Here is a 114345-nt window from a genome sequence, read left to right on the forward strand (position 1 = left end):
GCGTTTCTACCTCAAGTGGTACGACAAACCGCTGCCATCGGCCGAGGCGCTGTGCCCCAGAACCGTGGCCTTGGTGAGCAGCATTCCCAATGTGAAAGGCGCGATGTTCGCGCTGTTGCCGGGCGGCAGCCACCTCAACCCGCACCGCGACCCGTTTGCCGGTTCCCTGCGTTACCACCTGGGCCTTTCCACGCCGAACTCCGACGACTGCCGCATCTTCGTCGACGGCCAGGTCTATGCCTGGCGCGACGGTGAAGACGTGATGTTCGACGAAACCTACGTGCACTGGGTCAAGAACGAAACCGAACAGACCCGCGTGATCCTGTTCTGCGACATCGAGCGACCGCTGAGTAACCGCCTGATGACCCGGGTCAATCGCTGGGTCAGCAAGCAGTTGGGCCGCGCGACTGCGCCGCAGAACCTGGATGACGAGCGCGTGGGTGGGATCAACCAGGCGTATGCCTGGAGCAAGACCTTCAGCGACAAGTTCAGCGGCGTGGTCAAGCAGTGGAAGCGCAAGCATCCGAAGGCTTACCGCATTGCGCGGCCGGTGTTGGCTGTAGTCGTGCTGGTGCTGCTGTGGAAGTGGTTGTTCGGCTGATTTGAAACGTTAAACGTGGTCGAAATGTGGGAGGGGGCTTGCCCCCGATAGCGGTGGATCAGGCAAAAATGCTTAGCCTGACACGCTGCCATCGGGGGCAAGCCCCCTCCCACATTTGATCACCTTTGATCTTTAGCTGGCGATCAACTGGCGCAGCACATAGTGCAGGATGCCACCCGACTTGAAGTACTCCACTTCATTCAACGTATCGATCCGGCACAACACTTCAACCTTCTCCGTACTGCCATCCTCCCGCGTAATCACCAGCGTCAGGTTCATGCGCGGCACGATCTCCACATCGCTCAGCCCGAGAATGTCGATTTTCTCCTTGCCGGTCAGCTTGAGCGACTTGCGGTTCTGGTCCAGCTTGAACTGCAATGGCAACACGCCCATGCCCACCAGGTTGGAGCGGTGGATACGCTCGAAACTTTCGGCGATCACCGCCTTGACCCCCAGCAGGTTGGTGCCCTTGGCCGCCCAGTCGCGGCTGGAGCCGGTGCCGTATTCCTGGCCGGCGATCACCACCAGCGGCGTGCCCGACGCCTGGTATTTCATCGAGGCGTCGTAGATCGGCATTTTCTCGCCGGTTGGGATGTACAGCGTATTGCCGCCTTCCTCACCGCCGAGCATTTCATTGCGGATACGGATGTTGGCAAAGGTGCCGCGCATCATCACTTCATGGTTGCCACGGCGTGAGCCGTAGGAGTTGAAGTCGCGAGGCTCCACGCCTTGTTCGCGCAGGTAACGGCCGGCGGGGCTGTCGGTCTTGATATTGCCGGCGGGGGAGATGTGGTCGGTGGTCACCGAATCGCCCAACAGGGCCAGCACATTGGCGCCCTTGACGTCTTTGATCACCGGCAGGGGGCCGGCAATATCATCGAAGAACGGCGGGTGCTGGATGTAGGTGGAGTCCTTCTGCCACACGTAAGTGGCGGCCTGCGGCACTTCAATCGCTTGCCATTGCGCGTCACCGGCAAACACCTCGGCGTATTCCTTGTGGAACATGCCGGTGCTGACCTGCGCCACGGCGTCGGCGATCTCTTTGCTGCTCGGCCAGATGTCCTTGAGGTACACCGGGTTGCCTTGCTGGTCGTTACCCAGCGGTTCGCTGCTGATATCGATGCGCACGGTGCCGGCCAGGGCATAAGCGACGACCAGTGGTGGCGACGCCAACCAGTTGGTTTTCACCAGTGGGTGCACCCGGCCCTCGAAGTTGCGGTTGCCGGACAGCACCGATGCCACCGCGAGGTCCGCCTTCTGGATGGCTTTTTCAATCGGCTCCGGTAATGGTCCGGAGTTGCCGATGCAGGTGGTGCAGCCATAGCCGACCAGGTCGAAGCCGAGCGTGTCCAGGTACTGGGTCAGGCCGGCGGCCTTGTAGTAGTCGGTGACCACCTTGGAGCCGGGGGCCAGCGAGGTTTTCACCCAGGGCTTGCGGGTCAGGCCCTTTTCCACGGCTTTTTTCGCCACCAGCCCGGCGGCCATCATCACGCTGGGGTTGGAGGTGTTGGTGCAGGAGGTGATCGCGGCGATCACCACCGCGCCGTTTTTCAGGCGATAGGTCTGGCCGTCGTATTCGTAGTCGGCTTCGCCCACCAGGTCGGCATTGCCCACGGCCACGCCGCCGCCGCCTTCGCTTTCCAGGCGACCTTCTTCCTTGGTAGTGGGTTTGAATTGCAGGTCGAGGAAATCGCTGAAGGCCTGGCCCACATTCGGCAGGGCTACGCGGTCCTGTGGGCGCTTCGGCCCGGCCAGGCTGGCTTCAACGCTGCCCATGTCGAGGGCCAGGCTGTCGGTGAACACCGGTTCCTGGCCGGCGTTGCGCCACAGGCCCTGGGCTTTGGTGTACGCCTCGACCAACTTCACGGTTTCTGCCGGGCGCCCGGACAGGCGCAGGTAGTCCAACGTCACCTCATCCACCGGGAAAAAGCCGCAGGTGGCGCCGTATTCCGGGGCCATGTTGGCGATGGTGGCGCGGTCGGCCAACGGCAGGTCGGCCAGGCCGTCGCCGTAGAACTCGACGAACTTGCCCACCACGCCCTTTTTGCGCAGCATCTGGGTCACCGTCAGCACCAGGTCGGTGGCGGTGATGCCTTCCTTCAATTTGCCGGTGAGCTTGAAGCCGATCACTTCCGGGATCAGCATCGACACCGGTTGGCCGAGCATCGCCGCTTCCGCCTCGATCCCGCCCACGCCCCAGCCGAGTACGCCAAGGCCGTTGATCATGGTGGTGTGGGAGTCGGTGCCGACCAGGGTGTCCGGGAAGGCATAGGTGCGGCCGTCTTCGTCTTTGGTCCACACCGTGCGGCCCAGGTATTCGAGGTTGACCTGGTGGCAGATGCCGGTGCCCGGCGGCACCACGCTGAAGTTGTCGAAGGCGCTCTGGCCCCAGCGCAGGAAGGCGTAGCGTTCGCCGTTGCGCTGCATCTCGATGTCGACGTTCTGCTCAAAGGCACTGGTGCTGCCGAACTTGTCGACCATCACCGAGTGGTCGATCACCAGGTCCACGGGGGAGAGCGGGTTGATGCGCTGCGGGTCGCCCCCGGCCTTGGCCACGGCGGCGCGCATGGCGGCCAGGTCGACCACGGCGGGTACGCCGGTGAAGTCTTGCATCAATACCCGGGCCGGGCGGTACTGGATCTCGCGGTCGGACTGACGTTCCTTGAGCCACGCGGCAATGGCCTTGAGGTCGGCGCCGGTGACGGTCTTGTCGTCTTCCCAGCGCAGCAGGTTTTCCAGCAGCACCTTGAGCGACATCGGCAGCTTGTCGAGGTCACCCAGGCTCTTGGCGGCCTCGGGCAAACTGAAGTAGTGATAGGTCTTGTTGTCGATTTGCAGTGTTTTAAGGGTTCTCAGGCTATCAAGCGATGACATGACACAACTCCTTATGGTCCGCACGGCTACGGACCCGACGGGACGAACAGAGCTATCAACTTAGCCCTGTTTTCATTAGCAGGCTAATAACTGGACTCTATCGTTAAGTCCAAGGTTCCGAACTCCGTTATCATGCGCGGGTTTTCATGACAGGTATTGCGATAGCGCAAGCCAGTTGCCAGGAGATTCAATGAACACCCTTTTTATGCACTGCCGCCCGGGTTTTGAAGGCGAAGTCTGTTCCGAGATCGCGGAACACGCCGCGCGCCTGAACGTTTCCGGCTACGCCAAGGCCAAGACCGGCAGCGCCTGCGCCGAATTCGTCTGCACCGAAGAAGACGGCGCCCAGCGCTTGATGCACGGCCAGCGCTTTGCCGAGCTGATCTTCCCCAGGCAGTGGGCGCGCGGGGTATTCATCGACCTGCCGGAAACCGACCGCATCAGCGTGATCCTCGCCCACCTGCGCGACTTCCCGGTGTGCGGCAGCCTGTGGCTGGAGATGGTCGATACCAACGACGGCAAGGAGCTGTCGAACTTCTGCAAGAAATTCGAAGTGCACTTGCGCAAGGCGCTGCTCAACGCTGGCAAGCTGGTGGACGACCCGAGCAAACCGCGCCTGCTACTGACCTTCAAGAGCGGCCGCGAAGTGTTCATGGGCCTGGCCGAGTCGAATAACTCGGCGATGTGGCCGATGGGCATCCCGCGCCTCAAGTTCCCCCGCGAGGCGCCCAGCCGCTCGACCCTGAAGCTGGAAGAAGCCTGGCACCATTTCATCCCCCGCGACCAGTGGGACGAGCGCCTGCACGGCGACATGACCGGTGTCGACCTCGGCGCGGCGCCAGGCGGCTGGACCTGGCAACTGGTCAACCGCGGCATGCTGGTGACCGCCATCGACAACGGCCCCATGGCCGAAAGCCTGATGGACACCGGCCTGGTCCAGCACCTGATGGCCGACGGCTTCACCTTCGTGCCCAAACAGCCGGTGGACTGGATGGTCTGCGACATCGTCGAGAAGCCGGCGCGTAACGCCGCGCTGCTGGAAACCTGGATCGGCGAAGGGCATTGCCGCGAGGCGGTGGTCAACCTGAAGTTGCCGATGAAGCAGCGCTACGCCGAAGTGAAGCGTTTGCTGGAGCGCATCGAGGACGGCTTCAAGGCGCGTGGCATTCGCGTGGAGATCGGCTGCAAGCAGCTGTACCACGACCGTGAGGAAGTGACCTGCCATTTGCGTCGATTGGAAACAGCGAAGAAACCCAAGGCTCGCTGAACAGTTGAAATCACCACAGGACCCCTGTGGGAGCGGGCTTGCCCGCGAAAGCGGTATAACAGTCGAAACTAATGTTGAATGTGCCCGTGTCTTCGCGGGCAAGCCCGCTCCCAACTTTGGAGCGGCATCCGTTTCAGGAGTGATGTATGAACCTCGATTTGCCCGTCGACGCCACCCTCGACGCCACCGGCCTCAACTGCCCGGAGCCGGTGATGATGCTGCACCAGCACATCCGCGACCTGCCGCCCGGCGGCCTGCTCAAGGTGATCGCGACCGACCCGTCCACGCGTCGCGATATCCCCAAGTTCTGCGTGTTCCTGGACCACGAACTGGTGGATCAGCAGGAACAGGCGGGTACGTACCTGTACTGGATCCGCAAGAAGTCTGCTTAACCCTGCGCTTTTTCTGCGCGGATGCGCCGGCGTGCACTGCGCGCCAGACGCACCAGCAGCATCCCCGCGGCGCAGCTCAGGCCCACGATCAGCCCCTGCCACAAGCCGCTCGGGCCGCTCGGTTCGCCGAGCCAGTCGGTCAGGCCCAGGGCGTAACCCACCGGCAGGCCCACCCCCCAGTAGGCGAACAAGGTCAGCACCATGGTGACACGGGTGTCCTGGTAGCCACGCAAGGCACCTGCAGCAGTGACCTGGATCGAATCACTGAATTGGAACAGCGCTGAAAACACGATCAGTGTGGATGCCAGGTGGATGACGATCGGGTCCGGGGTGTAGATCGTGGCAATCTGTTCGCGAAGCAGCAACATCAGGCTGCAGGACAGGCAGGCGTAGGCCAGCGCCGTGCCCATGCCGACCCCTGCGGCAAAACGCGCTTCACGCGGTTCCCCACGGCCCAGGGCCTGGCCGACACGCACTGTCACGGCCATGCTCAGGGAGTAGGGAATCATGAACACCAGCGAGCTGACGTTCAGCGCGATCTGATGGCCCGAGACCACCGTGGCACCGAGGCTGCCGATCAGCAGGGCGATGACCGCAAAAATGCTCGATTCGGCAAAGATCGCGACGCCAATCGGCAAGCCAATCCCGAGCACGCGCTGGATCACCGCCCACTGCGGCCAGTCGAAACGCTTGAACAGTTCGCTGCTCTGGTAGGCCGGTCCCCAGCGGGTCCAGCCGGCCAGGCCGAGCATCATCACCCACATCGCAATGGCCGTGGCCCAGCCGCAGCCCACGCCGCCCATGGCCGGTACGCCCAGGTGGCCGTAGATGAAGATGTAGTTCAGTGGAATGTTCAGCGCCAGACCACACAGGCCCATGACCATGCTGGGCCGGGTGCGGCCCAGGCCATCACTGAAGCAGCGCAATACGTAGTAGAACGCGATGGCCGGCATGCCCGCGGCGATGCCATGCAGGTAGCCCATGGACGGTTTGATCAGGTCGGGTTCGACCTTCATGGCATGCAGGATAGGCTCGGCGCAGAGCAGCAACAGCGCTGCCGTGATACCCACCACCAGCGCCAGCCACAGTGATTGGCGCACCAGCGGGCCGATCTCGCTGAACTGTCCGGCACCGTAGCGCTGGGCAACTTTGGGCGTGGTGGCCAGCAGTGTGCCGGTCATCAAGAGGTACACCGGAATCCAGATCGAGTTGCCCAGGCCCACCGCCGCCAGGTCTTGGGGGCTGACGCGTCCGGCCATCACTGCATCGACAAAGCTCATCGCCGTGGTGGCCAGTTGGCCGATCATGATCGGCAGGGCGAGCGTCAGCAAGCCGCGCACTTCCCGGCGGATGCGGGCGGGGCGGGTAAGGGGGGCGGCGGCAGTGTTCACGTGCAGGTGTCCAGTCGAAGGAAGCGCAGGACGGCGGATTCTACGCGCTGACGCATCGGTCAGGAAAAAACCTGTGTTAGCGATTTGTAAGCGAGGGCTGCGATCCCTGTACACTGCGGGTCCGCCTAAGGAGCCTGCCATGCTGATTGTTGCCGACGAAAATATTCCGCTGCTCGATGCCTTCTTCCAGGGTTTCGGCGAGATTCGCCGTGTGCCTGGCCGTTCCATCGACCGTGCGACGGTCGAGCAGGCCGACGTGTTGTTGGTGCGCTCGGTGACCAACGTCAACCGTGCCTTGCTCGATGGCACGAACGTGCGCTTTGTCGGCACTTGCACCATCGGCACCGATCACCTGGACCTCGACTACTTCCAGCAGGCCGGCATCCAATGGTCCAGCGCCCCCGGCTGTAACGCCCGCGGTGTGGTGGACTATGTGCTGGGCAGCCTGCAGACCCTGGCCGAGATCGAGGGCGCTGACCTCAACCAGCGCACCTATGGCGTAGTGGGTGCCGGTGAAGTCGGCGGGCGACTGGTCAAGGTACTCAAGGCCCTGGGCTGGAACGTGCTGGTCTGCGACCCGCCCCGGCAAATCGCCGAAGACGGCGATTACGTCAGCCTGGCGCAGATCATCGAGCAATGCGACGTGATCAGCCTGCACACCCCGCTGACCAAGTCCGGCAACGGCTCCACCTGGCACCTGTTCGACCGCCAGCGTCTTGAGCAGCTCAAGCCTGGCACCTGGCTGATCAACGCCAGCCGTGGCCCGGTGGTCGACAATGCCGCCCTGCGCGAAGTGCTGCTGGACCGCGAAGACCTGCAAGCGGTGCTGGATGTGTGGGAGGGCGAGCCGCAGGTGGACGTCGACCTGGCTGACCTGTGTGTATTGGCCACGCCGCATATCGCCGGCTACAGCCTGGACGGCAAGCAGCGCGGCACGGCGCAGATCTATCAGGCGTTCTGCGCGCACCAGGGCCAGGAACCGAGCATTCACTTGAGTGACCTGCTGCCGCCACCGTGGTTGGCCGAGGTGCAGTTGAATGCTTCCACCGACCCCGCGTGGGCACTGGCGACCCTGTGCCGCAGCGTGTACGACCCACGCCGGGATGATGCGGATTTCCGCCGCAGCCTCGTAGGAACGGTGGACGAGCAGCGCAAGGCGTTTGACCTGCTGCGCAAGCACTACCCCGAGCGCCGCGAGATCGATGGTTTGAAGGTGCGCATCCAGGGTGAGTCGGCGGTGTTGTCCAACATCGTGTCCGCGTTGGGCGCAGTAGCGGTTTAGATACCCGATAAAAAACCCGGCCACCAGGGCCGGGTTTGAACGAGCGTGGGCGCTTCAGCCTTGCTGTGCAGGCTTGACCAGTCGCTGTTCCAGTTCGCTGCACGCTTGCTGGATCATCTTTTCGGTGATCTGCACTTCGCGGCCCTGGGCATCGATGTACGAGCAAGGCAACTGCTGCGGCTGGCGGATCACTTCAATCTTGGCATCGCTGCTGTTCTGCAAGGTCATGGCCTGTCTCCTCATCAGGTTGTGTACCTATTCTAAAACCCGCGCGTGACCGGGCTGTTACAACTCCCTGCCAGGTCAGCGGTTCGAACACCCAGTCCACCAGAAACCGATACATATTTCCAGCCGGGGGTTAGACCGATAGCCTCTAGGGATCAGCATCGGCGGGCATAATTAACCTGACTCATTGCTATTCGCCCAAGTTCCCCCCATGTACATATACAGACTCCTTATCGGTGATGCCCTCCATGTTCTCTGTTCGCCAACGCCGTGCCATTCGCCTGGCCAGTCGCTTCATCGCGCCCTACCGCTGGCAGGCGCTTGGCGCCCTGTTGGCGCTGATCGTCACGGCTGGTATCACCTTGTCCATGGGGCAGGGCATCCGCCTGCTGGTGGACCAGGGGTTCATGACGCAGTCACCGCACCTGCTCAACCAGTCCATCGGGCTGTTCATGATCCTGGTGCTGGGCCTGGCGGTCGGCACCTTTGCGCGGTTCTACCTGGTGTCGTGGATCGGCGAACGGGTGGTCGCGGATATCCGCCGGCAGGTGTTCAACCACCTGATCTACCTGCATCCGGGCTTCTATGAGAACAACCGCAGTTCGGAAATCCAGTCGCGGCTGACCACTGATACCACGCTGCTGCAATCGGTGATCGGTTCCTCACTGTCGTTGTTCCTGCGCAATGCCTTGATGGTCATCGGCGGTATCGTGCTGCTGTTTGTCACCAATCCCAAGCTCACCAGCATCGTGGTGGTGGCGCTGCCGCTGGTGCTGGCGCCGATCCTGATCTTCGGCCGTCGCGTGCGCAGTCTGTCGCGTCAGAGCCAGGACCGCATCGCCGATGTGGGCAGCTATGTGTCCGAGACCCTCGGCCAGATCAAGACCGTGCAGGCGTACAACCACCAGGTGCAGGACGAACAGCGCTTCGCCGTCACCGTGGAAGACGCCTTCACCACCGCACGCAAGCGCATCACCCAGCGGGCCTGGCTGATTACCCTGGTGATCATGCTGGTACTCGGTGCCGTGGGCGTGATGTTGTGGGTCGGCGGCATGGACGTGATCAGCGGGCGCATTTCCGGCGGTGAACTGGCGGCGTTTGTGTTCTACAGCCTGATCGTCGGCAGCGCGGTCGGCACCCTCAGCGAGGTGCTGGGCGAACTGCAACGTGCCGCCGGAGCCGCCGAGCGCATTGGCGAGTTGCTGCAGTCGAGCAACGACATCCAGGCGCCGGTCGCCGGTACTGTCCAACTGCCGGCCCGGGTCAGCGGGCGCATGGAACTGCAGGACCTGCGCTTTTCCTACCCTTCACGGCCGGACAGCTACGCCATCGACGGCCTGAACCTGACCATCAATCCTGGTGAAACCCTGGCGTTGGTCGGCCCATCCGGTGCGGGCAAATCGACGATCTTCGACCTGCTGTTGCGCTTCTACGACCCCCAGCAAGGCCGAATCCTGATTGAAGGCCACTCTCTGACCGAACTCGACCCCATGGACCTGCGCCGCCACTTCGCCCTGGTGTCCCAGAGCCCGGCGCTGTTCTTTGGCAGCGTCGAAGAGAACATCCGCTATGGCAACCCGACGGCCACCCAGGAACAGGTCGAAGCGGCGGCGCGCATTGCCCACGCCCACGATTTCATCCTGCAAATGCCCGACGGCTACCAGACCCACCTGGGCGACGGCGGCATGGGCCTCTCCGGCGGTCAACGCCAGCGCCTGGCCATCGCCCGCGCCTTGCTGGTGGACGCACCGATCCTGCTGCTGGACGAAGCCACCAGCGCCCTCGATGCCCAGAGTGAACACCTGATCCAGCAAGCGCTGCCGCAACTGATGCAAGGGCGCACCACCCTCGTGATCGCCCATCGACTGGCCACGGTGAAGAACGCCGACCGCATTGCCGTGATGGACCAGGGCAAGCTGGTGGCAGTGGGGACGCATCAGCAGTTGATTGCGAGCAATGCGTTGTATGCAAGGTTGGCGGCGTTGCAGTTCAATGATGAGGTCGCGAAAAGCGACAGCTAGCGCGGCCTATGTGGTGAACGGGCTTATTGTGATGAACAGGCTTGTTGTGGCGAGCGGGCTTGCCCCGCGTTGGGCTGCGTAGCAGCCCCCAAACGTCGCCTGGATTGGGAGCGCTGCGCACTCCAACGCGGGGCAAGCCCGCTCGCCACAAATGCCCGCTCACTCCTCAGGCGATGGTGTCACTGATCATCGAAATACCGCTCATGCCAATCCACCAGCGGTTGCGGTGAGTTGAGCTTCTGCCCGTAGATCACCGAATAAGACAGCACGTTCTGCACATACTGACGGGTTTCGTCGAACGGGATGCTCTCCACCCACACATCGAAACTCAGGTGATCGGCGCCGCGCAGCCACTGGCGTACGCGACCCGGTCCGGCGTTGTAGGCGGCGGAGGCGAGCACGCGGTTGCCGTTGAACTGGCTGTGCACCTGGCTCAGGTAGGCGGCGCCGAGCTGGATGTTTTTATCCGGGTCCAGCACCTGGGCCGGGGAGGCCAGGGGGATGCTGAACTTGCGTGCGGTTTCCTTGGCGGTGCCGGGCATCAGTTGCATCAGGCCGCTGGCGCCGACGCCGGAGCGGGCGTCGTCCATGAAGGCGCTTTCCTGGCGAGTGATTGCGAACACCCAGCTGGAATGCAGGCCGCGCACCTTGGCTTCACGCACCAGGGTATCGCGGTGGGCCATCGGGAAGCGGATGTCCAGGTCGTCCCAGTACTGCGCCTGGCTGATGGTGCGGATGGCCGGGAAGTACCACTTCATGTCGTAGGCCAGCTTGGCCTGGGCGACCATTTCGTCACGGTTGAAGTGACGGCTGACGTGGTACCACTCACGGCGGCCATCCACCACCTGGCCACGTGCGTAGAACTCCAGTGCACGGCGCACGCCCGGGGTATTGCGCACCTTGTTGACCAGCGCCTGGCTCATCAGCAACGGTTTGTTCTTCAACTGGTACGGCGCCTTGGAGCGATCAGCGGCCAGGAACCCATAGAAGTCACGCTCCTGCGCCAGGTGCTTGTACAGGACCAGCGCTTGCGGGTTCTTCGGCTCGGCCAGTTCCAGGCTGCGGGCCTGCCAGTAGCGCCAGCGGTTGGTGGTGGCCAGGTCTTGTGGCAGTTTGCGGGTCAACTGGTAGGCGTCTTCCCAGCGGGCCAGGCGCAGCAGCAGGCGCAGGCGCCACTCGGACACAGTGTTGTCGCGCAACTCGGGATCGTACTTGGTCATCACCTCCAGCGCGCGCGGGTCATAGCGCTTGGCCAGGGTGAGACCGATTTCCCGGGCGATCGACACTTTTTCGTCACGGGAGAAGTGCATGCTGCTGGCGTAGCCATCGAGCAGGGCCATGGCCTTGTCCGGATCCTGGCGTGCCAGGCGACGCAGGCCCAGGCCCACGGCGTCAGACATGGCCTCGGTGGCCGGCAGGAAGCGCGATGGGTCACTGAGCATGTCCGGCTTTTGCGCCACGTCGACCATCAGGCGGCCTTGAGGGCCCAGCGTGCGCAGGGTTTTTACCAGGCTGTTGGCCAGCGCGTAGTTGCGTGCTTCGGCGGCGAGCTTGGCGCGGTCCCAGATCTTCTGTTCGGTGAGTTGGCCGTCAGCCGCCCATTGGCCAAAGGTGACATCGCAGGCAGCCGGTTGAGACTTGCCGGTCATCCAGAGTTTTTCGGCGGTCTTGTAGCCTTCGGCCTTCAGATTATGGGTGAGCTGGTACTGGCCGTGCAGGCAGTCCAGTTCGACGAAATTGAGCTTGGAGTCGTAGTACTTTTCAAAGGTCTGCCAGTCGCCGCGCTCGGCCAACCAGCGCAACCAGCGCAGTTTCATCCAGTTGGCCTGGGGCAGGTCGCCGTTTTTGGCGAGGAATTGCTCGATTTCCTGGTTGCTCGCGGTTTTCAGGCGAGCGGTCAGTTCGTCGTAGGCCAGGTAGGGCGTCAGCGGGTAGTCGGCCAAGGCCTGGCTGTATTGCATGTACGGGCCGGTATCGCCCTTGGCCAGGGCGCGTTTGGCTTCATCGTAATATTGACGTTGGGTGGTGAGGTCCACGGCCTGGGCGGATTGGACGGCGGTGGCGGAAAGAAGCAGACAAGATAAAAAGTTGAAAAGGCGACTGCGCATGAGACGTCCGTGCAGAGGAATCTGGACAAGTGCCGGCGCTGCCGACACTGATTGCCCCTAGCTTAGCCTTTTGCCTGACGCCGATGAAAGCTTTGACCGCCGCTTCGTTCAAGTTCCTCGGAAATGTCTCTCAGAGTATGTCGATTGAGAAAATCCCGGCCGCCTCAGCCCCTAACTCAGGTAGAATGCGCGCCCAGTTTTTGGAGAAGCGTATGACCCTGCTCAAATTCAGCGATGTGTCCCTTGCTTTCGGCGCCATGCCGTTGTTGGACAAGGTGTCCTGGCAGATCGCCCGTGGTGAGCGGGTGTGCATCATCGGCCGCAACGGCACCGGCAAATCCAGCATGATGAAGCTGGTCAAGGGCGATCAGAAGCCCGATGACGGCTCCGTATGGCGCGCGCCGGGCCTCAAGATCGGCGAATTGCCGCAAGAATTGCCGGTGGCCGACGGACGGACAGTGTTCGACGTGGTTGCCGAAGGCCTCGACGGCGTTGGCGCACTGCTCGCCGAATACCATCACCTGGCACAGAACTGTGTCACCGAAGATGACCTGAACAAGCTGATGCACGTCCAGCAAGACCTGGAAGCTCGTGATGGCTGGCGCTTGCAGCAGTTGGTCGACAGTACCCTGAGTCGCCTGCAACTGCCGGCGGACAAGACCCTCGCCGAGTTGTCCGGCGGCTGGCGTCGTCGCGTGCTGCTGGCCCAGGCGTTGGTGTCCGAGCCGGACCTGCTGCTGCTCGACGAACCGACCAACCACTTGGACATCGGCGCGATTGCCTGGCTGGAAGAAGCCCTCAAGGAATTCCAGGGCGCCGTGCTGTTCATCACGCACGACCGTTCCTTCCTGCAGAACCTGGCAACGCGCATCCTGGAACTGGACCGTGGCGGCCTGATCGACTGGAACGGCGACTACGCCAGCTTCCTGGTGCACAAGGAAGCCGCGCTGGCCGCCGAAGAAACCGCCAACGCGCTGTTCGACAAGAAACTGGCCCAGGAAGAAGTCTGGATCCGCCAGGGCATCAAGGCCCGCCGCACCCGTAACGAAGGCCGCGTACGCGCCCTTAAAGCCCTGCGTGTTGAGCGCAGCGAGCGTCGCGAGCGTACCGGCAAGGCCAATATCCAGCTGGACACCGCTGACAAGTCGGGCAAGCAGGTGATGGTGCTGGAGAACGTCAGCTTCCATCACCCGGACGGCCCGTTCCTGATCAAGGACTTTTCCATGGTCCTGCAGCGCGGTGACCGTATCGGCCTGCTGGGTGCCAACGGCACCGGCAAGACCACCTTGCTCAAGCTGATGCTCAACGGCCTGCAGCCGACCAGCGGTAAAGTGGAGGAGGGCACGCGGATCGACGTGGCCTACTTCGACCAGTTGCGCCATCAGTTGGACCTGGAAAAGACCGTGATCGACAACGTCGCCGAAGGCCGCGACTTTATCGATATCGACGGCCAGAGCCGTCACGTGCTCAGCTACCTGGGCGACTTCCTATTCAGCCCGCAGCGTGCGCGTACCCCGGTGAAAGCCTTGTCCGGTGGTGAGCGTGCGCGCCTGCTGCTGGCCAAGCTGTTCAGCAAGCCGGCCAACCTGCTGGTCCTCGACGAACCGACCAACGACCTCGACGTGGAAACCCTCGAGCTGTTGGAAGAAGTGCTGCTGACCTTCAACGGCACCGTGCTGATGGTGAGCCACGACCGGGCATTCCTCGACAACGTGGTCACCAGCACCCTGGTCTTCGAAGGTGAGGGCAAGGTGCGTGAATACGTCGGTGGTTACCAGGACTGGCTGCGCCAGGGCGGTTCCCCGCGATTGCTGGGCGTGACCGAGAGCAAGTCCGGCAAAGCCGACTTGACCTCCGCCGTCGTGACCCCGGTGGTCGCTGCTGCTGCACCGGCCCAGGACGCTGCGCCGGCGGCCAAGAAGAAACTCAGCTACAAGCTGCAGCGTGAGCTGGAAGCCTTGCCGGGTGATATCGACGCCAAGGAACAGCAGATTGCCGCGGTAGAAGCGCAAATGGCTGACGCGGGGTTCTACCTGCGTCCGGCGGCGGAAACCGCCGAGGTCATCGCTTCCCTGGAGAAACTGAACCAGGAGCTGGAAGTGTTGGTCGAGCGTTGGGCTGAGTTGGATGCCTGATTGATTCAAATGCATTGAAAAACCCGGTGTTCATTTGGATGAACACCGGGTTTTTCATATGAAATGCGATTCAAAATGTGGGAGGGGGCAAGCCCCCTCCTGGTCTTACGAGCTTTTGAGCAGCTTCACCGCCAGCACATCGCATGGCGCACCATGCAGTACATCGTTGGCCGTGGAGCCTAGCAGCAATGCGAGCCCATGACGGCCATGGCTGCCGACCACGATCAGATCACAACCTTTTTCCTTGGCCAGGTGGTGGATTTCCTGGCGCGGTTGGCCGTAGGTCAGGTGGCAGTCTTCCTTTTTCAGGTGCGGGTACTTGAAAATCAAGCGGTCCAGACGCTCCTTGGCCTGGTCGAATTGTTGTTGCTGCAACTGGGAAAGGTCCATCGGAACGTCACCGCCAAAGGCCATGGCCATGGGCTCGACGATATGCACCAGCGACAGCACCGCACCATTGGCCAATGCAGATTCCTGCGCGCGCTTGATCACTGGATCGCACTCTTCGGTCAGATCGACAGCGACCAGAATATGTTGGTAGGGCATGAGGCGTTCCTCCAGGGGGACTGCAATAGATTCAGTATGGCTGCTTTCAAGCGGATGGGGTTGCGTCAGATCAAATCCGCTCATCTGTAAATTCGGGAGTACACATATGACGGTCTGGATAGTGGTGTCAATCCTTGTGGTGCTGCTGAGCCCCCTGGCATGGTTGCGCCCGTCGCGCCACCAGAGCGGGCGCATGGCCCTGCGCATGGAGGCGCGCCGTATCGGCCTGGCCATGCAATTGGCGCCCCAGGAGTGGCCGCACTGGCTCAAGCAGGAGCCGCCGAGCCCTTGCGCGCAGTACTGTCGGCCACGACGCGGCAGCACGCCGGCGATATGGTGTTATTGGCAGTTGGATCCAGGTGTGTGGGTCAATCAATGGCGCGAAGTGTGCGTCGATGAAAAGTTGTTGCCGCATTTTGCGACGCTGCCGGCCAACGTCTACAAGGTCGAGGCAGACAAGCAGATGATCGCCTTGTATTGGGGCGAGAAGGGCGAGGCGAGCGTGTTGAAGGATATCGATGCGCTGCTCAAGGCGTTGGCTTGAATTGCAGGCAATAAAAAGCCCGACAGTCATCATCGGGCTGGAGTTGGCCAGGCAGGCCGGTAAATCGTTGGTTGCGGCTAGCCTAGTCGCATATCTCATTCTGTACAGCCTTTTCCCACATCTTTTCTATTATTGATTTCGTGAATATTCAAATATTGATAATGCGCGGGCGTGGGCGTGAGGTTCTGAACTGACTGGAAAGTCGCGTTTTTCCTAGCCTTTGGAGCGATTGACAATTGCCCGGAATTGGATGAAGGTGGCGTACCCAAATCAAACGGGCGTATGAATTGAGCGTTTGTCTGTCAGACGACTCATACAGAATCCCGACTATCGCATTGGCGGGTGTGCCTGGCGGATTGGCGTGAACATTGACGATTTCATCAATGTCCAACCCATAGGCCAGCGTCCAATGTGTACTGTTCAGCTTCCATATCGTGGAGATCAGTTGATGATTTACGAAGGTAAAGCCATCACGGTTAAGGCTCTTGAAAGTGGCATCGTCGAATTGAAATTCGACCTCAAGGGTGAGTCCGTCAACAAGTTCAACCGTCTAACCCTGAATGAATTGCGTCAGGCCGTAGACACCATCAAAGCAGATGCTTCGGTCAAGGGCGTGATCGTTTCCAGCGGCAAGGACGTGTTCATCGTCGGCGCTGACATCACCGAATTCGTCGACAACTTCAAGCTGCCCGATGCCGAGCTGGTGGCTGGCAACCTCGAAGCCAACAAGATTTTCAGCGATTTCGAAGACCTCAACGTACCGACCGTCGCTGCCATCAACGGCATCGCGTTGGGCGGCGGCCTGGAAATGTGCCTGGCGGCAGACTTCCGCGTCATGTCCGCCACTGCCAAGATCGGCCTGCCCGAAGTCAAGCTGGGCATCTACCCAGGTTTTGGCGGCACCGTACGTTTGCCGCGCCTGATCGGTGCCGACAATGCCATCGAGTGGATCGCCGCCGGTAAGGAAAACAAGGCTGAAGACGCCCTGAAAGTCGGTGCCGTCGACGCAGTTGTCGCTCCGGACAAGCTGGCCGAAGCCGCACTGAACCTGATCAAGGGCGCCATCAGCGGCGAGTTTGACTACAAGGCCAAGCGTCAGCCGAAACTGGAAAAACTCAAGCTCAACGCCATCGAACAGATGATGTCGTTCGAAACCGCCAAGGGTTTCGTGGCTGGCCAGGCCGGCCCGAACTACCCAGCGCCGGTTGAAGCGATCAAGACCATCCAGAAAGCCGCGAACTTCGGGCGCGACAAGGCCCTGGAAGTGGAAGCGGCGGGCTTCGTCAAACTGGCGAAAACCTCGGCGGCCCAGAGCCTGATCGGCCTGTTCCTGAACGATCAGGAACTGAAGAAAAAGGCCAAGGCCTACGACGAAATTGCCCGCGACGTGAAACAGGCTGCCGTACTCGGCGCCGGTATCATGGGCGGCGGTATCGCCTATCAGTCGGCGTCCAAAGGCACGCCGATCCTGATGAAAGACATCAACGAGCACGGCATCGAACAAGGTCTGGCGGAAGCCGCCAAGCTGCTGGTCGGTCGTGTGGACAAAGGTCGCATGACCGCAGCGAAGATGGCTGAAGTGCTCAACGGCATTCGTCCTACGCTGTCCTACGGTGATTTCGGCCATGTCGACCTGGTGGTCGAAGCGGTGGTCGAGAACCCGAAGGTCAAGCAAGCCGTACTGGCTGAAGTGGAAGCCCAGGTCAAAGACGACACTATCCTGGCGTCCAACACTTCGACCATTTCCATCTCGCTGCTGGCCAAGGCCCTCAAGCGTCCGGAAAACTTCGTCGGCATGCACTTCTTCAACCCGGTGCACATGATGCCGCTGGTGGAAGTGATCCGTGGCGAGAAGTCCAGCGAGCTGGCCGTGGCCACTACCGTTGCCTACGCCAAGAAAATGGGCAAGAACCCGATCGTAGTCAATGACTGCCCGGGCTTCCTGGTCAACCGCGTGCTGTTCCCGTACTTCGGTGGTTTCGCCAAGTTGGTCAGCGCTGGCGTGGACTTCGTGCGCATCGACAAGGTCATGGAAAAATTCGGCTGGCCGATGGGCCCGGCGTACCTGATGGACGTGGTCGGCATCGACACCGGCCACCACGGCCGCGACGTGATGGCTGAAGGCTTCCCGGACCGCATGAAAGACGACCGCCGCTCGGCGATCGACGCGCTGTACGAGGCCAAGCGCCTGGGCCAGAAGAACGGCAAGGGCTTCTACGCCTACGAGGCGGACAAGAAGGGCAAGCAGAAGAAAGTGGCCGACCCGTCCGTGCACGAAGTGCTGGCACCGGTCATCTACGAGCAGCGTGAGGTGTCCGACGAAGACATCATCAACTGGATGATGATCGCCCTGTGCCTGGAAACCGTGCGTTGCCTGGAAGACGGTATCGTAGAAACCGCCGCCGAAGCCGATATGGGCCTGGTGTACGGTATTGGTTTCCCTCCATTCCGTGGTGGTGCACTGCGTTACATCGATTCCATCGGTGTGGCCGAGTTCGTTGCCCTGGCTGACAAATACGCTGATCTGGGCCCGCTGTACCACCCGACCGCGAAGCTGCGTGAAATGGCCAAGAACGGCCAGAGCTTCTTCGGTTAAGCGCCCAGACGACTAGAGCGAGAATATTTATGAGCTTGAATCCAAGAGACGTGGTGATTGTCGACTTCGGTCGCACACCGATGGGCCGCTCCAAGGGCGGCATGCACCGCAACACCCGTGCCGAAGACATGTCGGCGCACCTGATCAGCAAATTGCTGGAACGCAATGTCAAGGTCGACCCGAACGAAGTCGAGGACGTGATCTGGGGCTGCGTCAACCAGACCCTGGAGCAGGGCTGGAACATCGCGCGCATGGCGTCGTTGATGACCCAGATCCCGCATACTGCTGCCGGCCAGACCGTCAGCCGCCTGTGCGGTTCGTCGATGAGCGCGCTGCACACCGCCGCCCAGGCGATCATGACCGGCAACGGTGATGTGTTCGTAGTCGGTGGCGTGGAGCACATGGGCCACGTCAGCATGATGCACGGCGTCGACCCTAACCCGCACATGTCGCTGTACGCGGCAAAAGCCTCGGGCATGATGGGCCTGACCGCGGAAATGCTCGGCAAAATGCACGGCATTACCCGCGAAGCCCAGGACGCGTTCGGCCTGCGCTCCCACCAGTTGGCCCACAAGGCGACCGTGGAAGGCAAGTTCAAGGATGAAATCATCCCGATGAATGGCTACGACGAGAACGGTTTCCTCAAACTGTTCGACTACGACGAAACCATTCGTCCGGACACCACCCTGGAAAGCCTGGCGGCGCTCAAGCCGGCCTTCAATCCAAAGGGCGGTACCGTGACAGCCGGTACCTCGTCGCAAATCACGGACGGTGCCTCATGCATGATCGTGATGTCGGCGCAGCGTGCCCAGGACCTGGGTATCCAGCCGCTGGCCGTGATCCGTTCGATGGCGGTGGCGGGTGTGGACCCGGCAATCATGGGCTATGGTCCAGTACCGGCCACACAAAAAGCCTTGAAGCGCGCGGGCCTGACCATCAACGACATTGACTTCTTCGAGCTCAACGAAGCTTTCGCCGCACAGGCCCTACCGGTGCTGAAAGATTTGAAAGTACTCGACAAGATGAATGAGAAGGTTAACCTGCACGGCGGCGCGATTGCCCTGGGCCACCCATTTGGTTGCTCCGGTGCGCGGATTTCTGGCACTTTGCTTAACGTGATGAAGCAAAATGGCGGCAACCTCGGGGTTGCAACCATGTGCATTGGTCTCGGCCAAGGCATTTCCACCGTCTTCGAACGCGTCTAAGCGTTGGGGTGACGGAAGCCGGGGCCCAGTGCCCCGGTTTTTGTTTTTTGGAATTTTTAATATTTTTTTCAACAAATTTTGTAAGAGGGCCAGAGCATGAAAGTCGAACCAGGGCTCTATCAACATTATAAAGGTCCGCAGTACCGTGTTTTCAGTGTGGCGCGCCACTCCGAGACCGCAGAAGAAGTGGTGTTCTATCAAGCTCTGTATGGCGATTACGGCTTTTGGGTGCGCCCGTTGAGCATGTTCATGGAGACCGTCGAAGTTGACGGCGAGCAGGTCCCGCGCTTTGCTTTGGTCCAGGCCGAACCCAGTCTTTTTTCAGGGCAATAACGGCAGGTCGCGCAGACTGCTGCGCTTGACCTCACCTTGTTGCCACTATATATAGCGTTGCCGCGACAGGCGCCAACTGCCTTTCACTTCTCGAATTCAGGAATTTTCCGATCCATGGGCAAATCGCTGGTCATTGTGGAATCCCCGGCTAAGGCCAAGACCATCAACAAGTACTTGGGCAACGAGTACGTGGTGAAGTCGAGTATCGGCCATATCCGAGACCTGCCCACCAGCGGTTCGGCTAGCGCCAGCAAGGAGCCAGCCGCCAAGCGCGGCAAGGCGGCTGCGGGCGAAGGTCCGGTGCTCAGCCCTAAAGAGAAAGCGCGCAAGCAGCTGGTCTCGCGTATGGGGGTGGACCCGGAACATGGCTGGAAGGCCAAGTACGAAATCCTTCCCGGCAAGGAAAAGGTCATCGAAGAGCTGCGCCGGCTCGCCAAGGATGCCGACACCATCTATCTCGCGACGGACTTGGACCGCGAAGGGGAAGCCATTGCCTGGCACCTGCGGGAAGCCATCGGCGGTGATGACAGCCGCTACAAGCGCGTGGTGTTCAACGAAATCACCAAGAAAGCTATCCAGGAAGCCTTCTCCAAGCCGGGCGAGCTGGACATCGACCGGGTCAACGCCCAGCAGGCGCGTCGCTTCCTCGATCGCGTGGTGGGTTACATGGTCTCGCCGCTGCTGTGGGCGAAGATTGCTCGTGGCCTGTCTGCCGGTCGTGTGCAATCGGTTGCGGTGAAGCTGGTGGTGGAGCGTGAGCGCGAGATCCGTGCGTTCATCCCCGAAGAATATTGGGAAGTCCACGCAGACCTCGGCACCGCCAAGGGCGCCAACGTGCGCTTTGAAGTGGCCCGTGAGAAAGGCGAGGCTTTCAAGCCGCTGAACGAAGCCCAGGCCATGGCCGCGCTGGAAAAGCTCAAGGCGTCCAGCTACAGCATCGTCAAGCGTGAAGACAAACCGACCAGCAGCAAGCCGTCGGCGCCGTTTATTACTTCCACCCTGCAACAGGCCGCGAGCAACCGCCTGGGCTTCGGTGTGAAGAAGACCATGATGATGGCCCAGCGCTTGTACGAAGCCGGCTACATCACGTATATGCGTACCGACTCCACCAACCTGTCGGTGGACGCGGTCGCCATGGCGCGTACGTATATCGAAAGCGAATTCGGCAAGAAGTACCTGCCGGAGAAGCCGAACGTCTACAGCAGCAAGGAAGGCGCACAGGAGGCTCACGAAGCGATTCGTCCTTCCGACGCCAACACCACGCCCGCCAAGCTGAGCGGCATGGAGCGCGACGCCGAGCGCCTCTACGAGCTGATCTGGCGCCAGTTCCTGGCCTGCCAGATGCTGCCGGCGCAATACCTGTCCACCACCGTGAGTGTGGGCGCTGGCGACTTCGAGCTGCGTGCCAAGGGCCGTATCCTCAAGTTCGACGGCTATACCCGTGTGATGCCGCAGATCGCCAAGCCGGGCGATGATGACGTGCTGCCGGACATGGCCCAGGGCGATACGCTGAAGCTGATCAAGCTCGACCCGTCCCAGCACTTTACCAAGCCGCCGGCGCGCTACTCCGAGGCCAGCCTGGTAAAAGAGATGGAAAAACGCGGCATCGGTCGGCCTTCGACCTACGCGGCGATCATCTCCACCATCCAGGACCGCGGCTACGTGGCGCTGCACAACCGTCGTTTCTATTCGGAAAAGATGGGCGACATCGTCACCGAGCGCCTGTCCGAGAGCTTCTCCAACCTGATGGACTACGGCTTCACCGCCGGCATGGAAGAGAACCTCGATGACGTGGCCCAGGGCGAGCGTGACTGGAAAAACGTGCTGGACGAGTTCTACGGCGACTTCAAGAAGAAACTCGAAGTGGCCGAAAGCCCTGAGAGTGGCATGCGTGCCAACCAGCCGGTGATGACCGACATTCCGTGCCAGACCTGTGGTCGGCCGATGCAGATTCGTACTGCGTCCACTGGCGTGTTCCTCGGTTGCTCGGGCTACAGCCTGCCGCCGAAAGAGCGCTGCAAGGCCACCGTCAACCTGGTGCCGGGTGACGAAATCGCGGCCGATGACGAGGGCGAGTCCGAGTCGTTGGTACTGCGAGGCAAGCACCGCTGCCCGATCTGCAGTACGGCGATGGACGCCTACCTGCTTGACGAGAAACACAAGCTGCACATCTGCGGTAACAACCCGGATTGCAACGGCTACGAGATCGAAGAGGGCACCTATCGCATCAAGGGCTATGAAGGTCCGAGCCTGGAATGTGACAAGTGCGGCAGCGAGATGCAGCTCAAGACCGGCCGTTTCGGCAAGTTCTTCGGCTGTACCAATCCGACCTGCAAGAACACCCGCAAGCTGCTGAAAAGCGGTGATGCGGCGCCGCCGAAGATGGACCCGGTGAAGATGCCGGAGCTCAAGTGCGAGAAGGTCAACGACACCTACATCCTGCGTGACGGTGCTTCGGGGTTGTTCCTGGCCGCCAGTCAGTTCCCTAAGAACCGCGAGACCCGTGCGCCGCTGGTGCTGGAAATCGTGCCGCACAAGGACGAGATCGATCCGAAGTACCACTTCCTGTGCGAAGCGCCGAAGAACGACCCGGATGGTCGTCCAGCCGTGATCCGCTACAGCCGCAAGACCAAGGAGCAGTACGTGCAGTCCGAAGTGGACGGCAAGCCGACTGGCTGGAAAGCGTTCTATGACGGCGGCAAGTGGAAGGTCGAGGATAAGCGCCAGGGCGCTTGATCCGGCGGATGTGCTGAAGACCCAAATGAGGGAGGGTGCTTGCCCCCTCCCTCATTTGGGTCTGTTTGGTTCTGAAAGTCGACTTTTGACCCGCATAAGCGGCGGTTTATTGCACTTGCAGTAGGCTCGGCTGATCCGTGACACTGTTCAGCCAGCATCACGTTTATTCGTTGTGGAGATTGCCGTCATGGCCTACGAACTCTATACCCGTACCAATCAGAAAATTTACTTCGCGGGTTTGTCCCTGGAAGCCCTTGGCCGTGCCGAGGAAGGGAAAGAGATGAATGCCATTGCGCTGGTCCAGGCGGGGCGTGAAGCGGCGTTGTTCCACCTGTATGGCGCCTTGCTGGGCCTGTGTCATGAAATCGCCGGGTTTTACCGCCTGCCCCAGGCCGGTTCGCCCCGTGCGGAAATGATCATGAATCGCGAAGTGCTGGACTCCATGGCGATTCCTGAGCTGGCTGAGCTGGTGGAAATGGCGCAAAGCCCCGACAGTTGGGTTGCCCGCCTGCTCAAGGCGCATGCCGATATGTTCCAGCCGCCGCGCATTCCCCATGTGCCCAAGGGGGATGTGACCCAGCCGCTGATCGTGGCGGTTGCAGTGGAAGAGGAAGAGCCCAAGCCGTTGAGCCGGGAAGAGCTGGAAGGCTGGCGCCAGGAATTGAAAAAGATGGCGCTGCGCTTTCGTGAAGGCCTTAACGAATGTTGATCATCCTGTAGGAATTGGGCGGCGACCATTCATCAAGCTGTCAAGAAACCTGTTCAGATCCTCTGCGAGGCTGGGTGGATGACTGATATAATCCCGGCCTTTCGTGGAGAACAGACTTTTATGCCGACGTCCTTTCTGGAAATTGTTGAATTGCCTGACGGCCGAATCGAGCTGCGCCGGGCAGAGGACGAAGGTTCTCTGGTCATTCTGGATTTTTCCGAGGATGCCAAGGTGTTCTTGCAGGGCCAGCACGTGGAAGTGGCTAAAGCCATGTTGAGCGTGGGTGTGCAGATGGCAGGTCGCCTGGCAGAAGGCGAACCGGAGAAAGAAGACGGGCCGCGGGTTCTTCATTGAGCCCAGATGACAGGTCGGTTTTTACAATGACCGGGTTTGTTGTGGTGAGTTGGCTTCTGCAGTGAGCGGGCTCGCCACAGAAGCCCGCTCACAACAGACGCTCGCATATCACAGGCAAGGCCTGTGATTTCAGCCCAATCGAATATTCAAACTCTGGGCATCGCCCGTACGTGCAGCGCTGATCAGTTGCTGCTTGGCGCTGGCATTCAGCGGGTTCAACCAGCTCACTACCGTATGGCTACGACCCAGGCGCAAGGCTTCGCAGGTCAACTGCTGGGCACTTTGCGTACCGCGTGGTTGCAGCAGCAGGATGCGCTCGCGGTTGAGGCCGGCGTCCCGTAGCCAGGCCTGGGTCAGGCTGGCGGGCGGGGCGATCAGCGTCAACCAGCGGGCGTCCTGCTCTTCGCTCAATTCGCGAAGGATCGGCGCCAGCAGGCTCAGGCAGCTCCCCGCTGCACCGCGCAACGACAATTCACTGAACGCCTCAGGCTCCGCGCTCCAGGGCGCTTCGATCGTTTCCTTGAGGATGGGCGCAAGGGGTTGGGCCATGAAGGCCTCGAACAGCGACAGTTGTGTGTGTTGTGGGGTGTGGACGAGCTGCATGATGCCTCCTTTAGCGGCGAATGACGCCGACGCTCAAGCCTTCGATCACCAGGTCCTGATCTTTCAGGTTCACTTCAATCGGGGCGAACTCGGGGTTCTCGGCCAGGAGCCAGACCTTGCTGCCTTCGCGCTTGAAGCGTTTGACGGTGACTTCGTCGCCGATACGGGCAACGACGATCTGGCCATTACGGGCTTCGCGGGTGGTGTGGACGGCCAACAGGTCGCCGTCGAAGATGCCCACGTCCTTCATGCTCATGCCATGGACCCGCAACAGGTAGTCGGCGCGCGGATGGAAGAAGGTAGGGTTGATGTTGCAGGACTCCTCGACGTGCTGCTGCGCCAGGATCGGCGCACCGGCGGCGACGCGGCCGATGATCGGCAGGGTCGATTCGTCGGCCTTGGCCTCGAAGCCAGGGATGCGAATACCGCGTGAGGCACCGGGGGTCATCTCGATCGCGCCTTTGCGAGCGAGGGCCTTGAGGTGTTCCTCGGCGGCGTTGGGGGACTTGAAACCCAGTTCCAGCGCAATCTCTGCTCGTGTCGGCGGGTAGCCGTTGTCATCGAGGCAGCGCTTGATAAAAGCCAGAATCTCAGCTTGGCGTGGCGTCAGTTTTAGCATGTTGATCGCTCTGTCTTTTTATACAGTGACTGGGATTATATACAGTGAACTGCGCTTGGCAATCATCCTTTTCCAGCCCTCCGCTGGACGGTCATCCCTGATCCTTCCCACAGGCCCGAGATAGCGCTGCCTACAGATCAATAGAGATGTGATTAAATAGCGATGAAATACATGACTGCCCGGCCGGAAAGCGAACTCGCAGGCTTGACAAGACACACCCTGAAACGTATGTTTCAAACAAGTGTTTGTCAGGCGGAGTAGCCATGGCCCAGTCGGAAACCGTTGAACGCATTCTCGATGCTGCCGAGCAATTGTTCGCGGAAAAAGGATTTGCTGAAACTTCATTGCGGCTGATCACCAGCAAGGCTGGCGTCAACCTCGCTGCAGTGAACTATCATTTCGGCTCGAAAAAAGCCCTGATCCAGGCGGTGTTCTCGCGCTTCCTGGGGCCGTTCTGCGCCAGTCTCGACCGTGAACTCGAGCGTCGCCAGGGCAAGACCGACCACAAGCCGACACTCGAAGAGCTGTTGGAAATCCTCGTTGAACAAGCATTGGTGGTTCAACCGCGCAGCGGCAACGACCTGTCGATCTTCATGCGCCTGCTCGGCCTGGCGTTCAGCCAGAGCCAGGGTCACTTGCGGCGCTATCTGGAGGACATGTACGGCAAGGTATTTCGTCGCTATATGTTGCTGGTCAACGAGGCCGCTCCGCGTATTCCACCGATTGAACTGTTCTGGCGCGTGCACTTCATGCTCGGAGCTGCGGCGTTCAGCATGTCGGGGATCAAGGCGCTGCGGGCGATTGCCGAGACTGATTTCGGCGTCAACACCTCTATTGAACAGGTCATGCGCCTGATGGTGCCGTTCCTGGCCGCCGGTATGCGTGCTGAAACCGGTGTGACCGACCCGACGATGGCTGCCGCCCAATTACGCCCGCGCAGCAAATCCGCGCCAAGCCCCGCCAAGGTTTGACCCACCCGGGTGTGCGCAGCCGCTTGCATCCGCTAAGCTAGCGACCCATGCCGAATTCAGCTATTTACTCGCAACCTGTTGTGCTCACTGTGCCTGGTGGGGGCAACGGGTTGTGTGCGTTTTATAAGGAAGGTTTATGACTGCTGCCCTGCAAGGTTCTTTGATGGTCGACGTTGCCGGCACTTGGCTCACGGCCGAGGATCGCCACCTGCTGCGCCAGCCTGAGGTGGGTGGCCTGATCATTTTTGCGCGCAATATCGAGCACCCACGCCAGGTACGCGAGTTGAGTGCGGCGATTCGTGCCGTGCGCCCAGACCTGCTACTGGCGGTCGACCAGGAAGGCGGTCGCGTACAGCGCCTGCGTCAGGGCTTTGTGCGCCTGCCGGCCATGCGTGCCTTGGCGGATAACCCGAATGCAGAGTACCTGGCCGAGCAGTGCGGCTGGATCATGGCCACCGAAGTACTGGCCGTGGGCCTGGACCTGAGCTTCGCCCCGGTGCTGGACCTGGATTATCAGCGCAGCGCGGTGGTCGGCACCCGTTCCTTCGAAGGCGACCCCGAGCGGGCCGCCGTGCTGGCGGGTGCATTCATCCGTGGGATGAACAGCGCCGGCATGGCCGCCACCGGTAAGCACTTCCCCGGTCACGGTTGGGCCGAGGCCGATTCCCACGTCGCCATTCCCAATGATGAGCGTAGCCTGGAACAGATTCGCGCCAATGACTTGGTGCCTTTCGCACGCCTGAGTAAGCAACTGGCGGCTGTGATGCCCGCGCACGTCATCTACCCGCAAGTCGACACCCAGCCAGCCGGCTTCTCGCGCCGCTGGTTGCAGGACATCCTGCGCGGCGAGTTGCAGTTCGATGGGGTGATTTTCAGCGATGACCTGTCCATGGCGGGGGCGCATGTGGTCGGTGATGCTGCCAGCCGCATCGAGGCCGCGTTGACGGCCGGTTGCGACATGGGACTGGTGTGCAACGATCGCGCGGCGGCTGAGTTGGCACTGAGTGCGGCGCAGCGCATGAAGGTCACGCCATCGGTGCGCATTGGGCGCATGCGTGGGCAGGCGGTTGCTTCGACCGAGTACAAGCAGGATCCGCGTTGGTTGGCGGCGCTGACTGCGTTGCGGGATGCTCAGCTGATCGGCTGAACACTGCGTCGAGCCCATCGGGGGCAAGCCCCCTCCCACATGACAACTGCGGTCACATGTGGGAGGGGGCTTGCCCCCGATGGCGATCGAGCTGTCAGCGCTTTTCCTGTTTGTTGGGCAACGGCGCAAACAGCGCTTCTATATCCTCGTTGCCCAACTGCCAATCCCCGGTCGTACGGCCATCCAGCACACCTGCCGCCAGGTCGGACTTTTCCTTTTGCAGGTGCTGGATTTTTTCCTCCACCGTGCCCCGGGCAATCATCTTGTAGACGAACACCGGCTTCTCCTGGCCGATGCGATACGCACGGTCAGTCGCCTGGTTCTCCGTCGCCGGGTTCCACCAGGGGTCGTAATGGATCACCGTGTCGGCTTCGGTCAGGTTCAAGCCCACACCGCCGGCCTTCAGGCTGATCAGGAAAATCTGCAGTTTGCCGCTCTGGAAATCCTTCACCGGCGTGCGCCGGTCCCGCGTCTGGCCGGTCAACAAGGCGTAGGCAACACCGCGCTTTTTCAGCTCGACTTCGATCAGGCTCAACATTGAGGTGAACTGGGAAAACAGCAGGATCCGCCGACCTTCCTCAAACAACTCCTCAAGCATTTCCATCAAGCTATCGAGCTTGCCCGAGCTGCTGCCGCGGGCGGGCAGGGTGGCGTCGTTGACCAGGCGCAGGTCGCAGCACACCTGGCGCAGCTTGAGCAGCGCTTCAAGAATGATGATCTGGCTGCGTGCCACGCCCTTGCGGGTGATCTCGTCGCGGACCTTTTTGTCCATGGCCAGGCGCATGGTTTCGTACACGTCGCGCTGGGCCTCGTTGAGGTCGACCCAGTGGATGATCTCGGTCTTGGGCGGCAGCTCCGTGGCCACTTGTTCTTTGGTGCGGCGCAACAGGAAGGGTTTGATCCGACCGTTGAGGTGCTGCAGTCGTACGTCGCTGGCGCGCTTTTCGATGGGCACGCGGTAATCGCGGTTGAAGCTTTTTACGTCACCCAGCCAGCCCGGCAGCAGGAAGTGGAACAACGACCACAGCTCACCCAGGTGGTTTTCCAGTGGCGTACCGCTCAGGCACAGGCGCTGCCGCGCATTCAGTTCGCGTGCCGCCTGGGCCGCCTTGCTGGAAGGGTTCTTGATGTACTGGGCTTCATCGAGGATCAGTACATGCAGGGGCAGGGCCTTGAGCTGGTCGATGTCCTTGGGTAGCAGTGCATAGGTGGTCAGCAGCAGGTCATAGTCCTGCAGGTTCGCGAAATGTTTCTTGCGGGCTGCGCCATACAACGCCACCACTTTGAGTTGCGGCGTGAAGTGCGCCGCTTCGTCCAGCCAGTTGGGAATCAGGCTGGTGGGCATCACCACCATGCAGGGGCGATCCAGGCGCCCGGCGTTCTTTTCACTGAGAATATGCGCCAGGGTCTGTAGGGTCTTGCCCAGGCCCATGTCATCCGCAAGTATCCCGCCCACATCAAGCTGGCGCAGCGACTGCATCCAGCTCAAGCCTTCCAGTTGGTACGGACGCAGGGTCGCGTTCAGCCCTTCGGGCGCCACGCAGGTGAAGTCCTTGATGTCCCGCAGGCGTTGGGCGAAGTTGCGGATCTTCTCGCCACCTTCCCATTGCAGCGGCAGGTCTTCCAGCGGGTTAAGGCGGATTGCATCAGCCTTGGCCAGGCGCAGTGTGGTGGTGCCGGCTTCCTGTAGATAAAACTCACCAAGGGTGGCCAGCACCGGTTTCAGTCGGCCATAGGGCAGCGCCACTTGTATGGGGCCGTGGCCATTGGGCAGGCCAGGGATATTCACCAGGATCAGCTCATCATCGCGACGCCGCGCCAGCTTCTCCGGGTTGAGGATCTCGGTGTGGGAGCGCATCAGGTTCAGCAGGATCGGCAACAGGCTCAGTCGCTCGCCGTTGACGATGATCCCCAGCTCCAGATCGAACCAATCACGCTCCGGCCCTTCATCTACCGTGGCGTACCAGTCATCGACAGCGCTCAGGTCGAAGCCGAAATCATCATCGATCAGCAGCTCCCAGCCTTCGGCCCGCAAGGTCGGCGTGGCATTGAGGGTGAAGGTCAGCCAGGCACTGTCATTGACCATCTCAAACAGTTCCCCGGCGCTCTCAGGCAGGGCCTTGCTCTGGCGCGTAGCGATCTTGAAGCCCAGCAGGCGCAGTTGCTCGCGGTACGGCTGTTCCAGCTCGGGATGGCGCTTGATACGCAGGCTCTGGGTATCCTGGCGCACGATGATGTCGGCGTTTTTCTGCCCGCTGACATAGTTGCCCAAATAGTTGAACGACAGCGCCGCCCGGTGCTGGATATAGCGCTGCATCTTGCCGTTGCGTGGTTCGAACGCGCTGAACTCCACGCTGGCCATCCACAGGCGCGGCACCGGCACCACATCCTCCATGACCACCTGCGGCAACACCGCGCGGTTTTCCAGGACTGCCTGGAGTTTTTCCAGCAGTTCTGCGTCCTGGGCGGCAGCGGGGAAGGCCAGGGTTTCCTGGACCTTGAGCAATACCGCCGCGATGTGTTTGCAGTTGGTGCGCACCGGGCAAGTGCAGCGGCTGTCCACCAGGATCAACGTGCCTTTGGCCGATTCGCGCAGCGAAATGGTCTGCCGGTAGACGTTGCCGCCTGAGCCTTCGCAACTGGCGATGATGGTGCTGTCGCCGGATTCGACGATGCGCACCCGGTTCTCCAGGGCATAACGCCGCCCGCGCTCAAGGCTCTGCTCTTTAAAGCGATTGGCCCACGAAGGGGCCAGGGGTTTGGTCAGCGACGACGTCAGGGGCATGGCGATGGATCAGTCCTGCAGGTCCGGCGGTGGTGCGCTGGGGGGCTTGGCGGTCAGCGAGGTGATCTTGATCAGCAACGCCAGGTGGCCGCCGTCCAGGTAGTTGAGCTGGTTGTTCTTGGTGCGCACGTCGGTCTGGCTCAGGTGTTCGCTGGCGATCACGCTGCCGTTGGCGTCGAACTGGTTGATCCAGAAGTTCGCATCGATGTCGGTAAAACGCCCCAGTTGCAGGCTCAGCACGCCCTCGATGGGGAACTGGCCGAACTGCTCCTGGCCGTCGGTGATGGCGACCTTGACCGGCTGCTCGCCCAGGTTCTGCTCCCAGGCCTTATGAAGCAGCACCGTGTAGGTGGAGTCGGCGCGCAGCTTATCGACAATGTTGGACAGGCGCGGCGGGCTCAGCCGGTCGCCCAGGCGCACGGCGCCAGCATCCCAGTTTTCCGGGGCGGCGCGGCTGTTGATCACCGGTTCGGCGTTCTGGCGCACCAGGATCATTTCCACCTGGTACGGGCTGTCGGCGAACGCCGCAGGTGCCGCGACCACCAACAACAGGCTCAACATGCGGAACAGGCGCATTCGGGCGTCCTTCAAGCAGGTTTCGGGATGAGGCGCTCGAACAGCGCCTCCAGGGTGTTAAAGCGTTCTTCGGCGCGTTCCATCGGCACCATGAACTTGAACAGCGTAGCCCCTTCGAACTTGTAGCGGTTGGGCTGGCCCTGGATCAGCTTGATCAGCACCAATGGGTCCACGGGGGTCTGCGCCTCGAATTCGATGCGCCCGCCCTGCGGCCCGGCGTCGACCTTCTTGATCCCCAGTTGCTCGGCCTGCAATTTGAGCAGGGTCAGGCGCACCAGGTTCTTGGTCGGCTCGGGCAACAGGCCGAAGCGGTCGATCATCTCCACCTGCAGGTCCTTGAGGCCTTCTTCGTCGGTGGCCGAGGCGATGCGTTTGTACAGGATCAGCCGTGCGTGCACATCCGGCAGGTAGTCCTCGGGAATCAACGCAGGCAAGCGCAGGTTGATCTCCGGGCCGCCGCCCAATGGTTGATCGAGGTTCGGTTGCTCACCCTTGCGGATGGCTTTCACCGCACGCTCAAGCATTTCCATATACAGGGTGAAACCCACCGCCTGGATCTGCCCGCTCTGGCCATCGCCCAGCAGTTCGCCGGCGCCACGGATTTCCAGGTCGTTGGTGGCCAGCACAAAACCGGCGCCCAGGTCCTGGGTGTTGGCGATCGCTTCCAGGCGTTTTTCCGCATCGCCGGTGATTTGCTGGCGCGGTGGCGTCAGCAGATAGGCATAGGCCTGGTGGTGGCTGCGTCCGACGCGGCCGCGTAACTGGTGAAGCTGTGCCAGGCCGAACTTGTCGGCGCGCTCGATGATGATGGTGTTGGCGCTCGGCACGTCGATGCCGGTCTCGATGATGGTCGAGGCGATCAGCACGTTGAAGCGCTTGTGGTAGAAGTCGCTCATCACTTGCTCGAGTTCGCGCTCGCGCATCTGCCCATGGCCGATGGCGATACGCGCCTCCGGCACCAGCTCGGCCAGGTCGGCGGCGCATTTCTCGATGGTTTTCACATCGTTGTGCAGGTAATAAACCTGCCCGCCGCGCAGCAGTTCGCGCAGCAGCGCTTCCTTGACCGTGCTTTTGTTCTGCTCCATCACGAAGGTGCGCACCGACAGGCGACGTGCCGGCGGCGTGGCGATGATCGACAGGTCGCGCATGCCGGACACCGCCATGTTCAGCGTACGCGGAATCGGCGTGGCGGTGAGGGTGAGGATGTCGACTTCGCTGCGCAGGGCCTTGAGCTGTTCTTTCTGGCGCACACCAAAGCGGTGTTCTTCGTCGATGATCACCAGCCCCAGGTTCTTGATCTTCACGTCATCCGACAGCAGCTTGTGCGTGCCGATCACGATGTCGATCTTGCCTTCGGCCAGGTCGGCGACGGCAGCATTCACTTCCTTGGCTGATTTGAAGCGGCTCATCACTTCGACGGTCACCGGCCAATCGGCAAAGCGGTCGCGGAAGCTGTTGTAGTGCTGTTGGGCGAGCAGGGTGGTGGGCACCAGGATCGCCACTTGTTTGCCGCCATGCACTGCGATGAAGGCGGCGCGCATCGCCACTTCGGTCTTGCCGAAGCCCACGTCGCCGCAGACCAGGCGGTCCATCGGCTTGGGCGCGAGCATGTCGGCGCGCACCGCTTCGATGGTGGTTTGCTGGTCTGGGGTTTCTTCAAAGGCGAAGCCGGCGCTGAAAGTGGCGTAGTCAGCTTTCGGGTCGGCGAACGCATAACCCTCGCGGGCAGCGCGGCGGGCGTAGATGTCGAGCAGCTCGGCGGCGACGTCGCGCACCTGTTCGGCGGCCTTGCGCTTGGCTTTCTGCCAGGTCTCGGAGCCCAGGCGGTGCAACGGCGCCAGGGCGTCGTCGCTGCCGGTGTAGCGGGCGATCAGGTGCAGGTTGGCCACCGGCACGTAGAGCTTGGCGCCCTCGGCGTATTCCATGGTGAGGAATTCGGCGGCCTGGTTGTCGATCTCCAGGGTCTGCAGGCCCAGGTAACGGCCGACGCCATGGTCGATATGCACCACCGGCGCGCCTTCGCGCAGCTCGGTCAGGTTCTTGATCACCGCGTCGTTGTTGGCGTCGGCGCGTTTTTCACGGCGGCGGCGCTGCATCACGCGTTGGCCGAACAGCGGGCTCTCGGCAATCAATGCCAAGGCTGGATCGTCCAGCAGCAGGCCTTCGTCCAGTGGCGCGATGGTGATCGCCAGGCGGTCTTTGCTCGCCACAAAATCCGGCCAGCTGTCGACGGTTTTCGGGCGCAGCTTCAGGCGTTCCAGCAGCTCCAGCAGCACCTCTCGGCGACCCGCGGATTCGGCGGTGAACAGCACACGGCCCGGGAAGTCACCGAGGAAGTTGGACAGCGCTTCCAACGGTTGCGTGGCTTTGGCCTGGATCGCCAGGTCCGGCAGCATTCCTGCCGGGAAGCGCTCGCGGCCGGCGCCTTTTTCCACATCCTGCTGGCTGGCGACCACGCGTGGCCAGTTTTTCAGGCGGGCGAAGCAGTCTTCTACCGGCAGGAACAACTCGGCGGGCGGCAATAAAGGACGCGATGGATCGACGCGGCGCTCTTCATAGCGGTTGCGCACATCGTTCCAGAAGTTTTCCGCCGCTTGTTCGATACCGGGCAGCGAGAACACCTGGGTGTCTTGTGGCAGGTAGTCGAACAGGGTGGAGGTTTCGTCGAAGAACAGCGGCAGGTAGTACTCGATACCGGCCGGGGTAATCCCGCTGCTCAGGTCCTGGAAGATCGGGCAGCGGCGGAAGTCCACGTCGAAGCGTTCACGAAAGCGCGCCTTGAAGCGGGTGACCGCGTCTTTTTGCAGCGGGAATTCTCGTGCCGGCAGCAGCTTGATCGAGTCTACTTTGTCGATGGAGCGCTGGTTCTCCGGGTCGAAGGTGCGCAGGGTTTCGATTTCGTCATCGAACAGGTCGATGCGATAGGGCAGTTTGCTGCCCATCGGGAACAGGTCGATCAACGCACCGCGCACCGCGAACTCACCGTGCTCGTATACCGTATCGACGCAACGGTAGCCGCTGGCTTCCAGGCGCGTGCGCATCTGCTCCACATCGAGCTTCTGGCCGACATCCAGCACCAGGCTGCTGCCCAGCAGGAACTTGGTCGGCGCCAGGCGATGCAGTGCCGTGGTGATCGGCACCACCAGCACGCCGTGGGCCAGTTCCGGCAGGCGGTACAGGCTGGCGATGCGCTGGGAGATGATGTCCTGGTGCGGCGAGAACAGGTCGTAGGGCAAGGTTTCCCAGTCGGGGAAATGCAGCACCGGCAAATCGGGGGCGAAGAAGCTCAGCTCCTGCTCCAACCGTTCGGCGCTTTGGCTGTCGGCGGTGAGCAGCAGGGTAAAGCGCTTGGCTGCGCTGGCAGCCTCGGCGATGGCCAGGCTCAGGGCGGCACCGGGCAGGTTGCCCCAATGCTGTTTACCTGCCTCGGCAGGGAGTAGCGGTAGACGCAGAACGGGCACGGAAGGTTGAGCTCCAAGCGTTGCGACAAAGTCGGTAATTGTAACGGCCCAAGGTGCCGCCTGTCAGTTTCTGACTGAGCCTATTACGGTTTGCGGGAAATGTAGTGGCTAAGACAAACAATGGCGCGTTTTGACTCAATATGTAGTGCCGAAATACGCGATTGTTTAGGAGGGTTACGGACAAGTTGGCCTGCCTCCCCAACTGGTGGCCTTCTGGAACCCGCGTATTTACTGGGCTGTAGCGGGGCGGTATTTTTTGGCAAGGGGTTTTTGTTATGGCGCGCGCATTGCTCCGAGGGCGGTCGGGCGGCATAATGTAGCCCCTTTTTTCAGCCCCTACATGTGGAAGGTTCCCGTGACTCAGAAGCCCGACCAGTGTCTTGGTGAATGGATCGACCGTGAAGCACTCGCAGAAGCGATGATCCCGCTTATCGGTCAGCTGTACCGCAATAACAATGTGGTGAGCTCGATCTATGGCCGCAGCCTGATCAACCAGTCCGTCATCGCGATTCTCAAAGCGCACCGCTTTGCACGCCATCGCTCTGCGGACGACAGCGAACTCTCCGTCCACGAAACATTCCCACTGCTTAAAGCCATGAGCGAGCTCAAGCTCGGCGCGGCCTCGGTAGACCTGGGCAAGCTGGCCTACAAATTCCGCAAGGAAGGCGCCGGCCGTACCGCCGAGCAGTTCGTGCGTGAAGAAATGGCCGATGTGGTTGGCCAGCAAAATGCCGCGGCCCGCAAAGGCACCGACGTGGTGCTGTACGGCTTCGGTCGTATCGGCCGCCTGCTGGCACGCATCCTGATCGAAAAAACCGGTGGCGGCGACGGCCTGCGCCTGCGTGCCATCGTGGTGCGCAAAGGCGCCGAGAACGACCTGACCAAGCGTGCAAGCCTGCTGCGTCGCGATTCGGTACACGGTCCGTTCAACGGCACCATCGTCATCGATGAAGAAAACAACACCATCACCGCCAACGGTAACCTGATCCAGGTGATCTACGCGAAGAACCCGTCCGAGGTGGATTACACCCAGTACGGCATCAAGGACGCCTTGCTGGTGGACAACACCGGTGTATGGCGTGACGCCGAGGGCCTGGGCCAGCACCTGGCCTGCCCGGGTATCGACCGCGTTGTGCTGACCGCGCCTGGCAAGGGCAAGCTGAAGAACATCGTTCACGGCATCAACCACGCTGACATCACCGCTGACGACAAGATCGTGTCCGCGGCGTCCTGCACCACCAACGCCATCGTGCCGGTGCTGAAGGCGGTGAATGACAAGTTCGGCATCGTCAACGGCCACGTCGAGACGGTTCACTCGTACACCAACGACCAGAACCTGATCGACAACTTCCACAAGGGCGATCGCCGTGGCCGTAGCGCCGCGTTGAACATGGTGATCACCGAGACCGGTGCTGCCACCGCTGCAGCCAAGGCCCTGCCTGAGCTGGCCGGCAAGCTGACCGGTAACGCGATCCGCGTGCCGACGCCGAACGTGTCCATGGCCATCCTCAACCTGAACCTTGAGAAAGCCGCCACCCGTGAAGAGATGAACGAGTACCTGCGCTACATGGCGCTGCACTCGGACCTGCACAAGCAGATCGACTTCGTCAACTCGCAGGAAGTGGTCTCCACCGACTTCGTAGGCTCGCGCCACGCCGGTGTGGTGGACGCCGAAGCGACCATTACCCAGGACAACCGCGTTGTCCTGTACGTGTGGTACGACAACGAGTTCGGCTACAGCTGCCAGGTGGTTCGCGTGATGGAAGACATGGCTGGGGTCAACCCGCCGGCGTTCCCGCGTTAAGCATTTGCGTTGAATGAAAAGCCCCGACTGGTTCGGGGCTTTTTTGTGGCTGGGGATTTTGTGCGGGCTGGAAGGGCCTCATCGGGGGCAAGCCCCCTCCCACATTTAAACCGCATTCCTGCAGGGTGAATGCGGTCCAGTGTGGGAGGGGGCTTGCCCCGATGACGTCAGTCCAGACAATACACGCCTTCATTCCAGCAACCTCTCCGACAAGCCCTTGGGCGCTAACCAGATCCCCAGGTAAGCCTTCGCCAGCTCATTGTCGCTGCTGCTGAATAACACTTCGCCATTGATTTCCAGGTCCAAGCCGCGTCCGGGTCGAAAATCCAGTGCGTAGCGATCACCGCTATGGATGTTGCGAAAGGCGGCATGCAGTTTGTCCACTTCGGATTTCAAGCGGTTGCTGATGTGCTGGCGCGCCAGTGTGGTGTTGGCGGCCTTGATCACGTCGTTGCGGTCGATGTCGCGAAAGTAATACAGCGTCAGGCGCAGCGCTGCCTGTTGGTCCCAGGCCTGCTTGGCGTTCAAATCCGGCGGGGCGTACAGCGCGGCCGCATACACATCCGCCCAGAGGTACGTGAGCACCGTCTGGTTTTTCAGCACCAATGCCTGGGAGTGTGTCGGAAAGTCGGCCTGCCTGAGTCGATTCGGCTCATTGGCCTGTGCGGTGATCGACAACATCAGCATTAAACCGAAAACCAGATGCCGCATAATGGCGCGTCCCGAAAAGATCCGTGGCTACAGGTTAATTCATTTTCCGGCAGCGACAGGGTTCAGGGATAATCTGCGCTGTGTAGTAAAGGCATTGCTGGCCTACGACGCGACCAAGGGTTAATGTTCGCGGCGTTGAGCCTTATATAGACTGTGCCCCGGTTCACACACTTGAGCCAAATTGTCCTTCATGACCGCTGGCCGCGGCATGATTTAGCCAGGCGTCCAACCGTACGCCTGGCCTGTTCTGAGGAGTACGCATGGCTGTCTACAACTACGACGTGGTGGTACTGGGTTCCGGCCCGGCTGGAGAAGGTGCGGCGATGAACGCTGCCAAAGCTGGGCGCAAGGTGGCGATGGTCGATAGCCGTCGCCAGGTCGGCGGTAACTGCACCCACCTGGGTACCATCCCGTCCAAGGCGTTGCGTCACTCCGTGCGCCAGATCATGCAATTCAACACCAACCCGATGTTCCGGGCCATTGGTGAGCCACGCTGGTTCTCGTTCCCGGACGTGCTCAAAAGCGCCGAGAAAGTCATCTCCAAGCAAGTCGCGTCGCGTACCGGCTACTACGCCCGTAACCGCGTCGACCTGTTCTTCGGCACCGGCAGCTTTGCCGACGAGCAAACCATCGAAGTGGTCTGCCCCAACGGCGTGGTCGAAAAGCTGGTGGCCAAGCACATCATCATCGCCACCGGTTCGCGCCCGTATCGCCCGGCGGACATCGATTTCCACCACCCGCGTATCTACGATAGCGACACCATCCTGAGCCTGGGCCACACCCCGCGCAAACTGATCATCTACGGCGCCGGCGTGATCGGCTGTGAATACGCGTCGATCTTCAGCGGCCTGGGCGTACTGGTGGAACTGGTGGACAACCGCGACCAGTTGCTGAGCTTCCTCGACTCGGAAATCTCCCAGGCGTTGAGCTACCACTTCAGCAACAACAACATCACCGTGCGCCACAACGAAGAGTACGAGCGCGTCGAAGGCCTGGACAACGGTGTGATCCTGCACCTCAAGTCCGGCAAGAAGATCAAGGCCGACGCCTTGCTGTGGTGCAACGGCCGTACCGGCAACACCGACAAGCTGGGCATGGAAAACATCGGGGTCAAGGTCAACAGCCGTGGCCAGATCGAGGTGGACGAGAACTACCGCACCTGCGTGACCAACATCTACGGTGCCGGTGACGTGATCGGCTGGCCGAGCCTGGCCAGTGCCGCTCATGACCAGGGCCGTTCAGCCGCTGGCAGCATCGTCGACAATGGCAGCTGGCGCTACGTGAACGACGTGCCGACCGGGATCTACACCATTCCCGAGATCAGCTCGATCGGCAAGAACGAACACGAACTGACCAAGGCCAAAGTGCCTTACGAAGTGGGCAAGGCGTTCTTCAAGAGCATGGCGCGTGCGCAGATCGCCGGCGAGCCGCAAGGCATGCTGAAGATCCTGTTCCACCGTGAAACCCTTGAGGTACTCGGCGTGCATTGCTTCGGCTACCAGGCGTCGGAGATCGTGCACATCGGCCAGGCGATCATGAACCAGCCGGGCGAGCTCAATACCCTCAAGTACTTCGTCAACACCACGTTCAACTACCCGACCATGGCCGAAGCCTATCGGGTAGCGGCCTACGACGGCCTCAACCGGCTTTTTTGAGCGGCTCCGGCCGGTGGCCTGAGCCGGCCGGGGAGACCGATTTCAGTAATTCCCGAGGGTGGCAGTGGCCAAACCGGGAAAGTCTGTAATCAGGCTATCTACGCCGAAGTCGGCGAGCCTGCGCATCAGCGCGGGTTCGTTGACTGTCCACACGGACACGTGCAAGCCCTGGCGCTGGGCTTTTTCCAGTCGCTCAGGGGTGCACAACGTCCAGTTCAACGCCAGGATCTCACAGCCATAGTTCTGCGCGACTTTCAGCGGGTCGAGCCAGGCATATTCGGCAACCAGGCCGCGTGACAGGTCCGGGGTGAGCTCAACCGCAGCTTTCAGCACTTCCCGCGAACTTGAGGTGACGGTGACTTTGTCCATCAGGCCAAAGCGCACGGCCATCTCCCGAATCGCCAGCACGGTGGTGGCGGCGCGGGTGCGCGAGGCGCTTTTGACTTCCAGTTGCCAGTGATCGAAGTCGCACTTCTCGAACAGTTCTTCCAGGCGTGGGATCGGGCAGGGCTTGACCCAGCCCGGGCCACCTTTGCGCGCATCCATCTTCACCAGGTCGGCCGCCGAATACTCGACGACTTTGCCGCGCCGGTCGGCGGTGCGCTTGAGGGTCGGGTCGTGGATGACCATCAACTCGCCGTCCATGGACAGGTGCAAGTCCAGTTCGCAGCGGCGTACGCCGTGCTTGAGGCATTCCTGGAAGCTGGTCAGGGTGTTTTCCGGTGCTTCGCCTTTGGCACCGCGGTGGCCGTAAATCAGGGTCACAGTTGCTCCTATGCGCCAGGTCTGCTGGCGGGGTAATACGAATTCAGGTGTCTTGGGCGTCGCTCTGTTCCCGTGCCAGGCGCCGTTCCTGCGCCTGTTTCTGCAGGATATAGCGCGCCAGCAATTGGCGTTGGGCGTCGGTCATGGCTTCGAATTCCGTGCCCACGTCAAAACCTGTGCCCTTGGGATCGCAATGGGTGACGCGGGCGCGCAGCAGCAGGCCAAGCGCCTGGGGCATCAGCACCAGCTTGACCGCCAGGTGGGCACCGGGCGACAGGGGCGTGGGGTGTTGGAAGTCGATACCGCCTTCGGAAATGATCACCGGCTGCGGCGCGCCGACTTCATCCAGCAGGCCGCGCGCCATGATCTGGCTGAGCAGGTCCAGGCGTTTGTTCTGTACTTTGAGGAAGGCGGCCAGGCTGCGATCTTTCTCATTGATCTGGCGCAACAGGTGCTGGGCCTCGAATTCGCTCAGGTGCAGTTCGCTGAGCAGATTGAACAGCGGCGAATCATCCAGCAACACTTCCTTGCTCGCCGCCTCGGGGGCAGACAGGCTTTTGATTTGGAGTGCGATCATGTCGGCGATACGGTAGTATTCGCGGCGCTCTTCTTCATCTAATGTCGACATGGCGAACCCCAAGTAGCGTTAATGGTCTGAGTGTAAAGCTGCTTACCAGACCCCGCCACCGGGACGTCTTCTTTTCCTCCGAACAAGCCCCGACATGTTCAGACCTCTCTTCGTATTTATCGGCACGCGTTATACCCGTGCAAAGCGTCGCAATCATTTTGTGTCGTTCATTTCCTTGACCTCGATGATCGGGCTCGCCTTGGGCGTGGTCGTGATGATCGTGGTGCTGTCGGTGATGAATGGCTTCGATCATGAGATGCGCACCCGCGTGCTGGGCATGGTGCCCCACGCCACCATCGAGGGCGATGCGCCCATCAGCGACTGGCAAAGCCTGGCCGCCAAGGTCAAGCAGAACCCCAAGGTACTGGCCGTTGCGCCGTTTACCCAGATGCAAGGGTTGCTGACCAACGACGGCAAGGTGCAGAAGATCCTGCTCAATGGCATCGACCCGGCCCAGGAACGTAATGTGTCGATCATCGACAAGTTCATGTTGTCGGGCAAGCTCGATGACCTGGCGCCCGGCGAGTTCGGCATCGTGATCGGCGACAAGGCGGCGGCCAAGCTGGGCGTGGGCCTGGGCGACAAACTGACCTTCGTCGCGCCGGAAGTCACCGTGACCCCGGCCGGCATGTTCCCGCGCATGAAGCGCTTTACCGTGGTCGGCACCTTCCACGTCGGCGCCGGCGAGATCGACGGCTACCTCGGCCTGACCAACCTTACCGACCTGGCCCGCCTGCACCGCTGGCAGCCGGACCAGGTGCAGGGCCTGCGCCTGAAGTTCAACGACCTGTTCGACGCACCGCGCACCTCGTGGGAAATCGCCCAGCATTTGGGCGACAGCCAGTACTACGCCCGCGACTGGACGCGCACCCACGGCAACCTCTATCAGGCCATCCGCATGGAAAAAGCCATGATCGGCCTGCTGTTGCTGCTGATCGTCGCCGTGGCCGCCTTCAATATCATCTCCACGCTGGTGATGGTGGTGAACGACAAGAAGGGCGATATCGCCATCCTGCGCACACTCGGTGCCACGCCGGGGCAGATCATGGCGATCTTCATGGTGCAGGGCACCGTGATCGGCGTGGTCGGCACCTTGATCGGCACGGCGGTCGGCATTCTGGCCGCGCTGAACGTGAGTGCCGCCATCGCCGGCCTCGAAACCCTGATCGGCCACAAGTTTCTCAATGCCGACGTCTACTTCATCGACTACTTGCCGTCCCAGGTGCAGGCCCAGGACGTGTTGATGGTAGGCGGCGCGGCGTTGGTCCTGAGTTTCCTTGCCACCCTGTATCCAGCCTGGCGCGCGGCGCGTACCCAGCCAGCACAGGCCTTACGTTATGAGTGAATCGGGCATGAGTGAAAAAGCAATCCTGAGCTGCCGCAACCTGGGCAAATCCTATGAGGAAGGTCCGGAGTCGGTGGTGGTGCTGTCCAACCTGCAACTTGAGCTGCACCCGGGCGAGCGCGTGGCGATCGTCGGCAGTTCCGGTTCCGGCAAAAGTACCTTGCTGAACCTGCTGGGCGGCCTGGATACGCCGTCCCAGGGCAGCGTATGGCTGGCCGGTGAAGAACTCTCGGCCCTTGGCGAAAAGGCCCGTGGCCAACTGCGCAACCGTTCGCTCGGTTTTGTGTACCAGTTCCACCACCTGTTGCCGGAATTCACCGCCCTGGAAAACGTGTGCATGCCGCTGCTGATCGGCAAGACCGCGATCCCGGAAGCCCGCCAGCGCGCCAAGGCCCTGCTGGAGCGCGTCGGCCTCGGTCATCGCCTGGAGCACAAGCCGGCCGAACTGTCCGGCGGCGAGCGCCAGCGTGTGGCAATCGCCCGTGCCCTGGTGAACAACCCGGGCCTGGTGATGCTCGACGAGCCTACCGGCAACCTTGACTCCCACACGGCCCAGGGCATCAAGGACTTGATGCTGGAACTGAGCACCCAGATGCGCACCGCGTTCCTGGTGGTGACCCATGACATGAGCATGGCCCGCCAGATGGACCGCGTGCTGCACTTGCAGGAAGGTCACCTGGTCGCCATCTGACCCGTTTCAAGCCCGGTGCTTCAAGCGCCGGGCTTTTTCATTTTTTCAGGCGGTGCAAGCGAATGTTCAGACCGTTATCGATTTTCATCGGCACGCGCTATACCCGCGCCAAGCGCCGCAACCGTTTTGTCTCGTTTATCTCGATGACCTCGATGATCGGCCTCGCCCTGGGCGTGTTGGCGATGATCGTGGTGTTGTCGGTGATGAACGGCTTCCAACGCGAAATGAGCTCACGCATCCTCGGCATGGTGCCCCATGCCACCATCGTCGGTGTGAACCCGATCGATAATTGGCAGCCCGTGGCCGCCGCCGCGATGAAGAACCCGGAAGTCACCGCAGCGGTACCGTTCACACAGATGGACGGCATGTTCTCCTACAAAGGCGCGATGCAGCCGATCGAGATCAGCGGCATCGACCCGGCGCAGGAAGGCAAGGTGTCGATCGTGGCCCAGCATATCGTGCAGGGCAAACTGGATGACCTCAAACCCGGCGAATTCGGCGTCGTGGTCGGCGAAATCACTGCCCGGCGTTTCCGCCTGAATGTGGGCGACAAGCTGACCCTGATCGTGCCGGAAATCAGCACTGCGCCGGGTGGCATCACCCCACGCATGCAGCGCTTGAACGTGGTGGGGATCTTCAAGGTCGGTGCCGAACTGGATGGCTCCATGGCCATGATCCACATGGCCGACGCTGCCGAGATCCAGCACTGGCAGCCAAACCAGGTGCAAAGCGTGCGCCTGGCGGTGAAAGACCTGTACGCGGCACCCAAGGTCTCGGCGGATATCGCCGCCAGCCTGGGCAGCGGCTACAAGCCCGATGACTGGACTCACTCCCAGGGCAGTCTGTTCAGCGCGATGAAGATGGAAAAGACCATGATCGGTCTGCTGTTGCTGATGATCGTCGCCGTGGCGGCATTCAACATCATCGCCACCTTGATCATGGTGGTGAACGACAAGGGCGCGGACATTGCGATCCTGCGCACCATTGGCGCCACGCCACGGCAGATCATGGCGATCTTCATGGTGCAGGGCACGGTGATCGGCATCGTCGGCACCTTGATCGGTGGCGTATTGGGCGTGATTGCGGCGTTGAATGTGAGTGAACTGGTGGGCTGGATGGAGCGGGTCACCGGGCAGCATATCTTCAGTTCGGACGTGTATTTCGTCAGCAACCTGCCTTCGGAGCTGCAGGGTGGGGATGTGGTGCTGATTTGCACGGCGGGGTTTGTGCTGAGCTTTTTGGCGACGCTGTACCCGGCGTATCGGGCGGCGAAGATTGAGCCGGCGCATGCGCTGAGATATTCGTAATATTCAAGACCGCCATCGGGGGCAAGCCCCCTCCCACACTTTGATCTGTGAGTACATTCAAATGTGGGAGGGGGCTTGCCCCCGATAGGGCCGGTAAAGCTTGCATCAATCTCCAGCAGGCAACTCGATCACAAACCGTGTCCATCCCGCCCCGGATTCACAATAAATCCTCCCCCCATGCGCCCGCACAATCGATTGGGTAATCGCCAACCCCAGCCCCGCATGCTCGCTGCTGCCTTCATGCCGCGCCGGGTCGGCCCGATAGAATCGGTCAAACAATCTTGGCAGCAACTCGGTTGGAATACCGTCCCCGGTGTTTTCGACTGAAAGCCTCACCCCATCTTCCATACGCACACGCACTTGGCCACTTTGCGGGGTGAACCGCAGCGCATTATCCAGCAGATTCGACAGTGCCCGCCGCAACATCCCACGGTCGCCCGTCGTATGGGCCGTGCCCTCGCGAACCAGGCTGATTTGCCTGTCCTCCGCCAGCAGCGTGAAAAACTCCAGTAACGCGTCCACTTCATCAGCCAGCGCCAACGGCTCGCGCTTGGGCATCAGCAAGCCATGATCCGCCTTGGCCAGGTACAACATGTCGTTGACCAGTTGCGCCATCCATTGCAGTTCTTCCAGGTTGCTGTGCAGCGCCTCGCGGTAATCCTCCAGCGGCCGCGGCTGGGTGAGGATGACCTGGGTCTGGGTCAGCAGGTTCGACAGCGGCGTGCGCAGTTCGTGTGCGATGTCGGCGGAGAACGCCGAGAGACGTTGGAACGCGTCTTCCAGACGACCGAGCATGGCGTTGAAGGCCTGTGCCAACTCGGCCAGTTCCACCGGCATATGTTGCTGGGGCAGGCGCTGGGTCAGGGAATGGGCGGACACACTGGCGGCCACTTCGCCCATGCGCCGCAACGGTCGCAACCCGCTGCGAGCGGCCCATGCGCCGAGCAGGGCAGTGGCCAGGGCTGACAGGCCGACGGTGAGCCAGATCAGATGCTGCATGCGTTGCAGGAAATGTTGATGGTGGGTGATATCGAGCATCAGCGTCAGTTGCGGCGAATCCGGTTGGTCGGCCCTCAGCGGCGCGTTGTAGACACGGTAGTCGGTGTCGGCGTTTTGCAGGCTGTGCAGGCCGGGCGCTGCGGGCAAGTCGATGCTGGGTGCATCGTCCAGCCAGCGTTGGCCGGCCGCGGTGATACGCAGGGTCAGGTCGGGCTGGCGACTGAGTTCGGCGCGCAATTGCGCTTCACGCTGGGCCAGCGCTTCCCGTGAGTCGACCCCCTGCAACGTACTGCGCAGCGCGATCAGCTTGCTGTCGAGCTGTTGCTGGTCCAGCTCAATGAAGTGCGCTTCGCTGGCACGGTTGAACAGCACGCCGGCAATCAACGACACCACCGCTGTGCAGGCGGCAAACAGCAACGCCAGGCGGCTGGCCAGGGACAGGCGCTTGATCAATTGACCCGCTCCTCCAGCACATAACCCATGCCGCGTACGGTGTGGATCAGTTTGTTGGGGAAGTTATCGTCGACTTTCAGGCGCAGGCGGCGGATGGCGACTTCGATGATGTTGGTGTCGCTGTCGAAGTTCATGTCCCACACTTGGGAGGCGATCAGCGATTTGGGCAGCACTTCGCCCTGGCGCCGCAGCAGCAGTTCCAGCAGGGAGAATTCCTTGGCGGTCAAGTCGATGCGCTGGCCGTCCCGCTCGACGCGGCGGCGGATCAGGTCCAGGCGCAGGTCGGCCAGTTGCAGCGCAGTTTCCTGCGGTGTGCTGCCGCCCCGGCGCAACAGGCTGCGCACGCGGGCCAGCAGCTCGGAAAAGGCGAAAGGCTTGACCAGATAGTCGTCGGCGCCCAGTTCCAGGCCGTGCACGCGGTCTTCCACGGCATCGCGGGCGGTGAGGAACAGCACCGGGATATCCAGGCCGGCGCTGCGCACGGCTTGGAGGATCTGCCAGCCATCCCGGCCCGGCAGCATCACATCGAGGATCAACAGGTCGTAGTCACCGGTCAATGCCAGGTGCTGGCCGCTGGTGCCGTCGGCCACCAATTCGGTGGTAAACCCTGCCTCGGCCAGGCCCTGGCGCAGGTAGTGGCCGGTTTTGGGTTGGTCTTCGACGATCAGCAGTTTCATGGGCGACTCTTGGCAACGATGGACGACGGCTTTATACCTTGGGTGCCAGGGCAGGAGGGCAACCTGACAAAGTTGTAATCTAGCAGTCAGCTGGCTGGCAGCGGCGCATTCTTAGAGTGTTCCCCTGGCTGGTCACACATTTTGGAGAAAACAGATGGCGTTGCGTACACCCTTGTTGTTGGCGGGTTGCCTGTTGGCGTTGAGTGTTGAGGCGATGGCCGATGGCGCCCATACCTATGCGTTCGGTGAAGCTGCACCGGCGAGTAAGGCCACGCGTACCGTGGAAGTGACCCTGCAGGATATTTCCTTTTCGCCCAAGTCCCTGGATGTAAAAGCCGGTGAGACGGTGCGCTTTGTATTGGTCAACAAAGGGCAGTTGCTCCACGAATTCAACCTGGGTGACGCGGCGATGCATGCCGAGCACCAGAAGGAAATGTTACAGATGCAGGCCAGCGGTATGCTCACGTCCACCGGCATGGGCAACATGGACCACGGCGCCATGGGCCATGGTGCGATGAAACACGACGATCCCAATAGCGTATTGGTCGAGCCTGGCAAAACCGCCGAGCTGACCTGGACGTTCACCAAGGCCACGGGCCTTGAGTTTGCCTGCAACCTGCCGGGGCATTACCAGGCGGGCATGGTCGGCAAACTCAACGTCGATTGATCCGCCGGCGCTTAGGCGCGGGGGCAAAGGCTGGTAGACTGGCGCGGTTTATTTAGCCAGGTTTCCGCCATGCATCCCGCAGCCGAACATTCGCCGCTGGGCAAGTCCAGTGAATACATCTCCACCTACACCCCGTCGTTGCTGTTCCCGATTCCACGCGCCGCCAAATGGGCCGAACTGGGCCTGAGCGCCGAGACCCTGCCGTACAAGGGCGTGGATTTCTGGAACTGCTTCGAACTGTCTTGGTTGCTGCCGTCGGGCAAGCCGGTGGTGGCCATCGGCGAATTCAGCATCCCGGCCGACTCGCCGAACATCATCGAGTCCAAGTCGTTCAAGCTGTACCTCAACTCGCTGAACCAGACCGCGTTTGCCGATACGGCCAGCCTGGAAGCCACCCTGCGCACAGACCTCAGCACCGCAGCCGGTAAACCGGTGAGCGTGCGCATCCGCAGCCTGGCCGAGATCGAGGCCGAAGGCGTGATGGCGCTGCCGGGCGTTTGCATCGATGATTTGGATATCAGCGTCAGCAACTACGGGCACCCGCGCCCGGAGCTGCTGCGTTGCGATAACTCGCGCGTTGTCGAGGAGAGCGTGCATAGCCACCTGCTCAAATCCAACTGCCCGGTAACCAGCCAGCCCGACTGGGGCAGCGTGGTGGTGCAATACCGTGGCCACGCGCTGGATCACGCCAGCCTGCTGGAGTACATCGTGAGCTTTCGCCAGCACTCGGACTTCCATGAACAGTGCGTAGAGCGCATCTTCCTGGACCTGCAGCGCTTGCTGAAGCCGGAAAGATTGACGGTGTATGCGCGCTATGTGCGGCGGGGTGGGTTGGATATCAACCCGTATCGCAGTACTGAGGATGTGGCGTTCCAGAACGTGCGGCTGGCTCGCCAATAGGCTTGATGCAAGATAAATGTGGGAGGGGGCTTGCCCCCGATGGCGGAGTGTCAGTCACAGAACCTGTGTCTGAACCTCTGCTATCGGGGGCAAGCCCCCTCCCACATTTGGATCCGGGCTGGCGGGAAGATTAGATTCCCATGCTGCCCAGCGTGTTCATGATATTGCGCAGTGCCCCGGAAATGGCCGGGTGTTCAGCATCGAACTCTATGGCCGCTTTATTCACATCGTCGGAAATACTGGGTGTCTGGGTGGCCGGTTCCAGCTCAAGTTGCAATTCGAACTTGGCAATCAAGGCCTCCAGTGCTTCACGTTTTTCTTCCGACAGCGGCGGTTGCTGTTCCAACTGCCCGCGCAGGATTTCGACCTGGTCTTCCAGTTTTTTGCGATCAGGCATGATGTGTTTCCTTTTATCGATAGGCACTGGCATAGACCGCGGCACGCCGAGAAAGGTCTACGGGCTAGCCTGTAGATTAATCCACTGGCGTCGACTGTGCATGATCCGTGTCAGGGCTTCTCGCCTTTGAGCTGGCGCAGGCTGATGTCCGCCAGGCAGGTGCCGAGCTCGCCCAGGTGATCGATCACCGAGTGTACGCCCAGCCCGTACAGCGCGAGGGTGGCCTTGCCGCGCTTGAGCTCGCGTTCCGGCTCGCTCAGGGCCTGCCATTGCTCGGGTGCCATGCCGCACAGCGAGCCGCAGGAGGCCAGGCCGATGGTCCACAACCCTGCGTTAAGGCCCGATTGCAGCAGGCGCGGTTCGCCGCTGACCAGTACGCAGCCTTCCAGGCGTTCGATGTTCAGCTCCATCAAGGCTTGCCAGCAGGCATGGGGTGCCGGCCAGCGAATGGAGGAGGGCGATGCCGCCTTGACCCAGTTGGGTAGCGTGGCGGCCAACGGCGTGGTGACGGCGGGGGGGAGTTCATCCAGCCAGGCGCAGGGCACGCCTTGTTCCTTGAGGCTGCGCAAGATTTTCAGCGCACCCGGTGTGGCTTGGGAGTCGGGGGCCTGGGAGTCGGTACGGGCCCGGGAACCGAAGTCCACCAGACAGCCACTCAGGCCAAACAGAACGGCGGTCAGGGCGGGGGCGCTGGCGATGGCTATCTCGGCGTGGGGCATGTCGACATCCCTGAAATAGCGCTAACGCTATCCAGGCACCATGACAGGCCGATGACAGTCGGGTTGATTGTAGGAATTTTGTGCATTTTGAATCAGACGTTTCCTAGCAGCTGCCTAATTGGCGACTTCCGGCATATACTGACCGCCTTATTCAGGGCATAGCGCCCATGACAGACCATTCAAGGAGCAAAAGCTATGCGCTGGAGCCACTATTTCGCTCAGCTGTCGGTGTGTGCCACTATCTTTCTGGCGCCGTTCGCCGCACAGGCAGCTTCGGAAGACGATCCATGGGAAAGCGTCAACCGCCCGATCTTCACCTTCAACGACACCGTTGATACCTACGCACTGAAGCCATTGGCCCAGGGTTACCAGTTCGTGACCCCGCAATTCGTCCAGGATGGCGTTCACAACTTCTTCCGCAACATCGGCGATGTCGGCAACCTGGCCAATAACGTGCTGCAGCTCAAGCCCCAAAAGGCCGGTGTAGATACGGCCCGTTTACTGGTAAACACCACCTTCGGCGTGTTGGGCTTCATCGATGTAGGCACCAAAATGGGGCTGCAACGCAGTGATGAAGACTTCGGCCAGACCCTCGGCTACTGGGGTGTCGGCAGCGGCCCTTATGTAATGCTGCCGCTGCTGGGTCCAAGCACCTTGCGTGACGCGCCGTCCAAGTACGTGGACAGCTACACCCAGCCGTATCGCTACATGAACGATATCGGCTGGCGCAACAGCACCTTCGGCCTGAACATCGTCGATACCCGTGCCAGCCTGCTTGACAGCGAGAAGCTGATCACCGGTGACAAGTACACCTTTATCCGTAACGCGTACCTGCAGAACCGCGAGTTCAAGGTCAAGGACGGCAAGGTCGTCGACGACTTCTAAGCCGTTATGTTTTGACATGAAAAAGGCGACCCCGGCGGTCGCCTTTTTTGTGCGCGGTTTTCAGCGCATTTTCAGGATCCTGAGACCCAGCTGCTGGTCTTCGCCGTTGGTTTTGGTCCACACCACCTCGGTGTCCGCCTCCAGGCCCTTCAGCGCGGCGTGCTCCGAGTCGATGCGCACGGTCAACAGGTCGCCCGTGTTGAACTGGCGCGGCGCCTGCACCTGCATGCCGGAGCTGGAAAGGTCCACGCAAACCCCGGCAATCTCTTGCCCTGCGTGGATCAGAGACACATCGGCATCCACACGCATGCGGATGAAATCGCGTTTTTCGGCGTAGTCGCGCTCGTGTTCGCTCATGGGTTCCATCCTTTCTTTGTGTTGTGGTCGTGCCTGTTCTTATAACTCCCGGTGATTTGCGGTGTAAAGACGCTCGGCGACCATCGGCATGAGCTTGAAACCCCTGACGGATGGGAGTACCGTCTGCGCCTTAGAAGGGCACCTCTGCTTTACCATTGTGCATGGGAAAAATCCCAATGCCTTGTAGGACAGAGAGGCTAGAAAGCGAATCCAGTACGTGAGCCCGGCCATTGTCGCGCCACCTACGCCAACCTAATTCTGGCGCCGTTTGCCCACATGCAAAAAACCAGTGCCACGCTGCTGATAATCGATGACGACGAAGTAGTGCGCGCGAGCCTTGCGGCCTATTTGGAAGACAGTGGCTTCAGCGTCCTGCAGGCCAGCAATGGCCAACAGGGTCTCCAGGTGTTCGAGCGCGACCAGCCCGACCTCGTGATCTGCGACTTGCGCATGCCCCAGATGGGCGGCCTCGAGCTGATTCGCCAGGTGACCGAGCTCGCCCCGCAGACGCCCATGATTGTCGTGTCCGGTGCCGGCGTGATGAACGATGCCGTCGAAGCGTTGCGCCTGGGCGCTGCCGATTACCTGATCAAGCCCCTGGAAGACCTGGCAGTGCTGGAGCACTCAGTGCGCCGTGCGCTGGACCGGGCGCGCCTGCTGGTGGAAAACCAGCGCTACCGCGAAAAGCTCGAAACCGCCAACCGCGAACTCGAAGCCAGCCTCAACCTGCTCCAGGAAGACCAGAATGCCGGGCGCCAGGTGCAGATGAACATGCTGCCGGTCAGCCCGTGGACCATCGACGAATTCCAGTTCGCCCACCAGATCATCCCGTCGCTGTACCTGTCGGGTGATTTTGTCGACTACTTTCGCGTCGACGAGCGGCGTGTCGCGTTCTACCTGGCCGATGTGTCCGGCCACGGTGCTTCCTCGGCTTTTGTCACCGTGTTGTTGAAGTTCATGACCACACGGTTGCTGTTCGAATCCAAGCGCAACGGCACCTTGCCGGAGTTCACCCCCTCCGAGGTGCTGGGTCACATCAACCGAGGCCTGATCAGTTGCAAGCTGGGCAAGCACGTGACGATGGTCGGCGGCGTGATCGATGAAGAAACCGGTCTTTTGACCTACAGCATCGGCGGTCACCTGCCGATGCCTGTTTTATACACTCCTGACAGTGTGCGTTACCTGGAAGGGCGTGGCCTGCCCGTAGGCTTGTTCAATGAAGCGACCTACGAAGACCACATCCTGGAACTGCCGCCGACGTTCAGCCTGACGCTGATGTCTGATGGCATCCTGGACCTGCTTCCAGAGCCTACACTCAAAGAGAAAGAAGCCGCCTTGCCCCAAAAGGTCAAGTCGGCGGGCGGCAGCCTGGATGGCCTGCGGCAGGTTTTTGGATTGGCCACGCTGGGGGAGATGCCGGATGATATCGCCCTATTGGTGTTGAGCAGGAATCTTTGATGAGTACCGGAAGAATCCAATTCGCCGAGCAAGACGGGACCTTCGTCCTGAAGTTTGTCGGTGAAGTGCGCCTGACCTTGTGTTCGGCGCTGGATGCGACGATTGAGCGGATCTTCACAGCGCTGAACTTCTCGGCGATCGTGATCGATCTGACCGAAACCCGCAGCATCGATAGCACCACCTTGGGCCTGTTGGCCAAGTTGTCCATTCTGTCTCGGCAGAAGGTCGGCCTGTTGCCGACCGTCGTCACCACCCACGAAGACATCACCCGCCTGTTGCAGTCCATGGGCTTCGACCAGGTGTTCAACATCGTTGACCGCCCGATCCCATGCCCGGAATGCCTCACCGACCTGCCGTCCCAGGACCAGTCCGAGGAAGTGGTGCGGGTCAAGGTGCTGGAAGCGCACAAGATCCTGATGGGCTTGAATGATTCCAACCGCGAAGCCTTCCACGACCTCGTCAACGCCCTTGAGCGCCACTGACCTCCTGGGTTGAATGCATTCCAAATGTGGGAGGCGGCAAGCCCCCTCCCACATTGAAGTAAGACAGGCTTCAGATCGGCTGAGCACAAAAAAGGGCGGTACCCGCGAGGGAACCGCCCTTTTTGCCACTGCCTGCCTTACAACTTGGCAGTCAGCAACGCCTCCAGCTTCTCCTGGTCCCGAGCAAACTGACGAATCCCTTCCGCCAGCTTCTCAGTCGCCATCGCATCCTCGTTGGACTCCCAACGGAACTGCGCTTCAGTCAGATGCACGCGTGCTTCACCGGCATGCCCCGGCGACAGCTTACGCTCCAGCTTGCCCTTATCCGCCGCCAGTTTCTCCAGCAGGTCCGGGCTGATGGTCAGGCGATCACAACCGGCCAACTCCTCGATCTGGCTCAGATTACGGAAGCTCGCGCCCATCACCACGGTTTTGTAGCCATTGGCCTTGTAGTAGTTGTAAATGCGCGTCACCGACTGCACGCCCGGGTCTTCGGCACCGGTGTAATCGTTGCCGTTGGCCTTCTTGTACCAATCATAGATACGGCCCACGAACGGCGAGATCAGGAACACACCGGCTTCGGCACAGGTCACGGCCTGGGCGAAGGAGAACAGCAGCGTCAGGTTGGTCTGGATGCCTTCTTTTTCCAGCTTCTCCGCCGCGCGGATGCCTTCCCAGGTGGAGGCGATCTTGATCAGCACGCGGTCACGGCCAACGCCGGCTTTGTCATACAGGTCGATCAGGCGATGCGCACGCTTGAGAATCGCGTCTTCGTCGAACGACAGGCGGGCGTCCACTTCAGTGGAAATACGGCCCGGCACCACTTTGAGAATCTCTTGACCCACCGCCACCGCAAACCGGTCGCTGGCCAGGCCCACATCGCCGTTGCAGTCCTGCACGCACTCATCCAGCAGCTTGGCGTAGCCCGGGATCGAAGCGGCCTTGAGCAGCAGGGAAGGGTTGGTGGTGGCGTCTTGCGGCTTGAGCTTGGCGAGGGTGGAGAAATCGCCGGTATCGGCTACGACAGTGGTGAATTGCTTGAGTTGTTCCAGCTTGGAAGTCATGGGCGTGCTCTGTCCTGTGGGTCTGATGACATTACCCGAGCACCGGCAGGCGCTCAAGGGCGCAAATGCGTTCGATCGTTTGCGAGGGCAACAACCTGAAAACGGCCGTTTGAATGCCTTGTCTTGGTGCTAAATAGGAGGCCAAAACTGCCGACAGGTTCAACCCAATTCCCGCATGATCACCACAATTCAAAGGTGGAAGGGGGCTTGCCCCCGATAGCGGCAGACCAGTCCCCCAGACTTGAACGGACTTACCGCCCTTCCAGCAAAGCCCCAGCCTGATCCAGCAACGCCAGCGGATCACTCGCCTTGTGAATATCCACCGACAACAACTGCCTGAACTTGCGCGCCCCCGGAAAACCGGTACCCAACCCCAGAATATGCCGAGTGATATGGTGCATCGAACCACCGCTCGCCAAATGCTGCGCAATATACGGCCGCAACTGCACCAGCGCCTCAGCCCGACTGATCACCGGCGCCTCACTGCCAAACAACTGCTGATCCACCTCCGCCAGCAAATACGGATTGTGATAAGCCTCCCGCCCCAGCATCACCCCATCAAACGTCTGCAAATGCTCATGGCACTGCTCCAGCGTCTTGATCCCGCCGTTGAGAATAAACTCCAGCTCAGGGAAATCCCGCTTCAACTGCGCCGCCACGTCATAACGCAACGGCGGAATGTCACGGTTTTCCTTCGGCGACAGCCCTTCCAGAATCGCAATCCGCGCATGCACGGTAAAACTGGTGCAGCCCGCGTCCTTCACCGTCCCGACGAAATCACACAGCTCGGCGTAGCTGTCCCGGCCATTGATGCCGATGCGGTGCTTCACCGTCACCGGAATCGACACCGCGTCGCGCATCGCCTTCACACAATCGGCAACCAGGGCAGGATGCGCCATCAGGATCGCGCCGATCATGTTGTTTTGCACCCGGTCGCTGGGGCAACCGACGTTCAGGTTCACCTCGTCGTAGCCAGCGGCCTCGGCCATACGCGCGCAAGCCGCCAGATCAGCCGGAACACTACCGCCCAACTGAAGGGCCAGCGGGTGCTCGGCTTCATTGTGGCGCAGGAAACGGTCGTGGTCGCCGTGGAGGATCGCGCCAGTGGTGACCATCTCGGTGTAGAGCAGGGCGTGCTTGGAGAGTAGGCGCAGGAAGAACCGGCAGTGGCGGTCGGTCCAATCCATCATCGGGGCGACGGAGAAGCGGCGGGAGAGTGGGGCGATTTGTAGGGGCATTGGGGCGTCTGAGTCAGCGGGGTGAATGGCGCGCAGTTTATCAGGGATGTATGTTGGGTGTCGGGGAGCCGAGATTTGCGTCCACTACCATTTCGAACGTGGACGCTGCCGTGTATGGAATACACCGAGGATTTGCAGGCGATCACTGCGTATCCGATACGGAATCAGATATGACCAATTGGGGACTGCCCATTCACGGGTGTTTTTGACCCGGCCTTCACGACCCATGGAGGGAAATTGAGCCAGTTTGTCGACGCTGGCGAAAATGGCATCGGAGAAGTCGTCAGCAGCCGTTGGATTTTCGAGAGCGATATAGTTCGCTTCGTCTTCTAGATTTTTGAGCGCTTTTTCAAGCCACTCAACCCGCATTCCGACTCCAGCGCCTAGCGCGCATGGCCGCCACTTGATCGTCGGTGGCGAATTTGCCTTGGTCAGCTTCTTTCACGGCCAACTCGATCTGAGCGGTCAGCGTTTTTTCATGCTCGATGTAGTCGCGAAGAACGTCCATCGCCAGGTAGGTCGCAGTCTGGCCGTTGCTTTTGGCCAAGTCGGCAAGAGAGTTGGACAGGTCTTCCGGCAGGGTTAGGGAGATTCCAGTCATGGCGACCTCGAAGGTTGATGGTTGTGGGCATCTTACACTGTGGATCGTTGGCTTGAATCAGCAGGTCGTCGCGAGGTGTATCCAGAAGCTACTAACCTTAATTCAGAGCATCATGGTTTTATCGATTTGGTCTAAGGGCGTTCGCGGAAACCTTCCTACTCTTCTTTCGGCTTGCCCCTCAGACCACACATTGCCTAACAAATCACGCAATCCTTATATCGATCAAATCAGCGCTCCCTCCGAACACCCAACCGGCAACCTGAACCCCTCCTGTCACCCAGCAAAGTTTCATCATTCCCGGCGCTTTTGAGCGCTACGATCCTCTTCAAGAGAGGACCTCCGCGCCTCCATTCCACAGGGAACTGAAACCATGATTTCGAACCTCGTTAAAGTCGTTATGGTTGCGGGTACGTTGCTGTTGGGCGCGTGTTCGACAGGGTCGGCCGGCGTGAGCAGTGACCCGTGTTTTTCAGGCGGATGCCAGGCGTTTGGGGACCATAGCCCCAGCAAAGCCGCCAAGATGAATTTTGGCGGCGGTGGGTTGGGGAGTAGTTATGGGGAGTATGGGGCGGGGTTGTTGCATGATGATTGATGGGGTGGTGGGCAGTCGTGAATGTGTTGACTGACCCACTGCCATCGGGGGCAAGCCCCCTCCCACAGTTGGATCTTCATTGGATCGGGAAGTGTGGCGTCAGTGGCCGCCCTTCATGCGGCGGGCGATGAGGTAGATGCCCAGGCCGATCAACGCTGTAGCGGCGCCGATGTAGCCGGTGCTGGTCCAGCCATACCCGGCTGTAATCGCCATCCCGCCCAACCACGGTCCCAGCGCATTCGCCAGGTTGAACGCCGCGTGGTTCGACGCCGCCGCCAGGCTCGGGGCTTCGTGGGCGATGTCCATCAAGCGGATTTGCAGGGGAGCGGCCATGGCGATCATGGTGCCGACCAGGCCAATGCCCAGCAGCACGCTCCATAGCGAACTGGCGGCGAAGGTGAAGAAGATCAGCACGGCCATCGACCACACCATGATCCAACCCACGGCGCGAAATTGCAGGCGGTCGAACAGCTTGCCGCCGGCGATGTTGCCGATGATGCCGCCGACGCCAAACGCGGCGAGGCCGAAGGGAATCCACTGCGGCGAGACTTTGGTCACTTCCAGCATGGTCGGCGCCAAATAGCTGAACACGCAGAACATCCCGGCAAACCCGATCGCGCCAATCGACAACGCCATCCACACCTGCGGTTTGGTGAAGGCGCGCAGTTCCTTGCGCGGGTCGCTGCGTTGTTCGTCGTGACGATGGGGCACGAATTGCCAGACCAGTAAGAGGGTGCACAGGGCAATCACGCTGACCAGTGCAAACGCCGAGCGCCAGCCCAGGTGTTGGCCGAGGAAGGTGGCGATGGGGTTGCCGAGCAGCATGGCCAGGGTCAGGCCCATCATCACGCGGGCCACGGCGCCGGCGCGTTTGTCGTTGGGCACCATGCTCGAGGCGACCACGGCGGCGATGCCGAAGTAGGCGCCGTGGGGCAGGCCGCTGATAAAGCGGAAGGCCACCAGCGAGCCGAAGGTCGGGGTGAAGGCGGTGGCCAGGTTGCCCAGCGCATACAGGCCCATCAGTAACAGCAGCATATGTTTGCGCAGCAACTTGGCGCCGAGGATGGCCAGCAGTGGGGCGCCGACCATCACGCCCAGGGCGTAGGCGCTGATGGCGTGGCCGACTTGCGGTTCACTCAAATTCAGATTGTGGGCGATGTCGGGCATCAAGCCCATGATGGCGAATTCGCCGGTGCCGATCGCGAAGGCGCCCACGGCCATGGCCGCTTCCATTTTGGCGGCGCTGCGCGCGGGCAGCACATGCCCGGGTGTTTGCTGGATAGTCATGGGTAACTCTGGTTGGATGTAGCGCACGAAGGAGAGCCGCTGATGCTACGCAAGCGGCGGCAAAGGTGTCTAGAACAGCCGTTTGCGTCAGAGTTCCAGGCCTGTGACCCCTGGTCGCGCCTGCCACGCTTGACATCGACGGGTTAAAAGCCGCGATTTAGAGCTGTCAATTGGCCAAACGGCGCATAAACGCCGTTTGCCGTGATATTCTGCGCGCCGTCCTGGTCTAGTCTCTCCTGGGTACGTACATCCGTATACGTCCCGGCGGTTGGCTGTCGCCCAGGTAGCTGAAGCCAATAATGATAAAAAGTCAGCGCAGAAGGGACATAAACAGTGAGGTCGATACGTCGGCCTTGTGTGCCCACCCTGCGGCCCTCTCGTGAATGTGCAAACCCCGCGGTGCGTTGCCTGGCGCATCGTGATGGAGGGTTGCCCATGATCAGGGGCGGTAGGGCGGATGGCGTTTTATCATAGGTGCTACTGATGTTTAAAAAAGTAAACACTGCCCTGCTGGGGCTGGCTTTGTCGCTGGGGATCAGCTCCGCTCAGGCGGAAGAGGCAAAGAAAGTCGATGTGCTGCTGATTGGCGGCGGCATCATGAGTGCGACCCTGGGTGTCTGGCTCAACGAGCTGGAGCCGGACTGGTCGATGGAGATGGTCGAGCGCCTCGATGGCGTGGCCGAAGAAAGCTCCAACGGCTGGAACAACGCCGGTACCGGTCACTCGGCCCTGGCTGAGCTGAACTACACCCCGGAAGACAAGAACGGCAACGTTGAGATCCCGAAAGCGGTCGAGATCAACGAAGCGTTCCAGATTTCCCGTCAGTTCTGGTCCTGGCAGGTCCGCCAAGGCGTGCTGAAGGACCCGCGTTCGTTCATCAACACCACACCGCACATGAGCTTTGTGTGGGGCGATGACAACATCAAGTTCCTGAAAAAACGCTACGAAGCCCTGAAGGCCAGCCCGCTGTTCGCTGGCATGCAGTACTCCGAAGACCCGGCGCAGATCGCCAAGTGGGTTCCGCTGATGATGGAAGGGCGTGACCCGAACCAGAAAATCGCGGCCACCTGGAGCCCGCTGGGGACCGACATGAACTTCGGCGAGATCACCCGCCAGTTCGTCGCTCACCTGCAGACCACGCCTAAGTTCGACCTGAAGCTGTCGAGCGAAGTGCAGGACATCACCAAGAACGCCGACGGTTCGTGGCGTGTGAGCTACAAAAACCTGAAAGACGGCACCAAGACCGAAACCGACGCCAAGTTCGTGTTCATCGGCGCCGGCGGCGGTGCGCTGCACCTGCTGCAGAAGTCGGGCATTCCTGAAGCCAAGGAATACGCTGGCTTCCCGGTAGGTGGTTCGTTCCTGGTGACCGATAACCCAACCGTTGCCGAGCAACACCTGGCCAAGGCCTACGGCAAGGCTTCGGTTGGCGCGCCACCGATGTCGGTTCCGCACCTGGACACCCGCGTGCTGGATGGCAAGCGCGTGATCCTGTTTGGCCCATTCGCGACCTTCTCGACCAAGTTCCTGAAAGAAGGCTCGTACCTGGACCTGCTGACCAGCACCACCACCCACAACATCTGGCCAATGACCAAAGTCGGTATTCGTGAATACCCACTGGTCGAGTACCTCGCCGGCCAACTGATGCTGTCGGACGACGACCGCTTCAAGGCGCTGCAAGAGTACTTCCCGAACGCCAAGCAATCCGACTGGCGCCTGTGGCAAGCCGGTCAGCGCGTGCAGATCATCAAGCGTGACGAGGAGCAAGGCGGCGTCCTGAAGCTCGGCACTGAAGTGGTCAGCTCCGCCGACAACACCATCGCGGGCCTGTTGGGTGCATCGCCAGGCGCGTCCACTGCGGCCCCGATCATGCTGACCGTGCTGCAGAAAGTGTTCAAGGACAAGGTCGCGACCCCTGAGTGGCAGGCCAAGCTGCACCAGATCGTACCGAGCTACGGCACCAAGCTGAACGACAGTCCGGAAGCGGTTGCCAAGGAATGGGCCTACACCGCCGAAGTCCTGCAACTGCCTACGCCGCCTGTGATTCCGCAAATGGCTGCACCCAAGGCCACCGAGGCTGCCAAGCCCGCGGCTGAGCCGAGCAAGCCGGCGTCTGATCTGGCGCTGTAAGCCAGGCTGATGCACAAAGCCCGCTGAACCGGTAACGGTCAGCGGGCTTTTTTGTGGGGCGGTGTTTAAGCGCGGGTGTGCTCGCGGTCGACCGGCGGCAGTTCGACCGTACGCTCGGCCGCGGCCAGGGCCGCCTTCAGCCCGGGCTGGTCCAGCGGCACGCAGTACGCGGGCTTGGCCCGCTCGAACCGCCAGCTTTCATCCAGGCTGCCGGCATCGACGGCGTCAAAGCCCAGCTCGTCGAGCAGGGTGATTACCTGCGCTTTGGCGACAGCATCGTCGCCGGCCACCGGCAATGCGCGACGGTCAGGTGCGCCGTGGGGGCGAGCATGATCGGTAATGTCCGCGGCGAAAATCGCGTTGAACACTTTGATCACCTTTGAGTGGGTGAAGTGTTCGGCGAGCAGTCGGCTGGTGGTGGTTTCAAATCGATCCAGCGCGGGGAAATGACCGTCGCGCTCCGGGTAGTAGTTGTTGGCGTCGAGCAAGGTCTTGCCTGCCAGCCACTGCGCCGGGACTTTTCGGTAGTGTTCAAACGGAATCGCCACCAGCACCACGTCACCAAACTGTGCGGCATCTTCTGCGCTGCCCACTTTTACGCCGCGTATGCCACTTACCACGCTGCTCATGGTCTGCGGGCCGCGAGAGTTGCTCAACATCACTTCATGCCCGGCCGCCAGTGCCCGCTGTGCCACGGCGCGCCCGATAAAACCGGCTCCAATCACGCCAATCTTCATGGTCTTGCTCCTGATAAAGGGGGAAGCCGCTATGATGATTGGCAACCAAGTGGCGATAAATAAGCACTATGGCGCGGGTGTTATTACTGGGAGTAGGGAATGATGGACCGTCTATCGAGCATGAATGCCTTTGTGATCGCTGCGGAATTGGGCTCCTACGCCCGCGCCGCCGAGCGTTTGCACATGTCGGCGCAAATGGTGGCCAAACACGTTGCCGCGCTGGAGCAGCGCCTCGGTGCGCGGTTACTTAATCGCACCACGCGCAGGCAAAGCCTCACGGAGTTGGGGAGCGCGTACTACGAACGTTGCAAACATATCCTTACGGAGGCCGAAGCTGCGGACTCGCTGGCGCAAATCATGAATGACACGCCGCGTGGCAAGCTGAAGATCACCGCGCCTGTGACCTTCGGTTCCTACAGCCTGATGCCACTGATTACTGCATTCCTGCGCGATAACCCTGACGTGGAAATCGACCTGCACCTGACGGATCGCTTCGTCGACTTGGTGGAAGAGGGCTATGAAGCAGCCTTCCGCATCGGTCCATTGGCGACCACCGGCCTGACAGCCCGGCCACTGGCGCCTTATCGCCTGGTGGTCTGTGCTTCGCCTGCGTACCTGGCTGCGCGGGGTACGCCGCAGGTGCCGGCAGACCTGGAACGTCACGAATGCCTGGGCTATGCCTTCTGGTCACGCCCGGCGGACCGCGAGTGGATATTTCATCAAGGCTCGACGCTGTACAGCGTACAGGTGACCAGTCGTCTGCAGATCAACGAAAGCCGGGCATTGATGTCGGCGGCGCTGGACGGTTTCGGCATGGTTCTCGGCCCCCAGGATTTTTTGCGTACGGCAATGGCCCGCGGTGAGTTGGTACAGGTGCTGCCGGACTTCGAGGCCCCGAGCCGGCCAATGCATCTGGTCTACACCGCAAATCGGCAGCGCACCGCCAAGTTGCGGCGATTTGTCGAGGCAGTGCTGGCGCGTTTCGGTCCGGTTTGAGCATTCAAGTACCCGACGAGCCTTTCGTCTACCCCATGAACGCAACGCCCTCAGGTTCAGCAACCTGACAGACGCCACCTGTTAAAAATACTCCAGAGCCAAGCAGGAGCGAGGCTGCAACAAGGGGGCATTTTCTAGCGGTGCAGGTACTGGGCGTCAGCGTCCGAGGGTTTTTCTATGTGGCTACGTTATGGGGCATTGGCGGCCATGGTCGTCGCGGCATCCGGGTGTGTTCAAGAGCGCGTCGTGCATGAGCGCAGGCCGGTGCAACATGAGTATGTGGAAGTCATCGCGCCGCAACCGCCGCCGGTGCAGGTGATAGAAGTCGAGCCACCCGTACGCTACGGCTATATATGGTCGCGTGGTTATTGGCGCTGGGACGGCGGGCGATATGTGGCGGTACATGGTCACTGGGAGCCGGTACGCGAAGGCTATCGCTACGTGCATCCGCATTGGGTGCAGCGTAATGACGGGTATCACTGGCAGGGTGGTGGCTGGGTTCGCTGAGCCCAGGTTTCATTGGTCAGTAGCGTTAGATCGGCTTGTGGGTACCCAGCAGCCGAACCTCTCGCAACAATGCGGCACCGAGTTGATCGGTGCCCAGTTCCCGATAGCCCACGGCCTTGACCTCGCCGTTCTCCTCCGCCTGGATGAGGATCACCGGGGTTTCCTTGCCGGTGGTTTCGTCGATATGCATCGCGTATTGGGGAATATCCAACTTGATCGGCGTCCCCGCCGCCTGGCCTTTCACATTGATCAGGAAGGCGGCGCAACCGCTGTCGACATCCGCACTGGTGGCGGAGCGGCCGCTGACGAAGCAGGTTTTTGGCAGATCGGGCCAGGTGATGGCATCGGCCAGGGCGAGAGTGGGCGCCATAGCCAGGGCTGCGAGTAGAAACGTGCGCACGTCGGTCTTTCTCTCGATCAAGGTAAAAAACGGTTTGTATCAAAGCCCGCCCGCTGCCGCAATGCTGCGGTTCAGCCCAGTCGCTTCATGCCTGCGGTCTTGATCGCATTGAGGTCGAAGGTTGCCGTGTACTCGCAACCGGCGGCATGGGCGCAGCGCTCGATCAGGCAGTCTGCAAAGTCAGCCTTGTTCGCCACAAACGTGCGCAGCGCCTGCCAGATGATCTCGGCATGTTCTACGGTCAATTCGCGGGTGCGCAGCAGGGTCTCCAGTACCATCACCACATCACTTTTGGCCGACTGGTAGCAGCTTTGCAGTACCCACACCAACTCCACAATGGAAACCAGGCTGATAAAGCCCGGCGAGGCAGTGGTCAGTGATTCGATCAGATCGGACGCCTTGGCGGATTGAACGGGATCATCCTGGGTGATGTAGCGCACCAGCACATTGGTATCCAGCCCGATCATCCGGCTTTTGCCCCCTGCGTTGCGATGGCTTGGTTCATCTCTTCGATGGAGACGGCCCTGGCGGAGCTGCGGATCAGCCCTTTGAGGTCATGCACCGTTTTGCTCGCGGCAATGATGGAAAACTGCCCATCTTCCATTTCTACGAATTCAACCCGATCCCCTGTTTCCAGGCCGAGGGCTGTCCTGACCTGGACAGGAATGGTGATTTGGCCTTTTGAGGTGAGTGTAGCGATAGCCATGTTGAAGATCTCCATCGTGATATTCCTTACCTTAGGGTAAGGAATGACAGAGGACAATATCCGTCGGTCCATAGGGTGCTCATCTGGTGTGGGTGAGTCGGAACAGGTAAAACACTAGTCCCAACTGTGCTCGCCTGCCGGGCTTAAAGAGATACAAGCCATGACCGACCGCCAGCTCATCATCCCTCCCTCCATGCACTCAATCGTCGAGCGCGCCGGCTACGTGCCAGCGATCAAAGTGGGCAAGACGTTGTACTGCGCCGGTCAGGTCGGGCGTACGGCTGCATTGGCGGTGATCGAGGACCCCGAGGCGCAATTCGTCGCGGCCTGGGAGAATCTGCGGCAGGTGCTGGAAGAGGGCGGTTGCACCTTCGACGATGTGGTGGACATGACCACTTATCACGTCGACATGAGCCAGCACATGGCGGTTTTCCGTGAGGTGAAAAACCGCCTGTTTCCACGTGGGCATTGCGCCTGGACCACTATCGGGGTGTCCGAACTGGCGCACCCCGGCCTGCTGGTGGAAATCAAATGTGTGGCGGTACAGCGCTAGCTTATTGCACCACGCGGTAGCACGGCACATACGCCGCGCCGCCCGGCAACTTCATGCGGTGCTGGGCCACGAAGGCCTGTAGCAACTCATCCAGCGGTTTCATGATGGCCGGGTCGCCGTGGATCTCATACGGGCCGTTCTGTTCGATCAGGCGGATGCCTTTGTCCTTCACGTTACCCGCTACGATCCCCGAGAACGCGCGGCGCAGGTTGGCGGCGAGTTCGTGGGGCGGCAGGGCGTGGCTCAATTGCAGGCTGGCCATGTTTTCGTGGGTGGGGTCGAACGGGCGCTGGAAGCCTTCGTCGATCTTCAACAGCCAGTTGAAATGGAACGCGTCGTTGCGCTCGCGGCGGAACTGCTTCACCGCCTTGAGGCCGGCAGTCATCTGGCGTGCCACTTCCGCCGGATCATCAATGATGATCTGGTAGTGCGCCTGGGCTGCTTCGCCCAGGGTGGCGCCGACGAATGCGTGCAGTTGTTGCAGGTACGGCGCGGCGTGTTTCGGCCCGGTGAGGATGACCGGGAACGGCAGGTCACGGTTGTCCGGGTGCATCAGTATGCCCAGCAGGTAGAGGAATTCCTCTGCTGTACCGGCACCGCCCGGGAAGATGATGATGCCGTGGCCAACGCGCACGAACGCTTCCAGGCGCTTCTCGATGTCCGGCAAAATCACCAGCTCGTTGACGATTGGGTTTGGCGCCTCGGCCGCGATGATGCCTGGCTCGGTGAGACCCAGGTAGCGCCCGCCGGTAATCCGCTGCTTGGCGTGGGAAATGGTCGCGCCTTTCATCGGACCTTTCATCACGCCAGGGCCGCAACCGGTGCACACGTCAAGGCTGCGCAGGCCCAGTTCGTGGCCGACCTTCTTGGTGTATTTGTATTCTTCGGTATTGATCGAGTGCCCGCCCCAGCACACCACGATCTTCGGTTCGACACCCGGGCGCAGCGTACGGGCGTTGCGCAGCAGGTGGAACACGTAGTCGGTGATGCCCTGGGAGTTGCTCAGGTCGATGCGCTGGCTGTCCAACTCGTTCTCGGTATAGACGATATCGCGCAGGGCGCTGAACAGCATCTCGCGGGTGCTGGCGATCATTTCGCCATCGACAAAGGCGTCTGCCGGAGCGTTCAGCAGTTCAAGGCGCACGCCGCGGTCCTGTTGGTGAATGCGCACTTCAAAATCTTTGTAGGCGTCGAGGATGGTCTTGGCGTTGTCGATGTGCGCGCCGGTGTTGAGGATCGCCAGGGCGCATTGGCGGAACAGGGTGTAGATGCTGCCGGTACCGGCTTCGCTCAGTTGCTGGACTTCACGTTGAGACAGGGTTTCGAGGCTGCCCTTGGGGCTGACGGAGGCATTGATGACGTGACGTTGGGGCATTCTGATTCCTTGAAAGCGCAGCCACCGCACCCGCAAGGGGCCGCGATGGCTTGAGAATGATGGGCGCCGAATTCGGTCGCACGAGACGGTTATTTACCTCAGGCGCAAGGCCCAGCGCAAATACCGTCCAGCACCATCATGCCGCAGAACTCACTGAATCAGCTTCCAGTTTTTGTAGAAAACCCGACGCAGGGTAAAGGCCATCCCGGCAAACCCAGCGATCACGGCGTTGAGCACCCGGGGCACCGGGGTCGGCCGCACGATATCGATAAACAGGCAGTAACGCTTGGCATCGTTTTTGTTGAAAGACGCGTGCATCAGCGTGTCATCGAAAATAAACAGCGGGTCGTCATGCCAGTAGTGTTTGTGCTGGCCGACCTGGATGTAGACGCCCTCGTGATGCGGTGCCGGGGCCATGTTGTAGAGCACGCGGAACATCATGCGCAGGGGGCCGAAGTGGAAGGAGGTCGAGCGGTTTTCGTTGAACACGGACACGCCGATGGTCTTCACGAACGGCAGTTTTTTGCGCAGTTCCGGAATGTCGAGGGTCGTTTCAATGGGCTGGCCGTACCACTGGAAAAACAACATGCCGCGCTTTTTCTCGGCCATGCGTTCGTTCAGGTAACCGATGATTTCATCCTTATGAGCCATGGCGTTTTCGATCACCCGTTGCAGGTCTTCACGCCAGGCCGGCGGCAGATCGTCCATCCGGTAAACGTGTCGGTTACGCCAGCTCAACAGATCGAACAGGGTGTTGAACGGCGCCAGCAGCCACGTGTTACGTCCACTGCCAATAAAGTACTTCTTGGCGGTGGGCGCGTCATACAGGCCATTGCGCAGGAAGTCGTAAATGCCGCAGATCACCACCAGCCCGAGAAATACCAAAGTGGTTTCCGGGAAAATATCCATAATCAGCAGCACGCCGAATACCCAGGCGACCGATACCGCTTTTTTACGCAAAGCAGGCTTTTTCATGAAACTCAGCTCCAGCAGGACGCCATTCGACAGGTCCGGATCCGTGGCCGCGAGTGGTGGGGGTTTTGAAACATATTGAAACAGCTGCGCCATCATAAGCCGTTCCACGACGCGTAGGCGTTTTAAATATTGCAAAATTGTGAAGGCTCACTAGGGTTTTTAACCCTGGTAGTGTTGAGCGGATTGGATTTTGTAAACGGAAGATTTGCGACTATCGTGACGCTTCGGTTTTTTGGACGTCATAGACCGGTACGATTGAAGTTGAATGGCCACCACTGGCCTTCGGCACCTTGGAAGAGGCAGAAATTTTATGATCATCAAACCGCGGGTTCGTGGTTTCATCTGTGTGACCGCTCACCCTGTTGGCTGTGAAGCGAACGTCAAGGAACAGATCGACTACGTGACCCAACACGGCGTCATCGAAGGCGGCCCGAAAAAGGTGCTGGTCCTCGGTGCTTCCACCGGCTACGGCCTGGCCGCGCGCATCAGTGCCGCGTTTGGTTGTGGCGCCGACACCCTGGGCGTGTTTTTTGAGAAAGAAGGCGAAGAAGGCAAGCTGAGCTCCGCCGGCTGGTACAACAGCGCCGCGTTCGAGAAGTTTGCCGTCGAAAAAGGCCTGTACGCCAAGAGCATCAACGGCGACGCGTTTTCCGACGAGATCAAGCGCCTGACCATCGAAACCATCAAGAAAGACTTGGGCAAGATCGACCTGGTTGTCTACAGCCTGGCCGCGCCTCGCCGTACCGACCCGCAAGGCGTGGTGCACAACTCCACCCTCAAGCCGATCGGCAAGGCCGTGACCCTGCGCGGCATCAACACCGACAAAGGCGTTGTGGTCGACACCACCCTGGAGCCAGCGACCCAGGAAGAAATCGACGGCACCGTGAAAGTCATGGGTGGCGAAGACTGGCAGCTGTGGATCGACGCCCTGCGTGACGCCGACGTCCTGGCCGAAGGCGCCAAGACCACTGCGTTTACCTACCTTGGCGAGAAGCTGACCCAGGACATCTACTGGAACGGCTCCATCGGCGAAGCCAAGAAAGACCTCGACAAGAAAGTCCTGACCCTGCGCGACAACCTCGCCGCGCTCAAGGGCGACGCCCGTGTGTCGGTGCTCAAGGCCGTGGTCACCCAGGCCAGCTCCGCTATCCCGATCATGCCGCTGTACCTGTCGCTGCTGTTCAAAGTGATGAAAGAACAGGGCACCCACGAAGGTTGCATCGAGCAGGTCTATGGCCTGTTCAAGGACAGCCTGTACGGCAAAGAGCCGAAGCTCGACGCCGACGGCCGCCTGCGTGCCGACCTGGCCGAACTGGAACCGAAAGTCCAGGACGCCGTGGCGGCCCTGTGGAACCAGGTCACCGACGAAAACGTCAACGAGATCAGCGATTTCGCCGGCTACAAGGCTGAGTTTCTGCGTTTGTTCGGCTTTGAAGTCGACGGCGTGGACTACGAGGCTGACGTGAATCCTACCGTGAAGATTAACGGTCTGATCTCGGCGTAACGATCTGGGCCGACAGCAGTCTCCATAACCCTGTTATGAGGCTGCTGTTTTGTTGACGCCCTGGCGTGTTCAGCCTTGGTTGAACCGCTGTTGGGCTTTGACGAAGTCAGAACGCCTGATGCTCACTATTTCTTTCTCCCAAAGCGGATTCATCGGAACGTGATAGCCGCTGTCCTTGGCTGTTTTGACCAGCTCCGCCATGTCTTGGCTGTCGTTGATCATGCAGATTTCATCGAACCGTCCCAGTTTGACTGGCAGAAAGAAGGTTGCCGGGTAGTTAGCGTCGACGTCCGTCGCCGGGCTGCCGGAGTCCGCATTGTGGTGTACCACCCGCTCTCCGTTACCGACCAATCGATGATTGATCAACGCTATCATCTGCTTTATCCGTGACGTGGCGTTACCCAAGTCGGGGTCTTCCTTTTGATAGAAACGGGCGGCGCTTTCATAGTCTGCACGCAGCGCTTCGGGCACCTGAAAACAGCCAGTGATTGAGTGTCGATGCCTGTAGCTGTCGATCCGTTGTGTGAAAACACTGTGCGCCACATCGGGCACCGGGATTTTATCCTGAGGGCCAAAATCGCTGATGTGAGGCGCCACCATGTGCAGGTCATAATCGGCGGTCAACGCCTTGCCACCGGCGTGTTTCGCCAGGACTTCAACCGGTACTCCCTCATGGGTGATGAGGTAGCTGTCTTCTGACGCAGATGTGCGTCTACCTTCAAATGCATACTGCTGTCGACTGGGGCCTTGGGCACTGAAACGCAGTGCTTCTTCGTGGGGCCTTGTTGCCAACTGGGCAATGTGTCCGAGTTTTATCAGTTCGCCGATACGCTCGCCCGAGATCTCCAAGGGGACCGCGACAGCGTGCCCGTCGCGAATGCATGCCTGGATTTGCTCATTGGCGCTGGTCACTTTGGCGGGGGCGTCCTCCTTGAATTTTTCAAGCTTGCTGAACGCCTGGTTCGTACAGATCAGGCCAGCTTGCGGTCCCCAGTCGGCACTTTTTCCTTTGATGTGAAAGTCCTTGGTGGGGTGACCGGCCGCTATCATCCCGGTAGCCACGGTTTCTACAGGGCGTACGCCAATGATGGAATTGGTGGCCGCTGCGATGTTCTGCAGGGGAACAAGGTGGCTCGGTACTATTCCCGTCCGCTCCTTGGCACGTTCAAATGCGTCGATGATCGAGCTGTTCGCCGCTTGGACGGTGCCGGTCGACTGAGTGGCTTGAGCGCCCAGCAGTGTGTGCAGGCTTAGCGCGGAAGGTGAAATGACAGGGGAGATGATGTCGCTCATTGAGTTGCTCCAAGTCATGTTTTATCGGCATGTTGGATGATTCCTTCCGGAACAGAGCATTCCCTCGATTACACAGCGCGACACTAGAGACATTTTGTGCGCGGGGGGTGAAAGAAGTACTACAGGCTGTATGAAGCCGATCTGCAACGGAAGGTTCAGGCCTGAATGCATGGGCGTTGCAGCGATACCTGTTGTGCGTGAGCCGGAAAATTATCGGAGCGGTCCTACGCCTGCTTACTTGCCGACGCAGGTCACCGGTATGAGACTGATGCAGCACATTAATTGGGAGGAGCGTATGACAATTCGTGCAGTGGTTTTTGATTTCGGCGGTGTCCTGTTTGATTGGAGCCCGCAGCACCTGTACCGCAAGCTGATTGCCGATGATCACGAGCGACAATGGTTTCTCGACCACATCTGCACCCAGGCCTGGAACACCGAGCAGGACGCCGGTCGCTCCCTGGCCGAAGGCACCCGCAGCCTGATCGAGCAGTACCCGCATCATGAGCGCTTGATTCAAGCCTATTACGACCGTTGGCACGAGATGCTGCGAGGGCCGTTGCCGGAAGGCGTGGCGATCCTCGAAGCGTTGCACCGAGCCGATATACCGTTGTTCGGGCTTACCAACTGGTCTGCCGAGACGTTTCCCTATGCGCGGGCCAACTACCCGTTCCTGCAGTATTTTCGCGACATCGTGGTGTCCGGCGAGTTGAAACTGATCAAGCCGGACGCGGCGATCTACCACGCCAGCCTCAGTCAGGTACGGGCCCAGTTGCCGGATATCCAGCCCTCTGAAGTGGTGTTTATCGATGACGTTGCCGGCAATATCGAAGCGGCCATCGCTCTGGGCTGGCAGGGGATTCACCATGTGTCTGCCGCGCGCACGGCAGCGCAGTTGCGTGAGTTGGGCGTGGGCTTCTAGCGCGCCCACTTTTCCATGGCGAAATCCACGAAGGCGCGCAGCTTGGGCAGGCGATAACGGTCCTGGCCGTAGAGCAGATGCATGGGGCGGCTGGGCAGTCGATAGGTAGTCAACAGGGCCACCAGTTTGCCGCTCTCCAGGTCCGGTTGTACCAGGGCATCGGCCAGCATGATGATGCCCATGCCGTTGACGGCTGCCTGGCGCAAGCCTTGCGAGCTGTTGATGGTCAATGAGCCGGACACCGGTACTTCCACCTCGCCGCTATCGTCGGTCATGCGCCAGAGTTTTTCGGTGTCGCGCCAATTGTCATTTGCCGGGTAGGCGAACGCCAGGCAGTCATGCTGCCTGAGGTCCTCGGGTGTCGAAGGCGTGCCGCGTCGCGCCAGGTAAGCAGGTGACGCGCAGAGGGTGAGGGTGTAGTCCTGCATGGGCCGTGCGATCAGGCTCGATGTTTCCAGTTCGCCAAGACGTATCGCCACGTCGAAGCCGCTGTCAACCAAGTCCATCCGCTCATTGCTCAACACCACGTACAGGTTGATCAGCGGATAGCGCCGGGAAAATTCGCTCAAGGCCGGTGTAAGGCGTTCGGTGCCGAATACGGGGGGCGCGGTGATGCGCAGGGTGCCCTTGGGGACATCGCTATGGGCTTGTTCGGCCAGTTGCTCGGAGTCGGCCACCAAGCCCAGCACTTCCAGGCAGCGCTGGTAATACTGCCCGCCGAATTCCGTGAGGCTCTGTTTGCGCGTGGTGCGCTTGAGCAGGCTGACGCCAAGGCGTTGTTCCAGCGCGCGCAAGTGGTTGCCGACCATGGTGGTCGACATCCCGCAGGCTTGGGCTGCGGCGGTCATGCTGCCAGTCTCGACCACCTTCACGTACACCGACATTGCCTGGAACAGATCCATTATCAAGCCCTGGTTTAAAGTCATTGCAGAAATGTGCAGTTTATCCAGCTCAGGTGGCTAACGATACTGAAGCCATCACAACGATGCACTGGAGCCGCACCATGACCGCCGCCTGCTTGATGACCACTTACCAACCCCTGGCGCTGAGCTTTACCCGCGGCCTGGGCACGCGCCTGTGGGACCAGCAGGGCCGTGAATACCTGGATGCGGTGGCCGGTGTGGCGGTGACCAATGTCGGCCATTCGCACCCCAGGTTGGTGACGGCCATCAGCGAGCAGGCTGGCTTGTTGTTGCATACCTCCAACCTCTACAGCATCGACTGGCAACAACGGCTGGCCCAACGCCTGACTCAACTGTCTGGCCTCGACCGGGCCTTCTTCAACAACTCCGGTGCCGAGGCCAACGAAACAGCGCTGAAACTGGCGCGGCTGCATGGCTGGAAAAAAGGCATTGAAGAACCGTTGGTGGTGGTGATGGAAAATGCTTTTCACGGCCGTACGCTCGGCACCATGGCTGCCAGTGACGGGCCGTCGGTACGCCTGGGTTTCCAGCGCTTGCCGGGGGACTTTCTCAAGGTGGGCTTTGGCGATCTGGCTGCGCTTGAGGCAATCACCCAGACGTTTGGCGCGCGGATCGCAGCGGTCCTGCTGGAACCGATCCAGGGTGAAAGCGGCGTACTGCCGGCACCACCGGGCTACCTGAAAGCCCTGCGTGATCACTGCACCCGCCATGGCTGGTTGATGATGCTCGATGAAATCCAGACCGGCATTGGGCGCACCGGCGCCTGGTTTGCCTTCCAGCATGAAGGCATCGTCCCGGACGTGATGACCCTGGCCAAGGGCCTCGGCAACGGCGTACCCATCGGCGCCTGCCTGGCGCGGGCCGGTGTGGCCCAGTTGTTTACGCCGGGCAGCCATGGCAGCACCTTCGGCGGCAACCCGTTGGCGTGTCGCGTGGGGTGCACCGTGCTGGACATTATCGAAGAACAAGGTTTGCTGCAGAACGCGGCGCTACAGGGCGAGCGCTTGCTGGCGCGGTTGCGGGTGGAACTGGGTGAGCACCCGCACGTCCTGGCGATTCGTGGGCAGGGGTTGATGATCGGGATCGAACTGGCGAGCCCTTATCGTGACCTGGCCCAGCGCGCGGCCCAGGAACACGGCCTGCTGATCAACGTGACGCGGGGCAAGGTCATTCGGCTGCTGCCGCCGCTGACCCTGGCTGCCAAGGAGGTCGAGATGATCGTGCGGGCCATTACCCGGCTACTGGATCAGGCCCGTTGAGCCATTCCTGGTTCAGGGTTTCGGTATCGCCCAGATACTCCAGCAGCCAGGCCATGGCCGGGGACAGCCTGTCCTGTGCCCAGGCCACACACGACGGGCTGGCAGGAAACGGCCGGCTCAATTGCAGCGCCACTAATTCCCCGCGCTCGATCCACGGCAGCACCTGATGCGCCGGCGCCATGCCGACGCACAGGCCATCACGCAAGCAATCGAGGGCCGATGACCAGTTCGGCACCACCAGCCGACGCTGGTTATCCAGGGTCCAGGTGTCGCGTTTGGGCAGGTTGCGCGATGTATCGGTCATGCACAACGAGGCGAAGGGGCGCAGTTGATCGTCACTCAGCAAGCCTTCGACGCTGGCCAACGGGTGGCGCGCACTGACCACACACAGCCAATTCAACAACCCCATGTCGCGAAAGGTGAAGCGGCTGGCCACCGGCACCGCGCTGGTGGCGCCGATCACGATGTCGGTGCGCTCATCCGCCAGGGCATCCCACACGCCGTTGTACACCTCGTATTCCAGCAACAGCTCGACCTCGGGAAACTGCCGGTAGAAATCAATGACCAACTGCCGGCAGCGCTGGGGTTTGACGATGGAATCCACCGCCACCTTCAACTGGCCACTCCAGCCGTTGGCCACTTGCTGGCAAAGGCGTCGGGTGCCGAGCATTTTTTTCATCACGCCACGGGCTTCGTCGATAAACAGCCGGCCGGCCGGCGTCAGCTCGACGTCCCGGTGGCGCCGCACAAACAACGGCACTGCCAGCCATTCCTCGATCTGACGCACCGTATAGCTGATGGCCGACGGCACCCGGTGCAGTTCCTGGGCAGCTGCGCTGAAGCTGCCATGACGCGCGACTGCATCGACAACGTCCAGCGAATATTCGGACCACATGGCGATTGCCTTCAAATTTATTGATAAGAGTATCCAATTATTATCGCTTCACACCAAAACTGTCAGCTTCATAATGGGCGCCAGTCAGCAAATAGTTTGATGGCAGGATCAACAAGGCTTCAATGAAAAATTCTTTTGGTTTCACTGGGTATCTGGCGGGGCTGAGCATGCTCGGTTACCTCGCCATGGACATGTATTTACCGGCGTTCGGCGCCATGGGCGAGCACTTGCAGATTGGCGCCGGTGCAGTAGGCGCCAGCTTGAGCATTTTCCTCGCCGGCTTTGCGGTCGGGCAGTTGTTATGGGGGCCGTTGTCCGACCGCCTGGGGCGCAAGCCGATCCTGCTCGCCGGGCTGAGCCTGTTTGTGCTCGGTTGTGCGGGCATGTTCTGGGTCGAAACGGCGCCTCAGTTGCTGGCATTGCGTTTTATCCAAGCCATTGGCGTATGCGCCGCCGCCGTCAGTTGGCAAGCCCTGGTGATCGACCGCTACCCGGCCGACAAGGCCCATCGCGTGTTCGCCAGCATCATGCCGCTGATGTCGTTGTCACCGGCTTTAGCGCCGCTGTTGGGCGCGATGGTGCTGAGTCACTTCGGCTGGCAGGCGATCTTCGGCGTATTGCTGGGTGTGTCGTTGTTGCTGTTGTTGCCGACGTTGTTCCTGCGTACTGCGCAGAAACGTCAGGCCGCGAAGGGCGAACCTTCGCGACTGGGTTATGGACAGTTACTGACGTCTCGCGTGTTTACCGGCAATGTCATGATTTTTGCCGCGTGCTCGGCCAGTTTCTTCGCCTGGCTGACGGCGTCGCCCTTCATCCTGGGCGGCATGGGCTACAGTCCGAATGACATCGGCCTGAGCTACGTGCTGCCGACCTTGGCGTTTCTGGTCGGCGGCTACAGCTGCCGCAGCGCCTTGCAACACTTCCAGGGCAAGACGCTGTTGCCGTGGCTGCTGCTGGCGTATTGCATCAGCATGGTGGCGTTGTACCTGGTCGCGACCTTGACCGTGCCGAGCCTTACCACCTTGCTGATTCCGTTCTGCCTGATGGCGCTGTGCAACGGTGCCAGTTACCCCATCGTCGTGGCGAACGCGCTGATGCCGTTTGCGCAAAACTCCGGCAAGGCGGCGGCGCTGCAAAATACGCTGCAATTGGGCCTGTGCTTTCTCAGCAGCCTGCTGGTGTCGTCAATGATTGACCAGCCACTGCTGATTACCGTGATTGTGATGCTGGCGACTGCGCCGTTGGCCGTGCTGGGGTACTGGCTGGCGCGGCCCAAGGCCAAGGATTCGGAGCTGGCAGCCGCCTAGAACGTCACTTCCAGGTTCACTGTCGGCGTCGATGTGCGGCTACCCCGGCCGCCATCCACGCCGAATTTGTTATGCCAATACTCGTAACCCACCCCCAGGTACAGGTTCGGCTTGACGCTTTTGCCCGGTCGCACTGCCACCATCAGCGCGGTGCGCATCAGGGCTTCCGGCGCGGTGTCGCGACCGTGATAGTCCTCGCCTTTTTCCCCGACATAATTGATGAAACCCTGGAATTTCGCCGCATGATTGGCAATCTCGAACGGGCGCATCCACGTCAGGTTGAGCATGTAGGTATCGTCGAACGTGTGGTTCGACTCCTGCGCGCCGGGGATGCCGGTGTGGTTCTTTTCCTTGTAGTACAGCAGGCTCAGGTCCAGCACGCCGACGGTGTTGAACTTCAAGGTCGGGCCGATCACCAGGGCGCGCTTCCTGGCTGAGGCGAAGTTGTTGTTGCGGTTGGCATCGAACCCCAACGTCAGCGCGTAATCCTTGACCAGGCCAGTGCCCAGCGGCACATCGAACACCCGCGATGCATACAACTGGTGACGGTACACCGCATACACCTCGCTCCCGCCATGATCCGTACCCTTGCGCGGGTCGCGGCTGTCGGACAGGAACACATCGAGGTTGAGGAAATTGCTGCCGTACCGGTAGCCGCTGGCGTGGGTAAAACTGTAGATGCGCTTGCTGAATTCGTCGGGGTTGTTCGGGTTGGTGAACTGCTGGCCGTAGCGAAACCCTACGCTGTTGTTCATCCATTCCACCGCGACGGCCTCCCCGCCGCCGAGGAGGGTGAGTGCGACGGTTGCGCCCTGTAGTGCCTTTTTCATTGTTATGGGTCCTTTGGCGTTCTGGCTCATCACGGCCGGATTGTTTTTGTAACGCCGACGGAGGGTAACTTGTTCGATTGATTGTATACAACTCTATGGACATCCAGTCCAAACATTGCATACAGTGGCCGCACAACAAAAACAGAGAACCCCTCACCATGACTATCCCGAAGGCGTCACCGCAGCGGCCAGAAGATGAGAATCTCGGCGTCGCCGCCAACATGGCTTACGGCCTGCAACATGTGCTCACCATGTACGGCGGCATCGTCGCGGTACCGTTGATCGTCGGCCAGGCGGCGGGTTTGTCGCCGGCGGATATCGGCCTGCTGATCGCCGCGTCGTTGTTCGCCGGTGGCCTGGCCACGCTGTTGCAGACCCTGGGCCTGCCGTTTTTTGGTTGTCAGTTGCCGCTGGTGCAGGGCGTGTCGTTCGCCGGTGTGGCAACCATGGTGGCGATTGTCGGCAGTGATGGCGCCGGTGGTGTGCCGGCGATTCTTGGCGCGGTAATGGCCGCGTCTTTTATCGGATTATTGATAACCCCGGTGTTCTCGCGGATCACCAAGTTTTTCCCGCCGTTGGTAACGGGCATTGTGATCACCACCATCGGCTTGACCCTGATGCCCGTTGCCGCGCGCTGGGCCATGGGCGGCAACAGCCGCGCCGCCGATTTCGGCAGCATGTCCAATATCGGCCTGGCGGCGTTGACCCTGGTGCTGGTGTTGCTGTTGAGCAAGATAGGCAGCGCGACCATCTCGCGCTTGTCGATCCTGCTGGCGATGGTGATCGGCACCGTGATTGCGGTGTTCCTCGGCATGGCCGACTTCTCCGGCGTGACCCAGGGGCCGATGTTCGGTTTCCCCACACCCTTCCATTTCGGCATGCCCACCTTCCATGTGGCCGCGATCATTTCCATGTGCATCGTGGTGATGGTGACCCTGGTCGAGACCTCGGCGGATATTCTGGCGGTGGGTGAAATCATCGACACCAAAGTCGATTCCAAGCGTCTGGGCAACGGCCTGCGTGCCGATATGCTGTCGAGTATGTTCGCGCCGATCTTCGGTTCGTTCACCCAGAGCGCCTTCGCCCAGAACGTCGGGCTGGTGGCGGTGACCGGGGTCAAGAGCCGCTTCGTGGTGGCCACGGGCGGGCTGTTCCTGGTGATCCTCGGCTTGTTGCCCTTCATGGGCCGGGTCATCGCGGCGGTGCCCACTTCAGTGCTGGGCGGGGCCGGGGTTGTGCTGTTTGGCACCGTGGCGGCCAGTGGTATCCGCACCTTGTCCAAGGTGGATTACCGCAACAACATGAACCTGATCATCGTGGCCACGTCCATCGGTTTTGGCATGATCCCGATTGCGGCACCGAGCTTCTACGACCACTTCCCGAGCTGGTTCGCGACCATTTTCCACTCGGGGATCAGCTCGTCGGCAATCATGGCGATCCTGCTGAACCTGGCGTTCAACCATTTCACCGCCGGCAATTCGGACCAGCAGTCGGTTTTCGTGGCGGGGACCGAACGCAGCTTGTGCTTTCGCGATGTGTCGGAACTGCGCGATGGGGATTACTTCAAGGGCGGCAAGTTGTTTGATGCCGAGGGCAGGGAGATCCCGTTGGTGGCGGAAGTGCCTAGGAAGGTCACCAAACCCGAGGCTAGCGAGGCCTGAATGTGGGAGGGGGCTTGCCCCCGATGACGGTGGATCAACTGAGTGATTGGCGCCTGACACACCGCTATCGGGGGCAAGCCCCCTCCCACAATTGGAATGCATCCAGCTTGAGCATTCAGCCGGCCTTGAGCACTTTGTATTGTGCCGAACACACCTCATCCAGAAACTTCACCACAGTCCCCATGCACGCCTGGCGTTCTTCCACATGGGGCATGTGGCTGGAGTCTTCAAACAGCGCCCAGCGCACATCCGCAATTTCGTCCAGGAACGGCTTGACCACCAGCGGCGTGGCCTCGTCGTGGCGCCCCGAGATCACCAGCGTCGGTACGTTGATCGCCGACAGGCGGCCAGTGGATTTCCAGTCTTTCAAGCTGCCGATCACATGGAATTCGGTCGGGCCGCTCATGGCGTGGTACACCGTCGGGTCTGCATCGACCGCGGCGAAGGTGCGCGCCACTTCCTCGGGCCACGGGATGACCCGGCATACGTGATGGTCATAGAACACCCGCGACGCGGCAAGGTATTCCGGGTCCTGGTAGTTGCCGACGGCTTCGTGCTTGAGCAGGGTTTCATGCACGCCTTCAGGCAACAATTTGCGCAGGCGGTTGGCTTCGCTGACCCAGGTGCGCATGCAGGTCGGCGAGTTGGCCGGGATGAACGCGCGCAGGCCCTTGGGTTGCAGGATCGCGTGCTCACTGCCGAGCATGCCGCCCCAGGACTGGCCGAGGATCGCGTAGTTATCGCTGATCTGCAGGTGGTCCAGCAGGTTGTTGAGTTCTTCGAGGAACAGGCCCACGGTCCAGAAGGACGGGTCTTTGTCGGGCAGATGGGTGGAGCGGCCGTTGCCCAACTGGTCGTAGTGGATCACCGCGTGACCACTGGCGGCGACGTCCTTGAACGCGTCAACATAATCATGGGTGCATCCGGGGCCGCCGTGGATAACCACCAGGGGCGTGCGACCGCTCGACAAGTCACCGGTGACGCGGTACCAGGTTTGGTAGGCGCCAAACGCCGCATACCCTTCGCGGATTTTTTCGATGAATTCCATTTCGTACCCTGCTCTGAAAAAAGGATCAGGGACACGATAATGCGTGGCAGAAATTTAGGTAACTAGCAAAACAGCTAGGTTTTGCCGGGGTGTCAGTCTTCCAGCAGCCGGTAATGGGTGGCGCGCACTACCGCCTGCACGCGGTTCTTGGCCCCCAGTTTGTGCATGGCCGAGGCCAGGTGCAGGGTGACCACCGCCAGCGAACGGCTCAATTGCGTGGCAATTTCGGCCGCAGTCAGGCCTTCGGCGGCCCATTTGAGGCACTCACGTTCGCGTTTGGTCAGGTGGATATGCGGGTAAGTGCGCAGCTCTTTGCTGAACAATGGGTAGGCCGCTTCCTGCAAGGCATGGGAAATCAGGCTGAAGTCCGACAAGGTCTGCTGCGCATCCTTCAACACGCTGCGGGCGTTGCCGGTGCGCAGGCCGGTCAGCGAGGCGAAGCCGCCACGGGGCAGGTGGATCGGCACGCTGACGCCGCAGGTCAATTGCTGGTCATGCAGGTAGGATGAAACCGGCGCGTGGCAGGGATCGATGATCTTTTGCAGGGGGGTGTCGGCCTTGACGTCGTAGGACCACACGAACGGCGACACCCGGCTCAGAGCCAGGTGTTGCACCGGATCGATCTGGTAGAACCCTTCGCTGCACCACAAGGCATGCCAGTCGGCCGGGGTGTTGCGTAGTTGCAGCACCGAGGGGGTGATCAATGCGCCATCCTGGTCGATCGGCACCGGGGTGTAGTCGTACACCAAGGCGTCGAAGCCCAACTGTTGGGCAAGGATAAAGGTGTTGTCCATCTGCTCGTCCAGGCTCCTGCCCGGCATCAGACGGTGATTTAAGGCAGTCAGCTTGGCCAGCATCCGTTCTGCTCCCGATTTCATTTGAATCTCGACTTGCGGCAAGTAGAATGCCACGCCCCGGCGAAGGACTGCCAGGCCAAACCTATAAGAAATACTAGGTTATGGACGCGCGGCATCCTCGGTAGTGTTGGCCGATCAACGGCCGCTACCTGCCAGGCCGATACAACACAAGGAATGTATGCATGTGGCGTGAAATTGCCCCCGACCAGCAGTACAACGTGCAAGTCGATGGCCATAACCTCGTGGTCTACAGCTTCGGCGAAGGCGATGAGGTGCTGCTGTGCCTCAACGGCGGGCCGGGCCTGCCGTGTGACTACTTGCGCGACGCCCATGGCTGGCTCAAGGAGCATAACCTGCGAGTGGTTGCATTCGACCAGCTTGGCACGGGCGCATCAGCCAGACCCACCGATGTTTCGCTGTGGGAAATCCGCCGTTATGTCGAAGAAGTCGAAACCGTGCGCCAGGCCCTGGGCCTGGGCCGCGTGCATTTGCTCGGGCATTCCTGGGGCGGCTGGCTCGGCATCGAATACGCGATCCATTACCCCGACGCGCTGAAAAGCCTGATCCTCGAAAACACCGTGGGCGACATTCCGCACCTGTCCCAGGAACTGGAGCGCCTGCGCGGCGCCCTCGGCAGCGAAACCGTGGCCATGATGCAACGTCACGAAGCCATGGGTACCCTCGACCACCCGCAGTACCAGGCCGCGATTACCTTGCTCAACTACCGCCACGTGTGCCGGCTGGACGAGTGGCCTGCACCGGTCAGACGCTCTCTCGACGACTGGAACATGGGCCCTTACGAAACCATGCAGGGTCCCAACGAATTCCTCTACATCGGCAACCTCAAGGACTGGAACCGCCTCCCCGAGATGGCCGCGTTCAAGATGCCGATCCTGATCACCACCGGCCAGCACGACGAACTCACCCCGGCCTGCGCCATGCGCATGAAAATGGCGGCCCGGCACGCCGAATTGCATGTTTTCCCCAACAGCAGCCATATGCCGTTTTATGAAGAGCCCCAGGCATATTTCCCGGTGCTGCTGGACTTCCTCTCGCGTCACCGAGGCTGACGGATGAACCTGGCGCGCTACCGTTTTGTGCTGTCCCGGCCGCTGCAGTTGCTGCCGGTGCTGTTTGGCATCAGCCTGATCACCTTTGTGCTGGTGCGCTCGATCCCTGGCGACCCGGCGCGCGCCTTGCTGGGCTCGCGCAGCACGCCGGATGCCTTGCTGAAGATTCGCGCCCAGTACGGCCTCGACCAGCCGTTGTGGCAGCAATACTTCTACTTCCTGAAAAACCTGCTCAAGGGCGACCTCGGCCAATCGCTGCTGTACAAGGTCGACGCCCTCAAGCTGATTGTCACGCGCATCGAGCCCACCCTGGTGCTGGTACTGGGCAGCGTGGTGCTGGCGCTGCTGATCGCGGTGCCGCTGGCGACCTGGGCCGCACGCAACAAGGGCGGCTGGGCGGACAACCTGATCCGCGTGTTCACCACGGTTGGCCTGGGCATGCCGGCGTTCTGGCTGGGCTTGATGCTGATCCTGTTGCTGAGTGTGCAGTGGGGCTTGTTTCCGGTGTCCGGCTACGGCCGCACCTGGCTGGACAAGGCGCATCACATGGTGCTGCCGTGCCTGACGATTGCCCTGGCGTTATCGGCGGTGCTGGTGCGCAACTTGCGGGCGAGCATGCTGATGGAGTTGCAGGCCGATCACGTGACCGCGGCCCGCGCCCGTGGGCTGTCGGAAACCGCCGTTTTTCGTCGGCATGTGTTGCCAAATTCCCTGTTGCCGGCGGTCAACCTGCTGGCGGTGAACATCGGCTGGCTGATCAGCGGCACGGTGGTGATCGAAAGCCTGTTCGCCATTCCCGGTATAGGCCAATTGCTGGTGCGCGGCATTTTCACCCGCGATTACATGGTGGTGCAGGGCGTGGCCATGGTGCTGGCCTGCGCGACGGTGGTGGTCAACTTCATCGCTGACGTGGTGACGGTGGCCCTCGACCCACGGGTGAAGATGCAATGAGCAGCCGCCCGTTGATTGCCCCGTGGCGCTTGCGCCTGCGTTTCGGTTTGCGCAATGGTCGGCTGACGGCGGCGTGGGGCCTGGCGATCCTGCTGGTGTGGCTGGCGCTTGCGCTGTTTGCGCCGTGGATTGCACCGTATGACCCGATTGCGCAGAACCCTGATTTCAGTTTACTCGCTCCAAGCCTTATACATCCGTTTGGCACGGATAACTACGGAAGAGACATTCTTTCGAGGGTGATCTGGGGCGCTCGCATCGACCTGCAACTGGCCATTGTCGGGGTGATCTTCCCTTTCATGATCGGCACCTTCATCGGTGCGGTCTCGGGCTATATCGGCGGGCGCTTCGACAGCGTTTGCATGCGCGTGATCGACGTGATCCTGGCGTTTCCCTTCCTGGTGCTGATGCTCGCGATCATGGCCATCCTCGGGCCGGGCCTGAAGAGTTTCTACATCGCCATGGCGCTGGTGGGCTGGGTGTCGTATGCGCGGCTGATCCGCTCGCAGATCCTGGTGCTCAAGGAAAGCGAGTTTGCCCTGGCCGCCAAGAGCCTGGGCTTTGGCCACGGGCGCATTCTGTTCCGGCATCTGCTGCCCAATGCGATGTTCGGCTCGATTGTGTTTTCCATGTCTGACGCGGTGCTGGTGCTGCTCAATGGCGCCGCCGTGAGCTATCTGGGCCTGGGCGTGCAACCGCCGACCGCCGAGTGGGGCACCATGGTGGCCGAGGGGCAGGCCTTTATCACCACGGCCTGGTGGATCTGCACCTTTCCGGGGCTGGCCATCGTGACCCTGGCCATGGGCTTCAGCCTGCTGGCCGATGGCGTGGCGCAAGTGTTGGGGGACCGCTCATGAGTCTGCTGCAAGTGCGCGACCTCAGTGTCATCGCCAACAATGCGGGGCGCGATGTAACCCTGGTCGATCGGGTGTCGTTCGATCTGGCCGAAGGCGAAATCCTCGGCCTGGTAGGGGAAAGCGGCTCAGGCAAGACCATGGCCTGCCGTGGCCTGATGCGCCTGCTGCCATCGCCCAGCCTGCGCGTGCAAGGCGGCTCGGTGCGGCTGGCCGGCCAGGACCTGTTGGCATTGGATGACGCTGGCATGCGCGCCGTGCGTGGCGGCCAACTGGGCATGATTTTCCAGAACCCCAGCAGCCACCTTGATCCGCTGATGCGTATCGGCGAGCAGATTGCCGAGGGTATCCGCCTGCATCAAGGCGCGTCGAAAAAAGACGCGCGATTGCAGGCCATCGACGTGTTGCGCCAGGTTGGCATCCCCGATCCCCAGGCGCGGGTCGACAACTACCCCCACGAGTTTTCCGGCGGCATGCGCCAGCGTGCAATGATCGCCGTGGCGCTGGGCTGCAACCCTAAAGTGCTGATCGCCGACGAACCCACCACCGCCCTGGATGTGACGGTGCAGGCGCAAATCCTGCGGTTGTTGCTGGAATTGCGCGACCAGCGCGGCCTGTCGATCATCATGATTACCCATGATCTCGGCGTGGTGGCGCAAACCTGTGATTCCATCGCCGTGATGTACGCCGGGCGGCTGTGCGAGCACGGCAGCAAATACGACTTGCTGGATCGACCGCAGCATCCCTACACCGCCGGCCTGATCGATTGCCAGCCCGCCCACAGCAGCGGTCACGCCTTGCTGCGCACGATCCCCGGGCGGCCGCCGTTGCTGGATGCATTACCCGCCGGTTGCCGGTTCAACCCGCGTTGCCCGCAGGTTGGCGCGTTGTGCACCGAGGTCTTGCCGGAAGGTGCTCGGGTCGCCTGTCATTACCCGTTGGGAGCGCAGCCATGAGCCTGTTGCAGATCAAGGACCTTGAGGTGAAGTTTGCCGCGTCCGGCACCGGCGTGTTCGGGTTGAACAAGCAGTGGGTGAGGGCAGTGAACGGCGTGTCGCTGAACCTGGCGGCGGGTGAAACCCTGGGGCTGGTGGGTGAGTCTGGCAGCGGCAAAAGCACCCTGGGCCGCGCCATCCTGCACCTCAACCCGATCAGCGCCGGCCAGGTGTTGTTTGACGGCATCGACATGGCCCATGGCAGCGCCATCGACATCACTCGTCTGCGGCATGAAACCGCAATGATCTTCCAGGACCCGTACGCTGCGTTGAACCCGCGCCACACCATCGGCGAAACCATTGCCGAAGTGCTGCGCGTGCAGCGCAAAGTCGCGCCAGAGCAGGTTGCAGCTCGTGTGAATGAACTGCTCGACCTGGTCGGCCTGCGCCCCGAACTCGCCAGCCGCAAACCCGCCGCCCTCAGCGGTGGCCAGTGCCAGCGCGTCGGCATTGCCCGGGCGCTGGCGGTTGAGCCACGCCTGATCATCGCCGACGAGTGCGTGGCGGCGCTGGATGTGTCGATCCAGGGCCAGATCATCAACCTGCTGCTGGAACTGCAACAGCGCATGAACCTGGCGATCCTGTTTATCGCCCATGACCTGGCCATCGTGCGCCGATTGTGTGACCGCGTGGCGGTGATGTACCTGGGCAAGATCGTCGAGGAAGGACCGGTGGAGGCGGTCTTCACGGCGCCACGTCATCCGTACACGGCGGCGTTGATCCAGGCGATTCCCGAGATCGATCCGCATCGGCCATTGCCGACAGAACCCTTGCCGGGTGAACCACCGAGCCCACTGAATCTGCCCACAGGCTGCGCCTTTCACCCGCGTTGCCGGCATGCCCGCACCCTGTGTTCCGTGGTGTTGCCGCCGACCCATTTCCTGCACGAGCATCGGTACAGTTGCGTGCTTGAAGAACCTTTGCTTTGACCCATCCCTGCCATTCATGAACAAGGAGTTATGACATGCAATCGCGCCACTTGAAGTTGCTCGCCGCCGCCACACTGACCGCCTGGTCGCTGACCGCCGGTTTCGCCCAGGCCGCCGGTGTCCTGACCATCGGCTGCCGTGAAGACAGCACCACGTTCGACCCGATCAAAAGCGCGCAAAACCGCGACACCTGGGTCTTCGCCAACGTCTACGACACCCTGGTACGCGTGGACAACCTGGGCACCAAGATGGAGCCGGGCCTGGCCGAAAGCTGGGATATCTCCAAGGACGGCCTGACTTACACCTTCAAACTGCGTGACGCGAAGTTCTCCGATGGCTCGACCATTACCGCCGACGATGCGGCATTCAGCCTGCTGCGTATCCGCGACAACAAGGCTTCGCTGTGGGCTGATCCGTTCAACTTGATCAACACGGCCAAGGCATCGGACCCGAAAACCCTGGTGGTCACGCTGAAAACCCCGGCCGTCGCCTTCCTCTCGCAACTGGCGTCGCCGACGGTGTCGATCCTGTCGGAAAAAGCCATGACCAAGATGGGCGAAGACGCCTACTCGGAAAACCCGGTGACGTCCGGCGCGTTTACCGTAGACGAGTGGCGCAAGGGCGATCGGGTGATCCTGAAGAAGAACCCGAACTTCTGGCAGGCCAGGAACGTGAGCCTGGATGGCGTGGAGTGGGTCTCCGTTACCGACGACAACACGCGCATGCGCATGGTGCAGAACAATGAGCTGGACACGGCGATCTTCGTACCGTTCTCGCGGGTTGAAGAGCTGAAGAAAGACAAGAACGTGGTGATCCACGCCGACCCGTCCACCCGTGAAGATCACCTGCTGATCAACCACGCCCACGGGTTGCTGGCCAAGCTGGAAGTGCGCCAGGCGCTGGACATGGCCATCGACAAACAATCGCTGGTGAAGACCGCCACCTACGGTCAGGGCACTGTGGCCTATTCCTACATTCCAAAGGGCTCGCTGTACCACTACGCCAACAACCTGCAGCGCCCGTATGACCCCACCGCCGCCAGGAAGCTGCTGGAGCAGGCCGGTGCGAAGGACTTGAAGCTCAACTACGTGGTCAACGCCGGCAACGAAGCCGACGAGCAGATTGCGGTGATCATCAAGGACCAGTTAGCCAAGGTCGGCGTAACCGCCAACCTGCAAAAGGTCGATCCGACCCAGAGCTGGCAGATGCTGGTGGACGGTGAGTACGATATTTCGGTGATGTACTGGACCAACGACATCCTCGACCCGGACCAGAAGACCACCTTCGTGCTGGGCCACGACACCAACCAGAACTACATGACCCGCTACAGGAACGACAAGGTCAAGGACCTGGTGGCCCAGGCACGGATCGAGGCCGACCCGGTCAAGCGTGAGCAGATGTATGTGGAATTGCAGAAACTGGCGAAACAGGATGTGAACTGGATCGACTTGTACTACAGCCCTTACATCAACATCTCACGCAAGAATGTGAGCAACTTCCTGCAGAACCCATTGGGCCGCTTCACCCTTGAAGAAGTGGTGAAAAACTAAACCACACTGCTGAAAAATGTGGGAGGGGGCTTGCCCCCGATAGCGGTGGGACAGTCACTGTATCTGTTGACTGATCCACTGCAATCGGGGGCAAGCCCCCTCCCACATTTGGTTTTACAATGTGCCGGTTATTGCGCGTCGAACGCCTGGCCGTTGATGCCGGCACTGTCCGGCCCCATCAGGTACAGGTACACCGGCATGATTTCTTCCGGAGCAGGCCGTTCCATCGGGTTTTCCCCTGGATACGCCTGGGCGCGCATGCTGGTGCGCGTGCCACCTGGGTTGATGCTGTTGGAGCGTACTGCTGCCACATCCTCAAGCTCATCGGCCAAGGTTTGCATCAAGCCTTCGGTCGCAAACTTCGACACGCCATAAGCGCCCCAGTAAGCCCGACCCTTGCGGCCGACGCTGCTGGAGGTGAACACCACCGAGGCATCCTTCGACAGCTTGAGCAGCGGCAACAAAGTACTGGTCAGCATGAACATCGCGTTGACGTTCACGTGCATCACCCGCATGAAGTTCTCGCCGGACAACTGTTCGAGCGGCGTACGCGGGCCGATGATCGAGGCGTTGTGCAGCAGGCCGTCGAGGTGGCCGAATTCTTTTTCGATCATCGCCGCCAGCTCATCGTATTGATGGGGCAGGGCGGTCTCCAGGTTGAAGGGGATCACCACCGGCTGTGGTTGGCCTGCGGCTTCGATCTCGTCATATACCTGGGCAAGGTTGGCTTCGGTCTTGCCCAACAACAGCACGGTAGCGCCGTGGGCGGCGTAGGTTTTCGCCGCCGCCGCGCCAATCCCGCGACCGGCGCCGGTCACCAGGATGATTCGGCCTTTGAGCAGGTCTGGACGCGCGGAGTAATCAAACATAAATAGCCTCGATAAAATTCAGCAGCTTATGAACCCCAACTCTGAAAACACTGAAGATCCCCTGTGGGAGGGGGCTTGCCCCCGATGAGGGCCTATCAGTCATAGAGGTGCGGGCTGGCACACCGCTATCGGGCGCAAGCCCCTCCCACATTGGATCTTCATAGAGGGTGGGGGCGTTGAGTAATCAGCAACTGCACAGTGCGTTATCCAGCACCTTGCGCAGTTCCAGCGGGTGATCCACCACCACATCGGCACCCCAATGGCGTGGGTTGTCGTCCGGGTGGATGTAGCCATAAGTGACCGCCGCCGTGCGGGTGCCGGCGTCGCGGCCGGACTCGATGTCGCGCAGGTCATCGCCCACGAACAGCACGCTGGCCGGGTCCAGGCCGAGCATCTTGCAGGCCAGGATCATCGGCTCCGGGTCCGGCTTGCTGTTTTTCACGTGGTCCGGGCAGATCAGCAGTGCCGAGCGTTCGGCCAGGCCGAGTTGCTGCATGATCGGCTCGGCAAAACGCAGGGGCTTGTTGGTGACCACGCCCCAGATCAGCTTGGCCTTCTCGATGTCTTCGAGCAACTCCGCCATGCCGTCGAACAACTTGCTGTGGACCGCGCAGCCCTTGAGGTAGCGCTCGAGGAATTCCTGGCGCAGTTCTTCGAAGCCTGGGGATTCCGGGTCCATCGAGAAGGTCACCGCAACCATTGCCCGCGCACCGCCGGAGATTTCATCGCGGATGTGCTGGGGGTTGATCGGCGGCAGGTCGCGATCGGCGCGCATCGCCTGGCAGATCGCGATGAAGTCCGGCGCGGTATCCAGCAGGGTACCGTCCATATCGAAGAGAACCGCTCGCAACTTCACAGGCTCACTCCTCGCGCAGGGTCTGGATCATGTAGTTGACGTCTACATCGTTGGCCAGCTTGTAGTGCTTGGTCAGCGGGTTGTAGGTCAGGCCGATGATGTCCTTGACGGTCAGCCCGGCCTGGCGGCTCCACGCACCCAGCTCGGACGGACGGATGAATTTCTTGAAGTCATGGGTGCCGCGCGGCAGCAGCTTCATGATGTATTCGGCGCCGATGATCGCGAACAGGTAAGCCTTGGGGTTGCGGTTGATGGTGGAGAAGAACACCTGGCCGCCGGGCTTGACCATGCGGAAGCAGGCGCTGATCACCGAGGACGGGTCGGGAACGTGTTCCAGCATTTCCAGGCAGGTGACCACGTCGAACTGCTCGGGCATCTCTTCGGCCAGGGCTTCGGCGGTGATCTGGCGGTATTCCACGCTCACCCCGGACTCCAGTTGATGCAATTGGGCAACGGCCAAGGGCGCTTCGCCCATGTCGATACCCATCACGGTCGCGCCGCGTTGGGCCATGGCTTCGCTGAGGATGCCGCCGCCGCAACCGACGTCCAGTACTTTTTTGCCGGCCAGGTTGACGCGTTCGTCAATCCAGTTGACCCGCAGCGGGTTGATGTCGTGCAAAGGCTTGAACTCGCTTTCGCGGTCCCACCAGCGGTGAGCCAGGGCTTCGAATTTGGCGATTTCGGCGTGGTCGACGTTGCTCATGGTGAATCCTCTGAATCTGATAAATCGGTTTGTCGGTCTTGAACGCCAGGGTTCAAGGCCGTCGTTATTCGCTGTGCCCGCTGATGCGTTGGCCCCAGGCGATGGCCGTGGCGGTCAACTGTTGTTCATCCATGCGGGTCAATTGCCGGTCGTCGAGCAATTGCTTGCCAGCGACCCAAAGGTGTTTCACGCAATCGCGTCCGGTGGCATATATAAGCTGTGAGACCGGATCATAGATCGGTTGTTGCGCCAGCCCCGACAGATCGAAAGCAACGATATCCGCCGCCTTGCCGACTTCCAGCGAGCCGATCTCGCTTTCCAGGCCCATGGCTCGCGCGCCATTGAGGGTGGCCATGCGCAGGGCGCGATGGGCATCGAGTGCGGTGGCCGAACCGGCGACGGCCTTTGCCAGCATCGCCGCCGTACGCGTTTCGCCCAACAGGTCAAGGTCATTGTTGCTGGCGGCGCCATCGGTGCCGATGGCCACATTCACGCCAGCCTGCCACAGACGCTCCACCGGGCAAAAGCCGCTGGCCAGTTTCAGATTGGATTCCGGGCAATGGATGACGCTGGTGTTGCTTTCTACCAGCAAAGCCAGGTCGTCCTCGCTGATTTGGGTCATATGAACGGCCTGGAAGCGCGGGCCCAGCAGCCCCAGGCGCCCCAGGCGCGCCAGCGGGCGCTCGCCGGTCTGCTCGACCGCTTGCTGCACTTCGAAGGCGGTTTCGTGAACATGCATATGGATCGCGGCGTCCAGCTCTTCGGCGATCACCCGGATTTTTTCCAGGTTGTCATCGCACACGGTGTAGGGCGCGTGGGGGCCGAAGGTGATCTTGATGCGCGGGTGGTGCTTGAGGTCGCCGAACAGCTCGACACCCTGGCGAATCGCCTCGTCGGCACTGCCGGCACCGGGGATCGGAAAGTCGAGGATCGGAATCGCAATCTGTGCGCGCATGCCGCTGTTGTGCACGCAGTCGCTGGCGACCTTGGGGTAGAAGTACATGTCGGAGAAGCAGGTGATGCCGCCCTTGAGCTGTTCGGCGATGGCCAGGTCGGTGCCGTCACGCACGAACGCTTCATCGACCCACTTGGCTTCGGCGGGCCAGATGTGTTTTTCCAGCCAGGTCATCAGCGGCAGGTCATCGGCCAGGCCGCGAAACAGGCTCATCGCCGCGTGCCCGTGGGCGTTGACCAGGCCGGGGCTGAGCAACATGCCCGGCAGTTCGCAGGTCTCCTTGGCGGTCAGCTTCAACGCCGCCTGGCGAGGCCCGATAAACGCAATGCGCCCATCGCGGATGCCCAGGCCGTGTTCCTTGAGCACCACGCCGGCGGGTTCGACAGGTACCAGCCAGGTCGGCAGCAACAGTAAGTCGAGCGGGGCGGCAGTGGCAGTCATCGCGGGCTTCTTCCCAGGCAGCTATAAAAGAAGGGCGAAGTATACCCGAGCGTCCTGGCTGGCGGATCGCTATAATCGGCGGCTTTGTTTATGAGTGCGGAGTAAGGGATGCGCGATCGACTGTTGGCAGCGGAGAAAGTGAAGGCCATCGAATGGCGTGATGGCGCACTGTACCTGCTCGATCAGCGTGCCTTGCCGTCCCGCGAAAGCTGGGTGGCCTGCGTGACGGTCGATGCAGTGGCTGCAGCCATTCGCTCGATGGTAGTGCGCGGTGCGCCGGCCATCGGCATCAGCGCCGCATATGGCCTGGTGCTGGCCGCCCGCGAGCGGATCGCCGAGGGCGGTGACTGGCAGGCAGCGTGGGAAGAAGACTACGCATTGTTAGCCGATGCCCGCCCCACCGCGTCGAACCTGTTCTGGGCCTTGAAGCGCATGCGTGACCGGCTCGACCGCGTCAAAAAGCACGCCGACCCTGTGGCGGTGCTGGAAGCGGAAGCCATCGCCATCCATGAAAGTGACCGCGAAGCCAACCTGACCATGGCCCAGCTGGGCGTCGAGCTGATCCGCAAGCACCAGGGCAACGCTCAGGCCATCCTCACCCACGGCAACGCTGGCGCACTGGCGACCGGCGGTGTCGGTACGGCGCTCGGGGTGATTCGCGCGGCCTACCTCGAAGGCATGGTCGAGCAGGTCTACGCCAATGAAACCCGGCCCTGGCTGCAAGGCTCGCGGCTGACCGCCTGGGAGCTGGCGGGCGAGGGCATTCCGGTGACGGTGAATGCCGACTCGGCCGGTGCGCATATCCTCAAGACCAAAGGCGTGACCTGGGTGATTGTCGGCGCCGACTGCATTGCCGCCAACGGCGATGTGATCAGCAAGATCGGCACTTACCAGTTGGCTGTGTGTGCGATGCACCACGGCGTGCGTTTCATGGTGGTGGCGCCGAGTTCCACCCTGGACCTGATGATGGCCACTGGCGATGACGTTGCCCTGGAAGAGCGCGATGCCGGTGAGTTGCTGGAAGTCGCCGGCCAGCGCTTCGCGGCAGATGTGGCGGCCTTCAATCCGGTGTTCGACGTGACCCCGGCCGACCTGATCGATGTGATCGTGACCGAAAAAGGCGTGGTTGAACGGCCGGATACCGCCAAGCTGGCCAGGTTGATGTGTCGTAAGCGCTTGCATTAAGCCAATTTGCCCCCGAAATCGGGCTTGGTTCCAGCTCTGAGCCCCTCTCGTCGCCCTCAAGCCTGTCATCCGTCAACTTACTATGCTCCATGCGCATCAGGGGGATAGGTGCGTGGCGGCGATTGTGATAACATCCGGCGGTTTCCAGGGCTGCCCCGAGGGGTGGCCTATAACGTGCAGATCCGTGTCATAACTCGTTGATTTGTCGTAAGTCGTTGTCAGGCACTCTGCCGGCAGCGGCGAGCTTCGTTCGTCCCATATGGATGTGACGAGGTTTCACCCGAAAAAGGAATCAGGCTTCTCATGGGCGAACTGGCCAAAGAAATCCTCCCGGTCAATATCGAAGACGAGCTGAAACAGTCCTACCTCGACTACGCGATGAGCGTAATTGTCGGTCGGGCACTGCCTGATGCGCGCGATGGCTTGAAGCCCGTGCACCGGCGTGTGCTGTTCGCGATGAGCGAGCTGGGTAACGACTGGAACAAGCCGTACAAGAAATCTGCCCGTGTTGTCGGTGACGTGATCGGTAAGTATCACCCTCACGGCGACACTGCGGTGTACGACACCATCGTTCGGATGGCCCAGCCGTTTTCCCTGCGCTACCTGCTGGTAGACGGCCAGGGCAACTTCGGTTCGGTCGACGGCGACAACGCCGCGGCCATGCGATACACCGAAGTGCGCATGACCAAGCTTGCGCACGAGCTGCTGGCCGACCTGCATAAAGAAACCGTGGACTGGGTGCCGAACTACGACGGCACCGAAATGATCCCGGCCGTCATGCCGACCAAGATCCCCAACCTGCTGGTCAACGGTTCCAGCGGTATCGCCGTGGGCATGGCGACCAACATCCCGCCGCACAACCTCGGTGAAGTCATCGACGGTTGCCTGGCCCTCATCGACAACCCCGAGCTGACCGTCGATGAGCTGATGCAGTACATCCCCGGCCCGGACTTCCCGACCGCCGCGATCATCAACGGTCGCGCCGGCATCATCGAAGCCTATCGCACCGGTCGCGGCCGCATTTACATGCGTGCCCGCTCGATCATCGAAGACATCGACAAGGTCGGTGGCCGCCAGCAGATCGTCATCACCGAGCTGCCTTACCAGCTGAACAAGGCACGTCTGATCGAGAAGATCGCCGAGCTGGTCAAAGAGAAGAAGCTCGAAGGCATCACCGAGCTGCGCGACGAGTCCGACAAAGACGGTATGCGCGTGGTGATCGAGCTGCGTCGTGGCGAAGTGCCTGAGGTGATCCTCAACAACCTCTACGCCCAGACCCAGCTGCAAAGCGTGTTCGGTATCAACGTGGTTGCACTGATCGATGGCCGCCCGCGCATCCTGAACCTCAAGGACCTGCTGGAAGCCTTCGTGCGTCACCGTCGCGAAGTGGTCACCCGCCGTACCGTGTTCGAACTGCGCAAGGCCCGCGAGCGCGGCCACATCCTGGAAGGCCAGGCAGTTGCGCTGTCGAACATCGACCCGGTGATCGCTCTGATCAAGGCCTCGCCAACCCCGTCGGAAGCCAAGGAAGCGTTGATCAGCACCCCTTGGGAATCCAGCGCCGTGGTGGCGATGGTTGAACGTGCCGGCGCCGACTCGTGCCGTCCGGAGACCCTGGACCCGCAATACGGTCTGCGTGAAGGCAAGTACTTCCTGTCGCCGGAACAGGCCCAGGCCATCCTGGAACTGCGCCTGCACCGCCTGACTGGCCTGGAGCACGAGAAGCTGCTGGCCGAGTACCAGGAGATCCTCAACCAGATCGGCGAGTTGATCCGCATCCTCAGCAGCGCCGTGCGCCTGATGGAAGTGATCCGCGAAGAACTGGAAGTGATCCGCGCCGAATATGGCGATGTGCGTCGCACCGAGATTCTCGATGCACGCCTCGACCTGACCCTGGGTGACATGATCCCGGAAGAGGAGCGCGTGGTGACCATCTCCCACGGTGGCTACGCCAAGACCCAGCCGCTGGCTGCGTACCAGGCTCAGCGTCGTGGTGGTAAAGGTAAATCGGCTACCGGCGTGAAGGATGAGGACTACATCGCTCACCTGCTGGTTGCCAACAGCCACACCACGCTGCTGCTGTTCTCCAGCAAGGGCAAGGTGTACTGGCTCAAGACCTACGAAATCCCGGAAGCGTCCCGTGCCGCCCGTGGTCGCCCACTGGTCAACCTGCTACCGCTGGACAGTGATGAATACATCACCACCATGCTGCCGGTCGAGGAATACACCGAAGGTCACTTCATCTTCATGGCCACCGCTAAAGGCACCGTGAAGAAGACCCCGCTGGAATCCTTCAGCCGCCAGCGCAGCGTGGGCCTGATCGCCCTGGAGCTGGACGAAGGCGACGTGCTGATCTCCGCTGCCATCACCGACGGCGAGCGTGAAGTCATGCTGTTCTCCGACGGCGGTAAAGTAACGCGCTTCAAGGAATCCGACGTTCGTGCCATGGGCCGTACCGCCCGCGGTGTGCGCGGCATGCGCCTGCCGGAAGGGCAGAAGCTGATTTCGATGCTGATCCCGGAAGAAGGCAGCCAGATCCTCACCGCTTCCGAGCGTGGTTATGGCAAGCGCACCGCCATCAGCGAGTTCCCGGAGTACAAGCGTGGCGGCCAGGGCGTGATCGCCATGGTCAGCAACGACCGCAACGGCCGTCTGGTCGGTGCGGTGCAGGTGCTCGACGGCGAGGAAATCATGCTGATCTCCGACCAGGGCACCCTGGTACGTACCCGTGTGGCTGAAGTGTCGAGCCTGGGCCGTAACACCCAGGGCGTGACCCTGATCAAGCTGGCCAAGGACGAAAAACTGGTCGGCCTGGAGCGTGTCCAGGAGCCATCGGAAGTCGAAGGCGAAGAGCTGGAAGGCGAGGAGTTTGAAGGCGAGGTGATCGCAGCAGGCGATGACAACGTCGACGAGCCAACCCTCGACGCTGCCGCAGACGAAGAAGAACCGCAGGAATAAGCGGACACACAGGGGGCGGATGAAGATTCGCCCCCTTGTTGTTTGTCCCCTTTGAAACATGTGGGAGCTGGCTTGCCTGCGATGGCATCACCACGGTATCACTGACGTACCGAGGCGCCTGTATCGCAGGCAAGCCAGCTTCCACAACGGTCCGCTCCGGAAGCAGAGCGTTGCCGAACATGATTGCAGCCCCACCAGATCAGAGTGAGATTGGATGTGAGCAAGAGAGCCTATAACTTCTGTGCCGGTCCCGCGGCGCTTCCTGAAGCAGTCCTGCAGCGTGCGCAGGGTGAACTCCTCGACTGGCATGGAAAAGGCCTCTCCGTGATGGAAATGAGCCATCGCAGCGATGAGTTCGTGTCCATCGCCACCAAGGCCGAGCAGGATCTGCGCGACTTGCTGGACATCCCTTCCAACTACAAAGTGCTGTTCCTGCAGGGCGGCGCCAGCCAGCAATTCGCCCAGATCCCGCTGAACCTGCTGCCGGAAGACGGCACTGCCGACTATATCGACACTGGTATCTGGGGCCAGAAGGCCATTGAAGAGGCTTCCCGTTACGGTCACGTCAATGTGGCGGGCACCGCCAAGCCTTACGACTATTTCGCCATTCCGGGTCAGAACGAGTGGAAGTTGTCGAAGGACGCTGCCTACGTGCACTACGTGGCCAACGAAACCATTGGCGGCCTGGAGTTCGATTGGGTGCCGGAAGTGGGCGACGTGCCGCTGGTGTGCGACATGTCCTCGGACATCCTCTCGCGTCCTATCGACGTGTCCCGGTACGGCATGATCTATGCCGGTGCCCAGAAGAACATCGGCCCGAGCGGCATCCTGGTCAACATCATCCGCGAAGACCTGCTGGGTCGCGCCCGTTCGCTGTGCCCGACCATGCTCAACTATAAGGTCGCGGCGGATAACGGCTCGATGTACAACACCCCGCCGGCGTTCGCCTGGTACCTGTCCGGCCTGGTGTTCGAGTGGCTGAAAGAGCAGGGCGGTGTCGCTGCGATGGGCAAGCTCAACGAAGAGAAGAAGCGCGTCTTGTACGACTTCATCGACGCCAGCGGCCTGTACAGCAACCCGATCAACCTGACCGACCGCTCGTGGATGAACGTGCCGTTCCGCCTGGCTGACGACCGCCTGGACAAGCCGTTCCTGGCCGGTGCCGACGCGCGCGGCCTGCTGAACCTCAAGGGGCACCGCTCGGTGGGTGGCATGCGCGCCTCCATCTACAACGCCGTCGACATCCACGCGATCAACGCGCTGGTTGCCTACATGGCAGAGTTCGAAAAGGAACACGGCTAATGTCTGAGCAAGAACTCAAGGCCCTGCGCGTACGCATCGACAGCCTGGACGAGAAAGTCCTGGAGCTGATCAGTGAGCGCGCGCGGTGCGCCCAGGAAGTGGCAAGGGTGAAGATGGCGTCCCTGGCCGAAGGCGAAGTGCCGGTGTTCTACCGGCCCGAGCGTGAAGCCCAGGTGCTCAAGCGTGTGATGGAGCGCAACAAGGGCCCGCTGGGCAACGAAGAGATGGCGCGGTTGTTCCGTGAAATCATGTCCTCGTGCCTGGCGCTGGAGCAGCCGCTGAAAGTGGCCTACCTCGGCCCGGAAGGCACCTTCACCCAGGCGGCGGCCATGAAGCACTTCGGCCACGCGGTGATCAGCAAGCCAATGGCGGCGATCGACGAAGTGTTCCGTGAAGTGGCGGCCGGTGCGGTGAACTTTGGCGTGGTGCCGGTGGAAAACTCCACCGAAGGCGCGGTCAACCATACGCTGGACAGCTTCCTCGAGCACGACATGGTGATCTGTGGCGAAGTCGAGCTGCGCATCCACCACCACCTGCTGGTGGGTGAGAACACCAAGACCGACAGCATCAGTCGCATCTACTCCCACGCCCAGTCGCTGGCCCAGTGCCGCAAGTGGCTGGATGCGCATTACCCGAATGTCGAGCGCGTGGCGGTCTCCAGCAACGCCGAAGCCGCCAAGCGGGTCAAGGGTGAGTGGAATTCGGCAGCCATCGCTGGCGATATGGCGGCAGGCCTGTACGGCCTGACGCGCCTGGCCGAGAAAATCGAGGACCGCCCGGACAACTCCACGCGCTTCCTGATGATCGGCAGCCAGGAAGTACCGCCGACCGGTGACGACAAGACCTCCATCATCGTGTCCATGAGCAACAAGCCCGGCGCACTGCATGAGCTGCTGGTGCCGTTCCACGACAACGGGATTGACCTGACGCGCATCGAGACTCGTCCTTCGCGCAGCGGTAAATGGACTTATGTGTTCTTTATCGACTTCATCGGCCATCACCGCGACCCACTGGTCAAGGGCGTGCTCGAGAAAATCAGTCAGGAAGCCGTGGCACTCAAGGTGCTGGGCTCTTACCCGAAAGCGGTTTTGTGAGGCTTTAACATGAGTGGCAACTTCCTCGCCCTGGCGCAGCCGGGCGTGCAACAACTGTCGCCTTACGTTCCGGGCAAGCCTGTGGACGAGCTGGCGCGTGAGTTGAACCTGGATCCTTCGAAAATCGTCAAGCTGGCGAGCAACGAGAACCCGCTGGGCCCTAGCCCCAAAGTCCTGGCGGCGATCCGTGAAGAGCTGGCTGAGCTGACCCGGTATCCGGACGGCAACGGCTTCGCGCTCAAGTCGCTGCTGGCGGAAAAATGCCGCGTCGAGCTGAACCAGGTGACCCTGGGCAACGGTTCCAACGACATTCTCGAGCTGGTCGGCCGTGCCTACCTGGCGCCGGGCTTGAACGCGGTGTTCAGTGAGCACGCCTTCGCGGTCTATCCGATCGTGACCCAGGCCGTCGGTGCCGATGCGCGCATCATTCCGGCGAAGGATTGGGGCCATGACCTGCCGGCCATGCTGGCAGCCATCGATGCCCGGACCCGCGTGGTGTTCATCGCCAACCCGAACAACCCGACCGGCACCTGGTTCGACGCCCAGGCGCTGAACGACTTCCTGCAAGACGTGCCCGAGCACGTGCTGGTGGTGCTGGACGAGGCCTACATCGAGTACGCCGAAGGCAGCGACCTGCCGAACGGCCTCGATTTCCTGGCCGCGTACCCGAACCTGCTGGTGTCGCGCACCTTCTCCAAGGCTTACGGCCTGGCATCGCTGCGCGTGGGCTACGGCCTGTCCACTGCGGTGGTTGCCGATGTGCTGAACCGCGTGCGCCAGCCGTTCAACGTCAACAGCCTGGCTCTGGCAGCGGCCTGTGCGGCGGTGAAGGATACCGAGTACCTCGAGCAAAGTCGTCGTATCAACGAAAGCGGCATGCTGCAGTTGCAGGAAGGCTTCCGCGAGCTGGGCCTGGGCTGGGTTCCGTCCAAGGGTAATTTCATCTGCGTCGACCTCGGTCAGGTGGCCGCTCCGGTATTCCAGGGCTTGTTGCGTGAAGGTGTGATCGTGCGTCCGGTGGCCAACTACGGCATGCCGAACCACCTGCGCATCACCATCGGTCTGCCGGCTGAAAACAGTCGCTTCCTGGAGGCGCTGGCCAAGGTTCTGGCTCGTGGTTGATGTCACTGCATTGCAACCTGCTGTGCCTATGATCGGTCGCCTGGTGGTGGTCGGCCTGGGGTTGATCGGCGGCTCCTTCGCCAAAGGCCTGCGTGAAAGCGGGCTGTGTGGCGAAGTGGTCGGTGTGGACCTGGACCCGCAATCGCGCCAGTTGGCGGTCGAGTTGGGCGTGGTGGATCGCTGTGAAGCGGACCTGGCGCTCGCCTGCCGGGGCGCGGATGTGATCCAGCTGGCCGTGCCGATCCTGGCCATGGAGAAATTGCTCGCCGTGTTGGCGGGCATGGACCTGGGCCAGGCGATCCTGACGGACGTCGGCAGTGCCAAAGGTAATGTGGTGCGCGCGGCGCAGCAGGCGTTTGGTGGCATGCCGACGCGCTTCGTGCCGGGTCATCCGATTGCCGGTTCGGAGCAAAGCGGGGTGGAGGCGTCGAATGCGCAGCTGTTCCGTCGACACAAAGTGATCCTGACGCCGCTTGCGCAAACCGATCCGGCGGCGCTGGCGGTGGTCGATCGCCTGTGGCGCGAGTTGGGTGCGGATGTCGAGCATATGCAGGTCGAGCGTCACGACGAAGTGCTGGCCGCGACCAGCCATCTGCCGCATTTGCTGGCGTTTGGCCTGGTGGATTCTTTGGCCAAGCGCAACGAAAACCTCGAGATTTTCCGTTACGCCGCCGGTGGCTTCCGCGACTTCACGCGGATTGCCGGCAGCGACCCGGTGATGTGGCACGACATCTTCCTCGCCAATCGCGAAGCGGTGTTGCGCACCCTGGACACCTTCCGCAGCGACCTCGACGCCTTGCGCGATGCGGTCGACGCCGGGGATGGCCATCAATTATTGGGTGTGTTCACCCGTGCGCGGGTGGCGCGTGAGCATTTCAGCAAGATCCTGGCACGCCGGGCGTATATGGAAACCGCTGTGAACGCTGATGACCTGACCTTCCTCGCCAACCCGGGCGGCCGCTTGAGCGGAAGCATTCGGGTGCCGGGCGACAAGTCGATTTCTCATCGGTCGATCATGCTCGGTTCGTTGGCTGAGGGTGTGACGGAAGTCGAAGGTTTCCTCGAAGGCGAGGACGCCCTGGCGACTCTGCAGGCGTTTCGCGACATGGGCGTGGTGATTGAAGGGCCGCACCATGGGCGCGTGACCATCCACGGCGTGGGGCTGCATGGTTTGAAGCCCGCACCGGGGCCGATTTACCTCGGCAACTCGGGCACCTCCATGCGCCTGCTGTCCGGTTTGCTGGCTGCGCAGAGCTTCGACAGCGTGCTGACGGGCGACGCTTCCCTGTCCAAGCGTCCGATGAACCGCGTGGCCAAGCCGTTGCGGGAAATGGGCGCGGTGATCGAGACCGGCCCGGAAGGGCGTCCGCCCCTGACTATCCGGGGGGGGCAGGTGCTCAAAGGTTTCGATTATTCGATGCCGATGGCCAGTGCGCAGGTTAAATCCTGCCTGTTGCTGGCCGGGCTTTACGCCGAGGGCAAGACCTCGGTGACCGAGCCTGCGCCGACCCGTGATCATACCGAGCGCATGTTGCGCGGTTTTGGATATCCGGTTGATGTGGTAGGGGGCAAGGCGTCGGTTGAGTCGGGCCATGCGTTGGCTGCAACACATATTGAAGTGCCGGGGGATATTTCCTCTTCGGCGTTTTTCCTGGTGGCGGCTTCGATTGCCGAAGGCTCCGAGTTGTTGCTGGAGCACGTGGGTGTCAACCCGACCCGCACCGGCGTGATCGACATTCTGCGGCTGATGGGGGCGGACATTACCTTGGAAAATCCGCGTGAGGTGGGTGGCGAGCCGGTGGCTGACCTGCGTGTACGTGCCGCGGCGTTGAAAGGTATTGAAATTCCCGAGGCGCTGGTGCCTTTGGCGATCGACGAGTTCCCGGTGCTGTTCGTTGCGGCGGCCTGTGCCGAAGGGCGGACCGTGTTGCGCGGCGCTGAAGAGCTGCGCGTGAAGGAGTCCGACCGTATTCAGGTCATGGCCGATGGTCTGCTGGCACTGGGCGTGACGTGTGAACCGACCCCTGATGGGATTATCATTGACGGTGGCCCGATGGGTGGCGGTGACGTACATGCCCATGGCGATCACCGGATTGCCATGGCATTCAGCGTGGCTTCCCTGCGGGCGGCGGCGCCGATTCGTATCCGTGACTGCGCCAATGTTGCTACGTCTTTTCCGAACTTTCTTACACTGTGTGCCCAAGTCGGCATCCGTGTTGCCCAAGAGGCTCAATTGTGAATATCAAAGCACCGGTGATTACCATCGACGGGCCAAGCGGCTCGGGCAAAGGCACGATCGCCGGCATCCTGGCCAAGCGCCTGGGCTGGTGCCTGCTGGATTCCGGCGCACTGTACCGTCTGCTGGCATTCGCCGCACGCAACCATGGCGTCGACCTGACCAACGAAGAATCCCTGAAGCTGCTGGCGGCGCACCTCGATGTACAGTTCGTCGGCGCGACGGAAGGGCATCCCCAGCGCATCATCCTCGAAGGGGACGATGTGACCGATGACCTGCGCAATGAGCAAGTTGGCTCCTGGGCCTCCCAGGTTGCCGCGCTGCCAGCGGTGCGGGACGCATTGTTGCAGCGCCAGCGGGCTTTCCAGGAGCCGCCGGGCCTGGTGGCCGATGGCCGCGATATGGGAACCGTGGTGTTTCCCGAGGCGCCATTGAAGATTTTCCTGACCGCCAGCGCCGAGGAGCGGGCTCGCCGCCGCTACTTGCAGTTGAAGGGCAAAGTCGATGGTGTTAGTCTGTCGAGTCTGCTAGATGAGATCCGTGCACGCGATGAGCGTGATACCCAGCGCGCAGTAGCCCCGCTCAAGCCGGCGGCTGATGCCATACAGCTGGATTCCACGGAGCTGTCCATCGAGCAGGTGCTGGAACGCATCTTGAGTGAGATCGCCATTCGCGATATCGCCGGGTGACCAAGAAGGCCGCAGGGGACCAGTCATAGTCCTGTGGTGCTTCTTTTAATTGAAACTGACCCACATCGTCTGGGGTGTGGAGATGGGCGTATTCTTCGCCCTTATCAACAGGAATTAAAATGAGCGAAAGCTTTGCGGAACTCTTTGAAGAAAGCCTAAAAACCCTGAACCTTCAGGCAGGCTCCATCATCACCGGTGTTATCGTTGATATCGATTACCAAGCTCGCTGGGTAACCGTTCACGCTGGTCTGAAGTCTGAAGCTCTGATCCCGCTGGAACAGTTCTACAACGATGCTGGTGATCTGACAATCAATGTCGGTGACGAAGTTCACGTTGCTCTGGACTCGGTTGAAGACGGTTTCGGTGAAACCAAGCTGTCCCGTGAAAAAGCCAAGCGCGCTGAATGCTGGATTGTTCTCGAAGCAGCCTTCGCAGCTGAAGAAGTGGTCAAGGGCGTTATCAACGGTAAGGTTAAAGGCGGCTTCACTGTCGACGTTAACGGCATCCGTGCGTTCCTGCCAGGTTCTTTGGTCGACGTTCGTCCAGTGCGCGACACCACGCACCTGGAAGGCAAAGAACTCGAATTCAAGGTCATCAAGCTCGACCAGAAGCGCAACAACGTTGTCGTTTCCCGTCGCAGCGTCCTGGAAGCAGAGAACTCCGCCGAGCGTGAAGCTCTGCTGGAATCCCTGCAGGAAGGCCAACAAGTCAAAGGTATCGTCAAAAACCTCACCGACTACGGCGCATTCGTCGACCTGGGTGGCGTGGATGGCCTGCTGCACATTACCGACATGGCTTGGAAGCGTATCAAGCATCCTTCCGAAATCGTCAACGTTGGCGACGAGATCGATGTCAAGGTTCTGAAATACGATCGCGAGCGCAACCGTGTTTCCCTGGGCCTGAAGCAACTGGGCGAAGATCCATGGGTTGCTATCAAAGCCCGTTACCCAGAAGGCACTCGCGTAACCGCGCGTGTTACCAACCTGACCGACTACGGCTGCTTCGCTGAGCTGGAAGAAGGTGTGGAAGGCCTGGTACACGTTTCCGAAATGGACTGGACCAACAAGAACATTCACCCTTCGAAAGTCGTACAAGTCGGCGACGAAGTGGAAGTTATGGTTCTGGACATCGACGAAGAGCGTCGTCGTATCTCCCTGGGCATCAAGCAGTGCAAATCTAACCCATGGGAAGATTTCTCTGGCCAGTTCAACAAGGGCGATAAAATCTCCGGCACCATCAAGTCGATCACCGATTTCGGTATCTTCATTGGTCTGGACGGCGGCATCGACGGCCTGGTTCACCTGTCCGACATCTCCTGGAACGAAGTGGGCGAAGAAGCTGTTCGTCGTTTCAAGAAGGGCGACGAGCTGGACACCGTTATCCTGTCGGTTGACCCAGAGCGCGAGCGTATCTCCCTGGGTATCAAGCAACTGGAAAGCGACCCGTTCTCTGAATACGTTCAGGACAACGACAAAGGCGCAATCGTTAAAGGCATCGTGAAGGAAGTTGACGCTAAAGGCGCCATCATCACTCTGGCCGACGATATCGAAGCGACTCTGAAAGCCTCCGAAATCAGCCGTGACCGCGTTGAAGACGCGCGTAACGTTCTGAAAGAAGGCCAGGAAGTAGAAGCCAAGATCATCAGCGTTGACCGCAAGAGCCGTGTAATCCAGCTCTCCATCAAGTCGAAAGACGATGCTGAAGAGAAAGAAGCCATCCAGAGCTTGAAAGACAAGCCTTCGGATAGCATCGCTGCTGGTCCTACCACTCTGGGCGACCTGTTGCGTGCACAAATGGAAAAACAGAACTAAGTTCTGTCAGACCATAAAAAAGGGCGACTTCGGTCGCCCTTTTTTGTGCCTGAAATTCGTTGAATCAACAACCTAGAACCAAGGCATACAGCTCAGTGTCAGAACTCACTATAGTCTTAAGAAAAATGCGGTTCTTGTGTTGTTGTTTCAGTAAGGATTTGAATGAACAGGCTTATCGTAATACTTGCAATGATAGTGCTCGCCGGTTGCTCCTCCACCAGCGCTAAAACCCACGCCAAGCGCGGCGTCAGCGGCATTGAGATCGATTGCTCGGGCCTTGGCAATCGCTGGGAGAAGTGCGAGAGGCGCGCTGCCCGTGAGTGCAAAATGCAGGGCTATAAGGTGATCACCAGGTCCAGCGACGCCAAGGACGAAGAGGGTGACTATCTGTTCGGTTGGAACCCTGCCGGTGCTGTAACCCGCACTATGCTGGTCATCTGTAATTGAGGTCGGAATACGCCTATAGCCGGTTGCCACCTATCCTGCGGATAAGTTGTTCGGTGGGCTGTTCAAATTCATCAAGTCATGCTAAAACCTTCGAAGCGCTTTTCCTAGCTGCTTGAAAAAGAAGGGAAAAATATGACGAAGTCGGAGTTGATCGAACGAATTGTCACCCATCAAGGGCTGCTCTCATCCAAGGATGTCGAGCTGGCTATCAAGACCATGCTTGAGCAAATGTCCCAGTGCCTGGCGACCGGGGATCGGATTGAGATCCGTGGGTTTGGCAGTTTCTCTTTGCACTATCGTGCGCCTCGTGTAGGCCGTAATCCTAAAACCGGCCAGTCCGTCAGCCTGGACGGTAAGTTTGTACCTCACTTCAAGCCGGGTAAGGAATTGCGCGATCGGGTGAACGAAGAAGAGGAAGAAGGCGTCTGAGTGTTTTTGGGGTAGGAGAAGGTTATGCGTGGAGTAAAGCGCGTTGTTGTGGTGCTGACGGTGCTGGTGGTTGCGTTGATAGTTCTCGCGTTTGTATTGGAAAACCAGCAGGTTGCATCTTTGTCTTTCTTTGGCTTCGCCACCGGTGAAATGCCAGTATCGGTGTTTGTGGTGGTGGCGTTGATTATCGGCATGTTGATAGGCCCACTATTGAGTATGTGGATGCCTAAACCACGTCGCACGCCGATCCCTGCAACGCGCTTCTAGGGTCTACAGCAGCTCTATCTATCGAGGGGCTATGTGAGATCCATGGTGCCGTCTGTCAGATATTTTTTTCGGCATTTGTGCATATCCTGCGCAGCGTTGCTGCGAAACGGCTCTAACAGTCAGTAATCCTGGCCCAATCATTCAGTATTAACTGGCTCATTCGAAATTTCCTTCCCTTTTCTGTGTTTTCGGAAGGCTGCTCTGAGAGTTGATCCCTATCGCTTAGGAATTGCCCTACAGATCTGTCAAGACTTGTAATATGTCAGAGAGATGGCAGAATGAAATCTGTTCTCGATAACTGACATTTTGTGCGCTAAAAAATTTGGCAGAGACGCTGGATTTTAGCGGTCATCTAATTAGAAAAAAACACAATCTGATCTGCATAACGAGCCCGCAGTTTCTCTTTGAAGGCAGGTTTTTGTTGTGAGTAGTAGCTTCCGCGCCCCCCTTGTACGGCCCTCCAACGGGATAGATTTCGTCGCGCTTTCTAAATTTGTTTGGCGTCAAAAAAAGCTTTTGCTTCTTGTCACCTTGGGGTGCGGGCTAATCGCAGCATGCTATGCTTTTTTGGTCACTCCCACGTATAAAGTCAGTGCAGCATTGCGTCCTGCAGCTATTAACGATTTGGATGCTTTGAACCGGTCTGAGGTTTACCAACTTCCTCCAGTTGATGCTCTTCTTAAGGTTGGTGCAGCGCTTGAATCTTACGATACTCGACTAGCCTTCTTCAGAGCCAACCAAAAGCTGTTTGAGCCGTTCGTGCGTCCTGGCCAAACTCTGGAACAAAGCTTTGAGGCGTTCAATCGTGATTCGATTCACTTAATTCTTCCGGATACGGATAAGAAAGATTCTCTGAGCGCCTACGTCAAGCTTGAGATGACCTACCCGAAAGGGATCGATGGTGTCGCTATTCTTAATGGCTTTGTCGACTATGCTGTCCGTGTTGAGCGTAAGCAAATATCTGCTGATTTGGACGTAATCGTCAAAAATCGAATCAATGAATTGAAAGGCAGGTTTGACTCTGCTCGCTCAAATTATGAAGTAGAGAAAGAGGCTAAAATCGCTTCGTTACGGGAAAATGACGCGCTGAAGCGCGCACAGTTGCAGGATGAGTTAAGGGCACTTCGTTCGCAGTTAAAAGCGCTGCGCAATGATCGTATCGCTCAGCTGAATGAAGCCATTGGGATTGCCAAGTCGTTAGGTATCCAAAAGCCGACGACCCCATCTTCACTCGGTGAATCCCGTAACGCCGGCGCTAACAGTGTGATGCGTACCGAAGTCAATAATCAGCAAGTGCCCCTGTTTTTCATGGGGGTAGAAGCACTTAACGCTGAGCTGGTAGCACTGAAGCAACGTAAATCCGATGACTTCACCGATCCCCGTGTCGCTCAGATAGCCAAAGAGCTTCAGCTACTGGCGTCTAATCGCGAAGTGGAAGTGCTTAACGCACGTGAAAATGAGGATATCTTTCTCGCGGGCGTCCAGCCATTGCGCGCAGAGATGGCCCGTTTGAGTAGCTTGAACATTGATATGGCAGGCCTGAAGTTGGTGACTGTCGACCAGCAGGCCCTTGAGCCGTTGGTGGCGGCTAGCCCAAATCGTCTGCTTGTCGTGCTGCTTGGCTTGTTGGGTGGGGCCGTGCTCGCATTATGTATAGCGCTATTACGGTCTGCAATTGTTGCAAGTCGCGACATAATAAAAGAGAGGAGTCCTGGCTCCCAGGTTTCACGCCTAAATGCTAGGGGGCATATCGGTGAGCTGCCTGATCAACAGCATTCGATACAGCCCATACAGAAGTAGCTCAGGATTCAGGTTTGTCGGGGCCCCCCTGTCAACATGGGCTAGGCCTCGGCGAACAGCTGGGTGAGTGCAGCACGTTTAATCTGATCATGCATGAAATGATATGTCACGCTTGCTTCCTCGGCTTGTGGATAGGCTACAACCTGCGTAAAGCCGGCAGTATCCACCAGTGCTCGTCTGAGTACATAGGACCGGACCCATGGGTCGAGAAACGCGTAGGTAGCCCTGTAAAGCGTTCTTACGTCTATGCCGGCGACTTTCAGGTTTGGGGTCAGTGAAGGCAAATAGCTCGCAAGGATTACGTCGCCATCATCGATTCCTGGTGCCATGTAGAAGCATGTCGCGGAGGTGCGTCCTTTCATCAGATATGACCACAGGACACAATCAGCACCGCGTATTTCCGGCAAGTGTCCGGGGTGTATATGAACGAATTTGAGTGTGGCGATTTCCAGTAACCGCTTCGGCACGATTCCGCCACCGGTGAATAACAGCTGTGTTTGCGCAAGTGCCAGTAGTCGTTCGTAGAGCGCGCTGTCTGCCAGACTTTCTATCATCAGCGTTTCTACGTCGGGCGAATAATCACTCAAATCGCACAGTGCTAATGCCTCATCTATGTCCTTGTTCGCGAAACCCAGTTTTTCTGAAACGGTTTTTCTGATCGAGTGATAAAGGGCGCTTTCTGTTTTGAGCAGAGTGGTTGACCTGTAGTGGATGCTGTTTTTCTGCCTCGCCTGGGCGTGAGCCAGCTTCAAGCTGCCTGGGGGGATGTTGGGGAGGGGGGCGACAAAGGTTACTGAAAGCTTCTAATGGTCGTATAATCCACCAGTTAACCTTGTCTGCATCAAAAGTGGCCGATCCGTCGCGAGTACAAAGCACAAGCGGTTGCGCGCCTGGTGCCTCCATGTCTTCAAATCATGCCTCGAATCACGAGCGGGGCGACTGGGCTCAGATGGGGCTATGTCATTTTTATCATCAGCGGTCGCGAAAGCGGTTGACCCAAATCGTACTGCGCCATCGAGTGCGTACGGAGGATTTTAGATGCATTCATGCCCCTTCAATGGTCCTCAGCACAGAGAAGACACCCTCTGTACAATGTATCCAGCAAGTCTTGAGCCGATAGGCTGATTGTCGATGTATATTTTCAGTGTTTTTTAACTTGAATTTTCAGAAACGAACTGTGGCCGCGATGTCAACTGTAACCTTGTCCAACGAAAGAACATTCTCCTGTGAGCCAGGCGTGACACTCTTGGATAGTGCAAAAAAGCAAGGCGTGATCCTCGAATACAGCTGTCGTTCCGGTCGGTGCGGGGTGTGTAGGGCTCATGTGATTGGCGAGACTGAGGTCGTTCATCATCATGAGTCTGTCCTGTCCTGTGAAGAGCTGGCTTCGGGGTATATTTTGACATGCTGTCGTACCGCGTTGAGTGATGTGCGGCTGGATATTGAAGACTTGAGTCAGTTTGCGGATATCAAGAGCAAAACACTTCCCTGTCGTGTGGATTCATTCAGGTATCTGGCTGACGACGTCGTCGAGGTGGTCTTGCGGTTGCCGCCTAAAGATCTGCTGAACTATGTGCCTGGCCAGTATGTCGACATCATTGGGAAAAATGGTGCCAGGAGAAGCTACTCCATTGCGAACGCGCCTAGACCGGATGGAAGGTTGGAATTGCACATTCGTAAGGTTGACGGCGGAGTGATGAGCCAATATTGGTTCGATGAACTTGCTGCCAATGACTTGCTCCGGCTGGAAGGGCCACAGGGCACATTTGCCCTGCGTAATACCTCTCCGGAGAACCTAGTGTTTTTAGCAACGGGTACGGGAATCGCGCCAGTGAAAGCTATTCTTGAGCAGCTCAAAGCCGATCCCGAGATCGCCATGAATAAGAAGGTATGGGTTTACTGGGGAGGGCGTCACGCCAAGGATATTTACTGGTGGCCTGAGCTTGGTTCGCCGGCGGTCTCTTTCATTCCTGTGCTGTCACGACCCGACAGCAGTTGGGAGGGTCGCACGGGTTACGTGCAGGATGTGCTTGAGCATGATGGTATCGACTTGCCGAGCGCGGTTGTGTATGCGTGTGGTTCCGAACATATGATTCAATCAGCTAAAGAAAAACTTGTGAGGCTTGGCCTTCCACACAGAAATTTCTACTCCGACGCTTTTGTGAGCTCGAATTAATTAAGGATAAAAGATGAAAGCTGTGATTTTGGCTGGCGGATTAGGCACTCGGTTGAGTGAGGAGACCAGTACCCGTCCCAAACCGATGGTCGAGATTGGTGGCAAGCCTATTTTGTGGCACATCATGAAGATGTATTCTGCTCATGGCATCAACGATTTTATTATTTGCTGTGGCTACAAAGGCTATGTAATCAAAGAGTATTTCGCCAACTATTTCCTGCATATGTCGGACGTCACTTTCAATATGCGTGACAACACCATGGAAGTGCATGACAAACGTGCGGAGGCCTGGAAGGTAACGCTGGTCGATACCGGCGACGATTCCATGACGGGTGGACGCCTGCGGCGTGTTGCCGACTACGTAAAGAATGAGGAGTCCTTCTGCTTCACCTATGGCGATGGCGTGGGCGATATTGATATCAGCGCCACCATTGAGTTTCACAAGGCTCATGGGAAAGCTGCAACGCTGACTGCAACGTACCCACCGGGTCGTTTTGGCGCGCTGGATATCCGCCAGGGGCAAGTCCTTAACTTCAAGGAAAAGCCCAAAGGCGATGGCGCTATGATCAATGGTGGCTTTTTCGTGCTGAACCCCGAGGTTCTGAAATACGTCACCGGTGACTCAAGCGTCTGGGAACAAGAGCCTCTTATGAACCTGGCTTCGGACAATCAACTGATGGCCTACGAGCATCAGGGGTTCTGGCAGCCAATGGACACGTTACGTGATAAACATTTGCTGGAAGAGCTCTGGATGTCTGGTAAGGCCCCCTGGAAAGCGTGGGAGTGAAAATGAAAGCTGCTGTCACTCCCGCCTTTTGGAACGGTAAAAAGGTATATCTGACCGGACATACGGGCTTTAAGGGGAGTTGGCTGTCCCTGTGGCTACAGAGTATGGGGGCTGACGTAATGGGTTACGCCCTTGCGCCGCCCACGACACCGGCTCTTTTTAAAGAGGCCGGCGTCGAAAAGGGCATGCAGTCCCAGATTGGTGATATCAGAGACCTTCAAGCGATCACGCAAAGCATGATCCGCTTTAATCCAGATATCCTCATTCATATGGCGGCTCAGCCACTGGTGCGCCTCTCTTATAAACAGCCTGTCGAAACCTATGCCACGAACGTAATGGGCACCGTGCATGTACTGGAGGCTGCGCGTCAATGCCCAAGCCTGCGTGCAATTGTTAATGTGACCACTGATAAGTGTTACGAAAACCGTGAATGGGAATGGGGCTATCGAGAAGATGAGCACATGGGCGGGCATGACCCTTACAGCAACAGCAAAGGCTGCATGGAGCTCGTGACGTCGGCGTATCGCAACTCCTTTTTTGGCAAAGAACAGCCCGTCGCTCTTGCGTCTGCCCGCGCAGGCAATGTAATTGGTGGTGGCGATTGGGCTGAAGATCGATTGATTCCGGATATACTAGCCGCTTTCGAAAAGAATCAGCCGGTGGTAATTCGCAACCCACAGGCTACCCGGCCTTGGCAGCATGTGCTTGAGCCATTGAGTGGTTACTTGGTATTGGCCGAAAACCTTTGGGTGCGGGGCCAGGAAGTGGCCCAGGGTTGGAACTTTGGCCCGAAGGACGACGATGCTCGACCTGTCGACTGGATTCTGGACCGGCTGGTGAACACTTGGGGGCAGGGCGCAAGTTGGGCCTTGGATCAGAATCCCCAACCTCATGAGGCTCGTTATTTGAAACTTGATGTGTCAAAAGCCCGTGCACATTTGCATTGGTCGCCTACTTGGTCATTAGAGACGACGTTGGCATACATCGTGAGTTGGCATAGAGCCTGGCTCAAAGGACATGATGTCCACGATCTTTGTCTCGCAGAAATCAACGCCTACATGGCCGCGATGTCTTCGTGCGGCAAGTAACTCATATTATTCAAGCAGGAAATGCCATGACCCCCGATATGCTTCGCCAAGAAATCAGTAAACTCGTCGAGCAGTATGCTCAAGTCGCCTTGACACCCAAAACTTTCGTCGCCGGCGAAAGTGTTATTCCGCCTTCAGGCAAAGTCATTGGGGCTAGAGAGTTGCAACTGATGGTCGAGGCTTCCCTGGATGGTTGGTTGACTACTGGGCGTTTCAATGCAGAGTTTGAGCGAAAGTTGGCTGAGTTTTTGGGTGTTAAATTTGCACTTTCGGTCAATTCGGGTTCCTCTGCCAACCTTGTCGCATTCAGCACATTGACGTCCCCTAAGTTGGGTGAGCGCGCAATAAAGAAGGGTGATGAAGTTATCGGTGTGGCCGCAGGTTTTCCGACGACGGTTAATCCGATCGTGCAGTTCGGTGCCATCCCAGTGTTTGTTGATGTTGATATGGCGACGCACAATATTGACGTCAACCTGATCGAAGCGGCAATTACACCAAAAACCAAAGCGATCATGCTTGCCCATACCTTGGGCAATCCCTTCAATCTCGGAGCGGTTAAGGCAATCTGCGAGAAGTACAACCTTTGGTTGATCGAAGACTGCTGTGACGCACTGGGTGCGACTTACGACGGCAAGTTGGTAGGCACGTTCGGCGATATCTGCACCTTGAGCTTCTACCCGGCCCATCACATCACGATGGGGGAGGGAGGGGCTGTATTTACTAACAGCCCACAGTTGAAGGTCATTGCAGAGTCGTTCCGCGATTGGGGGCGTGATTGCTACTGCGCGCCGGGTTGTGACAACACCTGTGGCGACCGCTTTGGTCAACAGTTTGGCAGCCTGCCCCAAGGCTACGATCATAAGTATGTATACGCGCACTTGGGTTACAATCTCAAGATTACCGATATGCAAGCCGCCTGCGGCCTTGCGCAGTTGGATCGGGCTCAGGAGTTCATCGATACCCGCAAGGGCAACTACGTGTTGTTGAAGGAGCGTCTGAGCAGCCTGTCAGAGTTTCTTGAAATAGCCGAGCCGACCCCAAACAGTGATCCTTCTTGGTTTGGCTTCCCAATAACATTGAAAGAAAGCGCAGGCGTTCAACGCGTTGATCTTCTGAAGTTTCTGGATCAGAACAACATAGGTTCACGGCTATTGTTCGCGGGCAACCTGACACGTCAACCATACTTTAAGGGGATCGAGTATCGTGTAGTAGGTGAGCTTACCAACACTGACCGTACGATGAATCAGACTTTCTGGCTGGGTATTTACCCTGGCCTGGGGGTGGAGCAGTTCGAGTACATCGGTGAGAAGCTGGAAGAGTTTTTCGGTATTAATTTTTAAGTATGAAAAGCCTATTGCTGACAGGGGCTACCGGATTTCTGGGAAGTGCGCTCGCTCGTAATTGGGTGCGCGCAGGTTATCAGGTCTCCGTCCTCGTTCGTCCGGCGTCAAATCGGCGACGTATTGAAGACTTGGCAGATGCTCTCCAATTTTACAGTTGCAGTAAAGACGAGGATGTATTTTCGGCAATTAAAAAAGCTGCTCCCGATTGTATAGTCCATACGGCCTGTTGCTATGGTCGCGCCGGTGAAACCCTAGTCGATATCTTTGACGCAAACGTGCGTTTGGGACTGCTGTTATTGGAGGGGGCGAGGTTGCTGGATAAGCCCGTTGCTTTTGTAAATACAGGGTCCATCCTTGATCCTGCTGTCAGCAGTTATGCTATGTCAAAACAGAGTTTCAGTGCGCTGGGCGCACTCCAAGCCGGGCAGGGGGAAAGACGGATAAAGTTTATCAATGTTGCCATGCAGCATATGTATGGTCCCGGTGATGACAAAAGCAAATTTACGACGAATGTTATTAGTTCTTGCCTAGCGAATGTAGAACGATTGAGTCTTACCTCTGGGGTGCAGAAACGAGATTTTGTGTTTATTGATGATGTCGTCAGCGCTTACGATACGATCATTTCAAATATGACGAGCCTTGGTGATGTTGAAAATATCGATGTTGGCTCGGGTGAAGCGGTATCGGTAAGAAGCTTCGTGGAGTTAGCACAGGCATTAACTGGCTCTCGAACGCTTTTGGAGTTTGGTGCCGTTCCCTATCGGCTTAACGAAGCAATGTTGTTTCAGGCTGATATTAATCGTATGCGCTCACTGGGGTGGGCACCGGCTACCTCATTGGAAATGGGTATACGGAAAACAATCGATAAGGATGACGCAGAATGAAATTACTTATTACGGGCGGTTGTGGGTTTCTTGGCAGTAACTTGGCGTCCGATGCCATGCGGCGCGGTGACGAAGTTGTCATTTTTGATAGTTTGTATCGCAGTGGATCAAGGGAGAATCTTACTTGGCTACAGAGTCAAGGTGGTTTCACGTTTGAGCACGGGGATATTAGGAACCAAAATGACGTTACCCGAGTAGTGCAGTCCTACAAGCCTGATGTGATTTTTCATCTGGCGGGCCAAGTTGCAATGACCACCTCCATAGCCAATCCTCGCATGGATTTTGAGGTGAACGTCATGGGCACCCATAACCTTCTGGAGGCGGTGCGGTTGTACACGCCGGATGCGATCGTGGTCTACTCCTCAACTAATAAAGTGTACGGAGACCTTGAGCAATTCCATTACCACGAGACAGAAACTCGTTATGAGTGCATCGATAAAATAAACGGTTTCGACGAGACCACTCAGCTCGATTTTCATTCGCCTTATGGTTGCTCCAAAGGTGCCGCCGATCAGTATATGTTAGATTATGCGAGGATTTTTGGACTTAAAACTGTGGTTTTTCGTCACTCGTCCATGTACGGCGGGCGTCAGTTTGCGACGTATGATCAAGGATGGGTTGGTTGGTTTTGTCAGAAGGCAATCGAACTGAAAACCGGGAAGTCTACTTCGCCATTTGCTATTTCCGGCACTGGTAAGCAGGTTCGCGACGTCTTACATGCTGACGATATGAAAGCGCTCTATCAGAGTGCGATCAACAATATTGAAAAAGCTAAAGGGCAGGCTTTCAACGTCGGTGGTGGGGTTTCCAATAGTCTTTCATTGTTGGAGCTATTCACGCTACTAAATGAAATAAACGATATTGAATTGGTGTACACCAAGCTGCCTGTTCGTGAAAGTGATCAGAGAGTGTTCGTCGCGGACATACGCAAGGCACATGATTTGCTCGGTTGGAAACCCATAGTTTCTTCCAGGCAAGGTGTAACTCAGATGGTGGACTGGGTGAGTCGGCATTAATGTCTGAGAACGTTGCGGCTGAACGAACCACTAACTATATTAAACAGATTAAAGGTTCTGTTTTATATAAAGGAGGAGCTGTCGCAGCCTCCTTTCTAGCAATCCCAATTATGATTTCATATTTAGGGGCGGTGCAGTTTGGTGTCTGGTCTACGCTGCTGACAATAATGTCCTGGGTTGTATTTTTCGATTTGGGCATCGGTAATGGATTGCGTAATAAGGTTGCAGAGGCGCTGGCCAAAGGCCAGGAAGCGCTGGCTCGCAGCTATATATCGTCTGCGTATAGTCTGATTGGTTTTGTTGCTGTAGGTCTTTGGTTAGTGTTTTTGTTTTTTTCTTACCAGCTTTCCTGGCAGCATGTTTTTAATACTTCGGCAGTCTCGGAAGATGAGCTTAGATATTCTGTCCAGATTGCGGCTGCTTTCATGTTGCTGAATTTCTGGGTAGGGCTTATCACCGCGCTGCTAGGTGCCGTGCAAAAGAGCGCGTTGATTTCCCTAGGGCAGCTGGTAACCAATGGTTTTGTGTTAATAATCTCTTACGTGCTATACCATTTTTTCGATGCTCGCATTAGTTACCTGGCCTGGATATACGGTATCGGTGCGCTAGGTGGTAATTTTTTGTTGAGTGTCTGGTTCTACAATACATATAAGTACTTGCGGCCTGGTTATAGCCTCGATCGTGAACATCTCATACCGCTTTTATCCGTGGGCGTCCGGTTTTTTATCATCCAGTTGGCAGTACTCGTCGTTTTTACGACAGACAAAGTGCTCATTACGCAATTGTTTGGTCCAGAATACGTCACAGAATATGAAGTGGTTTTTAAGTTGTTCAGCGTTGTAGCGTTCTTGCACACGCTCATTTCCTCCCCGTTGTGGTCTGCTTATACAGATGCCTACCATCGTGAGGATGCGGGGTGGATCGTTAAAATGTTGCGTACGCAGTTGAAACTGTACGGTCTGGTCGTCATTGGGCTTTGCGTATTGGCGATAGTGGCGCAATTCATTATTGGTATATGGATTGACCGCGCCTTCGTTGTTTCTATGCCGCTGGTTATAAGTGTAGCAGCATTTGTTGCGGTCTCCACGTGGAATAATATTTTTGCGATTATGTTAAATGGCGCTGGAGCCGTTAATGTCCAACTCTATACGGCACTTGCTGCCATGCTTCTCAATATACCCTTGGCGCTTCTGATGGTTAAGGTGCTTGGGATGGGTGTTGAAGGTGTTGTGTTCGCCGCGACGCTAAGTCTGCTCTTCTCTGCCGTGTTACTGCCCTTGCAGGTTTATCGGCTGACCCGAACAGTGAAATCGGATGTTACGTTGACTTAAAGTGCTCTTCAGAGGCAATTGTCAGTTTTGTATTTTTTTTAACATCAAAGGAAGGTCGGTGAATATGGTTTCTACGGAACGGTTGGTGAGTATTTTGATTCCGGTCTACAACCGGGCAGATATTATTGCAGACACCTTGAGTTCTGCATTGGCTCAGACCTATGAGCACGTAGAAGTCATTGTTGTCGATAATGCAAGCACCGATGATACCTGGGCTGTAATCTGCGATTATGCTGATACGGATTCACGTATTCGACCTTTTCGAAATGCGTCAAATTTGGGCCCGGTACGTAATTGGTTGCGATGTGTTGAAGAGGCGAAAGGTACATTTGCGAAAATATTGTGGTCCGATGATCTGATCGCGCCTGAGTTTTTGGCTAAAACACTTCCCTACTTTGACGATCCTGAAGTCGGTTTTGTTTATACCGCGACTAAGATATTCACTCGGCAGCCGGGCGAGGGTGTTCTTTCATACGTCAATGGAGCATCTGGAGTCTATGATTCGGAGCGTTATATTCAGGGGGATTTCAAAGGGAAAGGCTATCCGTTGTCTCCCGGATGCGCCATTTTTTACCTGAAGGACGTAAAGAAGAATCTGATGCTTCACGTTCCAAATGCTGTCAAAAGTGACTTTTCGATGCACGCTATCGGCAATGATCTTTTATTGTTTTTGTTGACCGCGCACCAATATAAAAAGTTTGCGCATGTCTCCGAGACTCTATCGTATTTCCGAGCTCACTCCGGTTCAATTAGTCTGGCCTCAACCGATGGGAAACTGCCGCTGCACTACAATCTCGCCCGAGGTTATTTCGCTGAAACGTATCGTCCTGATTTGATGGGCTTGCTCAATGCGAATATATTTTTTGATTTGAAAAAATATCCGGGGGCAAAAAATTATGGCCTTTCGAGCGTTTCTGATTTTTATGTATCATGCAAACAATCTGGCGTAAATATTGTCTCTTTGCTGACGGTGTTTGCTCGGAAGGTCGTGGTACGTTTTATCAGGTGACTTAACACTCGGTGCTAATGCAGGTATGGCAGTGGCAGTAGGGCTAGATAGATCGTTTTCGGAGGAGTTGTAATGAGCGCTACTGTGCCTGGTTTCGAACGTCTGGAAGGTGGGCGTCGGCTGGTAGGGGGTAACCCTTGGATTTTGGAGAATGCTGCACGAATTACGGTGATCACGGTCGTCTATAATGATGTAGCTCACCTGCAACGCACGATTGATAGTGTGGCCTCTCAGACGTATGGGAATATAGAACACATTATCATTGATGGTCGAAGTGCTGATGGAACACTACAGATAATTGAATGTTGTCAATCAGTTGACTATTGGCTGAGCGAGAGTGATAGTGGTATATATGATGCAATGAATAAGGGTATTGATTGCTCAACGGGTGAGTGGATAAACTTCATGAACTCGGGTGACGTTTTTTTTAATGAAAACGTGATTGGAGATATTTTTTTTAATAATCAGCATTGTTCGTCGGAACTGATATATGGCGATGTGGAAGTCGATTACGGCGGATTTAAGAAAATTCGGCGAGCTGGCGCCATTGAGCGATTAAAGCATGGAATGCAGTTCAGCCATCAGTCCTTGTTTGCCAAGCGCTCAGTGCTCTTGGCGTTTGGCCTTGATTCGTCATATCGTACTGCTGCGGATTATAATTTTGTCATCGCTTCGTGGGTGAAAAACTTTCGCTTTGAGTATGTTGAACTTGTGGTGAGCAGTATTAGCGCAGGGGGGGTGTCTGATGTGAAACGTCTGCAGAGTCATTACCAGCGCGTGGACATTCTGAGTTCTCATTTAAAGTTAACTAACGTGGACAAGGTCTGGATGTACTGCCAAGGTTTGTATATTCGAGGTGCTGATTCCCTAAAGTCAGTTCTGCCTGCGCGTCTGGTTGATTGGATTAAGAGAGCAAAATGATAGATCATGATTCGGGCTTTTATGTCAGTGCCCTATTGCTACTGTTGATTGTTGTCTTTAATGTTTTTTATCTTTTTAAAAAATTTGATGTTGTATTTGTTTTTGTAAATGTTCATTTGAGCTCCTTAACCCTATATTTTACGTATCAGTCTGGTTTGTTGAGCCCAATGCACTGGTGGGAACTGGTGTTGCTACTCTCCTATCTGTTAGGCTTTGTATTCGGATTTGCTATACATTATGTAGTTTTCGCCAAAAACTCTATGGAGTTTAGTTTTCCGCGTGATGGCAGGGGCATGTTTTTGATTAATGTTGTGGGATTTGCTTTTTTTCTTGCCGCCTTTCTTTATGAATTGGCAAGGGCCGGTTGGATTCCGCCTATATTGGCAGCCGATAAGCTGACGGCGTATTATAATTTTCCACAGACGTTTGTTCATTATTTGGTGGTTTGTGGCATCGCCGTGAGTACGGTGTTCGTGTTTGTTGCTGAGCGTTATAGATATCGCCGATTCCTATGTTATACCTTCGTTGCTATTATCGCGATTGCCCAGATGGCAACATTGGCACGCGCTGTACTCATGACGCAACTGTTTATGGCGGTATTTATAATAGTGAAAGAGCGGAATATTTTGTTTCGCTGGAAAAAACTAATGTTGGCAGTAGTTTCTGGATTAACGATTATTACTATTTTTGGCACGATGCGAACGTCGTCAGACGCTAACGCACTCTTCGAGATTGGATTACTCAACGAATGGCCAGGTTGGTCGTTGCCGTTTGCCTGGATTTATTTGTATTTCACAACTCCGCTCGAAAATGTTCATGCGGTATTTAATTATTATGATCAGGGTTTTGGATACGGCCTACACACGTTTGTGAAGCCTTTTTTTAATCTTTTTCAAGCTAAGGATTACTACGCCTCGCTTTTTGAATTGCAGCCTCCCTCTGCGGGTGGATTCAATACCTATGGCTATTATCTTGAGGTGTTTATGGATTATGGCTGTTTTGGATTTTTGTATACCTTTTTGTTGGGTTTTGTATCTAGGCAGATTGTAGTGGGGCGCTCCTTGGTGTTGTATTTTTTTTCGTCATATTGGGTGTATGCGATATTTACGTCTTCTATCAATATGTATTTCAATGAGTTCTTTACACTGGTTTACTTGGCATATTTTGCCTTGGTGGTGTTTTTCTCACGGTTTAATGTATTTCGCCGGCTCTGAGCTTTATGGCTATACTTGGGGGTCGATCCAAAGTTTGAAGGTTAAGGGGTTATTATGAAGGTTGGTTTTGATTACCAGATATTCAGTCTCCAGGCATTTGGTGGCATATCACGCTACTATGTCAGCCTAGCGGAGCAACTCCGCTCCATGGGGCAGTCGCCGAAAATATTTGCACCCTTTCATTGCAATGAGTATCTATCCAGCGCATCACCTGGAATAGTGGACGGTAAACGCGTTGCGAGTAAAAACTCGAAACTGATGCGCCTGACTCTTCCATTGAATCATCTGGTGTCAAATAGTCGAGCCAAGGCTTGGACACCGGACGTGCTTCACGAAACCTACTTTTCTATGTTCAGTACACCTCGTCGTTCTTGCCCAACGGTGTTGACGGTATATGACATGGTGCACGAAAAATTTCCTGAGGAGTTTTCGAAGTGGGGCAATATCAGTGTTCGCAAGCGCGCCGCTGTTGAGCGAGCTGATCACGTCATTTGCATTTCAGAAAGCACCCGTAATGATTTGATTATGGCATTCGGTGTCGATGAGTCTAAGGTTTCGGTGGTTTATCTAGGGTTTGATACATTCGCCGACGTCAGTGTCAAAAGTGACAGCCCTATTTTTACTCGGCGTCCTTATTTGCTGTTCGTGGGTAACCGGGCGGGCTACAAGAATTTCCATGGTTTTTTACGGGCATTCGCTCGGTCGCCTGCTTTAAGTGCAGATTACGACGTCGCCTGTTTTGGCGGTGGAGCCTTTACGGCCGCTGAGAAAGAATTCATTCATAGTTTGGGGTTGTCTGAGGATCGTGTTAGTTATCAAGGCGGCAGCGACAAAGTCCTTGGCGACCTCTACAGTCAGGCCACGGCCTTTGTTTATCCCTCTATGTATGAAGGTTTTGGTCTGCCACCTCTGGAGGCTATGGCCAAAGGTTGCCCCGTTATCGTCAGTCGTTCCAGCTCAATGCCCGAAGTGGTTGGAGAGGCTGGCTGTTATTTTGATCCGCACTCCATTGAAGAGATGTCTTGCGC

104 protein-coding genes (2 of these 104 running past the window's edge) are annotated in these 114345 nt (G+C 59.2%); 64 read left to right on the forward strand and 40 right to left on the reverse strand.

Annotated elements, in window-relative coordinates; all coding sequences use genetic code 11:
- Positions 1-601, forward strand: partial view of an aspartyl/asparaginyl beta-hydroxylase domain-containing protein gene (locus BFN10_RS06655; RefSeq protein WP_071488997.1) — the 3' portion only. 338 nt of this gene lie to the left of the window's left edge; only the last 601 of its 939 coding nucleotides appear in the window; its start codon lies off the left edge, out of view; the stop codon is at positions 599-601.
- 132 nt (positions 602-733) lie between these two features.
- Here the strand turns inward: BFN10_RS06655 and acnA are convergent, their stop codons facing one another.
- Positions 734-3475: an aconitate hydratase AcnA gene (gene acnA, locus BFN10_RS06660; RefSeq protein ID WP_071488998.1), complete on the reverse strand. Its 2742-nt coding sequence runs from the start codon at positions 3473-3475 to the stop codon at positions 734-736.
- A 190-nt stretch (positions 3476-3665) separates the two neighbouring features.
- Between acnA and rlmM the strand changes: the two genes are divergently transcribed.
- Positions 3666-4742 carry a 23S rRNA (cytidine(2498)-2'-O)-methyltransferase RlmM gene (rlmM, locus tag BFN10_RS06665; protein ID WP_071488999.1) on the forward strand — a complete coding sequence of 359 codons (1077 nt, stop codon included), beginning with the start codon at positions 3666-3668 and terminating at the stop codon, positions 4740-4742.
- 146 nt (positions 4743-4888) lie between these two features.
- On the forward strand, positions 4889-5134 hold the full coding sequence (gene tusA, locus BFN10_RS06670; protein ID WP_058425075.1) for a sulfurtransferase TusA: 246 nt from the start codon (positions 4889-4891) through the stop codon (positions 5132-5134).
- Here the strand turns inward: tusA and BFN10_RS06675 are convergent.
- Entirely contained in the window at positions 5131-6525 is a 1395-nt protein-coding gene (locus BFN10_RS06675; protein ID WP_071489000.1) for an MATE family efflux transporter, read from the reverse strand. The two genes, tusA and BFN10_RS06675, sit on opposite strands and share 4 nt — an antisense overlap.
- 139 nt (positions 6526-6664) lie before the next feature.
- On the opposite strand from BFN10_RS06675, the gene pdxB reads away from it, so the two are divergent.
- Positions 6665-7807, forward strand: a complete 1143-nt coding sequence (pdxB, locus tag BFN10_RS06680) for a 4-phosphoerythronate dehydrogenase PdxB (protein ID WP_071489001.1) — start codon at positions 6665-6667, stop codon at positions 7805-7807.
- Positions 7808-7861: 54 nt separating this feature from the next.
- Here pdxB and BFN10_RS29420 read toward each other — a convergent pair whose 3' ends face one another.
- Positions 7862-8035 carry a PA1571 family protein gene (locus BFN10_RS29420; protein ID WP_165447908.1) on the reverse strand — a complete coding sequence of 58 codons (174 nt, stop codon included), beginning with the start codon at positions 8033-8035 and terminating at the stop codon, positions 7862-7864.
- 236 nt (positions 8036-8271) lie between these two features.
- Here BFN10_RS29420 and BFN10_RS06685 point away from each other — a divergent pair, with 236 nt between their 5' ends.
- Complete coding sequence (locus BFN10_RS06685; RefSeq protein ID WP_162276397.1) at positions 8272-10053, forward strand: ABC transporter transmembrane domain-containing protein; 1782 nt, start codon at positions 8272-8274, stop codon at positions 10051-10053.
- A 179-nt stretch (positions 10054-10232) separates the two neighbouring features.
- On the opposite strand, the gene BFN10_RS06690 is transcribed toward BFN10_RS06685, so the two are convergent.
- Positions 10233-12161, reverse strand: a complete 1929-nt coding sequence (locus BFN10_RS06690) for a transglycosylase SLT domain-containing protein (RefSeq protein ID WP_071489003.1) — start codon at positions 12159-12161, stop codon at positions 10233-10235.
- 212 nt (positions 12162-12373) lie between these two features.
- Here BFN10_RS06690 and BFN10_RS06695 point away from each other — a divergent pair, with 212 nt between their 5' ends.
- Positions 12374-14296 carry an ATP-binding cassette domain-containing protein gene (locus tag BFN10_RS06695; RefSeq protein WP_071489004.1) on the forward strand — a complete coding sequence of 641 codons (1923 nt, stop codon included), beginning with the start codon at positions 12374-12376 and terminating at the stop codon, positions 14294-14296.
- A 105-nt stretch (positions 14297-14401) separates the two neighbouring features.
- On the opposite strand, the gene BFN10_RS06700 is transcribed toward BFN10_RS06695, so the two are convergent.
- Positions 14402-14842, reverse strand: a complete 441-nt coding sequence (locus BFN10_RS06700; protein ID WP_071489005.1) for a universal stress protein — start codon at positions 14840-14842, stop codon at positions 14402-14404.
- Positions 14843-14948: 106 nt separating this feature from the next.
- On the opposite strand from BFN10_RS06700, the gene BFN10_RS06705 reads away from it, so the two are divergent.
- The 7 genes from BFN10_RS06705 (at position 14949) to BFN10_RS06735 (ending at position 23319) form a co-directional block, all read left to right on the forward strand.
- Positions 14949-15386, forward strand: coding sequence for a hypothetical protein (locus BFN10_RS06705; protein WP_071489006.1), 438 nt, complete (start codon positions 14949-14951; stop codon positions 15384-15386).
- A gap of 448 nt (positions 15387-15834) precedes the next feature.
- Complete coding sequence (gene fadB, locus BFN10_RS06710) at positions 15835-17982, forward strand: fatty acid oxidation complex subunit alpha FadB (RefSeq protein WP_034102543.1); 2148 nt, start codon at positions 15835-15837, stop codon at positions 17980-17982.
- Positions 17983-18011: 29 nt separating this feature from the next.
- Entirely contained in the window at positions 18012-19187 is a 1176-nt protein-coding gene (gene fadA / locus BFN10_RS06715; RefSeq protein ID WP_016975260.1) for an acetyl-CoA C-acyltransferase FadA, read from the forward strand.
- A gap of 96 nt (positions 19188-19283) precedes the next feature.
- On the forward strand, positions 19284-19520 hold the full coding sequence (locus tag BFN10_RS06720) for a DUF1653 domain-containing protein (protein ID WP_071489007.1): 237 nt from the start codon (positions 19284-19286) through the stop codon (positions 19518-19520).
- A 114-nt stretch (positions 19521-19634) separates the two neighbouring features.
- Entirely contained in the window at positions 19635-22256 is a 2622-nt protein-coding gene (gene topA / locus BFN10_RS06725) for a type I DNA topoisomerase (RefSeq protein WP_071489008.1), read from the forward strand.
- 187 nt (positions 22257-22443) lie between these two features.
- Positions 22444-22965, forward strand: coding sequence for a DUF6586 family protein (locus BFN10_RS06730; RefSeq protein WP_071489009.1), 522 nt, complete (start codon positions 22444-22446; stop codon positions 22963-22965).
- A gap of 120 nt (positions 22966-23085) precedes the next feature.
- Entirely contained in the window at positions 23086-23319 is a 234-nt protein-coding gene (locus tag BFN10_RS06735; RefSeq protein WP_010212068.1) for a hypothetical protein, read from the forward strand.
- 129 nt (positions 23320-23448) lie between these two features.
- On the opposite strand, the gene sulA is transcribed toward BFN10_RS06735, so the two are convergent.
- Complete coding sequence (gene sulA / locus BFN10_RS06740; protein ID WP_071489010.1) at positions 23449-23922, reverse strand: SOS-induced cell division inhibitor SulA; 474 nt, start codon at positions 23920-23922, stop codon at positions 23449-23451.
- 10 nt (positions 23923-23932) lie between these two features.
- A complete protein-coding gene (gene lexA / locus BFN10_RS06745) occupies positions 23933-24541 on the reverse strand; it encodes a transcriptional repressor LexA (protein ID WP_003172575.1) in 609 nt (202 codons plus the stop codon).
- Positions 24542-24804: 263 nt separating this feature from the next.
- Between lexA and BFN10_RS06750 the strand changes: the two genes are divergently transcribed.
- Together BFN10_RS06750 and nagZ are read left to right on the forward strand one after the other, a co-directional pair.
- Complete coding sequence (locus BFN10_RS06750) at positions 24805-25512, forward strand: TetR/AcrR family transcriptional regulator (RefSeq protein WP_071489011.1); 708 nt, start codon at positions 24805-24807, stop codon at positions 25510-25512.
- 136 nt (positions 25513-25648) lie between these two features.
- The gene (gene nagZ, locus BFN10_RS06755) at positions 25649-26659 is read left to right on the forward strand and encodes a beta-N-acetylhexosaminidase (RefSeq protein WP_071489012.1); all 1011 of its coding nucleotides are present in this window, start codon (positions 25649-25651) and stop codon (positions 26657-26659) included.
- A 94-nt stretch (positions 26660-26753) separates the two neighbouring features.
- Here the strand turns inward: nagZ and BFN10_RS06760 are convergent, their stop codons facing one another.
- Genes BFN10_RS06760 through mfd form a run of 3 tightly spaced genes read right to left on the reverse strand, consistent with a single transcriptional unit; the run spans position 26754 to position 33481 of the window.
- Complete coding sequence (locus BFN10_RS06760) at positions 26754-29444, reverse strand: DEAD/DEAH box helicase (RefSeq protein ID WP_071489013.1); 2691 nt, start codon at positions 29442-29444, stop codon at positions 26754-26756.
- A gap of 9 nt (positions 29445-29453) precedes the next feature.
- Positions 29454-30020 carry a CsiV family protein gene (locus BFN10_RS06765; RefSeq protein WP_071489014.1) on the reverse strand — a complete coding sequence of 189 codons (567 nt, stop codon included), beginning with the start codon at positions 30018-30020 and terminating at the stop codon, positions 29454-29456.
- A gap of 11 nt (positions 30021-30031) precedes the next feature.
- A complete protein-coding gene (gene mfd, locus BFN10_RS06770; protein ID WP_071489015.1) occupies positions 30032-33481 on the reverse strand; it encodes a transcription-repair coupling factor in 3450 nt (1149 codons plus the stop codon).
- Between the two features lie 340 nt (positions 33482-33821).
- Here mfd and BFN10_RS06775 point away from each other — a divergent pair, with 340 nt between their 5' ends.
- Positions 33822-35285, forward strand: coding sequence for a glyceraldehyde-3-phosphate dehydrogenase (locus BFN10_RS06775; RefSeq protein WP_071489016.1), 1464 nt, complete (start codon positions 33822-33824; stop codon positions 35283-35285).
- A gap of 189 nt (positions 35286-35474) precedes the next feature.
- On the opposite strand, the gene BFN10_RS06780 is transcribed toward BFN10_RS06775, so the two are convergent.
- Positions 35475-35996, reverse strand: coding sequence for a chalcone isomerase family protein (locus BFN10_RS06780; RefSeq protein WP_071489017.1), 522 nt, complete (start codon positions 35994-35996; stop codon positions 35475-35477).
- A 260-nt stretch (positions 35997-36256) separates the two neighbouring features.
- On the opposite strand from BFN10_RS06780, the gene sthA reads away from it, so the two are divergent.
- Entirely contained in the window at positions 36257-37651 is a 1395-nt protein-coding gene (gene sthA, locus BFN10_RS06785) for a Si-specific NAD(P)(+) transhydrogenase (RefSeq protein WP_010212052.1), read from the forward strand.
- 42 nt (positions 37652-37693) lie between these two features.
- Here sthA and BFN10_RS06790 read toward each other — a convergent pair whose 3' ends face one another.
- Positions 37694-38416, reverse strand: coding sequence for a glycerophosphodiester phosphodiesterase (locus BFN10_RS06790; RefSeq protein WP_016975274.1), 723 nt, complete (start codon positions 38414-38416; stop codon positions 37694-37696).
- Between the two features lie 43 nt (positions 38417-38459).
- Positions 38460-39044 (reverse strand): PilZ domain-containing protein, encoded by a 585-nt coding sequence (locus BFN10_RS06795; protein ID WP_071489018.1) that lies wholly within the window; start codon positions 39042-39044, stop codon positions 38460-38462.
- A 94-nt stretch (positions 39045-39138) separates the two neighbouring features.
- Here BFN10_RS06795 and BFN10_RS06800 point away from each other — a divergent pair, with 94 nt between their 5' ends.
- The 3 genes from BFN10_RS06800 (at position 39139) to BFN10_RS06810 (ending at position 42387) form a co-directional block, all read left to right on the forward strand.
- Positions 39139-40389 (forward strand): lipoprotein-releasing ABC transporter permease subunit, encoded by a 1251-nt coding sequence (locus BFN10_RS06800; RefSeq protein ID WP_071489019.1) that lies wholly within the window; start codon positions 39139-39141, stop codon positions 40387-40389.
- 7 nt (positions 40390-40396) lie between these two features.
- Entirely contained in the window at positions 40397-41080 is a 684-nt protein-coding gene (lolD, locus tag BFN10_RS06805; protein WP_017477213.1) for a lipoprotein-releasing ABC transporter ATP-binding protein LolD, read from the forward strand.
- A gap of 62 nt (positions 41081-41142) precedes the next feature.
- On the forward strand, positions 41143-42387 hold the full coding sequence (locus tag BFN10_RS06810; protein WP_071489020.1) for a lipoprotein-releasing ABC transporter permease subunit: 1245 nt from the start codon (positions 41143-41145) through the stop codon (positions 42385-42387).
- A 105-nt stretch (positions 42388-42492) separates the two neighbouring features.
- On the opposite strand, the gene BFN10_RS06815 is transcribed toward BFN10_RS06810, so the two are convergent.
- Both BFN10_RS06815 and BFN10_RS06820 read right to left on the reverse strand, forming a co-directional pair.
- Entirely contained in the window at positions 42493-43839 is a 1347-nt protein-coding gene (locus BFN10_RS06815; RefSeq protein ID WP_071489021.1) for a heavy metal sensor histidine kinase, read from the reverse strand.
- The gene (locus BFN10_RS06820) at positions 43836-44516 is read right to left on the reverse strand and encodes a heavy metal response regulator transcription factor (RefSeq protein WP_058424549.1); all 681 of its coding nucleotides are present in this window, start codon (positions 44514-44516) and stop codon (positions 43836-43838) included. Before BFN10_RS06820 ends, BFN10_RS06815 begins: the two co-directional genes overlap by 4 nt.
- A 154-nt stretch (positions 44517-44670) precedes the next feature.
- Between BFN10_RS06820 and copI the strand changes: the two genes are divergently transcribed.
- Both copI and queF read left to right on the forward strand, forming a co-directional pair.
- Positions 44671-45183 carry a copper-resistant cuproprotein CopI gene (gene copI, locus BFN10_RS06825; protein WP_071489022.1) on the forward strand — a complete coding sequence of 171 codons (513 nt, stop codon included), beginning with the start codon at positions 44671-44673 and terminating at the stop codon, positions 45181-45183.
- A 69-nt stretch (positions 45184-45252) separates the two neighbouring features.
- The gene (gene queF, locus BFN10_RS06830) at positions 45253-46083 is read left to right on the forward strand and encodes an NADPH-dependent 7-cyano-7-deazaguanine reductase QueF (protein WP_071489023.1); all 831 of its coding nucleotides are present in this window, start codon (positions 45253-45255) and stop codon (positions 46081-46083) included.
- Between the two features lie 130 nt (positions 46084-46213).
- On the opposite strand, the gene BFN10_RS06835 is transcribed toward queF, so the two are convergent.
- Positions 46214-46480, reverse strand: coding sequence for a DUF4404 family protein (locus tag BFN10_RS06835; protein ID WP_071489024.1), 267 nt, complete (start codon positions 46478-46480; stop codon positions 46214-46216).
- A gap of 110 nt (positions 46481-46590) precedes the next feature.
- Positions 46591-47199: an HAD superfamily inactivated hydrolase PcrP gene (pcrP, locus tag BFN10_RS06840; protein WP_071489025.1), complete on the reverse strand. Its 609-nt coding sequence runs from the start codon at positions 47197-47199 to the stop codon at positions 46591-46593.
- A gap of 195 nt (positions 47200-47394) precedes the next feature.
- Here pcrP and BFN10_RS06845 point away from each other — a divergent pair, with 195 nt between their 5' ends.
- Positions 47395-48084, forward strand: a complete 690-nt coding sequence (locus tag BFN10_RS06845; RefSeq protein ID WP_071489026.1) for an MlaA family lipoprotein — start codon at positions 47395-47397, stop codon at positions 48082-48084.
- A 60-nt stretch (positions 48085-48144) separates the two neighbouring features.
- Here the strand turns inward: BFN10_RS06845 and BFN10_RS06850 are convergent, their stop codons facing one another.
- Positions 48145-48441: a PilZ domain-containing protein gene (locus BFN10_RS06850; protein ID WP_071489027.1), complete on the reverse strand. Its 297-nt coding sequence runs from the start codon at positions 48439-48441 to the stop codon at positions 48145-48147.
- Between the two features lie 276 nt (positions 48442-48717).
- Between BFN10_RS06850 and rssB the strand changes: the two genes are divergently transcribed.
- Positions 48718-49899 carry a two-component system response regulator RssB gene (rssB, locus tag BFN10_RS06860; RefSeq protein WP_071489029.1) on the forward strand — a complete coding sequence of 394 codons (1182 nt, stop codon included), beginning with the start codon at positions 48718-48720 and terminating at the stop codon, positions 49897-49899.
- Positions 49899-50381 carry an anti-sigma factor antagonist RssC gene (gene rssC / locus BFN10_RS06865; RefSeq protein ID WP_003218919.1) on the forward strand — a complete coding sequence of 161 codons (483 nt, stop codon included), beginning with the start codon at positions 49899-49901 and terminating at the stop codon, positions 50379-50381. Before rssB ends, rssC begins: the two co-directional genes overlap by 1 nt.
- A 137-nt stretch (positions 50382-50518) precedes the next feature.
- Here rssC and tal read toward each other — a convergent pair whose 3' ends face one another.
- From tal to BFN10_RS06885, 4 genes are all read right to left on the reverse strand, one after another.
- Positions 50519-51445, reverse strand: a complete 927-nt coding sequence (gene tal, locus BFN10_RS06870) for a transaldolase (RefSeq protein ID WP_071489030.1) — start codon at positions 51443-51445, stop codon at positions 50519-50521.
- Positions 51446-51696: 251 nt separating this feature from the next.
- Entirely contained in the window at positions 51697-52683 is a 987-nt protein-coding gene (gene dusA, locus BFN10_RS06875) for a tRNA dihydrouridine(20/20a) synthase DusA (RefSeq protein ID WP_071489031.1), read from the reverse strand.
- Positions 52684-52767: 84 nt separating this feature from the next.
- Positions 52768-53052, reverse strand: coding sequence for a type II toxin-antitoxin system RelE/ParE family toxin (locus BFN10_RS06880; protein WP_071489032.1), 285 nt, complete (start codon positions 53050-53052; stop codon positions 52768-52770).
- The gene (locus tag BFN10_RS06885) at positions 53042-53284 is read right to left on the reverse strand and encodes a CopG family ribbon-helix-helix protein (RefSeq protein ID WP_071489033.1); all 243 of its coding nucleotides are present in this window, start codon (positions 53282-53284) and stop codon (positions 53042-53044) included. The genes BFN10_RS06880 and BFN10_RS06885 overlap by 11 nt, the downstream gene beginning before the upstream one ends.
- A 370-nt stretch (positions 53285-53654) precedes the next feature.
- Between BFN10_RS06885 and BFN10_RS29685 the strand changes: the two genes are divergently transcribed.
- Positions 53655-53876 carry a hypothetical protein gene (locus tag BFN10_RS29685; RefSeq protein WP_071489034.1) on the forward strand — a complete coding sequence of 74 codons (222 nt, stop codon included), beginning with the start codon at positions 53655-53657 and terminating at the stop codon, positions 53874-53876.
- Between the two features lie 99 nt (positions 53877-53975).
- On the opposite strand, the gene BFN10_RS06895 is transcribed toward BFN10_RS29685, so the two are convergent.
- The gene (locus BFN10_RS06895; protein WP_071489035.1) at positions 53976-55163 is read right to left on the reverse strand and encodes an MFS transporter; all 1188 of its coding nucleotides are present in this window, start codon (positions 55161-55163) and stop codon (positions 53976-53978) included.
- Positions 55164-55646: 483 nt separating this feature from the next.
- Here BFN10_RS06895 and mqo point away from each other — a divergent pair, with 483 nt between their 5' ends.
- Positions 55647-57293, forward strand: a complete 1647-nt coding sequence (gene mqo / locus BFN10_RS06900; protein WP_071489036.1) for a malate dehydrogenase (quinone) — start codon at positions 55647-55649, stop codon at positions 57291-57293.
- Positions 57294-57358: 65 nt separating this feature from the next.
- Here the strand turns inward: mqo and BFN10_RS06905 are convergent, their stop codons facing one another.
- Entirely contained in the window at positions 57359-58030 is a 672-nt protein-coding gene (locus tag BFN10_RS06905; RefSeq protein WP_028619443.1) for an NADPH-dependent F420 reductase, read from the reverse strand.
- A 99-nt stretch (positions 58031-58129) separates the two neighbouring features.
- Between BFN10_RS06905 and BFN10_RS06910 the strand changes: the two genes are divergently transcribed.
- Positions 58130-59026 (forward strand): LysR family transcriptional regulator, encoded by an 897-nt coding sequence (locus BFN10_RS06910; RefSeq protein ID WP_071489037.1) that lies wholly within the window; start codon positions 58130-58132, stop codon positions 59024-59026.
- A gap of 177 nt (positions 59027-59203) precedes the next feature.
- Entirely contained in the window at positions 59204-59533 is a 330-nt protein-coding gene (locus tag BFN10_RS06915) for a YXWGXW repeat-containing protein (RefSeq protein WP_071489038.1), read from the forward strand.
- 25 nt (positions 59534-59558) lie between these two features.
- On the opposite strand, the gene BFN10_RS06920 is transcribed toward BFN10_RS06915, so the two are convergent.
- The 3 genes from BFN10_RS06920 to BFN10_RS06930 all read right to left on the reverse strand — a co-directional run bounded on the left by BFN10_RS06920 (position 59559) and on the right by BFN10_RS06930 (position 60654).
- Entirely contained in the window at positions 59559-59933 is a 375-nt protein-coding gene (locus BFN10_RS06920; RefSeq protein WP_231999483.1) for a hypothetical protein, read from the reverse strand.
- A gap of 71 nt (positions 59934-60004) precedes the next feature.
- Positions 60005-60400 (reverse strand): PIN domain-containing protein, encoded by a 396-nt coding sequence (locus tag BFN10_RS06925; protein WP_071489040.1) that lies wholly within the window; start codon positions 60398-60400, stop codon positions 60005-60007.
- Positions 60397-60654 (reverse strand): AbrB/MazE/SpoVT family DNA-binding domain-containing protein, encoded by a 258-nt coding sequence (locus BFN10_RS06930; protein ID WP_071489041.1) that lies wholly within the window; start codon positions 60652-60654, stop codon positions 60397-60399. The genes BFN10_RS06925 and BFN10_RS06930 overlap by 4 nt, the downstream gene beginning before the upstream one ends.
- Positions 60655-60799: 145 nt before the next feature.
- Here BFN10_RS06930 and BFN10_RS06935 point away from each other — a divergent pair, with 145 nt between their 5' ends.
- Positions 60800-61192: a RidA family protein gene (locus BFN10_RS06935; protein WP_071489042.1), complete on the forward strand. Its 393-nt coding sequence runs from the start codon at positions 60800-60802 to the stop codon at positions 61190-61192.
- 1 nt (position 61193) lies between these two features.
- Here the strand turns inward: BFN10_RS06935 and ppnN are convergent, their stop codons facing one another.
- Both ppnN and BFN10_RS06945 read right to left on the reverse strand, forming a co-directional pair.
- Complete coding sequence (gene ppnN / locus BFN10_RS06940) at positions 61194-62567, reverse strand: nucleotide 5'-monophosphate nucleosidase PpnN (protein ID WP_038850372.1); 1374 nt, start codon at positions 62565-62567, stop codon at positions 61194-61196.
- Positions 62568-62717: 150 nt separating this feature from the next.
- Positions 62718-63542 (reverse strand): aspartyl/asparaginyl beta-hydroxylase domain-containing protein, encoded by an 825-nt coding sequence (locus BFN10_RS06945; protein WP_071489107.1) that lies wholly within the window; start codon positions 63540-63542, stop codon positions 62718-62720.
- 310 nt (positions 63543-63852) lie between these two features.
- Here BFN10_RS06945 and fabV point away from each other — a divergent pair, with 310 nt between their 5' ends.
- A complete protein-coding gene (fabV, locus tag BFN10_RS06950; RefSeq protein WP_071489043.1) occupies positions 63853-65046 on the forward strand; it encodes an enoyl-ACP reductase FabV in 1194 nt (397 codons plus the stop codon).
- Positions 65047-65115: 69 nt separating this feature from the next.
- Here fabV and BFN10_RS06955 read toward each other — a convergent pair whose 3' ends face one another.
- On the reverse strand, positions 65116-66339 hold the full coding sequence (locus tag BFN10_RS06955; protein ID WP_071489044.1) for an anthrax toxin-like adenylyl cyclase domain-containing protein: 1224 nt from the start codon (positions 66337-66339) through the stop codon (positions 65116-65118).
- Positions 66340-66634: 295 nt separating this feature from the next.
- On the opposite strand from BFN10_RS06955, the gene BFN10_RS06960 reads away from it, so the two are divergent.
- Complete coding sequence (locus tag BFN10_RS06960; protein ID WP_071489045.1) at positions 66635-67258, forward strand: HAD family hydrolase; 624 nt, start codon at positions 66635-66637, stop codon at positions 67256-67258.
- Here the strand turns inward: BFN10_RS06960 and BFN10_RS06965 are convergent.
- Complete coding sequence (locus tag BFN10_RS06965; RefSeq protein ID WP_071489046.1) at positions 67255-68160, reverse strand: LysR family transcriptional regulator; 906 nt, start codon at positions 68158-68160, stop codon at positions 67255-67257. The two genes, BFN10_RS06960 and BFN10_RS06965, sit on opposite strands and share 4 nt — an antisense overlap.
- Positions 68161-68261: 101 nt before the next feature.
- Here BFN10_RS06965 and BFN10_RS06970 point away from each other — a divergent pair, with 101 nt between their 5' ends.
- A complete protein-coding gene (locus BFN10_RS06970; RefSeq protein ID WP_071489047.1) occupies positions 68262-69440 on the forward strand; it encodes an aspartate aminotransferase family protein in 1179 nt (392 codons plus the stop codon).
- On the opposite strand, the gene punR is transcribed toward BFN10_RS06970, so the two are convergent.
- Positions 69412-70335: a DNA-binding transcriptional activator PunR gene (gene punR, locus BFN10_RS06975; RefSeq protein ID WP_071489048.1), complete on the reverse strand. Its 924-nt coding sequence runs from the start codon at positions 70333-70335 to the stop codon at positions 69412-69414. The two genes, BFN10_RS06970 and punR, sit on opposite strands and share 29 nt — an antisense overlap.
- A gap of 122 nt (positions 70336-70457) precedes the next feature.
- On the opposite strand from punR, the gene punC reads away from it, so the two are divergent.
- Positions 70458-71642 carry a purine nucleoside transporter PunC gene (punC, locus tag BFN10_RS06980; protein WP_071489049.1) on the forward strand — a complete coding sequence of 395 codons (1185 nt, stop codon included), beginning with the start codon at positions 70458-70460 and terminating at the stop codon, positions 71640-71642.
- On the opposite strand, the gene BFN10_RS06985 is transcribed toward punC, so the two are convergent.
- The gene (locus BFN10_RS06985) at positions 71639-72472 is read right to left on the reverse strand and encodes a nucleoside-binding protein (RefSeq protein ID WP_071489050.1); all 834 of its coding nucleotides are present in this window, start codon (positions 72470-72472) and stop codon (positions 71639-71641) included. The genes punC and BFN10_RS06985 overlap by 4 nt on opposite strands.
- Positions 72473-72630: 158 nt before the next feature.
- On the opposite strand from BFN10_RS06985, the gene BFN10_RS06990 reads away from it, so the two are divergent.
- The gene (locus BFN10_RS06990) at positions 72631-74133 is read left to right on the forward strand and encodes a nucleobase:cation symporter-2 family protein (protein WP_071489108.1); all 1503 of its coding nucleotides are present in this window, start codon (positions 72631-72633) and stop codon (positions 74131-74133) included.
- A gap of 115 nt (positions 74134-74248) precedes the next feature.
- Here BFN10_RS06990 and BFN10_RS06995 read toward each other — a convergent pair whose 3' ends face one another.
- Positions 74249-75181 carry a proline iminopeptidase-family hydrolase gene (locus BFN10_RS06995; RefSeq protein WP_071489051.1) on the reverse strand — a complete coding sequence of 311 codons (933 nt, stop codon included), beginning with the start codon at positions 75179-75181 and terminating at the stop codon, positions 74249-74251.
- 92 nt (positions 75182-75273) lie between these two features.
- Positions 75274-76038 carry a LuxR family transcriptional regulator gene (locus BFN10_RS07000; protein WP_071489052.1) on the reverse strand — a complete coding sequence of 255 codons (765 nt, stop codon included), beginning with the start codon at positions 76036-76038 and terminating at the stop codon, positions 75274-75276.
- Between the two features lie 182 nt (positions 76039-76220).
- Here BFN10_RS07000 and BFN10_RS07005 point away from each other — a divergent pair, with 182 nt between their 5' ends.
- The 6 genes from BFN10_RS07005 to BFN10_RS07030 are packed head-to-tail and all read left to right on the forward strand — an operon-like array spanning position 76221 to position 82384.
- The gene (locus tag BFN10_RS07005) at positions 76221-77108 is read left to right on the forward strand and encodes a proline iminopeptidase-family hydrolase (RefSeq protein WP_071489053.1); all 888 of its coding nucleotides are present in this window, start codon (positions 76221-76223) and stop codon (positions 77106-77108) included.
- 3 nt (positions 77109-77111) lie between these two features.
- Entirely contained in the window at positions 77112-78059 is a 948-nt protein-coding gene (locus BFN10_RS07010; RefSeq protein WP_071489054.1) for an ABC transporter permease, read from the forward strand.
- Positions 78056-78913: an ABC transporter permease gene (locus tag BFN10_RS07015; RefSeq protein WP_071489055.1), complete on the forward strand. Its 858-nt coding sequence runs from the start codon at positions 78056-78058 to the stop codon at positions 78911-78913. Before BFN10_RS07010 ends, BFN10_RS07015 begins: the two co-directional genes overlap by 4 nt.
- Positions 78910-79866, forward strand: coding sequence for an ABC transporter ATP-binding protein (locus BFN10_RS07020; RefSeq protein WP_071489056.1), 957 nt, complete (start codon positions 78910-78912; stop codon positions 79864-79866). The genes BFN10_RS07015 and BFN10_RS07020 overlap by 4 nt, the downstream gene beginning before the upstream one ends.
- Positions 79863-80834: an ABC transporter ATP-binding protein gene (locus tag BFN10_RS07025; protein WP_071489057.1), complete on the forward strand. Its 972-nt coding sequence runs from the start codon at positions 79863-79865 to the stop codon at positions 80832-80834. Before BFN10_RS07020 ends, BFN10_RS07025 begins: the two co-directional genes overlap by 4 nt.
- A 35-nt stretch (positions 80835-80869) precedes the next feature.
- Complete coding sequence (locus BFN10_RS07030) at positions 80870-82384, forward strand: ABC transporter substrate-binding protein (RefSeq protein WP_071489058.1); 1515 nt, start codon at positions 80870-80872, stop codon at positions 82382-82384.
- A 128-nt stretch (positions 82385-82512) separates the two neighbouring features.
- On the opposite strand, the gene BFN10_RS07035 is transcribed toward BFN10_RS07030, so the two are convergent.
- The 4 genes from BFN10_RS07035 to BFN10_RS07050 form a co-directional block, all read right to left on the reverse strand.
- Positions 82513-83253 (reverse strand): YciK family oxidoreductase, encoded by a 741-nt coding sequence (locus BFN10_RS07035; protein WP_071489059.1) that lies wholly within the window; start codon positions 83251-83253, stop codon positions 82513-82515.
- A 184-nt stretch (positions 83254-83437) separates the two neighbouring features.
- On the reverse strand, positions 83438-84109 hold the full coding sequence (mupP, locus tag BFN10_RS07040) for an N-acetylmuramic acid 6-phosphate phosphatase MupP (protein WP_071489060.1): 672 nt from the start codon (positions 84107-84109) through the stop codon (positions 83438-83440).
- A 4-nt stretch (positions 84110-84113) separates the two neighbouring features.
- On the reverse strand, positions 84114-84812 hold the full coding sequence (ubiG, locus tag BFN10_RS07045) for a bifunctional 2-polyprenyl-6-hydroxyphenol methylase/3-demethylubiquinol 3-O-methyltransferase UbiG (RefSeq protein ID WP_071489061.1): 699 nt from the start codon (positions 84810-84812) through the stop codon (positions 84114-84116).
- Positions 84813-84876: 64 nt separating this feature from the next.
- A complete protein-coding gene (locus BFN10_RS07050; RefSeq protein WP_071489062.1) occupies positions 84877-86208 on the reverse strand; it encodes a TRZ/ATZ family hydrolase in 1332 nt (443 codons plus the stop codon).
- Between the two features lie 108 nt (positions 86209-86316).
- Between BFN10_RS07050 and mtnA the strand changes: the two genes are divergently transcribed.
- The 12 genes from mtnA to BFN10_RS07110 all read left to right on the forward strand — a co-directional run bounded on the left by mtnA (position 86317) and on the right by BFN10_RS07110 (position 101548).
- On the forward strand, positions 86317-87393 hold the full coding sequence (mtnA, locus tag BFN10_RS07055) for an S-methyl-5-thioribose-1-phosphate isomerase (RefSeq protein ID WP_071489063.1): 1077 nt from the start codon (positions 86317-86319) through the stop codon (positions 87391-87393).
- Between the two features lie 303 nt (positions 87394-87696).
- Positions 87697-90351: a DNA gyrase subunit A gene (gene gyrA, locus BFN10_RS07060; RefSeq protein WP_010211963.1), complete on the forward strand. Its 2655-nt coding sequence runs from the start codon at positions 87697-87699 to the stop codon at positions 90349-90351.
- Between the two features lie 216 nt (positions 90352-90567).
- Positions 90568-91653, forward strand: a complete 1086-nt coding sequence (serC, locus tag BFN10_RS07065; protein ID WP_071489064.1) for a 3-phosphoserine/phosphohydroxythreonine transaminase — start codon at positions 90568-90570, stop codon at positions 91651-91653.
- Positions 91653-92747 (forward strand): prephenate dehydratase, encoded by a 1095-nt coding sequence (gene pheA, locus BFN10_RS07070; RefSeq protein ID WP_003172650.1) that lies wholly within the window; start codon positions 91653-91655, stop codon positions 92745-92747. The genes serC and pheA overlap by 1 nt, the downstream gene beginning before the upstream one ends.
- A gap of 9 nt (positions 92748-92756) precedes the next feature.
- Complete coding sequence (hisC, locus tag BFN10_RS07075; protein WP_071489065.1) at positions 92757-93869, forward strand: histidinol-phosphate transaminase; 1113 nt, start codon at positions 92757-92759, stop codon at positions 93867-93869.
- Positions 93870-93897: 28 nt separating this feature from the next.
- Positions 93898-96108, forward strand: coding sequence for a bifunctional prephenate dehydrogenase/3-phosphoshikimate 1-carboxyvinyltransferase (locus BFN10_RS07080; RefSeq protein ID WP_071489066.1), 2211 nt, complete (start codon positions 93898-93900; stop codon positions 96106-96108).
- On the forward strand, positions 96105-96794 hold the full coding sequence (gene cmk / locus BFN10_RS07085; RefSeq protein WP_003172653.1) for a (d)CMP kinase: 690 nt from the start codon (positions 96105-96107) through the stop codon (positions 96792-96794). Before BFN10_RS07080 ends, cmk begins: the two co-directional genes overlap by 4 nt.
- 119 nt (positions 96795-96913) lie before the next feature.
- Positions 96914-98605: a 30S ribosomal protein S1 gene (gene rpsA / locus BFN10_RS07090; protein WP_071489067.1), complete on the forward strand. Its 1692-nt coding sequence runs from the start codon at positions 96914-96916 to the stop codon at positions 98603-98605.
- Between the two features lie 162 nt (positions 98606-98767).
- Positions 98768-99052, forward strand: coding sequence for a hypothetical protein (locus BFN10_RS07095; protein WP_071489068.1), 285 nt, complete (start codon positions 98768-98770; stop codon positions 99050-99052).
- 132 nt (positions 99053-99184) lie between these two features.
- Complete coding sequence (ihfB, locus tag BFN10_RS07100) at positions 99185-99481, forward strand: integration host factor subunit beta (RefSeq protein WP_003189779.1); 297 nt, start codon at positions 99185-99187, stop codon at positions 99479-99481.
- 24 nt (positions 99482-99505) lie between these two features.
- On the forward strand, positions 99506-99748 hold the full coding sequence (locus BFN10_RS07105) for a LapA family protein (protein WP_071489069.1): 243 nt from the start codon (positions 99506-99508) through the stop codon (positions 99746-99748).
- Positions 99749-100171: 423 nt separating this feature from the next.
- Positions 100172-101548: a Wzz/FepE/Etk N-terminal domain-containing protein gene (locus tag BFN10_RS07110; protein ID WP_083351555.1), complete on the forward strand. Its 1377-nt coding sequence runs from the start codon at positions 100172-100174 to the stop codon at positions 101546-101548.
- Between the two features lie 41 nt (positions 101549-101589).
- Here BFN10_RS07110 and BFN10_RS07115 read toward each other — a convergent pair whose 3' ends face one another.
- The gene (locus BFN10_RS07115) at positions 101590-102300 is read right to left on the reverse strand and encodes a formyl transferase (protein WP_071489070.1); all 711 of its coding nucleotides are present in this window, start codon (positions 102298-102300) and stop codon (positions 101590-101592) included.
- 434 nt (positions 102301-102734) lie between these two features.
- On the opposite strand from BFN10_RS07115, the gene BFN10_RS07120 reads away from it, so the two are divergent.
- The 11 genes from BFN10_RS07120 to BFN10_RS07170 all read left to right on the forward strand — a co-directional run.
- The gene (locus BFN10_RS07120) at positions 102735-103724 is read left to right on the forward strand and encodes an FAD-binding oxidoreductase (RefSeq protein ID WP_071489071.1); all 990 of its coding nucleotides are present in this window, start codon (positions 102735-102737) and stop codon (positions 103722-103724) included.
- Between the two features lie 13 nt (positions 103725-103737).
- Positions 103738-104511 (forward strand): glucose-1-phosphate cytidylyltransferase, encoded by a 774-nt coding sequence (rfbF, locus tag BFN10_RS07125; RefSeq protein WP_071489072.1) that lies wholly within the window; start codon positions 103738-103740, stop codon positions 104509-104511.
- Positions 104512-104513: 2 nt separating this feature from the next.
- Positions 104514-105599, forward strand: a complete 1086-nt coding sequence (gene rfbG, locus BFN10_RS07130) for a CDP-glucose 4,6-dehydratase (RefSeq protein WP_071489073.1) — start codon at positions 104514-104516, stop codon at positions 105597-105599.
- A gap of 26 nt (positions 105600-105625) precedes the next feature.
- Entirely contained in the window at positions 105626-106939 is a 1314-nt protein-coding gene (rfbH, locus tag BFN10_RS07135; protein ID WP_071489074.1) for a lipopolysaccharide biosynthesis protein RfbH, read from the forward strand.
- A gap of 2 nt (positions 106940-106941) precedes the next feature.
- A complete protein-coding gene (locus BFN10_RS07140; protein ID WP_071489075.1) occupies positions 106942-107826 on the forward strand; it encodes an NAD-dependent epimerase/dehydratase family protein in 885 nt (294 codons plus the stop codon).
- A complete protein-coding gene (locus tag BFN10_RS07145) occupies positions 107823-108842 on the forward strand; it encodes a GDP-mannose 4,6-dehydratase (RefSeq protein WP_071489076.1) in 1020 nt (339 codons plus the stop codon). Before BFN10_RS07140 ends, BFN10_RS07145 begins: the two co-directional genes overlap by 4 nt.
- On the forward strand, positions 108842-110173 hold the full coding sequence (locus BFN10_RS07150) for an oligosaccharide flippase family protein (RefSeq protein WP_071489077.1): 1332 nt from the start codon (positions 108842-108844) through the stop codon (positions 110171-110173). Before BFN10_RS07145 ends, BFN10_RS07150 begins: the two co-directional genes overlap by 1 nt.
- 85 nt (positions 110174-110258) lie before the next feature.
- The gene (locus tag BFN10_RS07155; RefSeq protein WP_231999484.1) at positions 110259-111182 is read left to right on the forward strand and encodes a glycosyltransferase family 2 protein; all 924 of its coding nucleotides are present in this window, start codon (positions 110259-110261) and stop codon (positions 111180-111182) included.
- A gap of 72 nt (positions 111183-111254) precedes the next feature.
- Positions 111255-112103, forward strand: coding sequence for a glycosyltransferase family 2 protein (locus BFN10_RS07160; RefSeq protein ID WP_071489079.1), 849 nt, complete (start codon positions 111255-111257; stop codon positions 112101-112103).
- A complete protein-coding gene (locus tag BFN10_RS07165) occupies positions 112100-113317 on the forward strand; it encodes an O-antigen polymerase (RefSeq protein WP_071489080.1) in 1218 nt (405 codons plus the stop codon). Before BFN10_RS07160 ends, BFN10_RS07165 begins: the two co-directional genes overlap by 4 nt.
- A gap of 54 nt (positions 113318-113371) precedes the next feature.
- A protein-coding gene (locus BFN10_RS07170) for a glycosyltransferase family 4 protein (protein ID WP_083351556.1) crosses the window boundary here: on the forward strand, positions 113372-114345 show its 5' portion. The gene runs 133 nt beyond the window's last position; only the first 974 of its 1107 coding nucleotides appear in the window; its start codon is at positions 113372-113374; its stop codon lies off the right edge, out of view.

This window comes from Pseudomonas extremorientalis, from assembly GCF_001870465.1.
Lineage (GTDB): Bacteria > Pseudomonadota > Gammaproteobacteria > Pseudomonadales > Pseudomonadaceae > Aquipseudomonas > Aquipseudomonas extremorientalis.

Bases quoted from the DNA above. Each gene is read 5' to 3' on its own strand.
- acnA (WP_071488998.1), bottom strand. From the start codon at position 3,475: ATGTCATCGCTTGATAGCCTGAGAACCCTTAAAACACTGCAAATCGAC.
- rlmM (WP_071488999.1), top strand. From the start codon at position 3,666: ATGAACACCCTTTTTATGCACTGCCGCCCGGGTTTTGAAGGCGAAGTC.
- tusA (WP_058425075.1), top strand. From the start codon at position 4,889: ATGAACCTCGATTTGCCCGTCGACGCCACCCTCGACGCCACCGGCCTC.
- pdxB (WP_071489001.1), top strand. From the start codon at position 6,665: ATGCTGATTGTTGCCGACGAAAATATTCCGCTGCTCGATGCCTTCTTC.
- BFN10_RS29420 (WP_165447908.1), bottom strand. From the start codon at position 8,035: ATGACCTTGCAGAACAGCAGCGATGCCAAGATTGAAGTGATCCGCCAG.
- BFN10_RS06685 (WP_162276397.1), top strand. From the start codon at position 8,272: ATGCCCTCCATGTTCTCTGTTCGCCAACGCCGTGCCATTCGCCTGGCC.
- BFN10_RS06690 (WP_071489003.1), bottom strand. From the start codon at position 12,161: ATGCGCAGTCGCCTTTTCAACTTTTTATCTTGTCTGCTTCTTTCCGCC.
- BFN10_RS06695 (WP_071489004.1), top strand. From the start codon at position 12,374: ATGACCCTGCTCAAATTCAGCGATGTGTCCCTTGCTTTCGGCGCCATG.
- BFN10_RS06700 (WP_071489005.1), bottom strand. From the start codon at position 14,842: ATGCCCTACCAACATATTCTGGTCGCTGTCGATCTGACCGAAGAGTGC.
- BFN10_RS06705 (WP_071489006.1), top strand. From the start codon at position 14,949: ATGACGGTCTGGATAGTGGTGTCAATCCTTGTGGTGCTGCTGAGCCCC.
- fadB (WP_034102543.1), top strand. From the start codon at position 15,835: ATGATTTACGAAGGTAAAGCCATCACGGTTAAGGCTCTTGAAAGTGGC.
- fadA (WP_016975260.1), top strand. From the start codon at position 18,012: ATGAGCTTGAATCCAAGAGACGTGGTGATTGTCGACTTCGGTCGCACA.
- BFN10_RS06720 (WP_071489007.1), top strand. From the start codon at position 19,284: ATGAAAGTCGAACCAGGGCTCTATCAACATTATAAAGGTCCGCAGTAC.
- topA (WP_071489008.1), top strand. From the start codon at position 19,635: ATGGGCAAATCGCTGGTCATTGTGGAATCCCCGGCTAAGGCCAAGACC.
- BFN10_RS06730 (WP_071489009.1), top strand. From the start codon at position 22,444: ATGGCCTACGAACTCTATACCCGTACCAATCAGAAAATTTACTTCGCG.
- BFN10_RS06735 (WP_010212068.1), top strand. From the start codon at position 23,086: ATGCCGACGTCCTTTCTGGAAATTGTTGAATTGCCTGACGGCCGAATC.
- sulA (WP_071489010.1), bottom strand. From the start codon at position 23,922: ATGCAGCTCGTCCACACCCCACAACACACACAACTGTCGCTGTTCGAG.
- lexA (WP_003172575.1), bottom strand. From the start codon at position 24,541: ATGCTAAAACTGACGCCACGCCAAGCTGAGATTCTGGCTTTTATCAAG.
- BFN10_RS06750 (WP_071489011.1), top strand. From the start codon at position 24,805: ATGGCCCAGTCGGAAACCGTTGAACGCATTCTCGATGCTGCCGAGCAA.
- nagZ (WP_071489012.1), top strand. From the start codon at position 25,649: ATGACTGCTGCCCTGCAAGGTTCTTTGATGGTCGACGTTGCCGGCACT.
- BFN10_RS06760 (WP_071489013.1), bottom strand. From the start codon at position 29,444: ATGCCCCTGACGTCGTCGCTGACCAAACCCCTGGCCCCTTCGTGGGCC.
- BFN10_RS06765 (WP_071489014.1), bottom strand. From the start codon at position 30,020: ATGCGCCTGTTCCGCATGTTGAGCCTGTTGTTGGTGGTCGCGGCACCT.
- BFN10_RS06775 (WP_071489016.1), top strand. From the start codon at position 33,822: ATGTGGAAGGTTCCCGTGACTCAGAAGCCCGACCAGTGTCTTGGTGAA.
- BFN10_RS06780 (WP_071489017.1), bottom strand. From the start codon at position 35,996: ATGCGGCATCTGGTTTTCGGTTTAATGCTGATGTTGTCGATCACCGCA.
- sthA (WP_010212052.1), top strand. From the start codon at position 36,257: ATGGCTGTCTACAACTACGACGTGGTGGTACTGGGTTCCGGCCCGGCT.
- BFN10_RS06795 (WP_071489018.1), bottom strand. From the start codon at position 39,044: ATGTCGACATTAGATGAAGAAGAGCGCCGCGAATACTACCGTATCGCC.
- BFN10_RS06800 (WP_071489019.1), top strand. From the start codon at position 39,139: ATGTTCAGACCTCTCTTCGTATTTATCGGCACGCGTTATACCCGTGCA.
- lolD (WP_017477213.1), top strand. From the start codon at position 40,397: ATGAGTGAAAAAGCAATCCTGAGCTGCCGCAACCTGGGCAAATCCTAT.
- BFN10_RS06810 (WP_071489020.1), top strand. From the start codon at position 41,143: ATGTTCAGACCGTTATCGATTTTCATCGGCACGCGCTATACCCGCGCC.
- BFN10_RS06820 (WP_058424549.1), bottom strand. From the start codon at position 44,516: ATGAAACTGCTGATCGTCGAAGACCAACCCAAAACCGGCCACTACCTG.
- copI (WP_071489022.1), top strand. From the start codon at position 44,671: ATGGCGTTGCGTACACCCTTGTTGTTGGCGGGTTGCCTGTTGGCGTTG.
- queF (WP_071489023.1), top strand. From the start codon at position 45,253: ATGCATCCCGCAGCCGAACATTCGCCGCTGGGCAAGTCCAGTGAATAC.
- BFN10_RS06835 (WP_071489024.1), bottom strand. From the start codon at position 46,480: ATGCCTGATCGCAAAAAACTGGAAGACCAGGTCGAAATCCTGCGCGGG.
- pcrP (WP_071489025.1), bottom strand. From the start codon at position 47,199: ATGCCCCACGCCGAGATAGCCATCGCCAGCGCCCCCGCCCTGACCGCC.
- BFN10_RS06845 (WP_071489026.1), top strand. From the start codon at position 47,395: ATGCGCTGGAGCCACTATTTCGCTCAGCTGTCGGTGTGTGCCACTATC.
- BFN10_RS06850 (WP_071489027.1), bottom strand. From the start codon at position 48,441: ATGAGCGAACACGAGCGCGACTACGCCGAAAAACGCGATTTCATCCGC.
- rssB (WP_071489029.1), top strand. From the start codon at position 48,718: ATGCAAAAAACCAGTGCCACGCTGCTGATAATCGATGACGACGAAGTA.
- rssC (WP_003218919.1), top strand. From the start codon at position 49,899: ATGAGTACCGGAAGAATCCAATTCGCCGAGCAAGACGGGACCTTCGTC.
- tal (WP_071489030.1), bottom strand. From the start codon at position 51,445: ATGACTTCCAAGCTGGAACAACTCAAGCAATTCACCACTGTCGTAGCC.
- dusA (WP_071489031.1), bottom strand. From the start codon at position 52,683: ATGCCCCTACAAATCGCCCCACTCTCCCGCCGCTTCTCCGTCGCCCCG.
- BFN10_RS06880 (WP_071489032.1), bottom strand. From the start codon at position 53,052: ATGCGGGTTGAGTGGCTTGAAAAAGCGCTCAAAAATCTAGAAGACGAA.
- BFN10_RS06885 (WP_071489033.1), bottom strand. From the start codon at position 53,284: ATGACTGGAATCTCCCTAACCCTGCCGGAAGACCTGTCCAACTCTCTT.
- BFN10_RS29685 (WP_071489034.1), top strand. From the start codon at position 53,655: ATGATTTCGAACCTCGTTAAAGTCGTTATGGTTGCGGGTACGTTGCTG.
- BFN10_RS06895 (WP_071489035.1), bottom strand. From the start codon at position 55,163: ATGACTATCCAGCAAACACCCGGGCATGTGCTGCCCGCGCGCAGCGCC.
- mqo (WP_071489036.1), top strand. From the start codon at position 55,647: ATGTTTAAAAAAGTAAACACTGCCCTGCTGGGGCTGGCTTTGTCGCTG.
- BFN10_RS06905 (WP_028619443.1), bottom strand. From the start codon at position 58,030: ATGAAGATTGGCGTGATTGGAGCCGGTTTTATCGGGCGCGCCGTGGCA.
- BFN10_RS06910 (WP_071489037.1), top strand. From the start codon at position 58,130: ATGATGGACCGTCTATCGAGCATGAATGCCTTTGTGATCGCTGCGGAA.
- BFN10_RS06915 (WP_071489038.1), top strand. From the start codon at position 59,204: ATGTGGCTACGTTATGGGGCATTGGCGGCCATGGTCGTCGCGGCATCC.
- BFN10_RS06925 (WP_071489040.1), bottom strand. From the start codon at position 60,400: ATGATCGGGCTGGATACCAATGTGCTGGTGCGCTACATCACCCAGGAT.
- BFN10_RS06930 (WP_071489041.1), bottom strand. From the start codon at position 60,654: ATGGAGATCTTCAACATGGCTATCGCTACACTCACCTCAAAAGGCCAA.
- BFN10_RS06935 (WP_071489042.1), top strand. From the start codon at position 60,800: ATGACCGACCGCCAGCTCATCATCCCTCCCTCCATGCACTCAATCGTC.
- ppnN (WP_038850372.1), bottom strand. From the start codon at position 62,567: ATGCCCCAACGTCACGTCATCAATGCCTCCGTCAGCCCCAAGGGCAGC.
- BFN10_RS06945 (WP_071489107.1), bottom strand. From the start codon at position 63,542: ATGAAAAAGCCTGCTTTGCGTAAAAAAGCGGTATCGGTCGCCTGGGTA.
- fabV (WP_071489043.1), top strand. From the start codon at position 63,853: ATGATCATCAAACCGCGGGTTCGTGGTTTCATCTGTGTGACCGCTCAC.
- BFN10_RS06955 (WP_071489044.1), bottom strand. From the start codon at position 66,339: ATGAGCGACATCATCTCCCCTGTCATTTCACCTTCCGCGCTAAGCCTG.
- BFN10_RS06960 (WP_071489045.1), top strand. From the start codon at position 66,635: ATGACAATTCGTGCAGTGGTTTTTGATTTCGGCGGTGTCCTGTTTGAT.
- BFN10_RS06965 (WP_071489046.1), bottom strand. From the start codon at position 68,160: ATGGATCTGTTCCAGGCAATGTCGGTGTACGTGAAGGTGGTCGAGACT.
- BFN10_RS06970 (WP_071489047.1), top strand. From the start codon at position 68,262: ATGACCGCCGCCTGCTTGATGACCACTTACCAACCCCTGGCGCTGAGC.
- punR (WP_071489048.1), bottom strand. From the start codon at position 70,335: ATGTGGTCCGAATATTCGCTGGACGTTGTCGATGCAGTCGCGCGTCAT.
- punC (WP_071489049.1), top strand. From the start codon at position 70,458: ATGAAAAATTCTTTTGGTTTCACTGGGTATCTGGCGGGGCTGAGCATG.
- BFN10_RS06985 (WP_071489050.1), bottom strand. From the start codon at position 72,472: ATGAAAAAGGCACTACAGGGCGCAACCGTCGCACTCACCCTCCTCGGC.
- BFN10_RS06990 (WP_071489108.1), top strand. From the start codon at position 72,631: ATGACTATCCCGAAGGCGTCACCGCAGCGGCCAGAAGATGAGAATCTC.
- BFN10_RS06995 (WP_071489051.1), bottom strand. From the start codon at position 75,181: ATGGAATTCATCGAAAAAATCCGCGAAGGGTATGCGGCGTTTGGCGCC.
- BFN10_RS07000 (WP_071489052.1), bottom strand. From the start codon at position 76,038: ATGCTGGCCAAGCTGACTGCCTTAAATCACCGTCTGATGCCGGGCAGG.
- BFN10_RS07005 (WP_071489053.1), top strand. From the start codon at position 76,221: ATGTGGCGTGAAATTGCCCCCGACCAGCAGTACAACGTGCAAGTCGAT.
- BFN10_RS07010 (WP_071489054.1), top strand. From the start codon at position 77,112: ATGAACCTGGCGCGCTACCGTTTTGTGCTGTCCCGGCCGCTGCAGTTG.
- BFN10_RS07015 (WP_071489055.1), top strand. From the start codon at position 78,056: ATGAGCAGCCGCCCGTTGATTGCCCCGTGGCGCTTGCGCCTGCGTTTC.
- BFN10_RS07020 (WP_071489056.1), top strand. From the start codon at position 78,910: ATGAGTCTGCTGCAAGTGCGCGACCTCAGTGTCATCGCCAACAATGCG.
- BFN10_RS07025 (WP_071489057.1), top strand. From the start codon at position 79,863: ATGAGCCTGTTGCAGATCAAGGACCTTGAGGTGAAGTTTGCCGCGTCC.
- BFN10_RS07030 (WP_071489058.1), top strand. From the start codon at position 80,870: ATGCAATCGCGCCACTTGAAGTTGCTCGCCGCCGCCACACTGACCGCC.
- BFN10_RS07035 (WP_071489059.1), bottom strand. From the start codon at position 83,253: ATGTTTGATTACTCCGCGCGTCCAGACCTGCTCAAAGGCCGAATCATC.
- ubiG (WP_071489061.1), bottom strand. From the start codon at position 84,812: ATGAGCAACGTCGACCACGCCGAAATCGCCAAATTCGAAGCCCTGGCT.
- BFN10_RS07050 (WP_071489062.1), bottom strand. From the start codon at position 86,208: ATGACTGCCACTGCCGCCCCGCTCGACTTACTGTTGCTGCCGACCTGG.
- mtnA (WP_071489063.1), top strand. From the start codon at position 86,317: ATGCGCGATCGACTGTTGGCAGCGGAGAAAGTGAAGGCCATCGAATGG.
- gyrA (WP_010211963.1), top strand. From the start codon at position 87,697: ATGGGCGAACTGGCCAAAGAAATCCTCCCGGTCAATATCGAAGACGAG.
- pheA (WP_003172650.1), top strand. From the start codon at position 91,653: ATGTCTGAGCAAGAACTCAAGGCCCTGCGCGTACGCATCGACAGCCTG.
- hisC (WP_071489065.1), top strand. From the start codon at position 92,757: ATGAGTGGCAACTTCCTCGCCCTGGCGCAGCCGGGCGTGCAACAACTG.
- BFN10_RS07080 (WP_071489066.1), top strand. From the start codon at position 93,898: ATGATCGGTCGCCTGGTGGTGGTCGGCCTGGGGTTGATCGGCGGCTCC.
- rpsA (WP_071489067.1), top strand. From the start codon at position 96,914: ATGAGCGAAAGCTTTGCGGAACTCTTTGAAGAAAGCCTAAAAACCCTG.
- BFN10_RS07095 (WP_071489068.1), top strand. From the start codon at position 98,768: ATGAACAGGCTTATCGTAATACTTGCAATGATAGTGCTCGCCGGTTGC.
- ihfB (WP_003189779.1), top strand. From the start codon at position 99,185: ATGACGAAGTCGGAGTTGATCGAACGAATTGTCACCCATCAAGGGCTG.
- BFN10_RS07105 (WP_071489069.1), top strand. From the start codon at position 99,506: ATGCGTGGAGTAAAGCGCGTTGTTGTGGTGCTGACGGTGCTGGTGGTT.
- BFN10_RS07120 (WP_071489071.1), top strand. From the start codon at position 102,735: ATGTCAACTGTAACCTTGTCCAACGAAAGAACATTCTCCTGTGAGCCA.
- rfbF (WP_071489072.1), top strand. From the start codon at position 103,738: ATGAAAGCTGTGATTTTGGCTGGCGGATTAGGCACTCGGTTGAGTGAG.
- rfbG (WP_071489073.1), top strand. From the start codon at position 104,514: ATGAAAGCTGCTGTCACTCCCGCCTTTTGGAACGGTAAAAAGGTATAT.
- rfbH (WP_071489074.1), top strand. From the start codon at position 105,626: ATGACCCCCGATATGCTTCGCCAAGAAATCAGTAAACTCGTCGAGCAG.
- BFN10_RS07140 (WP_071489075.1), top strand. From the start codon at position 106,942: ATGAAAAGCCTATTGCTGACAGGGGCTACCGGATTTCTGGGAAGTGCG.
- BFN10_RS07145 (WP_071489076.1), top strand. From the start codon at position 107,823: ATGAAATTACTTATTACGGGCGGTTGTGGGTTTCTTGGCAGTAACTTG.
- BFN10_RS07150 (WP_071489077.1), top strand. From the start codon at position 108,842: ATGTCTGAGAACGTTGCGGCTGAACGAACCACTAACTATATTAAACAG.
- BFN10_RS07160 (WP_071489079.1), top strand. From the start codon at position 111,255: ATGAGCGCTACTGTGCCTGGTTTCGAACGTCTGGAAGGTGGGCGTCGG.
- BFN10_RS07165 (WP_071489080.1), top strand. From the start codon at position 112,100: ATGATAGATCATGATTCGGGCTTTTATGTCAGTGCCCTATTGCTACTG.